We start from the raw sequence: 87,269 nt of genomic DNA on the forward strand, positions 1-87,269 counted from the left end.
CGTCCCTCATGCTGCCGCTCCCAGATAGGCCGCCACCACGTCCGGATTGGCGCGCACTTCGGCCGCCGTGCCTTCGGCCAGCTTCTTGCCGTAGTCCAGCACCAGGATATGGTCGGATAAATTCATCACCAGCTTCATGTCGTGCTCCACCAGCACCACCGTCACGCCGGACTGCGCCACCTTGCGGATCAGCGCTTCGATCTCGCCGGTCTCGGTGTGGTTCAGGCCTGCGGCCGGTTCGTCCAGCAGCAGCACTTTCGGCCGTGCCGCCAGCGCGCGCGCAATCTCGAGGCGCTTCAGGGCGCCATACGGCATCTGGCTCGAATCGGCGTCCACGTACTGGCCCACGCCGACGAATTCCATCAGCTGTGCCGCCTCGTCGCGGCACACCTGGTCGGCCTTGCGCACCGACGGCAGGCGCAGCATGGACGCGAACAGGTTCTGGTTCAGGCGCAGGTGCGCGCCCACCATCACGTTGGCTATGGCCGTCATGTTCAGGCAGATCTGCAGGTTCTGGAAGGTGCGGCTCATGCCGCGCCGGGCCAGCTGGTCCGGCGACAGGCCGGCCACGTTCTCGCCGCGCAGCAGGATCTCGCCCTTGCTGGGCGTGTAGACGCCGGTGATGAGGTTGAACAGCGTGGTCTTGCCCGCGCCGTTGGGACCGATCACCGAATGGATGGAGCCTTCCTTGATGGCGAAGCTCACGTCCTGCACGGCGTGCACGCCGCCGAAGCTCTTGCTCAGGTTGCGGATCTCAAGCATGGCCGCCTCCCGCCTTCTTCACCAGCTTGAGCGGCGCCGCGCCGCTGCCCGCTGCAGGCTTGCCGCGGCGGCGCGCCAGCGACGGCACCAGGCCGCGCGGCAGGAAGATCATGGTCAGCATCAGGATGGCGCCGAACACCACCACTTCCCAGCCCTCGAAGGCGGACAGCAGCTGCGGCAGCACGGTCAGCAGCGCGGCGCCGAGGATGGAGCCGAACACGGAAGCCATGCCGCCCACCACCACCATGGTCACCAGCTCGATGGAGTGGAAGAAGCCCGCCATATTCGGCGTGATGAAGCCGATGTAGTGCGCGCTGATGCTGCCCGCAATGCTGGCCACCACGGCGGACAGCACGAACACCCGCACTTTGAAGCGCGTGGTGTCGATGCCGGCCACGCGCGAGGCCACCTCGGAGCCGTGGATGGCCTGCAGCGCGCGGCCAACGGGCGAATCGATCAGGTTGAGCGCGAACCAGGTCACCAGCAGCAGCAAGGCCGCCGCCACCGCGTACCAGGATTTTTCTCCCGTGATTTCAAAGCCGAAGACGGCGAAGCCCGGCACCGCGATGCCGTCCGGACCGCCGGTCCACTGGCCTTCGTTGTTGATGACGATGGAGATGATGATGCCCAGCCCCAGCGTGGCCATCGCCAGCGTGTGGCCTTTGAGCTTGAGCACAGGCCGCGCCAGCACCAAGGCCAGCAGGCCGGTGGCGGCGGCGCCCGCAGCCAGGGCGGCCACCGGCGGCCAGTTGTAATGCGTGGTCAGCACGGCGGACGCGTAGGCGCCCATGCCGAAGAAGCCGGCGTGGCCCAGGCTGATCTGGCCGGTATAGCCCATCAGCAGGTTCAGGCCGATCACCACCATCGCGTTCAGGGCGATGCGGATCGCCACGTCGTAGTAGTAGGAGTTGGGCAGCGCCAGCGGCAGCACGGCCAGCACCAGCGCCAGGATCAGCAGGCCGGAGTGTCGGGAAGCGAAGGTCTTCATACGCGCTCCGAAACCTTGGCGCCGAACAGGCCGCGCGGCATAAAGAACAGGATCAGCAGGATCAGCACGAAGGGCACCGCGTCCTTGTAGGCGGACGAGATGTAGCCCGCCGTCATGGCCTCGGCGATGCCCAGTATCAGTCCGCCCGCGATGGCGCCCACGCCGCCGCCCAGGCCGCCCAGCACCGCCGCCACGAAGCCCTTCAGGCCCAGCATGATGCCCGCATCGTAGGAGGTGTAGGTGATGGGCGCGAGCAGCGCGCCGCCGACGGCGCCCAGCAGCGCGGCCAGGCCGAAGGACAGCAGCAGCACGCGGCGCGTGTTGATGCCCACCAGCTGCGCGGCCAGCTTGTTGTGCGAAGTAGCCAGCATGGCCTTGCCCAGCAAGGTGCGGCCGAAGAACCAGCCCAGCGCCGCCACGATGGCGATGGTTACGCCCAGCACCCACAGGCTTTGCGGCAGCAGGCTGGCGCCCAGGAACTGGATCGGCGTGTCGCCCGAGAACGCGGGCAGTGTGTGCGTGCCCTTGCCCAGCCAGATCTGCACCAGGCCGCGCACCACAAGCGAGGCGCCTATGGTGATGATAATGAGCGTGACCACCTGCGCGTTCTGCGCCGGTTCGATCACCGCTTTTTCCATCACCAGGCCCACGATGGCGGTGAGGATGACGGCGCCGATAATGGCCAGCGGCAGCGGCACGCCCGCCCCCGCCATCATCGCCGCCAGCATCCCGCCCAGCATGATGAATTCGCCCTGGGCGAAATTGATCACGCCGCTGGTGTTGTAGATGATGGTAAAGCCGAGCGCCGCCAGTGCATAGGCGGAACCGACCGTCATTCCCGAGTACAGGAATTGCAGGAATTGGGCGAGCATGATGGACTCCGCTTACTTGGACAGCTGCCAGTCGCCGTTCTTCACTTCAACCATGCGGAATGCCGACAGGTCGAGGCCCATGTGGTCCGTCGCGCTCATATTGAACACGCCGGTGGTGGACACGAAGCCCTTGGTCGTCTCCAGCGCGTTGCGCACTTTTTCCTTGTCGGTGCCGCCGGCGCGCTTGATGGCGTCCACCGACAGGTTCAGCGCGTCCAGCGCGTAGCCGCCAAAGGTGGACGGGTCGATCTTGTAGCGGTCCTTGTAGGCCTTGTCGTAGCCGACGACGATGGCTTTCTGCGGATCGCTGGCCGGCAGCATCTGGCCGATCAGCAGCGCAGGCGTAGGCAGGCGCACGCCTTCGGCAGCCTTGCCGGACAGCTTCAGGTACTCGTCCGACGCCACGCCGTGCGACTGGTACATCGGCAGCGCGGTCATGCCCAGCTGGCCGTAGTTCTTGGTCACGACCGCCGGGCCCTGGCCCAGGCCGAACACGAACACCGCCTGCACGCCGGCGGTGTTCTTGATGCGGGTCAGCTGCGCGGTGACGTCGGTGTCTTTCGGGCCGTAGGTTTCATCGGCCACCAGGGTAATGCCGTACTTGGACGCGACAGCCTGCGATTCCTTGCGGCCCGATGCGCCGAAGCCGCTGGTCTCGGACAGCAGGCCCACTTTGCTGATGCCGCGCTTCTTCATGTCCTCGAATACCTTTTCAGCGGCCATGCGGTCGGTGTGCGGAGTCTTGAAGACCCACTTTTTCACCGGGTCGATAATGACCACCGCGCCCGCCAGCGAAATAAAGGGCAGGCCCGCCTTGTCCACCAGCGGGGCCATGGCCATGGTGGCGCCGGTGGTGGTGCCGCCTATCAGCACATCCACCTTGTCGGACTCGATCAGGCGCTTGGTGAAGCCGTTGGCCTTGGCGGCGTCGCTGCCGTCGTCGTAATGCACCAGCTCCAGCTTGCGGCCCAATACGCCGCCCTCGGCGTTGATCTTCTCAACATACATCTGCAGCGTTTTCAGCTCGGGGTCGCCCAGGAAGGCGGCCGGGCCGGATACGGACAGCACGGAACCGATCTTGATGTTCTGCGCCATGGCGCTGCCGGCGGCGAGGACGAGGGATGCGGCAATAACGGTCTTCTTCAGGATATTCGCGAACATTTTTTGTCTCCGTAGTTTTAGGTGCCGGGGTCAGTCCCGTCGGGACCGACCCCAGTTTTTATACGCGTTCGATTACCAGTGCAATACCTTGCCCCACGCCGATGCACATGGTGCACAGGGCGTAGCGGCCGCCGGTGCGCTCCAGCTGGTTCAGCGCGGCCGTCACCAGGCGCGCGCCGGATGCGCCCAGCGGGTGGCCGATGGCGATGGCGCCGCCGTTCGGATTGACGTGGGCCGCGTCGTCCGCCAGGCCCAGGTCGCGCGTGACGGCCAGGCCCTGCGCGGCGAATGCCTCGTTCAGTTCAATCACGTCCATCTGTTCTATGGTCAGGCCCAGCTGCGCCAACACCTTCTTCGACGCGGGAGCCGGACCGAAGCCCATGATGCGCGGCGCCAGGCCTGCGGTGGCCATGCCCAGCACCTTGCCGCGCGGCTTGAGGCCGTATTTGTCCACCGCCGCGCCGGAGGCCAGCAGGATGGCGCAGGCGCCATCGTTCACGCCGGATGCGTTGCCCGCCGTGACGCTGCCATCCGGCTTGACCACGCCCTTCAGCTTGGCCAGCATCTCCATGGTGGTGTCCGGACGCGGATGCTCGTCGGTGTCCACGATCTTGGGATCGCCTTTTTTCTGGGCGATGGTGACCGGCACGATCTCGCTCTTGAAATGGCCGGCCGCATGCGCGGCGGCCCAGCGCTGCTGGCTGCGCACGGCGAACGCGTCCTGGTCGGCGCGGCTGATGTTGAACTCATTGGCCACGTTCTCCGCCGTCTCCGGCATGGAGTCGATGCCGTACTGCTGCTTCATCAGCGGGTTGACGAAGCGCCAGCCTATGGTGGTGTCTTCCACTTTCGCGGCGCGCGAGAAGGCGCTGTCGGCCTTGCCCATGACGAAAGGCGCGCGCGTCATGCTTTCCACGCCGCCGGCAATCACCAGGTGCGCCTCGCCGGACTTGATGGCGCGCGCGGCGATGCCCACCGCGTCCAGGCTGGAGCCGCACAGGCGGTTGATGGTGTTGGCCGGCACTTCCACCGGCAGGCCAGCCAGCAGCACGGCCATGCGGCCGACGTTGCGGTTGTCCTCGCCGGCGCCGTTGGCGCAGCCGTAGTAGACGTCGTCCACTTCGGACCAGTCGACGCCGGGGTTGCGCTGCTTCAGCGCGGCGATAGGCGCGGCGGCAAGGTCATCGGCGCGCACGCCGGACAGGGCGCCGCCGTAGCGGCCGAAGGGAGTGCGTACGGCGTCGCAGATAAAAGCTTCGTTCATCATCGTTCCTCAAACTAACTTGGGTCGTTTATCGATTACACGCTTGGCCTTGCCAGTCATCGTGCGTTCGATGCTGTTGGCTGCCAGCAGGCTAACACGGGTGCTCACGCCCACATAGGTCTTGATGGCATGTTCCAGCTCGCGCGCCAGCGCTTCCACTTCGTTGGAGGTGAGCTTGCCGGTCCACTCGGGGCGCACTTCGCCGATCACGTCCAGCTTGTCCAGGTGGCCGTCGCGGCTCACCACCAGCTGGTATTGCGGCGCCAGCTTGGGCATCTTGCAGATCAGCTCTTCGATCTGCGTGGGGAACACGTTCACGCCGCGGATAATCATCATGTCGTCCGAGCGGCCGGTGATCTTGCCGATGCGGCGCATGGAGCGCGAGGTGGGTGGCAGCAGGCGCGTGAGGTCGCGCGTGCGGTAGCGGATAATGGGCAGCGCTTCCTTCGACAGCGAAGTGAATACCAGTTCGCCGTCCGAACCGTCGGGCAGCACTTCGCCGGTTTCGGGGTCGATGATCTCGGGGTAGAAATGGTCTTCCCAGATCACCGGGCCGTCTTTCGACTCGATGCATTCGCTGGCCACGCCCGGCCCCATCACTTCGGACAGGCCATAGATGTCCACCGCGTCGATGCCGGCGCGCGCTTCGATCTCGCCGCGCATGGCGTCCGTCCACGGCTCGGCGCCGAAGATGCCCACTTTCAGCGAAGAATCGGCAGCGTCCATGCCCTGGCGCTGGAACTCCTCGATGATGTTCAGCATGTACGACGGCGTGACCATGATGATGGACGGCTTGAAGTCCTGGATCAGCTGCACCTGCTTCTCGGTCTGGCCGCCGGACATGGGGATGACGGTACAGCCCAGGCGCTCGGCGCCGTAGTGCGCCCCCAGGCCGCCGGTGAACAGGCCGTAGCCGTAGGAGATGTGCACCATGTCGCCTGCACGGCCGCCCGCTGCGCGGATGGAACGCGCCACCACATTGGCCCAGGTGTCGATGTCGTTCTGCGTGTAGCCCACCACGGTGGCCTTGCCGGTGGTGCCGCTGGACGCGTGGATGCGCACCACTTTCTCGCGCGGCACGGCGAACAGGCCGAAGGGATAGTTGTCGCGCAGGGTTTTCTTGTCGGTGAAGGGGAACTTGGCCAGGTCGGCCAGGGTCTTCAGGTCGTCCGGATGCACGCCTTTTTCGTCGAAAGCGGCGCGGTAGTGCGGCACGTTTTCATACGCATGCTTGAGCGTCCACTTCATGCGTTCCAGTTGCAGCGCCTGCAGCTCGTCCTTGCTGGCGCGTTCGATAGGCTCCAGGTCAGCTGGGGCGGGATTGCGTTGAACCATTGCTGTCTCCTCGTGTTCGAGTTCTGCTGATTTTTGCTTGATTATCTAGCCTTGTTGCGGCGCCACTTCACCGCTGACGCGGTGCGATTTGCCACGGAACAGGGCGATGATGCGTCCGTCCTGATTGCTGACCTTGACGTCGTAAATGCCGCTCTTGCCGGCCAGCGCCTGCTCCACGGCTTCCGCCGTCAGCAGGTCGTGATGGCGGCCGGGGGCCAGGTACTCTATCGTGCAGCCGGCGCCCACCGTGTTTTGGTTGTGGCTGTTGCACGCGAACGCGAAGGCGCTGTCCGCCAACGCGAAAATAAAGCCGCCGTGGCAGGTCTGGTGCCCGTTCAGCATGTCGTCCCGCACCGGCATGGTCATGCGCGCGTAGCCGGGCCGGATCTCGGCCAGCAGCATGCCCATGGCCTGGGTGGCGCGGTCGCGCGAGTACATCGCGTCGCCGGCGGCCTGGGCCAGCGCCTGCGCTTGGGCAGGATCATGGGCAGCGGATAAAACTGGTGCGTCTTTATGCATGAAATTTGGCTCCCGATGCCTGTTTGCGGCGCAGCAGCGGCGACACGCGGTAGCGGTCTTCGCCATATGCGGCTGCGAGGTTGGTCAATACGGTGGCGATGCGCTCGACGCCGACGGCGTCCGCCCATGCCAGCGGGCCGCGCGGATAGTTCACACCCTTCTGCATGGCGGTGTCCGCGCCTTGTGCGCTGCACACGCCCTGGTTGACGGCGTCCGCCGCCTCGTTGGCCAGCATGGCCACGGTACGCATCACGGCCAGGCCGGGCACGTCGTCCAGCTTCGTCACGGCAAAGCCGGCGGCCTGGAACAGGCCCACCACGGCGCTGTACGCTGCTGCGCTGCACTGGTCGGCGGCGGCGATGGCGATGCGGGTGGCTTTGCCGTAGTCCTGCGCCAGGTCGAACACCACCGTGTCCGGATGCTTGTTGTCGGCCGCGCGCTCGGTCGCCGTGCGGCCATCGGTAAGATAGATGGCGGCGCCGTTGCAGTGGAAGGCCGGAGCATGCTCCTGGCTTTGAGCGTGTGCGTGGGCTTCGCCGCTCTTGCGCAGCGTGACGGCAACGCCGCGCTCCTGGAAGCGCGCCAGCACCGCGTCCGTCACGGCCGATGCGCCGCTGGCGCCAGGTTCCACGCTGTAGCTCACGTACTCGGGCTTCGCTTGCGCAGCCTCGCTTTGCGCGGCTGGCGCCGAGGCGCCGTCGCCGTAAGCGAAGAAACCACGGCCCGACTTGCGGCCCAGGAAACCGGCGTTCACCAGCTCCTGCTGGATGACCGACGGCGTAAAGCGCGGATCGTTGTAGTAGGCGTTGAAGACGGACTGGGTGACGGAGTAGTTCACGTCGTGCCCTATCAGGTCCATCAGCTCGAATGGTCCCATGCGGAAGCCGCCCGCCTCGCGCATCACCGCGTCGATGGTGGCGGCGTCGGCGGCCTGCTCGTTCAGCAGGCGCAGGCCTTCGGCGTAGTAGGGGCGCGCCACGCGGTTGACGATAAAGCCAGGCGTGGACTTGGCGTGCACCGGGTTCTTGCCCCAGGCGATGGAAGTGTCGTACACCGTTTCGGCCACGGCCGCGTCGGTCGCCAGGCCGCTGATCACTTCCACCAGCGCCATCAGCGGCACCGGGTTAAAGAAATGCATGCCCACCAGGCGCTGCGGGCGGCGCAGTTTGGCGGCGATGGCGGTGACGGAAATCGAGGAGGTGTTGGTGGCCAGGATGCAGTCGTCGCCGACGATGCCTTCCAGGTCCGCGAACAGGGAGCGCTTCACGTCCAGGTTCTCGACGATGGCTTCCACCACCAGCGCGGCCCCGGCAACGCCGGCCAGGCCGTCGGCAGCCTGCAGGCGCGCGGTGGCGGCTTGCGCGTCCGCCGCCGTCATGCGTTCTTTGTCCACCAGCTTCTGGTAGACCTTGGCGATGTCGGCGATGGCCTTCTGCACCGCCTCGGCGCGCGTGTCGTACAGCTTGACGGTGTGGCCGGCGGCGGCCGCCACCTGTGCGATGCCCGCGCCCATGGCACCGCTGCCGATCACGGCGACGATGCTGGCTTTATCCAGAGCGGCCATGTTTATTCCCCCTTGAATTCAGGCGCGCGCTTGGCGATGAAAGCGGCCACGCCTTCGCGGTAGTCGTGGCTGTAGCCCAGCTCGCGCATCATTTCGCCTTCCAGCTTGAGCTGCTCGGGCAGCGAGTTGCAGTGGCTGATCTGCAGCGCCTTCTTGGTGTAGGCCAGGCCCTTGGTGGGCGCGGTGGCGAAGTGTTCGGCCATGGCGGTGGCTTCGGTCATGAGCAGTTCGTCCGGCACGGATTTCCAGATCAGGCCCCATTGCTCGGCGCGGTCTGCGGTGAGTTTTTCGCCCAGCATGGCCAGGCCGGTGGCGCGCGCCATGCCTATCAGGCGCGGCAAAATCCAGGTGCCGCCGGTGTCCGGGATCAGGCCGAGGCGGCAGAAGGCTTCCACGAAGCTGGCCGACTTGCCGGCGATGACGATGTCGCAGGCCAGCGCCAGGTTGGCGCCCGCGCCGGCCGCCACGCCGTTCACGGCGCAGATGACGGGCATGGGCAGGCTGCGCAGGGCCAGTACCAGCGGGGCGTAGAATTTCTCGACCGAGTCGCCCAGGTCCACGCCCTCGGCGCCGGGTTCCACGGCGCGGTCGCCCAGGTCCTGGCCGGCGCAGAAGCCGCGGCCGGCGCCGGTGAGCAGGAATACGCGCACCGATTTGTCGGCCTGCACCTTGGCCAGCGCATCGCGCACCTCCAGGTGCATGGCCTGGGTGAAGCTATTGAGTTTGTCCGGACGGTTCAGCGTCAGCTTGGCGATGCCGCCTTGGATTTCAAATAAAATATTCTCGTAACTCATGGCGTCTCCTCCGTTGATTCTTGTTGGCGGGTTACGGCTGCGCCTAACCCGCCCTACGATATTCCGTGTATTTCGCGTGCACGTAGGGCGGGTTAGGTGCGCAGCACCGTAACCCGCCATTGCTCACTCGGCCTGGTCGAAGTCGACCACCACTTTGTCCGTCACCGGGAAGCTCTGGCAGCTCAGCACGAAGCCGCGCGCGATCTCGTAGTCTTCCAGCGCGTAGTTCACGTCCATGTCCACTTTCCCGTCCAGCACCTTGCAGCGGCAGGTGGAGCACACGCCGCCCTTGCAGGAGTAGCGCATGTCGATGCCGGCGCGCAGGCCCGCGTCCAGGATGGACTCCTTGTCGCGGTCCATGGTGAACATGGTGTGGTTGCCGTCCATGACGACGGTCACTTCGGTCAGGCCCGCACCCGCGTCGGCTTGCGCGCGCGGCTTGTGCTGGTGCTTCGGTATGCTGGCCGCGAACAGCTCGATCTTGATGTTCGCCTTCGGCATGCCCGCTTCCTGCAGCGCGGCCGAGACGCCGTGCATCATGTCTTCAGGGCCGCAGATAAAGGCGTTGTCGTAGTCCTCCACGCGCACCCAGTGCTGCAGGAACTGCTGCGCCTTCTCTTTCGTGATGCGGCCGTTGAACAGCTCGATGTCCTGCTGCTCGCGGCTCATCACGTAGGCGATGTTCAGGCGGTCCGTGTAGATGTCCTTCAGGTCCGCCAGTTCGTTCTTGAAGATCACCGACGACGAGGCGCGGTTGCCGTAGAACAGGGTGAAGCGGCTGTTCGGCTCCGTCAGCAGCGTGGTCTTGATGATGGACAGGATGGGCGTGATGCCGCTGCCCGCCGCGAAGGCCATGTAGTTCTTGCGGTTGGCCGCGTCCAGCGCCACGTTGAAGTGGCCCATGGGCGGCATGACCTCGATCACGGCGCCGGCCTTCAGCGTGTCGTTGGCCCAGCTGGAGAACATGCCGCCAGGGGTGCGCTTGATGGCCACGCGCAGCGCGCCGTCCTGCACGGCGGAGCAGATGGAGTAGGAACGGCGCACGTCCTCGGCATTGATGTGGGTGCGCAGCGTGAGGTGCTGGCCTTGCTGGTACTTGAAGCTTTCTTCCAGTTCGGGCGGCACGGCGAAGGTGACGGCGATGCAGTCGCGCGTTTCGTTGCTCACCTTGGCGACGGACAGCGGATAGAATTTGCTCATAATGGTTATGCTCTCAGTGGCACTTGAAGTAGTCGAAAGGCTCGCGGCAATCGAAGCACTTGTACAGCGCCTTGCAAGGCGTGGAGCCGAACTGGCTGGTGTTTTCGGTATGGCTGGAGCCGCAATTCGGGCACACGACCGTGGGTTTGGCGACGGCGCCGCGCCGCACACCGGCTGCCAGGTCCTGCGCGCCGGACGCGCTGCGCCGCAAGCCGCTGATGTCGATCACCTGCTGCGCGGGCGGGGCGATGCCGTAGCCTTTCAGCTTGGCCTTGCCTTCCTCGCTCATCCAGTCCGTGGTCCAGGCGGGCGACAGCTGCGTGCGCAGCTCCACCTGCTCGATGCCGCGCTCGCGCAGCGCACCGGTGACGGCGTCCGCGATCACCTGCATGGCCGGGCAGCCCGAATAAGTCGGCGTGATGGTGACAACGCAGGCGCCGTCGTCCGCCACGGCCACCTCGCGCACTATGCCGAGGTCCACCACCGAGATCACGGGGATCTCGGGGTCGGCCACCTCGGCCAGCCAGGCCCAGACTTGCTCAGTGCTGATGGCAGCGGCGGCGTTCATTTACCACTCCGAACCGGGATAGGCGCGCTGCAGGAACTGCATCTCGGCCAGCAGGTAGCCCAGGTGCTCGCTGTGCACGCCCTGCTTGCCGCCCTTCTGCATCCACGCGTCCGGCGACGGCATCGTCAAGGTGGCTTCGCCGAAGATGTCGCTCACGTGGGCCAGCCACTGCGCGCGCAGCGGCTCGGAAGCCGGGGCCACGCCTGCGGCCACCATGGCCTCGTCCACCGCGTCGTACTTGAAGAACTCGCCCGTGTACATCCACAGCTGGTCGGCCGCCGCCTGCGTCTTGGCGTGGCTCACCGGCGTGCCGTCGCCCATGCGCACGATCAGGTCGCCGCTGCGGCGCAGGTGATAGGTCACTTCCTTCAACGACTTCTCGGCGATCTCGCGGATACGCTCGTCGCCGCACTTGGTCAGCGCGCCGATGAAGAAGTAGTGCCAGGTATCGAAGTAGAACTGGCGCATCATGGTGTCGGCGTAGTTGCCGTTCTTTTGCTCCACCAGCAGGCAGTTCTTGAAGTCGTGCGCGTCGCGGTGGTAGGCCAGCTTGTCCTCGTCGCGGCCCGCGCCTTCCAGCTCGGCGGCGTAGCTGTACCACATGCGGGTCTGGCCCAGCAGGTCCAGCGCCACATTGGTCAGCGCCATGTCCTCCTCCAGCGCCGGGCCTTTGCCGCACAGCTCGGACAGGCGCTGGCTCAGGATCAGCGCGTTGTCGCCCTGGCGCAGCAGGTATGCAATCTTGTTGTCCATCGTCGCCTCGCGCTTACAGGTTCTTCACTTCTTCCGGCATCGGGAAGAAGGTGGGATGGCGGTAGACCTTGCTGTTGGACGGCTCGAACAGCGCGTCCTTGTCGCCAGGGCTGCTGGCCACGATGTCGGTGGCGCGCACCACCCAGATGCTCACGCCTTCGTTGCGGCGGGTGTACACGTCGCGTGCGTTGTTGACCGCCATGCCGGCGTCGGACGCGTGCAGGCTGCCCACGTGCTTGTGCGCCAGGCCGTGCTGGCTACGGATGAAAACTTCCCACAATGGCCATTCTTTGCTCATCTTATGTCTCCTCAGGCCGCAGCCTTGTCCTCTTGATGTTTGTCGGCGTAGGCCACCAGCGCGTCGCGGAACCACTCGCCCTCTTCCCAGGCCTGCACGCGGGTGCGCAGGCGCTCGCGGTTGCACGGGCCGTTGCCCTTCAGGACGGCCTGGAACTCGCTCCAGTCGATTTCGCCGAATTCATAGTGGCCGGTCTCGGCGTTGAACTTCAGGTCGGGATCGGGCACGGTCAGGCCCAGGTATTCGGCTTGCGGCACGGTCTGGTCGACCATGCGCTGGCGCAGCTCGTCGTTCGAGAACAGCTTGATGCGCCATTGCGCGGACTGCGCGCTGTTGACCGACTCGGCGTCGGACGGGCCGAACATCATCAGCGACGGCCACCACCAGCGGTTCAGCGCGTCCTGCGCCATGGCTTTCTGTTCCGGCGTGCCCTTGGCCAGCGACATCATGATGTCGTAGCCCTGGCGCGCATGGAAGGACTCTTCCTTGCAGACGCGGATCATGGCGCGCGAATACGGGCCGTAGGAGCAGCGGCACAGCGGGATCTGGTTGATGATGGCCGAGCCGTCCACCAGCCAGCCGATGGCGCCCATGTCGGCCCAGCTCAGCGTGGGGTAGTTGAAGATGCTGGAATACTTGGCTTTGCCGCTGTGCAGCGCGGCCAGCAGCTCGTCGCGCGACACGCCCAGGGTCTCGGCGGCGCTGTACAGGTACAGGCCGTGGCCGGCCTCGTCCTGGATCTTGGCCAGCAGGATGGACTTGCGTTTCAGCGTGGGGGCGCGGGTTACCCAGTTGCCTTCAGGCAGCTGGCCGACGATTTCGGAATGGGCGTGCTGGGAGATCTGGCGTATCAGCGTCTTGCGGTACGCGTCCGGCATCCAGTCCTTGGCTTCGATCTTCACGCCGGCGTCGATACGGGCCTGGAATTCGCGCTCGTCGGCGCTCATGTCCTCGTTCGTCTGAACTTTCTTCAGGCCGGTTTCAACCATCTGTGCGTACATGTTTTGTCTCCTTGGTCAAGGGTGTGAAATCATCATACGATACAATAATTCGTTTGCATACTGATTTTTTGACTCAAATCAAAAAACCGTATCCCTTTGGGGCGAAACGGTGCCAAAATGCGCAGATACAAAAAAAATAATGCTGCGCCGAAGCCGCAGCAAAGTAAACTCCCGGCTTGAGAGAACATCACCCGTGCGCAAGATGAAGACCCTGAACAGCAACGAATGGATAGCCCACTTCCTGGCCAGCGACCCGCCGCGCTCGAAGTCGCTGGTAATGACCATCTTCGGCGACGCCATCGTGCCGCATGGCGGCACAGTTTGGCTGGGCAGCCTGATCGAGCTGCTGGCGCCCTTCGGCGTGAACGACAGGCTGCTGCGCACCGCCGTGTTCCGGCTGGCGCAGGAGGGCTGGCTGGTGTCGCAGCGCGACGGGCGGCGCTCGTCCTATTCCATCGCGCCCGAGGCGCAGGCCCGCTTTGCGCGCGCGCAGCGCCGCATCTACGCGCCGCTGCAGGTGCACTGGGACGGCGACTGGACTCTGGTCATGAGCGGCAACAGCCTGGGCGCGGCCGAGCGCACGCTGCTGCGCAAGGAGCTAGTATGGGAAGGGTACGGCCTGGTGTCGGCCGGCGTGTTCGGCCATCCGGCCGGCAATCCGGACACCTTGGACGAACTGCTGGCGCGCACCGGCATGCGCGACAAGCTGTTCATCTGCCACGCGGCGGAAATGCCGGGCGCGCGCAACGGGCGCCCGCTGCGGGAAATGATAGACGAGGGATGGGACCTGAGCGGCGTGAGCGGCGGCTACCTGCAGTTCATCGCCCAGTTCGAGCCGCTGCTGGCCCTGCTGCGCGGCGGCCACCAGCCTGAGCCGGAACAGGCCTTCGTGATCCGATCGCTGCTGATCCACGCCTGGCGCCGCGTGCAGCTGCACGATCCGCAGCTGCCGGTGGAACTGCTGCCCGAACCGTGGCCGGGCGCTTCAGCCTATGAGCTGGCGCGCGAGCTGTACCGGCTGGTGGCGGCGGCGGCCGAGCAGCACGTGCTGGCCGTGCTGCGCCGCGAGGACGACAGCGCCGCCGCAGCCGGCGGCGACTTCCGCCAGCGTTTCGGCGGACTGGATTAACGCCGGGCAAGGCGGGTTACGCGCTTTGCGCTAAGCCGCCCTACGCAACAACACCGCCAACACTGGAGAACCGTAGGGCGGGTTAGTGCGCAGCACGTAACCCGCCAGCGCCGTCGGCGGCCGCCACCGTACACATCCGGTACGGATAAGGCTCAGTGCCCACCGACGCCCGGTACGCCACACAACTTGCTGGATCATACGCCAGCCCGATCAGGCCCAAACGGCGCGCCGCCTCCGCTTCCATGGCCCTGTCTTCCGGCGCCGTATCCTTGCGGTACTGCGCCTGCAAGGCCAGCGTGCACAGCTGGCCGGACGGCGCCGCCGCGCGGTCGACCTGGGCCTTCATCCGCACATGGCTGGTCAGCCATTCCAGCGCGCGGCAGCCCGTTTCGCTGCCGGTCAAGCCCAGCGAACCGGCGAGCTGCGCCTTGCGCTCCATGCCGGTGGCGCGCTTGTCGGTGGCGATCGGGAACATGATGTAATGCGGCCCGCCGCGCGTGGCGATGAGCTGCCGCATGCGCTCCCGGTAAGCCGGCGATTCCGGAAAGCCGGAACCCAGGCCAACCACCGCCGCATCCGGCGGCATAAACTGCGCCAGCCAGCCCATCGGGCTATCCGACGAAGCCTGGAACACCACGGCGCGCGCGGGCTGCGCGATGCGCGGCGTATCGGCCGCGAAGGCGCGTTCAGTCCAGCCCGCGTGTCCCCAGGTAGTAAAGGGCAGCACGGCCAGCGTGGCGGCCAGCAGCAGCCAGCCGCCCAAGCGGGCCGCCAGCGGCGGCGGCGCCATGGTCTGCAACAGCAGCCAGAACAGCAGCGGCGCCAGCAGCTCCATCGGCACCACATAGCGGTAGATGCTGAACAGGCGCACCCACACCACATACGAGACCGCAAAGAACACCAGCAGGAACAAGGCGCGCGGCGCCAGCACGGGCAGCGCGGCGAACTTGCCTTGCGCTCCCTGCACGCGGCGCAGCAGCGCCACCACGGTCCACGCCGCCACCGCCGTGTACAGCAGCGGCCAGATAATTTGCTGGATAGGCACCTCGGCGATGCGGCCGATATTGCGCGTGAAAACAAAGGGCCACAGCAGCGCTTCGAGCGGGCCGCGCGGCAAGTGCCCCTCGTCCAGCACGCCCAGTTCCGCCGCCATCGGGCTGTGGAAGATGTTGTTAAATTGCGGGAACAAGGGATTGCCGTAGCTGCTCCACATGCGGAGCATCCAGTAGCCCGACGTTGCCGCCATGCCAGCCAGCACGCCCACGCCATACAGGAAGGCGGCCAGCACGCGCTGCCGCAGCGGCGCGGCCAGGGCCAGCAGCGCAACGCAGGCGCCCACCGCAAAGCTCGCATTGGTCAGCTTCAGGCCGAGACCCAGGCCCATGACGGCGCCCGCACCCAGCAGCGCGCGCAAGCCGGCGCCGGTGCAGGACGGCAGCTGTTCCCAGCGGCGCAGCAGCCAGTACAGCGACCACAGCACCAGCAGCGCCGTCACATTGTCGCCCATGGAGTTGCCCAGCTCGGACAGGAAGGCCGCGCTCATCATGCCGGCGATGGCCAGCAGCAGCGCGGTGCGGCCGCTGGCGACGAACTGGCGCACGATGGCGGCCACCAGCACAAAGACCAGGCCGTGCAGCACGCCGAAGGCAAAGCCGGCCACCGGCGCCGGCAGCCATTGCGTGAGCAGGAAATACGGCACGTCGAGCAAGGGATTGAAATAGCTCTGGAAGCCGGCCGGCGACATGTCCAGCGCCATGCGCCCGTTCAGCAGCGCATGCACGTTGTAGAGATGGTAGTTGCGCATGTCCCAGCCGTCGTCCTGGCCCATGGCCAGGGACAGCAGGCCGCACAGCAGCGGCACGATGAAGGCGGCCCGCCGCGCCGCGCGCGGATGCGCCAGCGGCGCGGCCCAGCGCAGCAGCCTGGCTTCCAGGCGGCCCAGCAAACCCGCGCTCACGAAGCGTCCCGGCTGAACACCGGCACCGCCATGTAGGCGAAGCGTTTTTGCTCGATGCGGGCCTTGGTCACGGCGTCCAGTATCAGGCCGCAGACCAGCAGGATAATCCCCAGCAGCATGAGGGAGGCGCACAGCACGGCGGTCGGCAAACGGGGCACCAGGCCGGTTTGCAGATAGGTCGCCAGCAGCGGCACGGCCAGCCCGGCCGACAGCAGCGTGCACAGCAGGAAGCCGATGCCGAAGAAGGCCAGCGGCCGCTCCGATTTGAACAGGCGCAAGATGGTCATCAGGATGCGCGCGCCGTCGCGGTAGGTGTTGAGCTTGCTGAACGAGCCTTCCGGACGCGACTTGTAGACGGTCTCGACCTCGGCCACCGGCAGGCGCAGCTCCAGCGCGTGCACGGTCAGTTCGGTTTCGATTTCAAACCCGGCCGAATGCGCGGCGAAGGACTTGACGTAGCGGCGCGAGAACACGCGGTAGCCGGACAGGATGTCGTTGAAGGTGCGGCCGAACACGGCGGACAAGCAGCCCGTGAGCAGGCGGTTGCCGAAGCGGTGGCCGAAGCGGTAGGCGCTCTGCTCTTCGGTGACGCGGCTGCCCACCAGCATGTCCAGCCCTTCGTCGAGCAGGCGCTCGACCAGCACCGGCGCCACCGAGGCGTCGTAGGTGTCGTCGCCGTCCACCATCACGTAGGCGTCGGCCTCCACGTCGGCGAACATGCGGCGCACCACGCTGCCTTTGCCCTGCGCCGGCACGTGGCGCACGATGGCGCCCGCCTCGCGGGCAATGCGCACGGTGTCGTCGGTGGAGTTGTTGTCGAACACAAAAATCTGTGCCGACGGCAGGTAGCGGTTGAAGTCGCGGATAATCGCGGCGATGGTCGTGGCCTCGTTGTAGCAGGGAACGAGCACCGCAATACGCACAGGGGATGGATCAGGCATCGTAGCAGACAGGAATGACAATTGAGCATTATAGCTGCTCTCAATCAACATTCCCGCCGCAATGCCGCGCTGGATTAGCCTTTATAGATGCCGCAAATAATGACCAGGTCGCCGGTCTTTTCCACATAGGTGGATTTCTTCTCGATGGCCTTGCTGACCGGGTTGGGCCATTTGTAGTCCACCCAGCCGCTGCCCTTGGTGGCGGCCACGTCGAGGAAGGCCTTGATGAAGTGCTTGTCGTCCACGTCCTTCAGGTCGATCATGGATTTGCCGATCAGCTTGGGGTTGCCGCCGTGGGCCAGGGTCAGGCCGGTCTTGTCCAGCACGGCGATGTAGAGGTCGCGGTCCTTGAACTGGCCGCTGGGGTTGCTGATTTCGGCGAAGGCCTTGTCCTTGCCGTTGGCGGCGATATAGGCCGCCGCCTTCTTCACCATGGCCACCGCCTCGTCGGCCGTGCCCACATTGGCCGCCGACGCGCCCTGCACCAGCGAACAGGCCAGCAAGGCCGCAAAGACTACCCGAAACAGCTGCTTCATCTTGGTCCCCTTTTAATTTGAAAGTGCGCCGCACCGGCCCGGGCCGGCGGCCAAGGCAGTGTAGCGCACATTTTCCGCACTAAAAGGTTTTGTCAGCGCGACGCAACAAGGGGAAAGGCGGCAGGACCGCCCTCCCACTCAGCCCACTCGCCCAGCTTATTTGCGCCCGGCGTTGATCAGGTAATTCTGCATGGTGGCTTCGGCCACCGAGGCCCACTGGTTCTGGTCCTGGCGGAATTTCTTCCATGGCTCGTAGATCTTCTTGAACTTGGCATTCTTCGCGGCCTCCTCCTCCATCACCGCGGTGGACAGTTTGTAGGACGCGTCCATGATCTCCTTGGAGAAGGTGTGCAGCTTGGCGCCGTTCTTCAGCAGGCGCGCCAGCGCGGCCGGGTTCTTGGTGTCGTACTCGGCCTGCATGATGACGTGGCACTCGTAGCTGGCGCACTCCACCGCCGCCTGGTACTCCTTGGGCAGCTTTTCCCATTCCTTGATATTGATATAGAACGACAGCTGCGGCCCAGCCTCCCACCAGCCCGGCGCGTAGTAGTGCGGCGCCACGCGCTGCAGGCCCAGCTTCTCATCGTCGTAAGGGCCGACCCACTCGGCCGCGTCGATGGTGCCCTTCTCCAGCGCGCTGTACACGTCGCTGGCCGGGATCTGCTGCGGCACCGCGCCCATGCGCTCCATCACCCGCCCGGCGAAACCGGCGATGCGGATTTTCAGGCCCTTCATGTCCGCCACGGTCTTCAATTCCTTGCGGTACCAGCCGCCCATCTGCGTGCCGGTGTTGCCGGCCATGAAGTTGATAATGCCGTAGCCCTTGTAGAACTCGCGCATCAGCTCGCGGCCGCCGCCCTGGTCGTACCACGCGGTCTGCTGGCGCGAGGTCAGGCCGAAGGGCACGGCGCAGTCGAAGCAGAAGGCCGGGTCCTTGCCGAAGTAGTAGTAGGAAGGCGTATGGCCCATTTCCACCGTGCCCGCCTGCACCGCGTCCATCACCTGCAGGCCGGGCACGATCTCGCCCGCCGCATGCTGGCGGATGGTGAATTTGCCGCCGGTCAGCTCGGCCACGCGCTTGCAGAAATGCTCGGCCGAGCCGTAGATGGTGTCCAGGGTCTTGGGGAAGCTGGAAGCGAGGCGCCAGGTCACGGCGGGCTGCGCCTGGGCCAGCGCCGGGGCTACCGCCAGCGCGCCGGCGCCAGCGCCCAGGGTGGCATTCTTCAGGAAGGAACGACGCTGCATAGGTTCAGTCTCCGGTATTGTTTTCGTGAGGAATCCCGGCCTAGTGTATGACCGAATTGGCAAGCTTGCAATCCCAAGCTTGTGCATAAAACTAGTATCATGTCGGCACACCCGATTTTTTACCGTCAGGACCGAAGCAATGCCTATCAAAATCAGCCACCAATTCGATGCTGGCGCCATCGACGTTCTGCGCGCGGACGACCCTTCCGCGATCGACCTGAACATCCGCAAAGACTCCGCTGCCGACATCATCCAGTGGTTCTATTTCCGCGTGCAGGGCGCCAAGGCGACCCCGCTGACGATGAACTTCCTGAACGCCGGCCAGGCCGCCTATCCGGACGGCTGGAAGGACTACCAGGCCGTGGCCAGCTACGACCGCGACACCTGGTTCCGCGTGCCCACCTCGTATGACGGCAAGACCATGGTCATCGAGCACACGCCGGAATACGACAGCGTCTACTACGCCTACTTCGAGCCCTACTCGTGGGAACGCCACCTTGCCCTGCTGGACAACGCCCAGCTGAACGACTACGTGCGCCTGGAAGACCTGGGCAGCACCCTGGACGGCCACGACATGAATCTGCTGGTGATCGGCGAGCCGGAAGAAGGCAAGCCCAAGGTGTGGGTCATCGCGCGCCAGCATCCGGGCGAGACCATGGCGGAATGGTTTGTGGAAGGCATGGTCGACGCCCTGCTGGACGTGGCCAATCCCTTCGGCCGCCAGCTGCTGCAGGAAGCCGTGTTCTACGTGGTGCCGAATATGAACCCGGACGGATCCGTGCGCGGCAACCTGCGCACCAACGCCGCCGGCGCCAACCTGAACCGCGAATGGTTTAAGCCGAGCATGGAGCGCAGCCCGGAAGTGTTCCTGGTGCTGAACAAGATGAAGGAAGTGGGCTGCGACCTGTTCCTGGACATCCACGGCGACGAAGGCCTGCCCTATGTGTTCACGGCCGGCAGCGAAGCGCTGGAAACCTGGAGCAAGGCCGACGCCGAGCGCCAGCAGGACTTCATCGACGCCTTCAAGATCGCCAGCCCGGACTTCCAGGACGAATTCGGCTACGGCGAAAGCCCGCTGACGCCGGAAACCCTGTCCATGGGTTCGCCGCACATCTCGCACGCCTTCGGCTGCCTGTCGCTGACGCTGGAAATGCCGTTCAAGGACAACGCCAACGACCCCGACCCGGTCACCGGCTGGGACGGCGCCCGCAGCGCCCGCCTGGGCGCAGCCATCCTGCAGCCAGTGCTACTGTCGCTGCGCGCCAACGCCTGAGAAATTATTTTTCCCTCGGCGTGCAGGCGCCGATGGGGCCATATTCCGGCGAATAGCCGCAATATGCGCAAATAGGCGCCAACTGCACGCAATTGCAGTCCATGCTCGGCGAAATCGCCTTCTCGCCGCAGCATCTTGCAATTGAAAGCAGGCAACATTCCTATTACCATGCTAGCAAAGTGGAAAAGCCCGCCTTGAGCGGGCTTTTCCTTGTGTAACTTTTCCCTTATCGGCAACCACCATGACCCAACGGCTCCGCCCGTCCCCTACCCTGCTGCGCCTGCTGGCCGCCGCGCCTGTCTTGATCAGCTCGGCCCACGTTTTTGCCGCCGAAGAACCCGTCAAGCCCGCCAAAGAACCGATGCAAAAGGTGGAGATCAAGGGCGCGGCGGAGACCTATGACGCGCGCCGCAACGATACCGCTACCAAGATCGTGGTGACGCAGGAAGAGATCCTGAAGAACGGCGACACCACCATCGCCGAGGTGCTCAAGCGCCTGCCCGGCATCACCGTGGGCGGCGTGCAGGGACGCGGCGGCGACATCCGCATGCGCGGGCTGGGCAGCGGCTACACCCAGATCATGCTGAACGGCGAACCGGCGCCGCCGGGCTTCTCGCTCGACTCGCTGTCGCCGGACATGATAGAACGCATCGAAGTGATGCGCGCGGCCACGGCCGAGTTCAGCACCCAGGCCATCGCCGGCGGCATCAACATCGTGCTGAAGAAAGCCATCGTCACGGCGCAGCGCGAAGTCAAGGTCGGCCTGCAGGACGACAACGGCAAGCTGGGCACCAACACCAACTTCCAGATCTCCGACCGCAAGGGCGCCATTTCCTACGCGGTGGGCGGCGGCGTCACCTACGGCAAGTTCAACCGTCCCGCCGAGATCGTCACCACCGGCACCAACCCGGCCGGCGTGCAGAACCTGTCGCGCCGCACCGAGCAGACCAGCAGCGGCTCGTTCGAGGCGCTGAACCTGTCGCCGCGCGTGAACATCAACCTCGGCCCGAACGATATCATCACCTCGCAAAGCTTCGTCAACGTGAACCGCTTCCGCGGCGACACGGACGAGCGCGTGAACACCCTGCAAGGCAGCCTGCCGCGCTACAGCGCCACCAGCGTGGACATCGATTCCGACGTGGCCCTGCTGCGCACCGACCTGACCTGGACCCGCAAGCTGGCCGGCGGCGCCAAGCTGGAAGTGAAAGGCGGCGCCAACTACAACAAGCGCTCCACCGACGCGCCGTCGCTGCAATATTTCGCCAACAATGTGCTGGCCCTGAAGCGCACGGTGTCGTCCGACTCCACCGACAAGGGCTTCACCACCACAGGCAAATACTCCACGCCGCTGTTCGAAGGCCACGCGCTGGCCACCGGCTGGGACGCCGGCTACAGCAAGCGCGACGAAGACCGCATCCAGCGCGAAAGCAGCCCGGTGGGCGCGCCGGCCGTCAACCTGGACCAGATCTACGCCGCCGACGTGAAGCGCCTGGCGCTGTACGCGCAGGACGAATGGACCGTCACGGACCGCTGGTCGGTGTACTTCGGCCTGCGCTGGGAAGGCATCGAGACCACCAGCGAAGGCAACGACTACGCGCCGGTGAGCAACAAGTCCAGCGTGTGGAGCCCGCTGTTCCAGACGCTGTGGAAAATCCCCGGCAGCAAGGCCGACCAGGTGCGCCTGGGCGTGTCGCGCACCTACAAGGCGCCCGGCGTGAACAGCCTGATCCCGCGCCGCTTCGCCTCCAACAACAACACCGCCACCAGCCCGGACCAGACCGGCAATCCGCTGCTCAAGCCTGAACTGGCCTGGGGCCTGGACCTGGCCTTCGAGCACTACCTGCCGGGCGGCGGCCTGATGACGGCCAGCACCTTCGTGCGCCGCATCAAGGACATCACGCGTCAGCAGGTGGCCCTGATCGACGGCCTGTACGTGTCGCGCCCGGTCAACGCCGGCACCGCCAACACGCGCGGCATCGAGCTGGAAGCCAAGTTGCCGCTGCGCTCCATGTACCCGACGGCCCCGGCGATTGAAATGCGCGCCAACCTGTCGCGCAACTGGTCGGACCTGGACTCCGTGCCCGGCCCGAACAACCGCCTGGACCAGCAGACCCCGATCAGCGGCACCGTGGGCGCGGACTGGAAACTGGACACCCTGCCGCTGACCCTGGGCGGCAGCTTCAGCTTCCAGAGCGGCGGCCCGGTACGCATCTCGGACCGCCAGTACGCCTACTCGATTCCGAAGCGTTCGCTGGACCTGTACGGCCTGTGGAAGTTCACGCCCAAGACCCAGCTGCGCGTTGCCGTAGCCAACGCCCTGCACCAGGACAACTACAACGAATCGGCCTTCGTCGAGTCCACCGGCACCCTGCGCGACGGCACCATCACGCCAACCACCGCCGTGGTGCGCGCCCTGCTGGAAATGAAGTTCTGATGTAGCACAAAGCCGCCGCAGATTCCCCCTTGCGGCGGCGTCCTCTTGCGCAGATGATGGTTTCCAGCGCCCCGACTGGAGACCATCATGAAAAAGCTGCCGCTCATATCCCTGTTGTTCCTCAGCGCCTGCAGCATGCCCTACCGGCCGGCGCAGTTCATCGAGCCGGCTGCGGCTTTCCCCGGATTGGCCCACTTCCTTGCGCAGGCGCCCGGCCACCAGGTCGACGTGCTGCTGGTGCACGGCATGTGCACGCACGACGCGAGCTGGGCCACGGAGACCGTGCAGCAGCTGAGCAGCGCGCTGGCCGCCAACCTGCCGCCGCCCGCCCCTGCGGCCCGCGCCCAGGCCGGAACCGGCGCCCCGCAGATCGAGATCATTCCCGCTGTGGTGCCCACCGGGGACGGCGCCATCCGCTTCCAGTCGCTGATCTGGTCGCCGCTGACCACACCGCTCAAGCAGCAGCTGTGCTACGACCAGAGCGAAAAATCCCCCATCTGCCAGGGCAGCCCGCCCTACACGCCGCAGCGCGCCAGCATCAACGCCAAAGTGAAAGACCTGCTGATGGACGACTGCCTGCCGGACGCGCTGATCTACCAGGGCGTGGCGCGCGGCCAGATCCAGCAGCGCATGCGCGAGGCGGTGATGCGCGCCACGGCAGGCGCGGCGCCGGACGCGCCGCTGGTGGTGATCTCGGAAAGCCTGGGCAGCAAGATCCTGTTCGACACGCTGGGCAGCATGCTGGACGAGCGCAGCGCCACGCCGGACGCGCGGCGCGCATCCGAAGCCGCCCAGCAGACGCTGGACCGCATGGCTTATCTGGTGATGGCGGCCAACCAGATCCCCATACTGGGCCTGGCCGACCAGGATCTGCCGCTGGAAGTCGGCCGCCGCGCGCTGCCGCAGGACAGCCTGCAGCGCGTGCTGGGACGGCGCGGCGCGCGGCTTGCCGCCGCACCGGGCGCGGCGCCGGCGCTGTCCGGCCTGACGCTGGTCGCGTTTACCGACCCGAACGATCTGCTGTCTTATACGCTGCTGAAGGAGAAGTACGAACGCCCCGGGGTGGCGGTGCACAATGTGCTGGTGTCCAATGCGCGCAGCTGGTTCGGGGCGTTGGAAAACCCGGTCGATGCGCATGTGCGCTATCTGGACAATCCGGATGTGGGACGCCTTATTGCGTGCGGAGAGCCGAAAAGCCAGCTTTGCCGGTAAGGGGCGCTGGCGGCTCTGGCGGGTTACGCACTGGCGTGCTAACCCGCCCTACGGTTCCCGGGCGCTTTGGGCCCCGGGCCGCCATGCCTGCTTACTTGCCCCGGCCCGCGCTGATGAGGAAGTTCTGCATCGTCGCTTCGGCCACCGAAGCCCACTGGTTCTGGTCCTGGCGGAACTTCTTCCACGGCTCGTAGATCTTGGCGAACTTGGCGTTCTTCGCGGCTTCCTCGTTCATGACATCGTTGGCGGCCTTGTAGCAGGCGTCCATCATGTCTTTCGGGAAGTTGCGCAGCTTCACGCCGCTCTTCAGCAGGCGCGCCAGCGCGGTCGGGTTGCGGAAGTCGTACTCGGCCTGCATCACCACGTGCGCTTCGTAGCTGGCCGCCTCGATCGCCGCCTGGTATTCCTTGGGCAGCTTTTCCCATTCCTTGATGCTCACGTAGAACGAGAACGAGGCGCCCGCTTCCCACCAGCCCGGCGCGTAGTAGAACGGCGCCACCTTGTGGAAGCCCAGCTTTTCATCGTCATACGGACCGACCCATTCGGCCGCGTCGATGGTGCCTTTTTCCAGCGCGGGATAGATGTCGCCGCCGGCCAGCTGCTGCGGCACCAGGCCCAGGCGCTCCAGCACCTTGCCCGCAAAGCCGCCCACGCGCATCTTGGTGCCTTTCAGGTCGGCCACGGATTTGACTTCCTTGCGGAACCAGCCGCCCATCTGCGTGCCGGAGTTCCCGCCCAGGAAGTTGATGATGCCGTAGCCCTTGAAGAACTCGCGGGTCAGCTCGCGGCCGCCGCCCTGGTCGTACCAGGCGGTGTGCTGGCGCGAGGTCAGGCCGAAGGGCACGGCGCAGTCGAAGGCGAAAGTGGCGTCCTTGCCGAAGTAGTAGTACGAGGCGCTGTGGCCGCACTCGACGGTGCCCGCTTGCACCGCGTCCATCACCTGCAGGCCGGGCACGATTTCGCCGCCGGCAAACGAGCGGATATTGAACTTGCCGCCGGTGAGCTGGGAGACGCGCTTGGTGAAGGTATCGGCTGCGCCGAAGATGGTGTCCAGCGATTTGGGGAAGCTGGACGCCAGGCGCCAGTTAATCGTGGGCAGGGACTGCGCCAGGGCCGGCGCGGCGATCACGCCTGCGGTGGCGCCGGCTGCGGCCTTGGTAATGAATGAACGGCGTTCCATACATTGTCTCCTTGGTTTTTTGATATGCCGAAGACAGTGTATGGAAACATGGCTATGCTTGCAACGAAAAAATTAGCCTCCCGCAACAACCATTTTTTCGATCAGGATGGAGCCGGTTTGCTTGGTGCCGCGCACCAGCACGTCCGCGCCGATGCCGACGATTTGCTGGAACATTTCCTTCATATTGCCGGCTATGGTGATCTCCTCCACCGGGTACTGGATCACGCCGTTTTCCACCCAGTAGCCGGACGCGCCGCGCGAATAGTCGCCGGTGACGTAGTTGGTGCCCTGGCCCATCAGCTCGGTCACCAGCAGGCCGGTGCCCATCTTTTTGAGCATGGCCGCGAAATCGTCGTTTTTCTTCGTCAGCGAGGACGTCAGCGACAGGTTGTGCGAACCGCCCGCATTGCCGGTGGTTTTCATGCCCAGCTTGCGCGCCGAGTAGGTGGACAGGAAATAGCCCTGCACCACGCCGTCCTTGACCACGTCGCGGCGCTGGGTGCGCACGCCTTCCTCGTCGAACGGCGCCGAGCCAACCGCGCCGATCACGTGCGGATCTTCGTCGATCTGGATATGGGACGGGAACACCGACTTGCCCAGGCTGTCGAGCAGGAAGGTGGACTTGCGGTACAGCGCGCCGCCGGAAGTGGCTTGCACGAAGGCGCCCAGCAGGCCGGCGGCCAGCGGCGCCTCGAACAGCACCGGGCAGGTGCGGGTGTCGAGCTTGCGCGCGTTCAGGCGGGCCAGCGCGCGTTCGGCGGCGTAGCGGCCGATGGCTTCCGGCGCGGCCATCTTGGCGGCGTCGCGCACGGAGCTGTACCAGTCGTCGCGCTGCATCTTGGCGCCCTTGCCGGCAATCGGCGCCACCGACAGGGTGTGGCGCGAATACGGGTAGCCGCCGATAAAGCCGCGCGAGTTGGCCGACACGAAGTGCGACTGCTGCACGTGCACGCCGGCGCCTTCGCTATTGGTGATGCGCGGATCCACCGCGAAGGCGGCCGCTTCGGCGCGCTGCGCCAGCGCCACCGCTTCTTCGGTGGAGATCAGCCACGGGTAGTACAGCTGCAGGTCGCGCGGGTTCTTTTCCAGCATGTCCTCGTCGGCCAGGCCGGCGCAGTCGTCGTCGGCCGTGAAGTTGGCGATGTTGTAGGCCGCGTCCACGGTGGCGCGCAACGAGGCGGCCGAAAAATCGGACGTGCTGGCGTTGCCGCGCTTCTTGCCGATGAACACGGTCACGCCCAGGCCCTTGTCGCGGTTCTGCTCGATGGTTTCGATTTTGGCCTTGCGCACAGAGACGGACAAGCCGCTGCCCTCGCTGATCTCGACGGCGGCATCGGTGCCGCCCTTTTCGCGCGCATACGCCAAAACGTCGCGTGCAAGCTGCTTCAATTGATCTTGGCTGTGGCTGAATGCGGAGTCGCTCATGTGGTGTTTTCTTCGGGTAGCCGGTAAAACAGTTATCATAGCAGTCGTTTACAGTTTTTACAGGCCGGGTTTAGCCCGGCCTCACAGTTATCATGCCAAATGCAAACCGGGGCGCCGTCGGCTTCAAATCCTCCGAATTCGAACAAGAATACGAGCGCCCGTCCAAAACCGAAATGAAGCGCCAGTCCGACGCCCTGCAGGCGCTCGGCGCCGAGCTGGTGGACGCCCCGCGCGACCGCGTCAAGCGCGTCCCTATGCCAGAGGACGTGAAAGAGGCCATCCTGACTTGCCAAAGTATCACTAATCACGAAGGCCGCCGCCGCGCGATGCAGTTCGTGGGCAAGAAGATGCGCACCCTGGACGAGGAAGAAGTGGCCATCATCCAGCGCACCATCGAGGGCTGGAAAGGCGCGTCCAAGGCCGATACGGCTGCGATGCACGCGCTGGAACGCCGCCGCGACAAGCTGCTGGCCGACGACAACGCGCTCACCACGCTGCTGTCGGAAAACCCGGAACTGGACGTGCAGCACCTGCGCACCCTGATCCGCAACGCCCGCAAAGAGCAGGCCGAGAACAAGCCGCCCAAGGCTTACCGCGAAATCTTCCAGATCCTGAAGCAGATCGACGCCAAAAACCGCAAGGCCAAGGCTGACGATGCTAAAGCCGAGGATGAGGACAGCGAAGAAGATGACGAGTGATGTCTTAGTCATTGGCCTGGTGTCGGTCTCGGACCGCGCCAGCGGCGGCGTCTATGAAGACAAGGGCCTGCCTGCGCTGCAGGAATGGCTGGCGTCCGCGCTGACTACGCCCTTCCGCGTCGAAACCCGCTTGATTCCGGACGAGCGCGCGCAGATCGAAGCCACGCTGGTGGAGCTGGTCGATACCGCGCGCTGCCACCTGGTGCTGACCACCGGCGGCACCGGTCCCTCGCGCCGCGACGTTACGCCGGAGGCCACGCTGGCCATCGGCACCAAGGAAATGCCCGGCTTCGGCGAGCAGATGCGCCAGATCAGCCTGGCCTTCGTGCCGACAGCCATCCTGTCGCGCCAGACCGCCGTGATCCGGGAAATCGCGGGTTTGGGTGAACCTCACGCCGCGCTGGTGATGAACCTCCCGGGCCAGCCGAAAGCCATCAAGGAAACCCTGGAAGGCCTGAAGGACGCCGACGGCAAGCAGCTGGTGGGCGGCATCTTCGCGGCCGTGCCCTACTGCGTGGACCTGATCGGCGGCCCCTACATGGAAACCAATCCGGCGGTATGCAAGGCATTCCGCCCCAAATCGGCTATCAAGCCTGCCTGAGGATCGCATTGATGACTGACATGACTGCACTGCTGGATAACATCGAAATCGAATCGGGCGCCAACCCGACCGTGTCCATCATCTGGATGCACGGCCTCGGCGCCGACGGCAACGACTTCGTGCCCATGGTGAATGAGCTGGACCTGGACGGCCTGCCCGCCATCCGCTTCATCTTCCCGCACGCGAACACCATGCCGGTGACCATCAACAACGGCTACGTGATGCGCGCCTGGTACGACATCGTCAACACCGACCTGGGCCGCCAGGAAGACGAAAAAGGCCTGCGCGCCTCGCAGCTGCAAGTGGAAGCGCTGATCGCGCGCGAAAAAGCGCGCGGCATTCCGGCCAGCCGCATTATCCTGGCCGGCTTCTCGCAAGGCTGCGCCATGACTCTGCAGACCGGCTTGCGCCATCCTGAAAAGCTGGCCGGTTTGATGTGCCTGTCGGGCTACGTGCCGCTGGCCGACAAGACCGAAGCCGAGCGCAGCGAAGCCAGCCTGGCCACGCCTGTCTTCATGGTACACGGCCGCATGGACCCGGTGATCCCGGTGGCGCGCGCCGAAGCCTCGCGCGACCTGCTGGTCAAGCTGGGCTACCAGGTGGAATGGCACGACTACTACATGCAGCATTCGCTGTGCCAGGAAGAAGTCACGCACATCAGCGCGTGGCTGAAGAAAGTGCTGGCCTGAGTTTAAAAGGGCCATGATGTTTGCGGGCATACGCTTACTGACGCTGCTGCCCGGCGCGGCCACGCTGCTGCTTGCAGTTTCCGCCACGGCCGCCACCGGCACGGCGGCGCCGAAATCAGCAGCGCCGGCGCCCTGGTGCGACCGGCTGGCGGACCGCCTGCCCAAAGTCTCGGCGGCTGCCTGCCGCGAGAGCGCCGTGGTACCCAGCGGCGCCAAATCCAATCTCGGCTTCCCCATACTTGAACGCGACATCGCCGCGAGCGCGCCTGCCGGCACGGGCGCGGCCCCGCTGCGCGTGCTGCTGCTGGGTGGCATCCACGGCGACGAACTCACCGCATCGGCCCTGGTGTTCCACTGGCTGAAGCAGATGGACACGCCGGCCGCGCAAAGCCTGCAATGGAAGGTGGCGCCGCTGGTCAATCCGGACGGCCTGCTGGCCGCCAAGCCGCAGCGCGTGAACGCGCGCGGCGTGGACCTGAACCGCAACTTCCCCACGCCCGGCTGGCAGCAGGAAGCGCCGCGCTACTGGGCCAAGGCCACGCGCAGCGACCCGCGCCGCTTCCCCGGCAAAAAGCCGCTGTCCGAGCCGGAAAGCCGCTGGGTCAACGACGCCATCGAGCGCTTCCAGCCGGACCTCATCGTCTCCGTGCACGCGCCCTACGGCGTGCTGGATTTCGACGGCAAGCCGGAACCGCCACGCAGCTTCGGCCACCTGTCCTACCGCCCGGTGGGCGTCTATCCCGGCTCGCTGGGCAACTACAGCGGCCGGCACAAGCAGGTGCCGGTGATCACCATCGAGCTGCCGCACGCGCAGGCCCTGCCGCCGGACGCCGAAATCGAGCGCATCTGGCGCGACATGCTGCTCTGGATACAGCGCAACGTCACGCCTGCCTGACAGCCCTGCGCTACGGCAGCGGCGCCGCGCTGGACGGCGGCGCGGGCGTCTGCGCCGCATTCATCAGCATGGCCAGGAAAGTGTAGTAGCCGTTCAACCCCATCAGATCGACCACGCCGTGCTCGCCAAACAGCGCCAGCGCCGCGTTGTAGGTCGCGTCGCTCACGCGCTTGTTGCGCTGCAGCTCCACGCAGAAGTCGTGCACCAGCGCCTCCCCGTGCGTCATGGCGGCGGGACGCCGGCCTGCGGCGATGGCCTCCACCATGGCGGGGCTGATGCCCTCCTCCATGGCGATGGGCGCATGGATCGCCCACTCCACCTGCTGGTCCCACTGCCGCGCCGTCACCAGGATGGCCAGCTCGGACAAGCGCGTGCCGATGGCGCTGCGGTAGCGCAGATACTCGCCCATCTGCTGCGCAGCGGACATCAGCTCGGGACTGCGTATCAAGGGCACGAAAGGGCCGTACAAGGCGCCGCGCGGGCCGTCTATCACGGCCTGCGCCACCGCTTGCTGGGCAGCGTTCAATTGCTCGAGAGGGATGGGAGGCAGGCGGTCGGTCATGGTGGCTGGGAGATCGTTGCGTTGGACAGAGTGTCCAGCAACTGCCATGGAAACGCAACCGGCGCGCCGCCTCCTGCGGATGCCTAGCGGCGTGCGCGGCGGCGCAGCAGGCCCGCGCCGGCCAGGCCCAGCGCCAGCAAGGCGGCGCTCGACGGCTCGGGCACAGTGCCGTACACGTCCAGCTTGGCCGAGATCAGGTTGAAGGTATCGGCGCCGGTACTCTGCTCGGCGAACCAGAGGTTGAAATTGTGGCTGCTGGAAATCAAGCTGAACACATCACTCTGTGCGCCGGAAATAATGAACGACTGGGTGGTGCTGCCATTGCCGCTGCCGGTATTGGTCATGTCGTACAGCGTGGCGCTACCCAGCGTGCCGGCGGCGGGGCGCATTCTCCAGTCTTCCGCCAGGATATTGCCGGTGTCGCTGAAGCTCAGCGTCAGGGTCAGGTGGTCGAGGCTCTTATAGCCCAGGTTGCTGAAGTTGAACAGGTCGCTGAAACGGTTGCAGCTGGACGGCGACGTGTCGCGCACCGTGATCGAGTTGGCATTGAGGGTGTCGCACGAACCTACCCCAGTGCTGGCGGCGGAACCGCCAGCCGAGCCGTAGGCTTTGGAAATACTGCCCAGCTGGATGACGGCAGCGTTGGCGCTCAGTGCCGAGCAAGCCAGCAGCAGCGCTGGCAGGGAGAACTTCATGAATTTAAACATGTTGTCATCTTTCAATATTTTTAATGATCGGCCAAGGCCGGCAAATTGTTACTATTGCCTATAAAGCACTTTTCATGCCACTCCGGCAATATTAATTTCGCAAAGGGCATTTTTGTTTTTCTCAGGCACTTCTTGGCGGCCATGATAGGCCAGTGGTGTAAAGAATTCCGACAGTATCCCCGTGGGAACATTGTTAATTGCGCAGGGCAAGACAAAAATCAACAAGCCCGTACGCGCGGCGTTTTATCGTCGTCTTTCCTATCCACCGCGAGGACGACATGAGCCATATCATTCACCGCAGCCTGCGCCACACGCCCCCCATCGCCGTCAGCGGCAGCGGCATCACCATCCGCGACAACCGTGGCAACAGCTATATCGATGCCAGCGGCGGCGCCGCCGTGTCCTCGCTGGGCCACGGCCATCCGGACGTGACCGCCGCCATGCATGCGCAGATCGACCGCCTGGCCTACGCCCACACCGGCTTCTTTACCACCGAAGTGGCCGAGGAACTGGCGGCGCGCCTGGCCTACGACGCGCCAGGCGACCTGAATCACGTCTACCTGGTCTCCGGCGGCTCGGAAGCGATGGAGACGGCACTCAAGCTGGCGCGCCAGTACTTTGTTGAAAGCGGCCAGCCTCAGCGCAGCGTATTCATCGCGCGCCGCCAGAGCTACCACGGCAACACGCTGGGCGCGCTCGCCCTGGGCGGCAACGCGTTCCGGCGCAAGCACTTCGCGCCGCTGCTGATGGACGTACGGCGCGTGTCGCCCTGCTACGAGTACCGCGACCGGCTGCCGCAGCAGACGCTGGGCGACTACACCACGTCCCTGCTGTCGGAGCTGGAGGCGGAGATCCTGGCGGCCGGGCCGGAAAACGTGATCGGCTTTTGCGCAGAGCCGGTGGTGGGCGCCACGGGCGGCGCCATTCCGCCCACTCCGGGCTACTTCAAGGGCGTGCGCGCGCTGTGCGACAAGTACGGCATGCTGTTCATCGCGGACGAGGTGATGTGCGGCATGGGGCGCACCGGCACGCTGTACGCGGTTGAGCAGGAGAGCGTGCTGCCCGACCTGGTGGCGCTGGGCAAAGGCCTGGGTGCGGGCTACCAGCCCATCGGCGCGGTGCTGGCGCGCGAGCAGGTGGTGCAGCGCATACGCGACGGCAGCGGCGTGTTCCAGCATGGGCACACCTACATCGGCCATCCGGTGGCGGCGGCGGCGGCGCTGACCGTGCAGCGCATCATCCAGCGCGACTGCCTGCTGGGCGCGGTGACGGTGCGCGGCGCGGCCTTCAAGCGCATGCTCAAGGACGCGTTCGGGCAGCATCCGCACGTGGGCGATATCCGGGGGCGGGGGCTGTTCTGGGCGCTGGAGCTGGTAAAGGACAGGGACAGCAAGGAGCCCTTCCCGCCGGCGGCAAGGCTGCACGCGGCGGTGAAGGAGGCGGCCATGGGACGCGGGCTGATGGTGTACCCGATGGGCGGCACCATAGACGGCGAGCGCGGCGACCATGTGCTGCTGGCGCCGCCGTTTATCGCCACCGAGGCGGAGCTGGCCGAGATTGTGGGGCGGCTGCAGGAGGCGCTGGCGAGGGCGCTGGCGTGAGCGGCGGGTTACGCCCTTGCGGGCTAACCCGCCCTACGATAAGACCTGGGCTGGGTCGTCAACCGTAGGGCGGGTTAGGCGGCACGCCGTAACCCGCCACTGCCGCCGGCTCAATACTGCTGGTAGGCGATGACGTCCTGCTGCTGTTCGCCGAGGCCGGCGATGCCCAGGCGCAGGAAGTCGCCCTTCTTCAGGAAGCGCTTCGGCTTGCGGGCGTTGCCCACGCCTGGCGGCGTACCGGTGGCGATCACGTCGCCCGGTTCCAGCGTCATGTACTGCGACAGGTAGCTGACGATCTGCGCCACCGAGAAGATCATGTTTTCGGTGCTGCCGGTCTGCATGCGCTTGCCGTTCAGTTCCAGGTACAGGTCCAGCTTATTGACCTGGTAGACCTCGTCGCGCGTCACCAGCCACGGACCCACGGGACCGAAGGTGTCGCAGCCCTTGCCCTTGTCCCATTGCGAGCCCTGCTCGAACTGGTACTCGCGCTCGGACAGGTCGTTGATGACGCAGTAGCCGGCGATATGCTTCTCGGCGTCCTTCTCGCTCACGTAGCGCGCGCGGGTGCCGATGATGATGCCCAGCTCCACTTCCCAATCGGTCTTCTTCGACCCCTTGGGCAGCATCACCGGATCGTCCGCGCCGGACAGGCAGGTGGTGGCCTTCATGAAGACGATGGGTTCCTTCGGAATCGGCAGGCCCATTTCTTCTGCATGGTCGTAGTAGTTCAAACCGATGCCGATGAATTTGCCCACTTTCGCCACCGGCACACCCATGCGCGGATTGCCGCGCACCAGCGGCAGATCCGCATGCGGAATCTTGGACAGCTTCTTGATGGCCTTGTCGGACAGCTGCTCGGGACCGATGTCATCGATCACGCCGGACAGGTCGCGCAGCTTGCCTTCATCATCTATCAGGCCGGGCTTCTCTTTGCCGGGCCGGCCGTAACGAACCAGTTTCATAATCTTCCTTGGAGTTGATAGCCGCCATTTTACCGGATCGCGCGCGGCCACCCCGGCGGCGCATCAGGAAGCGTACCAGGCCCACGGTTTGCAGCAGCACCAGCACGCCGAACGCGGCCTGGTAGGCAATGGCCGGATAGTGCTGCAAGGCGTCCGGCCGCCACAGGCCGACGATGGCGCCGAAGCCCGCCTGCACGGCAAACGCGCCCAGGAAAATCAACAGGTTCAGGCAAGTGGAAGCGCGTCCCGTCAGTCCCGGCGGCATGGCCTGCGCGACGATGGCGTACTCGATGCCGGTGATGGTGCCCACCAGCGTAAACAACACCGACAGCAGCTGGTAGCTCGGTGCCCAGTTCAGCACAAAGCCGCACTGGATGGCGATGTAGACGGCGATGCCGGCGGCGGCAACGCTGAGCGGCGCAATGTTCCTGCGCGCGGCCCACTCGGTGATCATGCCGACCGAGATGGCGCCGAAGATCACCGCCGCCATGCCGAGGTAAAGCAGCCAGGCGATGGCCTGCTGGTCGAAGTGTGCCACGTCGTTCAGCCAGCGCGCTATCCACAGGCCCTGGATGCCGAAGAACACCGCGTGCGGAATCAGCACCAGTGCGGCCGTGTCGCGGAACACGGGATGGGCGTAGACCTCGGCCAGGATGCTGCGCAAGGGCAGGCGCTGCGGCTTGCGCGGCGCTTCGGGCGGCGTGGGCGCGAGCAGGTAGATCAGCAGCGCGATGACGGCGCAGCCCGCCGCCAGCGCAATGAACAGCCAGCGCCAGTCCACGTAGTGCAGCGCCAGCCGCACCGGCAAGGTGCCGCTGGCCGCGCCCAGGCCGCCGGCGGCGATCAGGTAGCCTTGCACCGACGGCAGCTTGGCGGGCGAGATCCAGATGGAGATGGACTTGACGGCGGCCATGAAGCAGCCCGCCAGGCCCACGCCCATCAGCGCGCGCGCCAGCAGCAGCTGGTTCAATTCGCGACTGCCCGCGAAGGCCAGCGCGCCGACGGCGGCCACGCACAGCATGGCGAACTGCACCCGGCGCGGACCGTAGCGGTCCAGCGCCACGCCCACCGGCAGCTGCACCAGCGCGAACGAAAAAAAGTACGCGCTGGTGAGCAGCCCCAGTTGCGCCGGCGTGAGCGACAGCTCGGCCATCAGCTGCGGCGCCAGGATGGCGTTCACATTGCGCAGCAGGCTGGAGATGTAGTGGCCCAGCGCAAACGGCAGGAACACCAGGAAAAACACCTGCACGCCCGGCAGCGAACCGGGTGCACGCACCCGGCCAATAACGGCAGGCACCCCATACGCCAGCAAGGAGGCGCCGTCATTGGCGCCTCCACGGCGGGTTATCGAACATGCAGCTGGCGCGTAGGGCGGGTTAGGCGCGTGCGCCGTAACCCGCCGAAGGGGAGCGCCGCCAGCCGACTCGGCATCATCCATGGCGTCAAGCCGCGTTGCTGTGCGAGCCGCAGCCCGAGGGCGGCAGCACCGCTTCGCCGCGCGCCGTCGCCAGCCGGATAATCTTGCGCGGCGCAGGCTCGCCTTCCTCGAAGAAGAACTTGTCCTTGCCGAAGGCCGGCACCAGGTCATCCATCCACGTCGCGTCCGGATCGTACTTGGCGTAGAAGGGCTTCCGCACCCAGTCCGCATTGCGCGCCTGCAGGAACTGCAAGGCAAACACCTTCTCTCCCGCGATGGTGGCCACGCCGTCTATCACCACCTTGCCCGGGAAGGCGCTCATCGACGGCCCGCGCACCGTGCGCGACAGGCCGGACACCATCTGGTATGCCTGCTGGAAAATCTCGTGCGCGCGCGCCAGCGGCAGCTGGAAGTATTCGCGCGGTCCGGTGTCGCGCTCGACGAACATGTAGTACGGGATCGCACCCAGCCTCACGCCGGTGGTCCACAGCTCGGCCCAGCTTTTCGGATCCTCGTTGATATGCCTGATCAGCGGCCCCTGCATGCGCAAGGTGGCGCCGGTGCCGACGATGCGCTTGACGGCCTTCTGCGCAATCTCCTGGCGCAGCTCCACCGCGTGGTTGTAGTGCCCCATGATGGCCATGTTCTTGCCCGAGGCGACCACGCGCTCGAACAGGCGCAGCAAGTCGTCCGAGTCCTTGTCGGACACGAAGCGCTGCGGCCAGTACGCCACCGACTTGGTGCCGATGCGGATGTTCTGGATGTGCGCCAGATCCGGCGCCAGCAGCGGCTCGATGAACTCGGCCAGCGAGCGCGTGTTCATGATGAGCGGATCGCCGCCGGTGATCAGCACGTCCGTCACTTCCTTGTGCTCGCGCAGATAGGCCGCCAGCTGCGTGGTTTCCCTGGCGTCGAACTTCATGTCGTCCATGCCCACGAACTGCGGCCAGCGGAAGCAGAAAGTGCAGTAGGCGTGGCAGGTCTGCCCCGCGCTGGGGAAGAACAACACCGTCTCCTTGTACTTGTGCTGCAGGCCTTTCAGCGGCGCGTCGTTCACGCGCGGCACGTTGTGCGTCATCTGCCCTGCCGGGTGCGGGTTCATGCGCATGCGGATGCCGTGCACATACTTGGCGATGGCCGCGTCGTCCTTCTTCACCAGCACCAGGTCGCGCAGGTGGGCGTACTCCTCCGGCGGCAGCATATCGCGGTGCGGGAACACCAGCCGGTAGATAGGATCGTCCGGCACCTTGTTCCAGTCGATCAGCTGGTCCAGCACATATTCATTGGTGCGGAAGGGCAGCACGTGCGACACCACTTGCGTGGCCTCGCGCAATTCCTCGGGCATCCACTCCCACTGGCGGGCCTGCTTGATGGTCTGGCGGGTGTAAGGCTTGAACTTCACGGGCATGGCGTCTGCGGTCATTGCGATCTCCAGTCTGAAGTGGTTGGCGGCACTTCATCGTAGTTTTCATGCGGTCATTCGCGTTGCCTTACATCAATTTGCGACCGGCTATTTTCTAGAAAGTAAGAAATCTTTGATGCATCTGCATGGCGCGGACATGACTTGCAGCAAGCTTGCGTTATCGCAATTCGGACTCCGCCTGCCGAGCGTAAATTAATCCGACACACACAACCCTGGGAGTCAAGCCATGAAACGACTGATGAACACCGCCCTGCTCTGCCTGGGAATGGCCGCCGCGGCAGCGGCCTCGGCCAACAGCGAACCCACCGAAAAAGACGCCATCGCCATGGCCGAACGCGGCGCCGCCTTCATGAAGGCGAACGGCAAGGAAGAGATGATGAAAAAAATCAGCGGCAAGGATCCGGAGTTCCTGCAGGGCTCGCTGTACGTGGACATGCGCGACATAAACACCGGCATCGTGCTGGCGCACCCGGTCAACCCCGCCATCGTCGGCAAGGACCTGACCGACGTGCCGGACGCCAACGGCAAAAAATACCGCCGCGAGATCATCGAGCTGGCCGCGAAGAAGGGCAAGGGCTGGGTCGACTATATGTACAAAAACCCCACCACCGGCAAGATCGAACCCAAGACCACCTACATCCTGAGGGTGGGCGACGTGGTGCTCGAAGCGGGCATCTACAAAAAATAAGCCTTGGAGGCAGCCATGCTGAACAAAATGCGGATAGGACCGAAACTGCTGCTGGCGCCCGGCCTGGTGCTGGTGCTGCTGGTGGCCACGTCGGCCAGCGCCTGGTACGGCATGGTGCGCCAGAACACGGCCATGGAGAACCTGGTACAGGTGCGCGCCGCGCGCCTGCAGGCCACCGCCAGCGTGATGGGCGACGCCCGGCTGGCGCACGCCAATATCTACCAGCTGCTGGCCTGGATCAACGGCAGCTTCGCCCAGGCGCGGCTGGACGCGCTGGGCGCGCAGATCAAGGGCCGCCACGCAGGCGTGGACAAGCAATTGGCCGCGCTGGCCGCCGTGGCCGATCCGGCCGAACGCGCCATTGTCGACGCGTCCTCGCAGGCGCTGGCGGCCTACCGCAAGCAGGTGCTGGAGACCATGGAGATCGCGGCCGTGGACCAGTCCATCGCCACCAACTCCATGGCCAAGGCCGAGGCCCAGTTCGTGCTGCTCAACGAGCAGCTGGGCAAGCTGGCCGCCCTGGAAAAGACGCTCAGCGTACAGGCCCACGCGGAGGCGCGCGCCGGCTTCCATGCGCTGGGCGCGACCATGGCCGGGCTGGTGCTGCTGTCGGTGGCGCTGTCGCTGCTGGCCACGGTGCGGGTGCGCGCGGCGCTGCTGCGCGACGTGCGCGCCATCGGCGAAGCGGTGCGGGAGCTGGCGGCGGGCCGGCTGGTGCTGGGCCGGCGCAACGAGGGCCGCGACGAGATCGCCGACACCGCGCGCGCGCTGGACCAGACCATCGCCAAGCTGAACCAGACCCTGCTCACCGTGACGGGCGCGGTGCAGGCCATCGACACCGCCTCGCACGAAATCGCCAGCGGCAATCTGGACCTGTCCAACCGCACCGAGCGCCAGGCCGCCTCGCTGGAGGAAACCGCCAGCGCCATGCAGAACCTGACCCAGGCCGTACGGCAGAACGCCGACAACGCACGCCTGGCCTGCGACCTGGCGGCCAGCGCCAGCGGCCTGGCCAGCAAGGGCGGCGAGGCGGTGGCGCAGGCGGTGCACAGCATGGACACGATACGGGCCAGCTCGCGCAAGATCGTCGAAATTATCGGCGTCATCGACGGCATCTCCTTCCAGACCAATATCCTGGCGCTGAACGCAGCGGTGGAGGCGGCGCGCGCCGGCGAATCCGGGCGCGGCTTCGCGGTGGTGGCGTCCGAAGTGCGCACGCTGGCGCAGCGCTCGGCCGGCGCGGCCAAGGAGATCAAGGCGCTGATCGCCGCGTCCGTGGCCACCATAGACAGCGGCAGCGCCTGCGTGAACCAGGCCGGCAGCAGCATGGACGACATCGTGGCTTCGGTGCGGCAGGTGAACGACATCATCACCCGCATCAGCGACGCCAGCGCGGAACAGGCGCAAGGCATCACGGAAGTGAACCAGGCCGTCGAGCGCATCGACGACGTGACGCAGCAAAACGCCGCGCTGGTGGAACAGGCCGCCGCAGCGGCCGCCAGCCTGCAGGAGCAGACGGTGCACCTGTCGCAGGCGGTGGGCGTGTTCCAGCTGGACCAGGGCGGCGAGGCCGAACAGCCCGCGCCGGCACCGGCAGAGCCGCACGGTGAACGCCGCGCAGCCGCCAGCCCGATGCGCGGCATGGCGGTCGTGCCTCCCGTGCCGCGTCGGCGCCCTGCCGGCGGGTTACGGGCTGCGCCCTAACCCGCCCTACGATCCGATCCGATCTGGCTCCACATGATGGGGAGCGTAGGGCGGGTTAGCGCAGCGTAACCCGCCATGCATGCGGCGCGTTGGCAGCTTACCGGAACGGCTTGCTCAGAAACCGCGAGCCCGCCTCGCCAAAGCGCCACGGCAGCTCCACCGCCTTGGAGATGCCGATGCGCGGCCCCACGGCCAGCGCCACCGGCCCGGCGGGCGGCAGCAGCGCGAACGGCGGCGCCGCCAGCGCCAGCCCGTTGTGCGCGCGCGTCACCGCCATCGCCTGGCACAGCTTGCCAGGCCCGGAGCACAGCATGCGCACGTCCTCGCCGCCGCGCCGCACCCGCATCGCGTCCAGTCCCGCCAGCGGCTCGATGGCCCGTATCAGCACCCCGGCCCCGTGCCCCGGCTCCCGGCACACAAAATTCAGACACCAGTGGATGCCATGCGACAGATACACATAAGCATGTCCCGGCGGCCCGAACATGGAGGCGTTGCGCGCGCTCGGCCCGTTGTAGGTGTGCGCGGCCGGCTCGCTCATGTCGTAGGCCTCGGTTTCCACGATGCGCCCGCCCACGCCGTTCACCAGCACCGTCACACCGATCAGCTGCGGCGCCACCTCGTGCGAAGGTGCGTTAAAATCTATCCCGGCTATGAAAGTAGTCATATCGGCAATGGTAGCGCGCCACGCGGTGCTCAACTGCCAATATTTCAATGTAACAGCCCGCATTTACATTTTTTTCTTGGAATTTTGCGCTATAGCAACGCGGAACAAGCGATAATCGAAGATCCACGCCGACCCGCCTTTGTCCTAAACATCATGACCTCAGTTGCAGCCCCCGCCCCGGTAATCGAAACGACGGTAGAAGACGCGCTGCTGCGCTCCATCCGCATACCGCCGCGCCCCAGCCTGCTGGTCGACCTGCAACGGGAACTGGCCGAGGCGGACCCGTCGCCGCGCCGCATCGCCCGCATTATCGGCAACGACGTGGGCATGTCGGGCGCGCTGCTGAAGCTGGCCAACTCGCCCTACTTCGGCGCCGCGCGCAAGGCCAAGTCGGTCGAGCAGGCCATCAACTTCCTCGGCATCAACCAGTGCGCCGCGCTGCTGACCGGGCTGCTGGCGCGCCAGGCCATCGACGGCAAGGACGGCAACCTGGACAGCTTCTGGGAAGTCTCGGCGCGCCGCGCGCAGGCGCTGGTGTTCACCTCGCGCAAGCTGCGCATCGCCCCGCCGGACATCGCCCACACCTTCGGCCTGTTCTGCGACATCGGCGTGCCGCTGCTGATGGCGCGCTTCCCCGACTACAAAGACACTTTCGCCCTGGCCAGCCAGGACGCCGAGCGCAAGTTCACCGCCATCGAAGACGCCCGCCACAGCACCAACCACGCCGCCATCGGCTGCCTGCTGGCGCGCAACTGGGGCCTGTCGCCGGACGTGTCCTGGGCCATCCTGCACCACCACGACTACGCCGTCATGACGGACGACGCCACCGACGACGCGGTGCGCTCGCTGGTGGCGCTGTCGGTGCTGGCAGACAAGGGCATCCAGCGCTTCCACGGCAACAGCGGCTCGCTGGAATGGGACAAGGGCGGCGAGATCGCCTGCGCCCACCTCGGCCTGTCCGAAGACGAAGCCGCCGACCTGCTCGACGAGCTGCACGAAACCTTCCACATCGAACACTAAACACGCCTTTCGCGCACACATGCCTAAAAATAAGCGCCCCGCCCCCCGCAAGAACAGCACGCCGCTCGAAGACAAAGAAGAATTCCTGGCCGAGGCGCTGTGCGCCGCCGCCCTGGAACTGGCCGAACAGGAAGACAGCGAGCAGCTGAGCGCCGAGCTGCGCCAGAAGGCCGCCGAGTTCCCGCGCCAGGTGCGCAAATACGTGCAGCAGAAGAAGGACGAGCTGCTCTACAGCGCCATCGAACTGGCCCGCTTCGAGGACGTGGACGCCTACCGCCTGCTGCGCGACACGGTGGAGGAAGCGGCCGGCACCGTGCTGGTGCGGCGCGAAGGCCAGCCCGACGTCGAGATCAACGCCTTTGCCATCCCGGTGTTCGTGCGCAGCACGGGCGGCCTGGCGCAGGCGCAGGAATTCCAGGACGAGGCGGCCTTCGAGGCGCTGCTGCAGAGCTTCACCAAGGGCGGCCTGGAAAGCCCCAAGGCCAAGGTGGTGCTGGTGCAGCACGCCTACGACCTGGACGAGATCGACCGCGTCAGCTACAGCCAGCTCAACGCCATGGTGCGCGAAGCCACCACGTCCATGACGGACAAGAAAATGCACGCTGCGCCCGCGCTCGAGCGCAGCATGGGCGGCTGGGCCGCCACCGCCTTCGGCGCGGACGACACGGCGCTGGAGCTGCGCTTCCTGCTGGGCTTTGCCATGAAGCGCGCCGACGACCCGTTCTACCTGGCGCCGGAAGGCGAGCAGGAACAGGACGACTACTACGCCGCGCGCATGGAGCGCTACCGCCAGTGGACGGTGGACGCCGCGCCGCTGGTGCAGCGCTGCCTGGCCGGCGCGCGTCCGCTGGAGCTGAACTTCCTGTACCAGGACCTGTTCTACGGCGCCAAGGAACAGGCGCAGTCCGAATACGCGCTGCTGGACACCATGGCCAAGCTGGGCCGGGCGCTGGAAGCGCATCCCGGCGCCAGCGCCGTGATCGCCCCGGCCGACGTGCGCGGCAGCATGGTGCTGCGCGTAAACCTGTACAGCGCGCCCGGCGCGGCGCCGCTGCTGTCCTGCGACCAGCCGATCGACCTCGGCTGCGACCTGCAGCTGGAAGTGGACAATATCGCCGACGCGCTGGCCACCATAGGCCTGCACGCGGTGTCCGTGGCACAGCGTTTCGACGCCCAGGGCCAGCCGGTGGACGCCCAGCCGCTGGGCTGATCCGCCCTGCGCGGCCATGACGCGCCGCCGCATAATTGCTGTTTGACAGTCACAATGCAGCCGAGGATACTTGTTTCATGGAGGTGTGCCATGAAACGCTTTGCTGCCCTGTTCCTGTCCGTGCTGCTTGCCGGCTGCGCCTCCCTGGCGCCGCCGCCCCCGCCTCCGCAGCTGTTCCACGACCAGCTATTCGGCCAGCCCGACGCCGATATCGGCCCCGACCAGATTTTCGCCCTCACGGACGAGATGAAGAAATATGCGCACTCGCTGATCAACTCGCGCGCCAAGCGCGAGCCGCAGCTGGTGCTGTTCGATGCGCTGTACAAGCGCGACCTGCTGCAGCTGGAATACGACTCCACCATGACGCGCAACGCCGCGCAGACCTTCGCGGCGCGGCAAGGCAACTGCCTGTCGCTGGTGGTGATGACGGCGGCCATGGCGCGCGAGATGGATATGACGGTGCAGTTCCAGGCCGTCACGACCGAGGAATCCTGGAGCCGCAGCGGCAATCTGTATTTCGCCAGCGGCCACGTCAACCTGGTGCTGGGCAAGCCGCGCATGCTGGACGTGCAAAGCGTGGAACCCAACCAGTACATGGTGGTGGACTTCGAGCCGCCCGCCGACACCAGGAACCTGGTGACGAAGGAAATATCGGAACGGCGCATTATTTCCATGTTCATGAACAACCGCGCCGCCGAATCGCTGTCGCGCCGCGAACTGAACCGGGCCTACTGGTGGGCGCGCAAGGCGGCCGAGGCCGACCCCACTTTCTTCAGTCCCTACAACACGCTGGCCATCGTCTACCAGCACCACGGCAACCTGCAGCAGGCCGAAGCGGCGCTGCGCTACGCGCATGTGCTGCAGCCCAATAACACCGTCGCCATGTTCAACCTGGTCCAGGTGCTCGACGGCCTGGGCCGCCCGCTCGAAGCGGCCGCCATGCGCGAAGAGCTGGCGCGGCTGGAACCCTATCCGCCCTTCCATTTCTTCAATCTTGGCCAGCAGGCCATGAAGGAAGGCGACTATAAAAAGGCGCGCAAGCTGTTCGCGCGCGAAGTGGACCGCGCCCCCTACTACCACGAGTTCCACTTCTGGCTGGCGGTGGCGTCCTATCAGCTGGGCGACCTGGCCACGGCCGACAAGCACATGAAGCTGGCGCGCGACAACAGCACCACGCGCAACGACCACGAGCTGTATGCGGCCAAGCTGGACAAGCTGCGCTTCCAGGAACGCCAGCGCAACGCCTATTCAAATTGACAAGGCAGGTCAGGGGCGGGTTACACTGTCTGGCTTAGTCCAGACCACGTAAACGCCCATGACCGCATTGCGCTCCCCCCTCTCCGCCCTGGCCCTCGGCCTGCTGCTGGCTTTCGGCAGTGCAGCCGCCGCTCCTGCGCCGGCCGCCGCCCCCGACGAATACTCGGTGCGCGAGCACTACACCAAATACGAATACCGCATCCCCATGCGCGACGGCGTGCGCCTGTTCACCGCCGTCTACGTGCCCAAGGACACGTCCAAACGCTATCCCTTCCTGGTGCAGCGCACGCCCTACAGCGCCGGCGTGACCGTGGACGAGAAGCTGCGCTACGGCGTGGACTTCTATCCCAAGCACGTGGGGCCGTCGCGCGAGTTCGAGACCAGCGGCTATATCTTCGTCAAGCAGGACGTGCGCGGCCGCTTCATGTCCGAAGGCAAATGGCAGGAGATGACGCCGCACGTCAATCCCGGCCGCAAGCCGGGCGAAGGCAATGAGAGCCAGGACATGCACGACACCGTGGAATGGCTGCTGAAGAACGTCCCCAACAACAACGGCAAGGTCGGCATCCACGGCATTTCGTATCCGGGCTTCTACACCTCGGCCAGCATCATCGATTCGCACCCGGCCATCAAGGCCGCCTCGCCGCAGGCGCCGGTGACGGACCTGTACATGAACGACGACTCCTACCACGGCGGCGCCTTCATGCTGGCCGCCAATTTCGACTTCTACGCCGCCTTCACCGAGGAACCGAACCCCACGCCGCTGCCGGCCACCTGGACCGATTTCGACTACGGCGGCAGCGACAGCTACGACTTCTTCCTCAAGCACCGCACGCTGGAAAAAATCGGCGCCACCATGACGGACAAGCAGCGCGCGCTGTTCTGGCCGAACGTGGAGCACAGCACCTACGACGCCTTCTGGCAAAGCCGCAATATCGCGCCGCACCTGAAGAATGTGCGCGCCGCCGTGCTCACCGTCGGCGGCTGGTTCGACGCGGAAGACCCGCAAGGCCCGTTCACCACCTACCAGTCCATCAAGCGCAACAACCCGGCCATCTACAACGGCCTGGTGATCGGACCGTGGGTGCATGGCGGCTGGGCGGCCGACGAGGGCAAGCGCCTGGGCCATGTGCGCTTCGACGCCAAGACCTCGGAATACTACCGCCAGCAGATCCTGCTGCCCTTCTTCGAGCAGCACCTGAAGGACGAAAAAGGCCCGGCCCCGGCCAATGTGCGCGTGTTCGAAACCGGCAGCAATGTGTGGCGCAGCTACAGCGCCTGGCCGCCGCAGCAGGCCAAGGCGCGCACGCTGTACTTCGGCGCCAACGGCACGCTGGGCTGGCAGCAGCCGGCCGCCGCCACCGGCGCGGGCTACGACGAATATGTGAGCGATCCGGCCAAGCCGGTGCCGTATATCGGCTACCCGGCCACCGGCGTGCCCAAGGAATACATGGTGTCGGACCAGCGCTTCGCCGCCTCGCGGCCGGACGTGCTGGTGTACCGCAGCGACGTGCTGGAGGAGGATGTGACGGTGGCGGGCACGGTGTCGCCCAAGCTGTTCGTGTCCACCAGCGGCACCGACGCGGACTGGGTGGTGAAGCTGATCGACGTGTATCCGGACGACTATCCGAAGCAGGAGGCGGGCAAGGACGAGGAGCACGACGTGGGGCCGCCGCAGGTGAATATGGCCGGCTACCAGCAGCTGGTGCGCGGCAATCCGCTGCGCGGAAAGTTCCGCCGCAGTTTTGAAAAGGCAGAGCCTTTCGTACCGGGGAAAGTGGAAGCGCTGGACTACAGCATCGGCGAAGTGAACCACACCTTCCGGCGCGGCCACCGCATCATGGTGCAGGTGCAGAGTTCATGGTTCCCGCTGGTGGACCTGAACCCGCAAACCTTCATGGAGATTCCGCGCGCGAAGCCGGAGGACTTCAAGAAAGCCACGCAGCGCGTCTACCACGCGCCAGGCATGGCGTCGGGTATCGCGCTGCAGGTAATGCCGTAACAGGGCGTTACGGTGAAGCTTGGCGGCTTAGCGGCGGCGCGGAAAGCTCTGCGTCGGCGCCGGGCCGCGTTTTTCGATATGGCGGAAAATAATACGGCCCTTGGTCAGGTCGTACGGCGACAGTTCCAGCGTCACCTTGTCACCCGCCAGAATGCGGATGTGGTTCTTTTGCATTTTGCCCGAGGTGTAGGCGATCAGCTTGTGGCCGTTGTCCAGGTCCACGCGGAAACGCAGTTCCGGCAGCGCTTCGGACACCACGCCACTCATTTCGATCAGTTCTTCTTTAGCCATGCATTTACTCCTGTGTGGGCGCTGCTGCGCCAATTCGGGGACCAACGGGGGGAGGACGGGAGGTAGGAAAAAAAAAGCCCGCTTGCTGCGGGCTTCGTTTCAATGTATTGCCAATAATGCTACAATCGCTGCTTGGCCCGTGCTATCTGCGCGGTGCCGGAGCTTCGGACGCCCATGCTATCTGCATAGTGCCTCCAATGTGTAAACCGACTATCGTATCTTGAACTACAATCCCCTCCGGCCTGATGAGCTTCACTGCTTTACACATGCGGCACCGGCTGTCCCGTAGGGGGCGGCGGGGTTCAGAACTCCACCGAAGACACGAGTGTATCACACATTTGTGCGGCGCACAAAACTATTTCTCAGAAAAAATCATGGATCCCTCCAGCACCACCGAACTGCCCTTCCGGGCCACCACCGCCGAAGCCTGCGCCTGGCTGGCGCAGCAGACCGCCACCCCATGGACGCTGGCGCGGCTGATCGGGCACGGACTCACCCCCTACGTGTGGCTGGACTACGACGCCGCCTTCCCCGAGCTGTTCGGCGACGCCAACGGCGGCTACGCCGCGCCGATCTTCTACGAAGGCGACACGCAGCGCCTGGCGGCCGGCAGCGAGGACGTGCTCATCACCATCACCAAGGACGCCTACAAAATCGTCACGCGGCTGCCGGAGCCGGGCTTCCGCCGCGCCTTGCACGAACTGCGCTTCCTGAAGAAGGAAGTGGAGAAGCTGGCCGGGCGTATCAAGCACGAGGCCGAGGAAGCGGCCAAGCCGCCCAAGGTGGAGAGCGCGCGCGAATCGCAGTTCGGCATTCCCAAGGCCGAGGTGCTGGCCGCGTTCGGGCGCCTGGCCAAGCTGGATATGGACAAGGCGCTGGACGGCGCCATCGGCATCTTCGGCGACGACGGCGCGCGCGTGAAAGCCAGCGCCAGGAAGTCCAAGCGCAACGCCGTGTGGAACCCGGTCACGCTGGCGCTCGGCCTGCACGACGTGTACGGCGTGCCGATCGGCTCCCTGAAGCGCGCCTTCAAATCGCACGACTTCCTGTACGACTGGAGCGGCGACTGGGAACAGTCACTGGCCTTGCTGGGCAAGTAGGCGGCGCAGCTGGGCGGCCTGGTAGGCGCCGAAGGTATCGCTGAACAGGCAGCGTATCAGGGGGTCGTCGACCGCGTCCGCCTCCGCCAGGTCCTGCTCGGTGGCGGCATCGAACACGGCGTCGTTGATGCGCATATACATGGACGTCAGCGATTCGCCCAGCTCCAGCGCGGCGTACAGCTTGGCCGCCGGGATCTCCGTGGTCCAGCCCAGCGGCCCCGCGCTGCCGCCGGCCAGGGCCGCGCCGTCCGCCTGCAGCCGGTAGCGGAACTGCGCGCACTGGCCATCATGCCCGTAGACCGATAGCTGCCAGATGCGCGGCTGATCAAAGTATTCGGACGACGCTTCCACATCGCCGTATTTTTCCAGCAGCCCCACCCGGCAGTAATCCATCACCCGCGCGTGCTGCTCCGCCGTGAGCGGCGCGAAATGGCGCGCGATGTCGGCCGTGGCGGGCGGCGCGGCGTTGCCTTCATACTGGTAGTCCACGTCCTGCTCGCCCATCGGCGCAATCCACGGCAGCGGCGGCGCGGCCGTCAGCGAGGCCGCGTCCAGCAGCACGGACACCGAAGGATTGAGCCGCACCACCTGCGCCTGCGGCAGCGCCTCGCCCACCTCCCGCGTGAACTGGCGGTAGCTGATGGGGAAGAAGGCGCGGTTGTACCAGGACCAGGGCTCCTGCAGGAACTGGCAGGAACTCGGCACCACGTAGCGCGGGTTGAGCACCTTCAGCTGCGCGATCCACTCCTCGGGCAGCTCCGGCGGCGCGGCGCTGCTGCGCGACGGCTGCAGGACTTCGATCTCGCGCATGGTCTGGAACGGCCACAGCACCATGTCCCACGGGCCTTCCTGCGCCAGCTGGGCCAGCGTGGTCTCGTCTATCCACGAGTCGACCACGTTGAGCACATTCATGCCGGCCGCCTTCACCTGGAACATGGAATCCACATCCGCATCCATCGCCTCGCGCGGGACCACCTCGAACGGGCCGATGTGCACCGGCACGTTCAGCCGCAGCTGCTGCACATTGGTGAAGCCGAGCTGGCGCACCATGTCGAACAGCTCGTCGAAGATGCAGTAGATGTACAGCGGCGTGGCGCGGTCCAGCAGGTCCAGGCTCTCCAGCGAACAGTGGTCGTCGTGGAAGTGCGAGATGAACACGGCGGCGAATTTCTGGCGCCGGATCTGCTCGTGGTCGAAGCGCACGTCCGGGAAGGCGTGGCAGTTGCGGCTGAAGGGATTCTCGAAGATGGTGTCGAACGCGATCTGCGCGCCCTCGCACTCGAACACATAGCCCGCGTGCAGTATTCTCGAAATTTTCAGCATGCCACCCTCCTCAGTTGGCGGCATTCTACAGCCTCGCGCACCGCACAAAACCGCTTGACGCCGAATTCTTGCGCGCCTATATTAACCCTTATGGGTGAATATAAAACAAATCAGCTAGATGAACTGTTCGCGGCAGTGTCCGACGGCACGCGGCGCGCCATCCTGGCGCGGCTGGCGCAGTCCGACGCGCGCGTGACGGAGCTGGCGAGCGCATTTCCGATTTCGCTTAATTCCACCTCCAAGCACATCCGCATCCTCGAACGCGCAGGACTGGTCACGCGCAGGGTGCAGGGCCGCGAGCATGTGCTGTCGCTGAACGCCGCACCGATGGCGGAAGCCGCCGAGTGGATGGCGTTCTACCGCCGCTTCTGGGAAGGCCGCCTGGCCGCGCTGGAAGACTTTGTACTCAAAAAACGCAGCACCGACAAACCCGGGAGCACGCAATGAACCAAGCAGACAGCAGCACCATCGTGGTCAAACGCACCATCGCCGCCACCGTCGACGAGCTGTTCGACGCCTGGCTGGACCCGGACAGCCTCGCGCAATGGATGCATCCCGGCACAACCGCGCTGAGCACCGCCAGCGTGGATGCGCGCGTGGGCGGCGCCTTCGAGGTGCTGATGCACTACCCGGACAAGCCCCTGCGCCACCATGGCGTGTACCGCCAGATCGAGCGCAACCGGAAACTCAGCTTCACCTGGATTTCCGACGCCACGCAGCACAGCGAAACGCTGGTGACGGTGGAGTTCAACGTCGCCAGCGCCGGCACCGAGATCGTGCTCACGCACGAGCGCCTGCCCGGCCAGGTGGCCTGCGCCGAACATACGCAGGGATGGACGCTGGCGTTCGAACTGCTTGCTGACCTGGCCGCCAAGCCGCTGGTCCTCGTCACCTTCGACTGGGTGCCCGAAATGCCGAGGGGCTTCGTGCGCGACATCCGCGTGCGCTGGGCGCTGGAAGAGGCAGGGCTGCCCTACCGCGTGCAGAGCGTGCCCTTCAGCGACAGGAATGCCGATCACTTCTCGCACCAGCCCTTCGGCCAGGTACCGTGGCTGACCGACGGCGACCTCTCCATCTTCGAAACCGGCGCCATCCTGCTGCACCTGGGCGAACGCAGCGAGGCGCTGCTGCCGGCCGGCCCGCGCGGCCGCGCCGAGACCCTGGAGTGGCTGTTCGCCGCCCTCAATTCGGTCGAGATGGCCAGCCTGCCGTGGTCCCTCCTGCAATTCTCGGGCAACAATGACGGCACGCCGGGCTGGAACATGATGGACAGCTTCCTCAAGAAATCCCGGCTCGCGCACCTTGAGCCGCTGCTGGCCAAGCGCGAATGGCTGGCCGGCCCCTTCTCCATCGCCGACATCGTGATGGCCGACGTGCTGCGCCTGGTGGACCGTTTCGACGGCCTGGCCGACTATCCCGCCTGCCGCGCCTACGTCGCCCGCGCCACCGCCCGCCCCGCTTTCCTCAAAGCCCACGCGGACCAGATGGCGCATTTCGCGGCAGCGGATTAGCCCTGGCTTGCAGCTGGCACTTGCATGGTTGGACTCCTTGAAAAAGGGCTGCGATCCTTGTTAGTACAACTCAGAGCAACAGTTTCCAATGCTCCAGCTTTTGTACCAGCGTTAGCGAAGCATGGGCGGGCGACGTCGAGGGCAACACCAACGTGCGGTAGCCTTCGGCGGCAAACTGCGGCGCGAACTTGCCTGAAGTCTGGCCGTTGAAGCCGACCGTTTCCAGCAATGGGCACAGCTCGCGCAGCCGGGCGAAGTCGTTGGCGGCGGGCTTACGGATGGCGGAATCCAGGCTGCCTTCGCGCTCGCAGGCGCCCAATACATCCCACAGGCCGAAACCGTGCGCCAGCAGGCGCGGCAGGCGCTTGGCGTATGGCAGCCCGGCCAGATCCTCCCCCGTCAGCGCCGACAGGATGGGCCACAGCGCGTTGCGCGGGTGGGCGTAGTATTGCTGCGCCGCCAGCGAGGCGGCGCCCGGGAAACTCCCCAGTATCAGGATGCGCGTGCGGACGTCGATTACCGGGGCCAAGCCGGCCAGCGCCAGGGTTTCTTGTTTGTTCGTCATGACGTCTTGTGAGGGCGGGCTTACAGTGTAGAATCGAACGGTAGTACTGAACAATAACAATGCTGGAGATTCTGAGCATGAGTGAACCGCGTCCCATCGATGTCCTGCTGGCCAAGTATAGCGAAAGCCATCTGAACCACACCAACGAGATCATCCATTTCGTGTGTGTGCCCGCCATCGTGTTTTCCCTGCTGGGCCTGATCTGGAGCCTGCAACCCATGGCAGCGCTGGGCGTGGTGCTGCTGTCGCTGGCGTATTATGTGCGCCTGTCCATCCCCTTCGCCGCCGGCATGCTGGTGATGTCGCTGCTGATGCTGGGCGTGCTGTCGGTGCTGCCGCCGCCGGCCATCCTGCCGCTGTCGGTCGCCATCTTCGTGCTGGCCTGGATCGGCCAGTTCATCGGCCACAAGATCGAGGGCAAAAAACCGTCCTTTTTCGACGATGTGCGCTTCCTGCTGATCGGCCCGCTGTTCGTGCTGGGCTTCCTGTACCGCCGCCTGAAATTGGCTTACTGACGCTATCCGCCGAGCAAGATGGTGCGAAAATCCGTATACTGCGCGGATGTCCTCGCCTATCCTCTTTGCCATCGCCTGCCTGATCTGGGGTTCTACCTTCTGGGCTATCACCTTGCAGCTGGGCGACGTCGCCCCGGCCGTTTCCATTGTTTACCGCTTCGGCCTGGCCTCGGCCACGCTGTTCGCCTGGTGCCTGCTGCGCGGCGACCGCCTGCGCATGCCGTGGAAGGTGCAGCGCTGGATGCTGCTGCAGGGCGTGGCCACCTTCGCCATCAGCTATGTGTGCACCTACACGTCGGAACAGTATTTGGTGTCCGCACTGGTGGCCGTGCTGTTCGTGCTGATGGTGTTCTGGACCCCGATCTGCAACCGCTTCATGTTCGGCACGCCGCTCACCTGGCGCATGTGGAGCGCGGCGGCGGTGTCGATCTGCGGCGTGATCCTGCTGTTCTATGACGCCATCCACCACGCCTGGAAAGACATCCTGTCCGGCGGCAGCGGCCACTTCCTGCTGGGCCTCGCGCTCGCGCTGTGCGCCACCATGGCCAGCACCATCGGCAACGTGGTGGTGGTGAAGGTGCGCGAGGAGTCCTCGAACGTATTCCTGACCATGGCCTGGGCCATGTTCTGGGGCACCCTGGCGGTGGCCTGCTGGGCGCTGCTCAACGGCCAGGAATTCCGCCTGCCGTCGCGCCCCAGCTACTGGGCCGGCCTGGTCTACCTGTCCGTGTTCGGCTCCGTGATCGCCTTCGGCGCCTATTTCACGCTGATCCACCGCATCGGTTCGCAAAAGGCGGTGTATATCGGCGTGGTGACGCCGGTGATCTCGGTGCTGCTGTCGATCCAGCTGGAGCACTACCGGCCCGGTGCCATGGAGTGGTTCGGCATGGTATTGTGCTTGTCCAGCGTGGTGTGGGCATTGAAGGCGCCCGCATCGTCCGTCAAATCCGCAAAATCCGTCCCTTTAGATAACCAACTTGAAGCGCAATGAACTCTACTAGCCTGTCCATCCGCCCCGCCCTGCCTGAAGACGTGAATGCCATTTTCGGCATGATTTTTGAGCTGGCGGTGTTTGAAAAACTGGAGCACATGGTGGTGGCCAACGAGGCCAAGCTGCATGAGAGCCTGTTCGGCGACCATCCCGCCGCCGAGGCGATCGTAGGCGTGGAAAACGGCGAAGTGGTGACCTTCGCCCTGTTCTTCCATAACTTCTCCACCTTCCTGTGCCAGAAGGGCTTGTACCTGGAAGACTTGTACGTAAAGCAGAATTGCCGTGGCAAGGGCTATGGCAAGCAGATGCTGGTGGCGCTGGCGCAGCTGGCGGTGGAACGCAAGTGCGGCCGCTTCGAGTGGTCGGTGCTGGACTGGAACGAGAACGCGATCAAGTTCTACCAGGGCATGGGCGCTACCGTGATGCCGGACTGGCGCATCTGCCGCGTGACCGGCGACGCGCTGTCGCAGCTGGCCACGGATTGATTATCGGCCGGCCCGGCCCGCCGGCGCCGCCCAGCGTTCCAGCAGTTCAAACAGGCCTTGCGTCAGCAGGGCCAGCACAGCGGCGGGCAGCGCGCCCGCCAGCAGCATGTCGTTGTCGTTCAGCGCCAGGCCGATGGTGATGCGTTCGCCGTAGCCGCCTGCGCCGATGAAGGCCGCTATCGTGGCCGTGCCCACGCTCATCACCGCAGCCGTCTTCACGCCCGCCAGTATCACCGGCATGGCCAGCGGCAATTCCACATGCACCAGCTGGTGCCATCCTCTCAATCCCAATCCTTGCGCCGCCAGTTTCAGGCCGGGCGGAACCTGGCCTATGCCGGTGCAGGTGTTGCGCACGATGGGCAGCAAGGCGTACACGAACAGCGCCACCAGGGCTGGCGCCGTGCCTATGCTGCCCAGCAGCGGGATCATCATGGCCAGCAGGGCCAGCGAGGGGATGGTCTGCAGCACGCCGGTCAGCGCGAGCACTGTCTGGCGCAGGCGCGGCACGTAGGCGGCCAGCACGCCTAGCGGCACGCCCACGGCGCAGGCCAGCGCCACCGCCAGCAGCACCAGGGTGATGTGCTGGCGCGTGAGCGTCCACAGGCTGGCGTCGAAGATTTTCGCGAGCAGGCCGGGGCGCGCGGCTGGAGCCGTTGTCGCGGCGGCGGCGGCTGGCGCGGATGCGCGGGAGCTGGCCTGGGCTGCGAGCCAGGCGGCAGCGACCGAGGTGAAGTTCTTGCCCTCGACTTCGGCGGCGGCGTTCATGGCGATCATGCCGGCGGCGGAGATGCGGCCTTCGAGCTGCTGGATGGCGCGCCAGGCGGCGGGGAAGCGCTGCGCGGCGTCCAGGCGGTAGAGCAGCACGGCGTCGTAGCGGGGGAAGTAGCCTTTGTCGTCCTCCAGAACACGCAGGCCGTATTGGCCGATCTTGGCGTCCGTGGAGTAGATGTCGATCACGTCCACCTGCTTCTGCGCCAGCGCTTCGTAGGCGACGCCGTGATCCAGCCCCATCGGCTTCTGCGCCAGGCCGTAGCGCTGGGCGAGCCCGGGCCACCCGTCAGCGCGGCCGATGAATTCGTGCGACAGGCCGAACTTGTAGCCGCCCTGCCCCGCCAGCGCGCTCAGTGTGCGCGCGCCGCCGTCTCCGCGCGTGGCCAGCGCGTACGTGTTGTTGAAGCCCAGCGGCACCGCCACGCCCAGCCCCATCGGCGCCAGTTCGCGCCGCAGCTGCTCCAGTGGCGCAGGCGTGCTGCGCTTCAGGATTTCGAACGCGATGGTGCCCGTGTATTCGGGGTAGACGTCAATCGACCCAGCCTTGAGCGCGGCCAGCACAATCGCTGTGTTGCCCAGCCCCTGCTTGTGTTCCGCCCTGGCGTGCGGCGCGGCGGTCTGCAGCAGTATTTCGCCGAGGATGTAGGATTCGGTGAAACGCTTGGAGCCTATGCGCAGAACACCGTCATCCGCCGCAGCCAGCGGCGGCGCGGCGAGCAGCGCAACGGCAAGCGAGAAAGCCAGCGGAAACGCGCCGGCCAAACGCAGGAGCGCGCGCAGGCGGGCTTGCAGATAAGCCCGCAAATCAGGCGCCCGCGCGCATCATCGGCGCTTTCAGGGCCTGGCTCAGCGTTTCATAGCTTTCGGCCAGGTGGGCTCTCGCCTCGTTGCTGAGGGAGCCGGAACCAGTGTGGTTGCCAAATAAGGCGCCGCGTATATCGCGCTGCAGCGCCAGCGCCTGCTGCCGCTGCAGGCTGCGCGCGTCGGCCCGCGTACCGGGCGAAACGCGCAGCAGCGACGAGGCCACCCGCTTCAGGTGTTCGCGCTGCAGATTGCGCCGCATGCTGTTGATGTCCTTGCCGGTTTTGAGCTCGCTCCACACCGCCGACTGCACCGTGGTGTACAGCTCGTCCAGCGCCAGCGCCTTCTTCGGCTTGTCCACCTTTTCCTGCGAATCGAGCAGGCGGCCGGCCACCGGGTCCGACATCAGCTGGTCCAGCGCGGCCGATTGCAGCGACAGCACATAGCTGCCCACGGAAACGTCCGGCTTGAAACGCGCCATCAGCTGGTCGCCGCCCAGGCGGCTCACCATGTCCGGCGCGAACTTGAAGCTGTCGGCGCGGAACAGGTTGTTGGTCAGCAGCTTGAGCGCGGCGCGCTGGCGCTCCACAGACACCGGCGTGAACGTGGCGCGGCCGGTTCCCGCGTGGTCGCGCAGGTGCGTTACGCCGCCCACGTATTTCACCACCACCGGCATCACGCGCGCGAACTGCGAGAAGCCGTGTTCAAAGCTGCGGCGCAGCGACTCGTAGCTTTCGCCCGGCTTCAGGCGGCGGGTCTGCACGCGGTCCCACAGCTCGCGCGACATGGCCAGCCGGCGCTGGAAGTAGGCCAGCGGATCGTCTCCCAGGTCGAAGACATTCACGCCGGGGTCGGACACGCCTCCATACGCTTCCTGGTCGGTGCCGAACGCCAGTTGCGGTTCATTGGAGCGGCTGGCGATGCGCGCCAGTTCGTCCTTCTCCTGTTCCGGCGCGATAGGCTTGTAGGCGTATTCGATGGCCCAATAGTCGTATGGCCCCAGCACGGAGGTGACGTATTCGCCCTGCTGCTCGCCCTTCACGGCCAAGTTGAAGGGCGTGTAGTCCATGACGGAGCCGGTCATGCCGTTCTTGGCGGTGAAGGCCTTGTCCTGCAGCTGCTTCAGGCTGTAGATGGTGGACGAACGGAAGTTGTGCCGCAGGCCCAGCGTGTGGCCCACCTCGTGCATGATGATGGAGCGCACATAGGCTTGCGCCAGCGCCTCGGCTTGCGGGCTGTCCATTTCGAATTCGCCGCGCGCTTCCATCAGATCCATCGCGAAGCCCATTTCCTGTGCCGACGCCATGCCGTAGTCGCAGCGCGCTTCATTGTGTTCCAGGCCTAACTGCTCGGCGCCGAAGCGCGTGTCCTCGCTGGCCATGCGGCGCGCGCTGCGGGCGAAGGAATCGCTCATGCCGATGTCGGCATCGAGGATCTCGCCGCTGCGCGGGTCCACCTGGCTGGGGCCGATGGCGAAGCCCGCGTCCACGCCCGCATACCAGCGCACGGAAGCATGGCGCGCATCCATCGTGTCGAAGGTGTCCGTGGCTTCCTGCTGCCTGACCACGATGGCGTCCTTGAAGCCGATGCGCTCGAAGGCCGCGTTCCAGGCCAGCACGCCCTGCTTCACCGACTCGCGGTACTTCACGGGGATGTTCTTGTCCAGCCAGTAGACGATGGGCTGTTTGGGTTCGGACAGGGCCAGCGCCGGGTCCTTCTTCTCCAGGCGCCAGCGGTTCACCGCATGGCTGGTCTGCTCGGGCTTGAGGTCGTCCGTGAAATCGAAGCTGGTGCTGACGAAATGGCCGATGCGGTCGTCCGCCGCGCGGGCCGGCATGGGCTGCTCGGGCAGCGGCATGAAGCTGTAGTAGAAGCCGAGGAACATGCTGCGCGGGTCCGGCAGCGTGAACGGCGGCGGTGCAAAGATCGCGGTGGGCAGGGCCACCAGCGGCGTGGCGGCCACGCGCGGCACAAAGTAGTGCGCGTTCACATGCAGGCCTGTCATGCCGTCGTCGCTGCGGATGTTGCCGAAGCTGCTGTTGCGCGGGTCCAGCGTGTAGGCCATGCGGAAGGCCGATTCCAGACGGGTACTGTAGCCGGGAATGTCGGCGAACAGCAGCGCGTTCGCTTCCACCAGCACGCCCTTGCCTTGCGGATTGGGCGCGCTGGCCACCGGCGCGGCGCTCAGCAGGCTGTCCGAGAAGCCCTGCGCCACGGCCAGCGCCTGCGGCGTGCCCAGCTTGGCGCGATAGGTGGTGTTCAGGGCGATGAGCTGCACCAGGCTGCCGATCTTGCGGAACATGACGACCGCGCTGCGCGTCATCTGGCCACCGTACACGCCGCGTTCGCCTATGCCGCTGGCCGTGTTGACGGACATGAAGAAGGGCTGGTCGAACTGCTCGGGCTTCAGCTCCAGCCAGACCTTCTCGTCCTTCTGGTACAGCGCGAAGAAGCCCGGCAGGCGCTGCGCGCCCTTGATGATTTCAGCGAAGGGCTTGGGGGCGGCGGCGTCCGGCCGGGGCGCGCCCGGCGCGGCGGCGGGCACGGTCGGTTGCGCGGGCGTGGTGGCCACCAGCGGCACATCGGGGACCGGCGGGGATTGTGCGTAAGCGTGGGTGCTCAGGGCCAGCAGGACGGCAAGGCGGATCGGTCGCATGATGTGTGTGCCAATGGCGCAGATGGGATTGCATTAATGTACACGATCGGCAAAGTCCGGAAGGAAATTTACCGGCGGCGCATTGGCGGGTTACGCTACGCTAACCCGCCCTACGGAATGCCAATTCGACCACAAGCATACGCAATCGTAGGGCGGGTTAGCGGAACGCGTAACCCGCCAGAGCCGCCTGCGGCAAACGCCACACACCGCCATTGACCACGCCCCGGCACGGGTTGTAGCCAAAGGAATAGGACAAATCCGCAGGGCGCGCAATATCCCACAGCGCGAAATCCGCGCGCTTGCCCACTTCCAGCGTCCCGATCTCATCCTGCCGCCCCAGCGCGCGGGCGGCATGCACGGTGCAACCCGCCAGCGCTTCGAGCGGCGTCAACCGCCACAGCGTGCAGACCATATTCATCGCCAGCAGCAAGGACGTCATCGGCGACGTCCCGGGATTGTTGTCTGTAGCGACGGCCATCGGCACACCCGCCGCGCGCAATTCGGCCACGGGCGGCGGCACGGTGTCGCGCAGGAAGTAGTAAGCGCCCGGCAGCAGCACCGCCACCGTGCCGCCCTGCTTCATGGCGGCGATGCCTTCCGCGCTCAGGCGCTCAAGGTGGTCGGCGGACAAGCCGCCGTAATGCGCCACCAGCTCCGCGCCGCGCATGTCCGACAGCTGCTCGGCGTGCAGCTTGACCGGCAGGCCCAGCGCAGCGGCGGTGCGGAACACGCGCGCGGTCTGCTCGAGGTTGAAACCTATGCATTCGCAGAAGGCGTCCACCGCGTCCACCAGCCCCTGTTCGGCCAGCACCGGCATCATGGCGCAGACTGCGTCCACGTAGTCGTCCGCGCGGCCGGCGAATTCCGGCGGTACCGCGTGCGCGCCGAGGAAAGTGGTGGCCACGTTCACCGGCAGCAGCTCGCCCACGCGGCGCGCCACGCGCAGCATTTTCGCTTCCGATTCCAGCGTCAGCCCATAGCCGGATTTGATCTCCAGCGTGGTCACGCCCTCGGCCAGCAGGCTGGCGATGCGCGGCAGGCTTTGCGCATACAGTTCCTCGTCCGATGCGGCGCGCGTGGCGCGCACGGTGGACATGATGCCGCCGCCGGCCTTGGAAATATCCTCGTAGCTGGCGCCGTTCAGCCGGGCCTCGAATTCGTCGCTGCGGTTGCCCGCATGGACGATGTGCGTGTGGCAGTCGATCAGGCCGGGCGTGAGCCAGTGGCCGCCGCAGTCATGCACCGCTGCCGCAGCGCCTGCAGCGGCCGCATCGTCCGCCGCGCCCAGCCAGGCGATGCGCCCGTCCTTCACGGCGACGGCGCCGCAGCGCAGTTCGCCGTACCCCTCAACCATCGTGGCCAGATGCACGTTGGTGTACAACACGTCCCAGGCAGCGCTCATTTACTCGTCTTCTTCGTCATTGGGGATGATGTCGACGATGAACACCGTGGCGCTTGCCGCCTCCAGCGTCCACACGTCCTCGGTGCTCAGCACCACCGCGTCGTAGCGCACCATGGCTACGCGCTCGTCGGCGCTGATGATGGCCAGGCTTTCGCCTTCGGCCAGGAACACGATGGTGGTGGCGCTGCGCCGCTCCAGCGTGGAGAAACCGCGCACCACGCGCCGCTCCAGCTGGTGGCTGCAGCGCGCGCGCCGCGTCATCACGTTAAAGTCGGTGGTCGGGGCGTCGCCCACGGTCGCTGATACGGCAAGTTCGCCCGGGAAGGCCACCACCGGCTCGCGCTCGCTAAGCGCCACCTTGCGCTCGTTGCCCACGTCCAGCACCACGCACGGCCCGCTCACCAGCGTCAGCGTGCGGTCGATGCCGGGGAAGAGCGAGAACGGCCCGCTGTGCGCGATCGTCGCCAGGCTGATGCGCCAGTCGAAGTTGTCGAAGGTGGCGCCGTTGGGCGCGATGGCGATCTCGGTGGTGCTGCCGCCGCCGTTCTTCCATGGCGTGGCGTGCAGGCTTGCGTACTGTATCAGCTTGCTCATTACCGGAACTCCCGCAGTTCGGCCAGCGTCTGTTTGAAACGCGCGGCGATGGCCTGTTGCGCCGCGTGCTTCTGCTCGCGCACCACCCACTGGCCGCCAGCCAATACATGCTTCACCAGATTGTCGTTACCGCTGAATACCAGCGTGCCGAGGACTTCATCCACCGCCACGCCGTACAGATTGGGGTGGCCGTCGTCGAGCACGACGATGTCCGCCCGCTTGCCCGCCTCCAGCGCGCCCACCGCGCGCCCCGCCGCCTGCGCCCCGCCTTGCAGGGCCGACTGCCACAGGAAGTCGCCCACGTTGCGCTGCGTGGCCGACACCGCGATATTGCGGCGCTGCTGCATCAGGCGCTGGCCGTATTCCAGCCAGCGCAGTTCTTCCACGGCGCTCTGCGAAATATGGCTGTCGCTGCCGATGCCGAATCGCCCGCCGTGCGCCAGGAAGGGCTCCAGCGGAAACAGGCCGTCGCCCAGGTTGGCCTCGGTGGTCGGGCACAGGCCCGCCACGGCGCCGCTCCGGGCGATGGACTGCACTTCGCCGTCCACCAGATGGGTGGCGTGCACCAGGCACCAGCGGCTGTCCACCTGCACCTCATCATACAGGTATTGCACCGGGCGCCTGCCGCTGAATTCCAGCGACTGCCGCACTTCGCCCTGCTGCTCGGCGATATGGATGTGCACCGGGCGATTGTGCGGCAAGCTGGCCAGCACTTCCTTGATCTGGGACACGGAAGCGGCGCGCAGCGAATGCGGCGCCACGCCCACTTCGGTCTGCGCGTCGCGCAGGGTTTCCAGCCCGCCGATAATCTTCAGCACATCCTGCGCGTCCGTCTTGAAGCGCTGCTGCTCGGGCTTGAGCGGCTCGCTGCCGAAGCCGGCGTAGCTGTACAGCACCGGCAGCATGGTCATGCCGATGCCGGCCAGCCTGGCGCCTGCGATCACGCGCTCCGCCGTTTCGGCCGGGTTGGCGTACATGGCGCCGTCCGGCGCGCGCTGCACGTAGTGGAATTCGCACACCGAGGTGTAGCCGTGGCGCAGGCATTCGCTGAACAGCTGCGCGGCGATGGCTTCCATGTGCTCGGGCGTAATGTTGCGGGCAAAGCGGTACATGAGGTCGCGCCAGGTCCAGAAGCTGTCTGCGACGTTGCCGGCTGCGTCGCCGGCCTTCTCGGTCAGGCCGCCCAGGGCGCGCTGGAAGCTGTGCGAGTGCAGGTTGACCATGCCGGGAATGGCGTATTCAGCCAGTTCCACGCCGGCCGGGTGCAGGGCCTTGGGCGTGACATCGATCAGCTCGCCGCCCGCGTCCCACTGCAGCAGCACGTCCTGCGCCCAGCCGGACGGCAGCAAGGCGTTGCGGGCGAACAGCGCGCTGGCGGCTGCCCCGGATGCGGACGCGCCGCTCATTGCCCCTCCCCGCTTGCCCACGCCGCAGCGGCCTGCGTGAGCCGGCGCAGCAGCGGCTGCACTTGTTCAGCCAGGTCGGGACGGTAGCCGTAGGGCGCCGCCTCGTCCATATACGTGGACTGGCACATCTCCAGCTGGATCGCGTGCACGTTCTGCGCCGGCTTGCCGTAGTGGCGCGTGATGTGGCCACCCTTGAAGCGGCCGTTCACGGCCACGGTGTAGCCGCCGTGCGCCAGCGCCAGCGAGGCGATGGCGTCCGTCATGCCGGGCGCGCAGGAGGCGCCGTCGGCGGTGCCGAAGTTCAGGTCCGGCAGCTTGCCTTCAAAGAAGCGCGGCACCACGGAGGCGATGGAATGAGCGTCCCACAGCACCACGCGGCCGTGGATGGCCAGCAGCCGGTCCAGTTCCGCGCGCAGCTGGCCGTGGTAAGGCTGCCAGTACAGCGTCAGGCGGCGCTGCACTTCCGCCTCATCCGGCGCGCCGCCCTCGGGATACAAGGGCGCGCGGCCGAAGGTGTCCACCGGGCACAGGCCTGTGGTGTCCTGTCCCGGATACAGATTGGTGTTCTCGGGCGGACGGTTCAGATCGATCACATAGCGCGACCAGCGCGCCGACAGCGTGGACGCCCCCATCTCGCGCAGGAAACCGTACAGCTGCACCAGGTGCCAGTCGGTATCGGTCCTGACCGCAGCGGCGGGCGCGAAGCTGGCCGCGATATCGTCCGGGATGTCGGTGCCCACGTGCGGCATCGACACCAGCAAGGGCAGGCTGCCTGCCGTGAATTGATAGTCCATCTGATCGTCCTCCGCGTGGCCGGTGCAGCTTAAGGATGCAGCGGCGTGAACAGGTGCTTGCAGCTGGCGCTCAGCTCGCCCTTCAGCACCAGCTGCTTGGCCGCCTCGATGTCCGGCGCGAAGAAGCGGTCCGCGTCGAAGAACGGCACCTGTGCGCGCAGCTGCGCGTGCACATGCTCCAGCTGCGGCGAGGTCTTCAGCGGACGGTGGAAGTCGATGCCCTGCGCCGCCGCCAGCAGCTCGATGCCGAGGATGGCAGCCGTATTGTGCGCCATGTCGTCCAGGCGGCGCGCCGCGTAGGTGGCCATGGAGACGTGGTCTTCCTGGTTGGCCGAGGTCGGGATGGTGTCCACGCTGCCCGGATGGGCCAGCGACTTGTTCTCGGACGCCAGCGCGGCGGCGGTCACGTGGGCAATCATGAAGCCCGAGTTCACGCCAGGATCGCGCACCAGGAAGGGCGGCAGGCCGGACAGGGTGGCGTCGATCAGCAACGCGATGCGGCGCTCGGAAATGCTGCCGATTTCGGCGATGGCCAGCGCCAGCGTGTCGGCCGCGAAGGCCACCGGCTCGGCGTGGAAGTTGCCGCCCGAGACCACCACGGCGCTGTCGCCGTCCTTGAACAGCAGCGGATTGTCGGTGACGGCGTTGGCTTCGATCAGCAGGGTGCGGCTGGCGTTGGCGATGATGTCCATGCAGGCGCCCATCACTTGCGGCTGGCAGCGCAGGCAGTACGGGTCCTGCACGCGCTCGTCGCCCACCAGGTGGGAGGCGCGGATGGCGCTGTCCGTCACCAGTTCGCGGTAGATGGCGGCGGCGGCGATCTGGCCCGGCTGGCCGCGCACTTCATGCACGCGCGCGTCGAAGGGCGAATCGCTGCCCTTGGCGGCGTCCAGCGACAGCGAGCCGGTGACCATGCCCGCTTCCAGCAGGCGCTCGGCCATGAACAGGCCGTGCAGCGCCAGGGCGTTGGACACTTGCGTGCCGTTGATCAGCGCCAGGCCTTCCTTCGCGGCCAGCACCACCGGCGCGATGCCAGCGGCCTTCAGCGCGTCCAGCGCGGGCATCAGTTCGCCCTTGTAGCGCACTTCGCCCACGCCCAGCATGGCCAGCGTCATGTGCGACAGCGGCGCCAGGTCGCCCGAGGCGCCGACCGAACCCTTGGCCGGGATGGCGGGCATCACGCCCTTGTTATACAGCGCCAGCAGCGTGTCCACGATGAGCGGACGCACGCCGGAATAGCCGCGCGCCAGGCTGCCGATCTTCATCAGCAGGATCAGGCGCACCACGGCGTCCGACAGCAGCTCGCCGGTGCCGACCGAGTGCGACAGGATGAGGTTGCGCTGCAGCTGTTCCAGCTTCTCGTCCGGGATGCGGGTCTTGGCCAGCAGGCCGAAGCCGGTGTTGATGCCGTAGGCGGCGTCGCCCTTGGCCACGATGGCGCGCACGGCGGCGGCCGACGCTTCAATGACCGGATACGCTTCGGCGGCCAGCGCGACGGGGGCGTGCGCGGTCCATACGGCGCGCAGCTCGGCCAGGGTCATCTTGCCGGGGTTCAGGGTCCAGCTGCTGTTTTGTGCTTGAGTCATGGGGTGTTCCTTATTTGATCATAGGCAGGTTGAGGCCATTGCGCTTGGCGCAGGCGACTGCCGTTTCGTATCCCGCGTCGGCGTGGCGCATCACGCCCGAGCCGCTGTCGTTCACCAGCACGCGCGCCAGGCGCTTGGCGGCGGCGTCGGTGCCGTCGGCCACGATCACCACGCCGGAGTGCTGCGAATAGCCCATGCCCACGCCGCCGCCATGGTGCAGCGACACCCAGGTGGCGCCGCCGGCGGTGTTCAGCAGCGCGTTCAGCAGCGGCCAGTCGGACACCGCGTCGGTGCCGTCCTTCATGCTTTCGGTTTCGCGGTTGGGGCTGGCGACGGAGCCGGTGTCCAGGTGGTCGCGGCCGATGACGATGGGCGCTTTCAGCTCGCCGCTGCGCACCATCTCGTTGAAAGCCAGGCCGGCGATGTGGCGCTCGCCCAGTCCCAGCCAGCAGATGCGCGCAGGCAGGCCCTGGAAGGCGATGCGCTCGCGCGCCATGTCCAGCCAGCGGTGCACTTGCGCGTGGTGCGGGAACAGCTCCTTGATCTTGGCGTCGGTCTTGTAGATGTCTTCCGGGTCGCCGGACAGCGCCACCCAGCGGAACGGGCCGCGCCCCTCGCAGAACTGCGGACGGATGTAAGCGGGCACAAAGCCGGGGAAGTCGAACGCGTTTTCCACGCCGTGGTCGAAGGCCACCTGGCGGATGTTGTTGCCGTAGTCGACCACTTTCGCGCCCAGCTGCTGGAACTCCAGCATGGCTTGCACGTGGGCGGCGCAGGAATCGGCGGCGGCGGCCACCAGGCGCGGGTGGCGCTCGGGGTCCTGCTGCGCGGCCTTCCAGTCCGCCACGCTCCAGCCGCGCGGGAGGTAGCCGTTCACCAGGTCATGCGCCGAGGTCTGGTCGGTCACCATGTCCGGCACCAGGCCGCCCTCTTTCGCGCGCTTGACCAGCTCCGGCAGGATCTCGGCGGCGTTGCCCAGCAGGCCGATGGAAATGGCGTCCTTGCGTTCGGTGTGATGCTTGATCAGCTCCAGCGCCTCGTCGATGGAGCCGGCCTGCTTGTCCAGGTATTTGGTGCGCAGGCGGAAGTCGATGCTGCTCTGCTGGCATTCAATGTTCAGCGACACGGCGCCGGCGAAGGTGGCCGCCAGCGGCTGCGCGCCGCCCATGCCGCCCAGGCCCGCCGTCAGTATCCAGCGGCCAGCCAGGTCGCCGCCGAAGTGCTGGCGGCCGGCTTCGGCAAAGGTTTCATAGGTGCCCTGCACGATGCCCTGGGTGCCGATATAGATCCAGGAACCGGCCGTCATCTGGCCGTACATGAACAGGCCGGCGCGGTCGAGCTCATTGAAATGCTCCCAGTTGGCCCACTTGGGCACCAGGTTGGAGTTCGCGAGCAGCACGCGCGGCGCGTCCTCGTGGGTCTGGAACACGCCGACCGGCTTGCCGGACTGGATCAGCAGGGTCTGGTCCGCTTCCAGTTCCTTCAGCGACGCCAGGATCTGGTCATAGCACGCCCAGTTGCGGGCCGCGCGGCCGATGCCGCCGTACACCACCAGGTGCTGCGGGTTCTCCGCCACTTCGTTGTCGAGATTATTCTGCAGCATGCGATAGGCCGCTTCCGCGCCCCAGGTCTTGCAGACACGCTCAGGCCCGCGCGGTGCGCGGATATTGCGGCTGGCGTCGAAACGTGGATCGTTGGCGAGGGAAGTGCTCATATCGTCTCCTTGGTAGCAGGTGATGCGAAGGAGCATAGGATCGCCACGCGCCCTCCGCGCATCTTCCCAGCATAAGTTGTATAGACAACCAAGTCAACCCATTTCTGTGTCCCGAAGCGAGCTGAGCCGCATTCTGGGTCAACCCGAATGCGGCTCAGCTCGGCTTGGGCTTGGGCTTGGGGCAGGTTTGCTTATCGTTTGTAGACCTCCTTGCCGGCGACCCAGGTTTGCAGCACGGTGATCTTGCCGATATCCGCTGCTGGGACTTTGAACAGGTCGGCGTCGGTGACGATGAAGTCGGCCCATTTGCCTGCTTCCAGCGAGCCCACTTCTTTTTCCTGGCGCGCGGCGTAGGCGGCGTCCAGGGTGAAACAGCGGAAGGCCTGGGTCAGGGTCATGGCTTCGTTCTTGTACCAGCCGCCGGCCGGCATGCCGCTGCCGTCCTGGCGCGTCACCGCCGCGTGGATGCCGGCCAGCGGGTTCGGCGATTCAATCGGGAAGTCCGAGCCGCAGGCAATCTTCGAGCCCTGCTTGAGGAAGGTGTGCCAGGCATACGCACCCTTGATGCGCTGCGGGCCGACGCGCTGCTCGGCCATGTTCTGGTCCGAGGTGGCGTGCGTGGGCTGCATGGACGGGATGATGCCCAGCTCCTTGAAGCGCGGGATGTCGGCCAGCGTCACCACCTGCGCATGCTCGATGCGGTGGCGCTGCGCGGCGGCGGCCGGGTATTTCTTCAGCAGCGCGGCGTAGGCGTCCAGGATCTGGTGGTTGCCCGCGTCGCCGATGGCGTGCACATTGACCTGGTAGCCCGCCTTCATGGCCTTTTCCATCTTGGCCAGCATTTCCTCGTTCTTGTAGAACAGCAGGCCGTGCGTGTGCGGCGCGTCGCTGTAGGGGGCGATCAGCGCGGCGCCCCGGCTGCCCAGCGCGCCGTCCGAGTACAGCTTCACCGCCGACAGCGCGTACAGGCCGTTGGCGTAGCTTTGCATCGGCCCCTGCTTCGACAGCTGGTCGAAGTCGGCCGTGGTGTCGCCTATCATGGCGTAGATGCGGGTGGTGAGCTTGCCGTGGTCGGCGTAGTCGCGGAACAACCGGTCTTCGCGCACGCCTATGCCAGCGTCGTGCGCGCCGGTCAGGCCCATTTTGGCCATCAGCGCCAGCGCGCCATCCAGCGCACCGCGCGACTCGGCCTCGGTGGGCGCGGGCAGCACTTTGTTCACCAGGTCCATGGCGCCATCGACCAGGATGCCGGTGGCGTTGCCTTGCGCGTCGCGCTCGATCTTGCCGCCTGCGGGGTCCGGTGTCTCGCGCGTCACGCCCGCCAGTTGCAGTGCCTTGCTGTTGACCCAGATGGCGTGACCGTCCACGCGCTCCATGACAGCGGGACGGTCGGCCACCACGGCGTCCAGTTCCGCAGCGGTGGGGAAGCGGCCCAGCTTCCAGATCTCCTGATTCCAGCCCTTGCCCATGACCCAGGCGCGCTGCGGATTGGCCTTGCTGAACACGGCCACAGCCTGCAGCGCCGCCGCCAGCGTGGCGGGGCTGTACAGGTCCGCGCTGGTGGCGACTTCGCCCAGGCCGAACACATGGCCGTGCGCGTCGATCAGGCCGGGCAGCACGGTCTTGCCCTGCATGTCGATGCGCGCAGCGCCGGCCGGGGCCTTGGCCGCCACCGCCTTGCTGCTGCCCACTGCAATGATCCTGCCCGCGTCGTCATACGCCAGCGCTGTGAATTTCACCAGCTTGCCGGCCGCGTTAAGCGTGTAGCCGTTGGCGTTGTCGACGATGGCGGCGGCGTTGGCTGCGGCAGGCAGCGCGGCGGCGAGGGCAAGCATCAGGGTGGTCAGGCGCATCAGGGTCTCTCCAGTATAAAAACGAGATGGGGAGTGTAACGCACTTAAAACCATCGCCCACATCCTTGATTTCGGACAAGGCCCTATCAAGATCCCGGAGCAAGATAGTCATTCCTACTCACTATGGATTGGAGAAGACATGGCTATCGACGTCTATTTGAAAATTGACGGTATCAAAGGCGAGTCCGCCGATTCCGCACATTGCGGCTGGATCGAAATCAGCTCGGCGCACTGGGGCGTAACTCAGCCCAAGAGTGCAACAGCGTCAACCGGCGGCGGCCACACATCCGAGCGGTGTGAGCATCGCACTCTCTCCCTATCCAAGCTAGCGGACCTTTCATCGCCGATCCTGATGCGGACTTGTTCCATGGGCAGGACCTTGGCCAAGGCTAAGCTTGAATTCATGCGAGCCGATGGCAGTGGCAATCCGGTCAAATATGACGAAGTCGAGTTGGAGAATGTTCTGATCGCCAGCATTGAGCAAGTGGCAACCGAAGGCAACATCCTGCATGACTCCATCGGACTTCGTTTTTCGAAAGTCCAATGGAAATATACACAGCAAAAAATTGGCGGTGGCGCAGGTGGAAACACCGCAGGCGGCTGGTGTCTTTCTACCAATAGGTGCATATAAAGGAGGCGCCATGAGCGAAGACGATCCGCTGCGCCCACCACTGGATTCCCGCCGCTTTTTCATGCTTCCACAATCCCCCATGGACTCGGGCTACTATGTCTACGGCAGGCTTCATGGTAAGCCTGCCAGAGGCGCATACCAGTACGCGCACCCAACCATGATGACCGCCATCCTTCGCGTGGCGCTTGAATGGCAAGCGATTGATCAGCGCCGAATGGGAGTTGGGGACATCAGCCTTGCAGGGGGAATACGCCCCCCAGATCATGACACGCACAGGACAGGCCTGGAAGTGGACGTCCGCCCACTCCGTAAAGACGGCCGAGAGCAGCCGGTGAGTTGGCAAGATCCACAGTACGACAGGGAAGGAACCATCAAGCTGATCGAGCTATTTCGAACTTTCGCGCCAGTTGGCAAAGTATTGTTCAACGGACCTGACGTTCCGTTTACGACACAGTATCCAGGCCACGACGACCATTTCCATCTAAAGCTGCGAGGCTGACTATGCGTAGTTACCCCCTAGTCTGGCAAACCTTGGCGGCAGGCTTGACCATCACACTCGTCCATGCCGCAGTTCCCGCAGACAGATGGCGGTCACTTCATGGCGCGTCCTATATTATCCATGGCGGATCGCTAGCCGATCAGCAAACCCCAACTGCGAACGATAAAAAGCTGTCCCTTGTGATTGATGGCGCGCCTGCACGAGAAATCTTCAATTCGATAGGACCGGATCTATCTGAGACATGCTCGGACGAGAAAGGCGACAGGGCACGAATCAAAAAAGGAGTCAGCTGCACCTTTACAACTAAGGACAAGGGAGCGAAGGAAGGGCCTTACCGATGCTGGATCGGTATCAATCTCAAGACCGGAGACAGCGTGGCGACCATGAGTTGCTGACTTCAGGCAGCGTCGTGGAAGATGACGCCGAGGGTGTGGCGCGAGCCGCTGCGCAGGCGGGACACGCCGTGCCGCATGTTGACGCGGTAGCTGCCGCGCGTGCCGTTCACGGGGCGGTGGAAGACGGGGAAGATGACCATGCCGCCCTGCTCCAGCGGCACCACTTCGGCGCGCGACTGCATGCGCGGGCGCTGTTCGGTGAGCACGAATTCGCCGCCTTCGTAGTCCGTACCGGGCCGGGACAGCAGCACCGCCGCCTGCAGGGGGAAGACGTGCTCGCCGTACAGGTCCTGGTGCAGGCAGTTGTAGTCGCCGGCGCGGTATTGCAGCAGCAGGGGCGTGGGACGGAGCTGGCCGGCGGCGTGGCAGCGGGCGATGAAGTCTTCATGCGCCGGCGGAAAGCGCGGCTCCAGCTGCATGGCTTCGTACCAGCGGTTGGCGAGGTGCGCCAGCGGCGGGTACAGGGCGGCGCGCAGTTCGGCGATGGGGCCGGGCAGCGGGTAGGCGAAGTACTGGTATTCGCCTTTGCCGAAGCCGTGGCGCTCCATCACCACGCGGCTGCGGAACAGCTCGGGCTTGGCGTAGGCGCCGGCCAGGCGGACGCATTCTTCCGGGGTCAGCACGCCGGGCACGAGGGCGCAGCCGTGGGCGTCCAGGTCCTGGGCGATGCGCGGCCAGTCCAAGGCTGCGCAGCGCGCGCCCAGCGCCATGAAGGCGCGCGGCGCGGGGTCGCCGGCATGGCGGGTCAACGGACCCGCCCTACGGGGATCGGGCGGCGCGGCGGCGCCAGGCGCGGACGGGCGGGCGCTCACCGCGAGCCTTCGCGCTTGAGCAGTTCGGCCTTGCGCTCGACGCCCCAGCGGTAGCCGGAAATGCTGCCGTCGTTGCGCACCACGCGATGGCAGGGAATCGCCACCGCGATGGCGTTGGCGGCGCAGGCGCCCGCCACGGCGCGCGCGCCGCTCGGCACGCCCACCCGCTCGGCCAGTTCGGCGTAGCTGACGGTCTGCCCGGCCGGGATCTCGCGCAAGGCTTGCCACACGCGCTGCTGGAAGGCCGTGCCGCGCACGTCCAGCGGCAGGGCCAGGCCGATGCCCGGCGCCTCCACCAGACCTATCACCGCCGCCACCACCTGTTCGTAGTCCGGCTCGGCGCCGATCAGTTCCGCTTTCGGGAAGCGGTCCTGCAAGTCGCGCGCCAGCGCGTCCGGGTCGTCGCCGATCAGGATGGCGCAGATGCCCTTGTCCGTGCTGGCCACCAGGATGGCACCCAGCGAGCACTCGGCCACGGCGAAGCGGATCGCCGCGCCGCTGCCGCCGGCCTGGTAGGCGGTCGGCGTCATGCCCAGGGCGCCGGAGGACTGCGCGTAAAAGCGCCCGCTGGAGTTGAAGCCGGCCGCGTAGATGGCGTCCGTCACGCTGGCCTGCCCGGCAAGCCCGGCCTGGACCCGGCGCTGCTTCACGCCGGCCGCGTAGGCCTTGGGCGTGAGCCCGGTGTGGGCCTTGAAGATGCGGTGGAAATGGAAGCGGCTGATGCCGCCCGCTTCGGCCAGGCTGGCCAGGTCCGGCTCGCTCTCGGCCTCGTCGATCAGGCGGCACATCCGCGCCACCAGGGCGGCCTGGCGCTCGGCCAGCGGAGGCTGGTCCGGCTTGCAGCGCAGGCAGGGGCGGAAGCCGGCCGCCTCGGCTTCCTGCGCCGTGGCGTGGAAGCGCACATTGCCGCGCAGCGCGGGGCGCGAGCCGCACGAGGGGCGGCAGTAAATGCCGGTGGTGCGCACCGAATAGTAAAACTGGCCGTCGGCCTGGCCGTCGCGCTGCTGCACGGCGGCCCAGCGCTGTTCGTCATTGGTGAAGGTGGGTTTCATGGCCTGCTCCGTCATGGTGTCATTATGGGGCCATGCTATCGGGCCGCCAAGGCTGCCGCACTCCGGGTCTTGCTTTTGAATTCATGCCCTGATGCCCCTGCGCAATGCTAAAATCGCCACATGAACCAGCACACCAGCGAACCACAGGCAGCCGAAACCACTCCCATCTTCCAGCGCATCAAGGACCATTTGCTCGAGCAGATCGCCGCCGGCGTGTGGAAGGAGGGCGACGTGATCCCATCCGAACAGGCGCTGGTCAAGCAGTTCGGCGTGTCGCGCATGACGGTCAACCGCGCCGTGCGCGAACTGACCGCCGAACAGGTGCTCACGCGCCGCCAGGGCTCGGGCACCTATGTGGCGCAGCAAAAATACCAGGCCACGCTGCTGGAGATCAAAAGCATCGCCGACGAGGTGCGCGCGCGCGGCCATGCCCACCGCAGCAGCCTGCAGCTGCTGGAACAGAGCAAGGCCGGCGACCTGCTGGCCAAGCAGTTCGGGCTGCCGCCCGCTTCCGTGCTGTTCCATTCCGTGATCGTCCACTTTGAAAACGGCGTGCCCATCCAGGTGGAGGACCGCTGGGTCAACCCGGCCTGCGCGCCGCTCTACATGAGCCAGGACTTCGCCGCCATCACGCCCAACGAATACCTGATGGCCGCCGCGCCGCTGCAAGGGGCCACCTACAGCATCGAAGCGCTCAGCCCGCCGCGCGACATCGCCGACATGCTGGCCATCGACACCCGCCAGCCCTGCCTGGTGCTCAAGCGCCAGACCCGCTCGGCAGGCCAGGTGGCGTCCACCGCCACCATGTGGCACCCCGGCCACCGCTACCAGTTCGCCGGCAGTTTCGCCTGAGGCCGGAGGGCCGTCGCTTGCATGCTGCCAGCCGCGTGCAAGCCTGTGCCCGGAGGCCAAGAAGTAAACGCTTTTGTTAAAACTTCGATGCTATAGTTGACTGAACAAGATGGGGCTGCGGCCCCGTTCCATTGTGAAAGGGAAGCTCTTGCTGCACCGCCGTCTTCAGTCCAGTTTGCCGCCCGGCCGGCGCCGCCTGCGCTGGGCGGCCGCGCTGGCCTGCGCGCTGGCGGCGGGCGGCGCCGGGGCGGCCGAACCCATCACCGTGCAGCTGAAATGGCTGCACCAGTTCCAGTTCGCGGGCTACTACGCGGCGCAGGACAAGGGCTATTACCGCGACGCCGGACTGGACGTCACGCTGCGCGAGGCCCAGCCCGGCGCCGATCCGGTGCAGGCCGTGCTGGACGGCAAAGCCCAGTACGGCGTGGGCAATAGCACCCTGCTGCTCACGCGCGCGGCCGGCCAGCCGGTGGTGGTGCTGGCGTCCATCTTCCAGCACTCGGCGGCGGCGCTGCTGGTGCGGCGCGGCGAAGGCGGCAAGCCGCTGGACTGGCGCGGCAAGCGCCTGATGCTGGCGAACAACAACGACGAACTGCGCGCCTATCTGAAGCAGCAACAGGTCGACCTGGCCACGCTGCAAAACCTGCCGCACAGCTACAATCTGGATGACCTGATCAACGGCAAGGTGGACGCCATGTCGGGCTACACCTCGGAAGCGCCCTATCTGCTGGACCGCAGCAACCTGCGCTACGACATCGTGTCGCCGCGTTCGGCCGGCATCGATTTTTACGGCGACAACCTGTACACCACCGAGAGCGAGCTGCGCGAGCATCCCAAGCGCGCCGCCGCCATGCGCGCGGCCACCCTGCGCGGCTGGCAGTACGCCATGGCCCACCCGGGCGAAATCGCCGACCTGATACGCGCCCGCTACCCCAACAGCCACAGCCGCGAGCACCTGATGTTCGAGGCCCAGCAGACCAGCGCGCTGCTGGAGCAGCGCCTCATCGAGCTGGGCTACAGCAATCCGGCGCGCTGGCGCGCCATCGCCGACACCTACGCCAACCTGGGCATGATGCCGGCCGGCTTCCCGCTGGAAGGTTTTCTGTACCAGCCGCCGCCCAGCACGCTGGCCTGGCAGTACGGCGCCGGCGCGGCGCTGCTGGTGCTGCTGCTGGCGGTGGCCGGCTCGCTGCGCCTGCGCCGCCTGGGCCGGGAGCTGGCGGCGGCCCGCGAGCGCGCCCGCAAGGCCGAGCAGCTGACCAGTTTCGCGCTGGAAGGCACCGGCGACGGCGTATGGGACTGGCTGCCGCAGGCGGACGAGCTGACGCTGTCGCCGCGCTACTGCGAGATTCTGGGCCACGACCCGGCCGAGTTCAAGCCGGACACCCAGGGCGTGATGGCGCTGGTGCACCCGGACGACCTGGCCCGCGTGGGCAACGAATTCATGCTGCCGGCGGCCGAACCGGCGCCCGACGCGGCCGGGCGCACCGCGCTGTCCTGCGAGTTCCGCATCCGCTGCCGCGACGGCAGCTGGAAATGGGTGCTGGCGCGCGGCATGGTGGTGGCGCGCGACAGCACCGGGCGCGCGCTGCGCCTGACCGGCACGCTCGGCGACATCAGCGAGCGCACCGCCGCCGAGGAGGCGCGCGTGGCCGCCATCCTGGAAGCCACGCCGGCCGCCATGCTGCTGGCCGACCGCCGCGGCCATGTGCACCAGGCCAACACCGCCTGCGCCCAGTGCTTCGGCTACGCGCCGGAGCAGATGGCCGGCCTGTCGCTCGAGCAGCTGGTGCCCGACACCATGCGCAGCGCGCCGGGCCGTCCGCGCGAGCTGTTCAGCCGGCACGGCCTGCCGGGCCGCGTGCTGACCGCGCGCCGCCAGGACGGCAGCCACTTCCCCGCCATGGTGCAGCTGGCGCCGCTGCAGATGGCCGGCCAGGGCCTGGCCGTGCTGTCGCTGCGCGACATGACCCAGCGCCAGCGCGCCGAGGAGGCGCTGCAAGCCAATTCCGAACGCTACCGCCTGATCGTGCAGACCGCCGCCGAAGGCATCTGGATGACCGACGCCAGCGACCTGACCACCTTCGTCAATCCCACCATGGCGCGCATGCTGGGCTACGAGACCGAGGACATGGTGGGCCGGCCGATGAGCGCCTTCATGGACGAGGACGGCCAGGCCATGCTGCTGCGCCACCAGCGCCGGCGCAGCTCCGGCCAGGCCGAGCAGGGCGACGTGCGCTTCTTCCGCAAGGACCACACGCCGATGTGGGGCCTGCTGTCGACCACCCTGCTCAACGACGGCAGCGGCGCCTACGCCGGCACGCTGGCCATGATCACCGACATCAACGACCGCCGCCTGGCCGACCAGGCGCTGCGCAACTCCAGCCGCCGCATGGCCTCCGTCTTCAACGCCGTCACCAACGGCCTGGTGGTGCTCAACGGCGACGGTCTTATCCTGGAGAGCAACGCGGCCGCCGCGCGCATGCTGGGCGCGGCGGCCCACCCGGGCGCCGGCCTGTGGCCCGGCGTGCACGAGGACGGCCTGCCCTTCGCGCGCGACGAGCACCCGGTCTACCTGGCCCTGGTGTCGGGCCAGTCGGTGCGCGGCGTGGTGATGGGGGTGCGCCAGGCGGACGGCGGCCTGAGCTGGCTGTCCGTGAACGCCGAACCCATGCGCGACGAGCTGGGCGCCACGCCGATGGCGGTGGCCAGCCTGACCGACATCAGCTACCGCAAGCGCAGCGAGGACGCGCTGCGCCAGGGCGAGCAGCGGCTGCAGGAAATCATCAAGATGATGCCCACCGGCCTGTTCATCAAGGCGCCGGACGGCCGCTTCCTTTTGATGAACCCGGCCTGCGAGGCGCAGTTCGGCTACCGCTTCGACGAGCTGATGGGCGGCGACGACAGCGCCTTCCATTCGCCCGACGAGCTGGCCGCCTTCCGCGCGCGCGACGAGGCCGCCTTCGCCGGCGGCGTGATGCTGGACTACGAGGAAACCGTGTGGAACCCCACGCTGCGCGAGCAGCGCCACCTGCGCACCTTCAAGAATCCGGTGTTCGACGAGCGCGGCCAGCCGGCCTATCTGATCTGCATGTCGATCGACATCACCGACAGCAAGCACGCCGAGCAGGCGCTGCGCGAACTGAACGAACACCTGGAGGAGCGCGTGGCCCAGCGCACCGAGCAGCTCGACCAGGCCAAGCAGGTGGCCGAGGAGGCCAGCCTGGCCAAGGGCCAGTTCCTGGCCAATATGAGCCACGAGATCCGCACCCCGATGAACGGCGTGATCGGCATGGCCTACCTGGCGCTGAAAACCGACCTCGACCCGCGCCAGCGCGACTACCTGGAAAAAATCCGCTTCGCCGGCGAGCACCTGCTGGGCATCATCGACGACATCCTGGACATTTCCAAGATCGAGGCCGGCAAGCTGGAGATCGAGCAGGTCGACTTTGCGCTCGACCATGTGATCCAGACCCTGACCACGGTGGTGGCGCCCAAGGCGGCCGGCAAGGGCCTGAACCTGCTGTTCGAGCTGGACCCCACGCTGCCGCCGGTGCTGCGGGGCGACCCGCTGCGGCTGGGCCAGGTGCTGATCAACTACACCAATAACGCCATCAAGTTCAGCGAACAGGGCCACATCGTGGTGAAAGTGGTCAACGCGGTCAGCGACGCGGCGCACTGCCTGGTGCGTTTCGAGGTGCGCGACCACGGCATCGGCCTGTCGGAGGAGGAAATGGGCAAGCTGTTCCAGTCCTTCCAGCAGGCCGACACGTCCACCACGCGCGAATACGGCGGCACCGGCCTGGGCCTGGCCATCTGCAAGCAGCTGGCCCAGCTGATGGGCGGCGAGGTGGGCGTGCGCAGCGCGCCGGGCCAGGGCAGCACCTTCTGGTTCACGGCGCGGCTGGGCGTGTCGCCGCGCGCGGTGCCCGAGATTATCAACAGCGTGAGCGACGCCGCCGCCGAACTGGTGGCCAGCGCGCGCAGCGCCGCCGTCATGGCCACGCTGAAGGACGCCCGCATCCTGCTGGTGGAGGACAACACCTTCAACCAGCAGATCGCGCTGGAAATGCTGGAGGAGGTGGGCAGCGCGGTCTGCCTGGCCAACAACGGCGAGGAGGCGCTGGCCCTGCTGCGCCAGGCCAGTTTCGACTGCGTGCTGATGGATGTGCAGATGCCGCTGATGGACGGCCTGGAGGCCACCCGCCGCATCCGCGCCGACCCCGCGCTGGCCGAGCTGCGCGTGCTGGCCATGACGGCCACCGCCACCAGCGAGGACAGGGTGCGCTGCCTGGACGCCGGCATGGACGACTTCATCTCCAAGCCCATCCAGCCAGCGCTGATGTACCAGACCATCGCCAACTGGCTGCCGGCCCAGCGCGCCGAGGACGGCGATGCCCAGGCGGCCGGCGGCGCACCTGTCCCTGCTGTGCCGCCGCGCCCGCGCCCACCGGCCTTCCGCCCCACGCTGGCCGGCGACCCGGCGGTGATCGATTTGTCGGTGCTGGCCCAGCTGCTCGGCTACAATCCGCAGAAGATACGCAAGTTCGCCTTCAAGTTCCTGCAGACCACGCAGGCCGGCTTCGAGGAGATCGACGCGGCGCTGGCGCGCGGCGACGTGGCGCGCCTGCGCGAGCTGGGCCACCGCATCAAGTCCTCGGCGCGCACCGTGGGCGCCTTCGGCATGGCCGAGCTGTGCCTGGCGCTGGAGCAGCTGCCGTCCGTGCCGGGGCAAAGCCCGCAGGACGAACTGGCGCATGCGCGCGCGCTGTGCGCCGGCCTGTGGCCGCTGCTGGACCAGGTGACCGAAGTCATCATGAACAACACCACTTTCGCCAACGACAACTGAAAAGCGCGCAATGAGCAGTCAAGAAACAAGCCAAGAATCCCACTCCGCGCAAGCCACCCCGCTGCGCGTGCTGCTGCTGGACGACGACAGCTTCATGCTGGCCCTGCTGGAAGACATGCTGGACGAACTGGGCAGCTTCGACGTGGCCGGCGCCAGTTCCGCCAAGGCCGCGCTGGCGCTGCTGGCGCAGGCCCCGCCCGACCTGCTGATCTGCGACCTGTCCATGCCGGACATGGACGGCATTGAATTCCTGCGCCTGGCGGCCGAGGCCAGCTACCGGGGCGCGGTGGTGCTGCTGTCGGGCATGGACGCGGGCGTGCTGCGCGCCGCCGAGCGCCTGGCCATGGCGCAGGGACTGGCCATCCTGGGCGCGTGCAGCAAGCCGGTGGCGGCGACCGAACTGGGCCGCCTGGTGGCGCTGGCGGCCGCGCACCGGCAGTCCGCGCCGACGCCTTAAAAGCGTTGCTGTGCAACAACAGCAGCATTTTCCGCACAGGCGGCAAAAATGCGTTATTATTTGAGCTATCTCCCGCCTGTTATCCTCTTGCCATCTTTTAGGGCATCTGTTGAATTCATGGAATACGTCTCCATCTGCGGCCTGTAAGCCGGCAGCGTCCAGACGATATCCAGCGACAATGGCTAATCATCCAGGCGTAACTAACCCCTAGCTCCCATTGAGGGAAAAACATGAGCGAAAATATCAAACACATTTCCGATGCATCCTTTGAAGCCGACGTGCTGAAATCCGACCGGCCTGTGCTGGTCGATTTCTGGGCCGAATGGTGCGGTCCTTGCAAGAGCATCGCTCCCATCCTGGAAGAAGTCGCCAAGGAATACGACGGCAAGCTGACCATCGCCAAGCTGGACGTGGACTCCAACCAGGCCATTCCGGCCAAGTTCGGCATCCGCGGCATTCCAACGCTGATCCTGTTCAAGAACGGCGTGCCAGCGGCGCAAAAAGTCGGCGCGATGGCAAAAGGCCAGCTGACCTCTTTCATCGACAGCAATATTTAAGTAAGATAGGCGGCGCTGCGCCCGCAGCACCGCCTGCTTGGCCGGGAAATGGGCCACACCAGTTCCCTCTTTGATCAACCCCACGCAGTTCCCTCCCCTACCTTTTTCTTCCCGTCACGGGACACTCACACATATGCATCTATCTGAACTCAAGGCCTTACACGTCTCCGCTCTGCTGGAGATGGCGATCGGCCTGGACATCGACAACGCGGCCCGCCTGCGCAAGCAGGAACTGATGTTCGCCATCCTGAAGAAGCGCGCCAAATCCGGCGAGCAGATCTTCGGCGACGGCGCACTGGAAGTGCTGCCGGACGGCTTCGGCTTCCTGCGCTCGCCGGACGCGTCCTACATGGCGTCGACCGACGACATCTATATCTCGCCTTCGCAAATCCGCCGCTTCAATCTGCACACCGGCGATTCGATCGAAGGCGAAGTGCGCACGCCGAAAGACGGCGAGCGCTATTTCGCTCTGGTCAAGGTAGACAAGGTCAACGGCGAATCGCCGGAAGCCTCGAAGCACCGCATACTGTTTGAGAACCTGACGCCGCTGCACCCGAACGAGCCGCTGCGCCTTGAGCGCGAGATGAACGGCGCCGAGAACATCACCGGCCGCATCGTCGACCTGATCTCGCCGATCGGCAAGGGCCAGCGCGGCCTGCTGGTGGCTTCGCCGAAATCCGGTAAATCGGTCATGCTGCAGCACATTGCGCACGCCATCACCGCCAACCACCCGGACGTGACCCTGATCGTGCTGCTGATCGACGAACGTCCAGAGGAAGTGACGGAGATGCAGCGCTCGGTGCGCGGCGAAGTCGTGGCCTCCACCTTCGACGAGCCGGCCACCCGCCACGTGCAGGTGGCCGAGATGGTGCTGGAAAAAGCCAAGCGCCTGGTCGAAATGAAAAAAGACGTGGTCATCCTGCTGGATTCGATCACCCGCCTGGCGCGCGCCTACAACACCGTGATCCCTGCCTCCGGCAAGGTGCTGACCGGCGGTGTGGACGCCAACGCGCTGCAGCGTCCGAAGCGTTTCTTCGGTGCGGCACGCAATATCGAAGAAGGCGGCTCGCTGACCATTATCGCCACCGCGCTGATCGAAACCGGCTCGCGCATGGACGACGTGATCTACGAGGAATTCAAGGGTACCGGCAATATGGAGGTGCACCTGGAGCGCCGCCTGGCCGAGAAGCGCGTCTACCCGGCGATCAATCTGAACAAGTCCGGCACCCGCCGCGAGGAACTGCTGATCAAGGCCGACCAGCTGCAGAAGATCTGGATCCTGCGCAAGCTGCTGTACTCGATGGACGAGATCGAAGCGATGGAGTTCATCCTCGACAAGATGAAGGCCACGAAGACCAATCTGGAATTCTTCGACATGATGCGCCGCGGCGGCTAAGGCCATGGCGGGTTACGCTTCGCTAACCCGCCCTACGGTCTCGCCATGCGTAGGGCGGGTTAGCGCGCAGCGCGTAACCCGCCAATACGGCACATGACAAAAAGTGGCACAGCCCTCCGGCTTGCCGCTTTTTTTTATCCGCTGTATAATCGACGGTTGTTTTTAACCACCGGCAAGTGAGCGGCAATCGGGTCAAGAAGCTGGACGACCGACGAAGTGCTGTTTGGCTACCAAACCACAGAGAGAAGCACATGAAACCAGAAATCCATCCAGACTACCGCGAAGTTGTGTTCCACGACCTGTCGTGCGACTTCAAATTCATCACCCGTTCGACCATCGGCACCCGTGACACCATCACGCACGAAGGCAAAGAATACCCACTGGTGAAGATCGAGGTTTCCTCGGAATCGCACCCATTCTTCACTGGCCAGCACAAGATCGTCGACACCGCCGGCCGCGTGGAAAAATTCCGCCAGAAATTCGGCAAAGTCGGTTCCAAGACCGCGATTGCAGCAGGCTAATCTGCCTCCATGCACGAAAAAAGGCAGCTACGGCTGCCTTTTTTTCATTCATACTCATTCCTTTTTGCGCCCCTGCCGATGAAGCCTGTCCGTCTGCCCGCCGCCGCCACGCTCGCCCTGCCCCGCTGGGCCATCTACGCCCTGTTCCTGCTCTACATCCTGCCGGGACTGATCGGGCGCGAGCCGTGGAAGAGCGACGACGCGGCCAGCTTCGGCATCATGTGGACCATGGCGCAAGGCGGCCTGCAGGACTGGCTGTGGCCCAATATCGCCGGCCTGCCCATGCCCGACGAAGGCCCGCTGGCGTTCTGGCTGGGCGCCGCCTGCATCAAGCTGTTCAGCTGGCTGCTCGGCGACGTGCTGGCCGCGCGCGTGTCCACCATCTTCGTCTTCCTGCTGGGCGTGCTGTCGCTGTGGTACGTCACCTTCGCGCTGGGCCGCCGCCAGGACGCCCAGCCCCTGAAACTGGCCTTCGGCGGCCAGCCGGCGCCGGACGACTTCGGCCGCACCCTGGCCGACGCGGCCAGCCTGATCTACCTGGGCTGCCTGGGCCTGCTGGTGCAGAGCCACGTCACCACCGCCGAGCCGCTGCAGGTGGCCCTGCTGTCGCTGCTGCTGTACCGCTCGGTGCGCTACATGGAGCTGCCTTCGCTGCGCAATGCCGCCCTGATCGGCCTGGCGCTCGGCCTGATGGTGCTGGCGCGCGGCTGGCTGGCCCCGGCTTTCCTGCTGCTGGCCCTGTTCCTGTGCGCGCAATTCCTGGCCATGCCGGCCCGCCGCACCCTGCGCGACCTGGCCGTGGCCGCCGCCGTGGGCGCGCTGGCCACCCTGCCGTGGCTGCTGCCCGCCGTGCTCAGCCACGGCGGCGCGCAGCTGGCCGCCTGGATGCAATGGAACTACGCGCAGATCAGCCTGCCGTCGCTGCAGTCGCTGGCCTATTTCCTGCGCGTGGGCGTGTGGTTCTTCTGGCCGGCCTGGCCCTTCGCCGCCTGGGCCGTGTACGCCTGGCGCCGCCAGACCCGCGTGCTGCACATCGTGGTGCCGGTCACCTTCGCCAGCATGGCCGCGCTGCTGGCCCTGTTCCACCCCGCGCCCGAGCAAGGCCAGCTGCTGCTGCTGCTGCCGCCGCTGGCCATCATGGCCGCCTTCGGCCTGCTGACCATGAAGCGCGGCGCCATCAACGCCATCGACTGGTTCTCCGTCATGGTGCTGACGCTGTGCGCCGCCATCCTGTGGGTGTTCTGGAGCGCCATGCTGACCGGCTGGCCCGCGAAGGCGGCCCACAACGCGCTCAAGCTGGTGCCCGGCTTCACGCCCGAATTCCACACGCCGGCCGTGCTGGTGGCCTTCTGCGCCACCGTGGGCTGGTTCCTGCTGGTGCACTGGCGCCTGTCGCGCCAGCCCGCCGTGCTGTGGCGCGCCGTGGTGCTGTCGTCCGGCGGCCTGATCCTGGTCTGGGTGCTGGCCATGACCTTGTTCCTGCCGGCCGCCAACTACAGCAAGAGCTACGCCACCGTGGCGCGCCAGGCCGCCGCCGCGCTGCCGGCCGGCGTCGGCTGCGTGGAAACCAATGTGGCCCCGGCCCAGCGCGCCGCCTTCGTCTACTTCGGCAAGCTGCCGTTCGGCAAGCCGGGCGTGGATTGCCCATTGTTGTTGCTGCAAGACAACATCCGTATCGAGGACAGCCAGGAGCTGGCGCCGCAGTACCGCGCGCCGCACTGGGAGCAGATCTGGGACGGCCGCCGCGCCTCCGACCGCCAGGAGCGGTTCAGGCTGTACCGCCGCGTGCAGTAAGGGATTGCGCGCGGGCAGCATGCTATGCTGTGCTCAATCACGAGAGTCTTCATGGCAATGAGAATTACTTTACTGGCAATGTTCTTCAGCGCGGCGCAGGCTTATGCAGGCCCGCCGGAAACGCTGTTCATTGCCGGCGAGCATAGCCCGCCCGCCAGCTGGAAGGAAGGCGAGCTGGTCACCGGCCGCGAAACGGACAAAGTGCGCGAGCTGCTGGCCCGCGCCGGCGTGCCTTACCAGATCGACATCCTGCCCTGGAAGCGCGCCTACACCATGGCGCAGCGCCAGCCCAACACCTGCGTCTACTCCACCTCCCGCACGCCCGAGCGCGAGCAGCAATTCAAATGGATAGGCCCGACCGACGAGGCCGAATGGGTGTTCATCGGCCGCACCGACCACAGCTTCCCGCTGCGCACGCTGGAGGACGCCCGCCCGCTGCGCATCGGCACCTACAACGGCGACGCGCGCGACGAGTTCCTGCGCGCGCGCGGCTTCAACGTGGAACCGGTGCAGAACGACGCCTCCAACCCCAAGAAACTGCTGCTCGGGCGCATAGACCTGTGGGCCATCGGCATGCGCGCCGGCAGCAATGTGCTGGCGCAATTCCCCGCCATCGAACGCGGCGAACTGGCCCCGCTGCTCAGCTTCCACAAGGTGAAAGTCTACCTGGCCTGCAACCCGGCCCTGCCGGACGCGCTGGCCGACAAGATGAACGCGGCCCTGGACAGCATGCGCCGCGACGGCACCTTCATCCGCCTGGAACGCAAGTACACCCAGTTGGAAAAACAAAAATAGTCCTTGTAATCAAGGAATTATCAAGCTGTCCACATGTCGCCGGGCAGAGTTTTTTCTCGCGCAAACTGCACACAAAACAGGCAGGGCACGCTATAGTGCTGGCTAGCAATGCTGGTTCCGCCCCACCCTGCGCCCAGCCCCATACGACATCCCGGCCCCAGCCCGCCGGCAGTCCGCAGAGTCCAACACCATGTTCAACATCTACAAGCTTCAGCTCGCGCTCAGGAACACCTGGGTCCGTGTCGCCCTGCTGGCCGTCATTGTGCTGGCCATCGCCATCGCCGCCTGGCGCAGCAATGTGGAGCAGGACGGCGCTCCGGTGCTGCGTTCGCAGAACATCGCCGAGATCACCGCGCTGGCCGGCCAGCGCGCGCGCCTGGACTACCTGCTGGTGGCCAAGCCGCTGTCGGAAGCGCCGCGCTACATCTACAAGTTCAAGGACGCGCCCGAGCTGCACGTGGTGAAAGTGCCCAGCACCTCCCACCTGAGCCTGGAGCGCGAAGTGCTGCTGCGCAACGCCATTCCCTACGGCATCGCGCAGGAGGACTGGCTGGCCAGCCACAAGGCGGTGCTGCAGGACGACGGCGGCACGCTCGCGCCCGCGCGCGACTTCCTGCAGCGCCACGCTTTCGACATCACCGTGGTGCTGCTGCTGTTGCTGGGGCTGAAGTTCGGCCTGCCCGGCATGGGCATGAACGCCAGCGTGATCACGCCGGACCAGCTGAAGGGCAGCCTGGACGACCTGATCGGCATGGACGATATCAAGCAGGAAGTGCTGCACCTGGAAGACATGATACGCAACCGCCGCGTCTACCAGTCGCACAACATCGACAAGCCCTTCAACGTGATGCTGACCGGCCCGGCGGGCACCGGCAAGACCAAGCTGGCCGGCTACCTGGCCAAGCGCCTCAACATGCCGCTGATCCAGGCCTCGGGTTCGGCGCTGGAATCGGGCTATATCGGCGGCGGCTCCAAGGCGCTCAACGCGCTGTACAAGAAAGCCTGCGCGCGCGGCTCCTGCATCATTTTCCTGGATGAAGCGCAGACCCTGTTCATGCCGCGCGGACGCGGCGAAAAGAAATGGGAAGACGACACCGCCAACACCCTGCTCGGCCTGCTGGACGGCGTGAAGAAGGAAGAAGGCGCGCACGTGATCTGGGTGGTGGCCTCCAACTTCGACGACAGCAGCTCGCAGATGGACGAGGCCATGCTGCGCCGCTTCTCGGTGAAGATCAACTTCCGCCTGCCGAACAAGAGCGAGCGCGCGCAGCTGCTCGAGTCCTTCCTCAAGCGCAAGCAGGAAGGCTGCGTGGACTGGCACAAGCTGGACCTGGACCAGGTGGCCGAGATCACCGCCAACCTCAGCCCGGCGCTGCTGGAAACGGTGGTGGAGCGCGCCAGCATGATCGCCATCCAGGAAGGCAAGATCATCGACACGGACCTGATGTTCCGCGCCTTCGAGCGCGCCACCATAGGTCTGACCGACCGCGCCACCACGGCCGAGAAAACCCGCCAGCGCGAGCGCATCGCCTTGCACGAGCTGGGCCACTTCTTCATGCAGATCGACCCCTATTTGCGCCAGGGCCTGCCGCTGCACGAGGTGAAGGAAAAATCGCACCTGCTCAAGATCAGCACCGAGTCGGTGTCCAAGCTGGGCGCGCTGGGCTATGTGCTGTCGGCCGGCGACGACATGGCGCTGCGCACGCTGGAAGAACTGGAACAGGACGTGATCCAGCTGTACGGCGGCGTGGCGGCGGAAGAGCTGTTCTACGGCGCGCGCGGCATCTCCGTCGGCAGCCAGAACGACATCCAGAAAGCCACGCGCCTGCTCGACACCATGGTCAACCAGCTGTCGATGTACACGCGCTCCAAGCTGGACTACAGCCAGTTCAAGCGCGAAGGCGGCGAGCACACGCTGGTGCAGGTGGAAGCGAAAGCCGACCAGCTCTACAGCTACACGCTGGGCGCCATCGGCGACTACCGCGCCGCCATGGAATCCATCAAGGACGAGCTGCTGGAACGCTACGTGCTGTCGAAGGACGACATCTTCGCGCTGCTGGAAGAGCGGCTGGACACGGCGCCGCTGCAGCGCGCCGCGTAAGCCGGCAACGCTAGCGCGACGCCATCATCACCGTATCGGCCGGCAGCGCAACACTGGTCACGAGCCGCTCGTAATTGCGTATCGTGATGGCGTTGCCCCGATCGCCGAACTCCATGCGCGCGCCGGAGAAGGTGGTGAATACCCCCTGCGCGCGCGGCAGTATTTCCATCCTCGGCTCGCCATCCAGGCGCACGAAATAGCGCTGCCCGCGCTGCGAGAACGCGATGCGCTGGCCGTTGCTCAACAGGTAGGAAGACGCGTACTCATCGAACTCGCCGGGCGCCAGCCGCATGGTCTGCGGCGCCTTGATCTGGACGCTGTCCGCCTGCGGATCAGCATAAGCGCCGGGCATGCCCAGCCACAGGGCCGCGCAAACGGCGGCGCCAAAATAGACTCTCATGGTGCACTCCAATCAGCGGATAGGCCGCTGCCGCATCACTCCATACTAGCAGTCATGCGGCAGAGCGTAACTTGCAATTGCACTGATTATTTCTATCCCTGCACACCAGCTGATAGCCCTTAGGTAAAGGCGCGCTTTAACGGCGGGCGAGTACCGTCACACCGGTGGCGGGCATTTTGTGCGCCATCGGCAGGCGTTCCAGGTTGTCGATGGCAACCACGTCGCCGCCTTCGCGGAACTCGATGCGGGTGCCGGCGGCGGTCTTGAACACGCCCGGCGCCTGCGGATACATCTCGGTGCGCGACTCGCCCGGCACTTCGGCGTAGTAGCGATTCACGGTGCTGGAGAATTTGATCTTGCTGCCGCTGTCGAGCACAAACAGATTGGCGTACTCGTTAAACTCGGCAGGCGCCAGCTTGTAGCCGCTGCGCTTGATCTGCACGCTGTCGGCGTTGTCGCCAACGACCTGCGGGCCGGCGATGGCGCCGCTGGCGAAGATGGAAAGGGCGGCAGCTGCTGCCATTGCGACGAATGCTTTTTTCATGATGCTTCTCCGTATGCTGGTTGACCTGGTGGTCACCGCTGTTCTCGTTTTAGCGGGGACAGGTTCACAATAGCAAAGCGGATTTCGCGCCGCAGCCGGCGCGCGACAAACGGTGGATTTGCGGGGGCGAACTGCAGTCCGCACGGACAGGCGGTGAAGCGGCGGAGTAAGATAAGCGCATGCAGATCCGACCTTACCGGCGCGGCGAAGAAGCCCAGCTGCGCGCCATCTTCCACGCCTCCGTGCACGGCCTCGCCAGCCGCCACTACACGGCCGAGCAGCTGCGCGCGTGGGCGCCGGAGCAGTACGATGCCGCATTGTGGGAACAGCGCATGCGCGCCAACCAGAGCTGGGTGGTGGAGCTGGACGGCGCGCTGGCCGCCTTCGCCGACCTGCAGCCGTCCGGTTATATAGACATGTTCTTCGTGGCCCCGCCGTACGCAGGGCGCGGCATCGGCCAGGCGCTGCTGCGGCACCTGTTCGGGCTGGCGGCCGAGCGCCGCATCGCCGTGCTGCGCTCCGACGTCAGCCTGACCGCCGAGCCCTTCTTCGCCCGCCACGGCTTCACGATTGAAACCCGCAACGAAATCGCCACCCGCGGCGAACTGCTCTCCAACGCCACTATGCGCAAGCTGATGCCCGGCTTCTAGACCTTCATCGGCAAAATCACCATTTGCAAGCCCTCCAGGTGCAGGCGGCGCTGGATGGCGAGGGAGGCCTGGTTGTGCAGGGCGCGGGTGAACCAGTTGTCGGAGGAGAAAATGAGCTTGCTGGTAAAGAAGATCGCGTTCGGGAATTCATTGCTGATTTCTTCGCACATGCGCGTCACCTCTTCCACCGCCTCGGTGCCGAAGCCGAGATAGGACGAGGACGCCATGCCGTGGCTGTGGCAGAAGTCCACGAAGTATTCCAGCGTGGTTTCCGCGTCGCTGCGCATCTGCTCCAGCGCGCCTTCGCCGCCGTAGGCGTGCGAGTCGACCGTGCGCGCATTGATGAACAGGAAATTCTTGAAGTGGCCCGGGAACATGCGCTGCACCCACAGCAGCGCGTGCAAGCCGCCGCCGCGCGAATTGCCGACGATGAAAACCGCCGTCTGGTCCTGCGGGTCCGGCTCCACCGCTTCTGTGTTGCTGCCGAAAGGCTGGCTGGCGAACACCTCGTCCACCGAATGGATGGCGCGCTTGGTTTCACGGTAATGGTTGCGCACCACCACGCACATGGCGGCGATGGCGCCGATGATCAGCGCCGTCGCCCACCCGCCTTCGGCAAAGCGCTCGATCAGCAGCAGCGCCAGGATGCCCGCGCAGATCGTGAAGCCGACCAGCGACAGCAGGAAGCGCCCGAACCAGCGCCGGTTCTTCTTGCGGTTGCGCACCCAGTACAGGCACAGGCCGAACAGGGAAATGGCAAAGGTCAGGAACACGGAGATGGAATACAGCACCACCAGCAGGGTGACGCTGCCGCCGGTCCACCACAGGACGGCCAGCGCGGCCAGGCCCATCACCAGGATGCCGTTCTGCGTCACCAGCCGGGTCGACAGGTAGCGGAATTTGTGCGGCACCCAGGAGTCGGCCGCCATATTGGCCAGCACCGACGGGCCGCCCAGGAAGCCGGTGTTGGCCGCCACGAACAGCAGCCCCGCCTCGAACGCCAGCACCACCGCCAGCAGCAGCTGGTTCAGCATCGGCCCGCCCAGCCCCATGTGGTTGATGATGCTCTTGAAGGTGGACGCGTTCAGCGTTTCGCCCGCGACCGGCTGCGCGTCCCACAGCAGGTAGAGCATGATGATGCCGCCCGCCGTCACCGCCAGCGAAAGCGCCATGTAGAGCATGGTCATTTTGCCGGTGCGCACGCGCGGCTCGGCCAGCAGATTGACGTTGTTGGACACCGCCTCCAGCCCGGTATAGGTGCCCCCGCCCTGCGAGTAGGCCAGCAGCAGCATGCCGGCCACGCCGGTCCAGCCTATTCCCTGCGCCAGGCTGACGGTTTCGTTCAGCGTGCTGGGCACCAGGCCGGGCAGGTTTTCCGCGTGCGCGTAGACGCCGTACACGATCAGTATCAAATGGGTGATAACGAAGCCGACAAAGATGGGCAGCAGGATCTGGATCGCTTCCTTGAGGCCGCGCAGATTCATCACGATCAGCAGGCCGATGAAGAACACCTCGGCCCACAGCTTGTAGGGCTGGAAGCCGAGCGGCAGGAAGGACGCCAGCGCGTCCACGCCGGAGGCGATGGAGATGGCGATGGTGAGCACATAGTCGAGCACCAGCGCGCAGCCGGAAATGAGGCCCATGTAGGGCCCCACCAGCTTGGTGGCCACGCGGTAGCCGCCGCCCCCGGTCGGGAACAGTTCGATCACCTGGTTGTAGGCCAGCGCGATAATGAAGACGGTGATGGCGGTGGCGACGGCCATATACAGGCCGAGGTGGGTGTGCGCGCCCAGCGCGCGGAAGGTCTCTTCCGGACCGTAGGCGGACGAGGACAGGCCGTCGGCCCCCAGCCCCACCCATGCCAGGAAGGCCACCAGCGCCATCGAGTGGCGGGTCTCGCTGCGCATCGGGTCGAGCGCCTTGCCGAGGATAAGTTCGCGTATCTTCTTGTTTTTCATGCCTTTGGCGCCCGCTGGGGGCGGTTTGCATCGGTAGCCAGAATGATGACACAGCCGGACCATGCGCAGGCTTACAATTTCAGCGGGGCTGGACTATAATGCATGCCTTGCGCGTACCGTGCCGCCCTGGTGGTGGAACTGGTAGACACAGCAGACTCAAAATCTGCCGAAGAAATTCGTGCCGGTTCGATTCCGGCCCGGGGCACCATTACCGCATAGCTCACCGCAGCACCCACACTCAGAACCCGCATGTCTTCCAGGCAGTGCGGGTTTTTTGTTTCTTGCACTGCATCACTCTATACCATCCCATTGCGTCGAAATACCGTCATCTCGTACCTGTTCCACTTCTCGAACGGCAGCAAGCGTGACGCTATCATGGAAGGTCAGATACGTGGCTGAAGAAAGAAACGGATTAAGGCATGCCGTCAACGGGCCACGTAAGCTACAACGGCGGTACCATCGGCAATCAGGCCCATACTGCTGGGCATACTCAGTAAGTGAGTCGCATCGATACTGGATTGGTCATAAGGCAGCTGGGGCTGCACACATATATTGCAGTGCTCGCCTACCAGAGCCACAATCAGATTAAGGTGGCCTCCCCCTGAGGGAGGCCAAAGGCAAGCCCCCCCCCTTCTGAGGTGCAGGACTAATCCATCCGTCGAAATTTTTTCGGCGATGGTTTATAAACGGAAAAGTCGAATTGCCCGGCAAGTCCGATGAGGAAAGTCTTCCATCATTGGAGACCATTAAAGCCTTTATTCAGCCCACTCGGCGAGGCCATAGAACGTGTCAAGCGCGCGGTTGGTCAATGAGCTTAACCGTATACGCGCGATACCTTGTCACGCAAGCCCGACACTGCGTCAACAGTCCTCTACGCGCTCAAACTGTGGCCGGCACTGCTGCGCTACTGCGATCGACTCGTTGATCGGCAGGGCCAAGCTGAACGCTATCGACCACGAAGCCTAGCGTCACCTGCTGACGCTTATCGCCGATCCCCGTCCACCGAGTTGATGAATTCTTGCCTTAAAACTACAACTTGCTAGCAGCTCCCCGATTTGACGCCCCCACCAGCAGGGGGATGCCAGCATCGATCAAATTTCCAAACCGCTCAAGACAGCGCTGGCGCGACGCTTACCTTCCTGGCGGAATACTCGCCTCATCTGAACCCACACGACATATCTGGGCGCACGTGGAAGGCAAGGTGTCACGTAAACTGGTGATCGACAAGGCCAACATGAAACGCTTGGCCATCAGTGCCTTGCGCAGCTTGCAAAACCCACCTGCAAAAGTAGCCCGCTTTTCAGGCCGCTTGAGTGCAGGCATATTGGCATGTAACTTCACCTTAGGAAGTTAATAACTAGCTAAATGGTATTGAGAAATATTTGAAAAAAGTGACTTTTTGATAGAATTGCAACATAATTCCCGTGATAACGTTGCTCAATTGGCAGCAATGAGAATCTCGCTCTTAAAATAAAAGTAAATAAAATGAAGAAAGAAATAGCTATTTGGATTTCTGCGATCAATTTCTTGAACCCTGCATTTGCGGCCCCTGTCAGAAATGATGATGGACAGATAGCACAGCGCACAGCAATGTGCAACTTTATCTACGCCCGCCTGTATGAGACGACTTCTGAATTGATAGATCAGAAAAAAAACGAAATAGACTTACAAGAAAAATCTATTACCAACAACGCAATCTCGTATAACACGGCAGCCATTCGAGTTAGATTTATAAGGAAAGAAAAAGGCCCAGTGATTATATCAGCAAAATATTCAAAGAATTATTTCGAAAAAAAAATACAAAAAAAAGATATTTTTCTCAAAATTTTACTCAAGAACAGCTTTGACGTAAAAGATGAGATTAACGACGGGTGTGACACTAATGATATAAATATTAAATTTCTTAATAACGAAGTTCAAGAAGTTACAATTTCCTCACACTACCTGGACTAATTTATGCCACTATCGAACCCAACTGATACCTCTTACGGCCCAGGCGGTCAATTTCGCTGAGCACAGCGGAGAAGCTGTCGATGACCGCCTTGGTGGTGGCGTTGTCCATCTTGGCGAGCACCACAAAGCCGGTCGTGCGTTCGACCAGCGTGCCGACCGACGAGCGGTTGGCGGCGCCTTTGAT

79 protein-coding genes, 1 tRNA gene and 1 pseudogene are annotated in these 87,269 nt (G+C 65.5%); 37 read left to right on the top strand and 44 right to left on the bottom strand.

Annotation, left to right across the window (positions count from 1 at the left end):
• Positions 1-6: 6 nt before the first annotated feature.
• From GTP77_RS14110 to paaA, 14 genes are all read right to left on the bottom strand, one after another.
• Positions 7-762 (bottom strand): ABC transporter ATP-binding protein, encoded by a 756-nt coding sequence (locus tag GTP77_RS14110; RefSeq protein WP_161072795.1) that lies wholly within the window; start codon positions 760-762, stop codon positions 7-9.
• Positions 755-1,750: a branched-chain amino acid ABC transporter permease gene (locus GTP77_RS14115; protein WP_161072796.1), complete on the bottom strand. Its 996-nt coding sequence runs from the start codon at positions 1,748-1,750 to the stop codon at positions 755-757. Before GTP77_RS14115 ends, GTP77_RS14110 begins: the two co-directional genes overlap by 8 nt.
• Positions 1,747-2,622 carry a branched-chain amino acid ABC transporter permease gene (locus GTP77_RS14120; RefSeq protein WP_056402313.1) on the bottom strand — a complete coding sequence of 292 codons (876 nt, stop codon included), beginning with the start codon at positions 2,620-2,622 and terminating at the stop codon, positions 1,747-1,749. Before GTP77_RS14120 ends, GTP77_RS14115 begins: the two co-directional genes overlap by 4 nt.
• A gap of 12 nt (positions 2,623-2,634) precedes the next feature.
• Positions 2,635-3,783, bottom strand: a complete 1,149-nt coding sequence (locus GTP77_RS14125) for an ABC transporter substrate-binding protein (protein WP_161072797.1) — start codon at positions 3,781-3,783, stop codon at positions 2,635-2,637.
• Positions 3,784-3,841: 58 nt separating this feature from the next.
• Positions 3,842-5,047 (bottom strand): 3-oxoadipyl-CoA thiolase, encoded by a 1,206-nt coding sequence (pcaF, locus tag GTP77_RS14130; protein WP_161072867.1) that lies wholly within the window; start codon positions 5,045-5,047, stop codon positions 3,842-3,844.
• 9 nt (positions 5,048-5,056) lie between these two features.
• On the bottom strand, positions 5,057-6,382 hold the full coding sequence (gene paaK, locus GTP77_RS14135; RefSeq protein WP_161072798.1) for a phenylacetate--CoA ligase PaaK: 1,326 nt from the start codon (positions 6,380-6,382) through the stop codon (positions 5,057-5,059).
• A 45-nt stretch (positions 6,383-6,427) separates the two neighbouring features.
• On the bottom strand, positions 6,428-6,901 hold the full coding sequence (gene paaI, locus GTP77_RS14140) for a hydroxyphenylacetyl-CoA thioesterase PaaI (RefSeq protein WP_161072799.1): 474 nt from the start codon (positions 6,899-6,901) through the stop codon (positions 6,428-6,430).
• Entirely contained in the window at positions 6,894-8,465 is a 1,572-nt protein-coding gene (gene paaH / locus GTP77_RS14145) for a 3-hydroxyacyl-CoA dehydrogenase PaaH (protein ID WP_161072800.1), read from the bottom strand. The genes paaI and paaH overlap by 8 nt, the downstream gene beginning before the upstream one ends.
• 2 nt (positions 8,466-8,467) lie before the next feature.
• Positions 8,468-9,259 carry a 2-(1,2-epoxy-1,2-dihydrophenyl)acetyl-CoA isomerase PaaG gene (paaG, locus tag GTP77_RS14150; protein WP_161072801.1) on the bottom strand — a complete coding sequence of 264 codons (792 nt, stop codon included), beginning with the start codon at positions 9,257-9,259 and terminating at the stop codon, positions 8,468-8,470.
• A 123-nt stretch (positions 9,260-9,382) separates the two neighbouring features.
• Positions 9,383-10,459 carry a 1,2-phenylacetyl-CoA epoxidase subunit PaaE gene (gene paaE, locus GTP77_RS14155; protein ID WP_161072802.1) on the bottom strand — a complete coding sequence of 359 codons (1,077 nt, stop codon included), beginning with the start codon at positions 10,457-10,459 and terminating at the stop codon, positions 9,383-9,385.
• A 13-nt stretch (positions 10,460-10,472) separates the two neighbouring features.
• Positions 10,473-11,027 (bottom strand): 1,2-phenylacetyl-CoA epoxidase subunit PaaD, encoded by a 555-nt coding sequence (paaD, locus tag GTP77_RS14160; RefSeq protein WP_161072803.1) that lies wholly within the window; start codon positions 11,025-11,027, stop codon positions 10,473-10,475.
• Entirely contained in the window at positions 11,028-11,780 is a 753-nt protein-coding gene (gene paaC, locus GTP77_RS14165; RefSeq protein WP_161072804.1) for a 1,2-phenylacetyl-CoA epoxidase subunit PaaC, read from the bottom strand.
• A gap of 13 nt (positions 11,781-11,793) precedes the next feature.
• Complete coding sequence (gene paaB, locus GTP77_RS14170) at positions 11,794-12,078, bottom strand: 1,2-phenylacetyl-CoA epoxidase subunit PaaB (RefSeq protein ID WP_161072805.1); 285 nt, start codon at positions 12,076-12,078, stop codon at positions 11,794-11,796.
• 11 nt (positions 12,079-12,089) lie between these two features.
• A complete protein-coding gene (gene paaA, locus GTP77_RS14175) occupies positions 12,090-13,079 on the bottom strand; it encodes a 1,2-phenylacetyl-CoA epoxidase subunit PaaA (protein WP_161072806.1) in 990 nt (329 codons plus the stop codon).
• A gap of 202 nt (positions 13,080-13,281) precedes the next feature.
• Here paaA and paaX point away from each other — a divergent pair, with 202 nt between their 5' ends.
• Entirely contained in the window at positions 13,282-14,208 is a 927-nt protein-coding gene (gene paaX / locus GTP77_RS14180) for a phenylacetic acid degradation operon negative regulatory protein PaaX (protein WP_161072868.1), read from the top strand.
• An 82-nt stretch (positions 14,209-14,290) separates the two neighbouring features.
• Here paaX and GTP77_RS14185 read toward each other — a convergent pair whose 3' ends face one another.
• From GTP77_RS14185 to GTP77_RS14200, 4 genes are all read right to left on the bottom strand, one after another.
• Positions 14,291-16,165 (bottom strand): glycosyltransferase 87 family protein, encoded by a 1,875-nt coding sequence (locus tag GTP77_RS14185; protein WP_161072807.1) that lies wholly within the window; start codon positions 16,163-16,165, stop codon positions 14,291-14,293.
• The gene (locus tag GTP77_RS14190; RefSeq protein ID WP_161072808.1) at positions 16,162-17,106 is read right to left on the bottom strand and encodes a glycosyltransferase family 2 protein; all 945 of its coding nucleotides are present in this window, start codon (positions 17,104-17,106) and stop codon (positions 16,162-16,164) included. The genes GTP77_RS14185 and GTP77_RS14190 overlap by 4 nt, the downstream gene beginning before the upstream one ends.
• A 74-nt stretch (positions 17,107-17,180) precedes the next feature.
• On the bottom strand, positions 17,181-17,642 hold the full coding sequence (locus GTP77_RS14195) for a cache domain-containing protein (RefSeq protein ID WP_161072809.1): 462 nt from the start codon (positions 17,640-17,642) through the stop codon (positions 17,181-17,183).
• A gap of 156 nt (positions 17,643-17,798) precedes the next feature.
• Positions 17,799-18,887 carry a TRAP transporter substrate-binding protein gene (locus GTP77_RS14200; protein WP_161072810.1) on the bottom strand — a complete coding sequence of 363 codons (1,089 nt, stop codon included), beginning with the start codon at positions 18,885-18,887 and terminating at the stop codon, positions 17,799-17,801.
• Positions 18,888-19,026: 139 nt separating this feature from the next.
• Between GTP77_RS14200 and GTP77_RS14205 the strand changes: the two genes are divergently transcribed.
• The 3 genes from GTP77_RS14205 to GTP77_RS14215 all read left to right on the top strand — a co-directional run bounded on the left by GTP77_RS14205 (position 19,027) and on the right by GTP77_RS14215 (position 23,806).
• Entirely contained in the window at positions 19,027-20,160 is a 1,134-nt protein-coding gene (locus GTP77_RS14205) for a M14 family metallopeptidase (protein ID WP_161072811.1), read from the top strand.
• Positions 20,161-20,401: 241 nt separating this feature from the next.
• Positions 20,402-22,594 (top strand): TonB-dependent receptor plug domain-containing protein, encoded by a 2,193-nt coding sequence (locus tag GTP77_RS14210; RefSeq protein ID WP_161072812.1) that lies wholly within the window; start codon positions 20,402-20,404, stop codon positions 22,592-22,594.
• 87 nt (positions 22,595-22,681) lie between these two features.
• Entirely contained in the window at positions 22,682-23,806 is a 1,125-nt protein-coding gene (locus GTP77_RS14215) for a hypothetical protein (protein WP_161072813.1), read from the top strand.
• A 91-nt stretch (positions 23,807-23,897) separates the two neighbouring features.
• Here GTP77_RS14215 and GTP77_RS14220 read toward each other — a convergent pair whose 3' ends face one another.
• Positions 23,898-24,986 (bottom strand): TRAP transporter substrate-binding protein, encoded by a 1,089-nt coding sequence (locus GTP77_RS14220; RefSeq protein ID WP_161072814.1) that lies wholly within the window; start codon positions 24,984-24,986, stop codon positions 23,898-23,900.
• Between the two features lie 72 nt (positions 24,987-25,058).
• Complete coding sequence (pmbA, locus tag GTP77_RS14225) at positions 25,059-26,411, bottom strand: metalloprotease PmbA (protein WP_161072815.1); 1,353 nt, start codon at positions 26,409-26,411, stop codon at positions 25,059-25,061.
• Positions 26,412-26,503: 92 nt separating this feature from the next.
• Between pmbA and yjgA the strand changes: the two genes are divergently transcribed.
• Genes yjgA through GTP77_RS14245 form a run of 4 tightly spaced genes read left to right on the top strand, consistent with a single transcriptional unit; the run spans position 26,504 to position 29,294 of the window.
• Positions 26,504-27,109, top strand: a complete 606-nt coding sequence (gene yjgA, locus GTP77_RS14230; RefSeq protein ID WP_161072816.1) for a ribosome biogenesis factor YjgA — start codon at positions 26,504-26,506, stop codon at positions 27,107-27,109.
• Complete coding sequence (gene mog, locus GTP77_RS14235; RefSeq protein WP_161072817.1) at positions 27,099-27,710, top strand: molybdopterin adenylyltransferase; 612 nt, start codon at positions 27,099-27,101, stop codon at positions 27,708-27,710. Before yjgA ends, mog begins: the two co-directional genes overlap by 11 nt.
• A gap of 20 nt (positions 27,711-27,730) precedes the next feature.
• Positions 27,731-28,399 carry an alpha/beta hydrolase gene (locus tag GTP77_RS14240; RefSeq protein WP_161072869.1) on the top strand — a complete coding sequence of 223 codons (669 nt, stop codon included), beginning with the start codon at positions 27,731-27,733 and terminating at the stop codon, positions 28,397-28,399.
• 13 nt (positions 28,400-28,412) lie between these two features.
• Complete coding sequence (locus tag GTP77_RS14245) at positions 28,413-29,294, top strand: M14 family zinc carboxypeptidase (RefSeq protein ID WP_229202191.1); 882 nt, start codon at positions 28,413-28,415, stop codon at positions 29,292-29,294.
• A gap of 10 nt (positions 29,295-29,304) precedes the next feature.
• Here GTP77_RS14245 and GTP77_RS14250 read toward each other — a convergent pair whose 3' ends face one another.
• Positions 29,305-29,856, bottom strand: coding sequence for a carboxymuconolactone decarboxylase family protein (locus tag GTP77_RS14250; RefSeq protein ID WP_161072818.1), 552 nt, complete (start codon positions 29,854-29,856; stop codon positions 29,305-29,307).
• Positions 29,857-29,939: 83 nt separating this feature from the next.
• The gene (locus GTP77_RS14255; protein WP_161072819.1) at positions 29,940-30,563 is read right to left on the bottom strand and encodes a PEP-CTERM sorting domain-containing protein; all 624 of its coding nucleotides are present in this window, start codon (positions 30,561-30,563) and stop codon (positions 29,940-29,942) included.
• Positions 30,564-30,841: 278 nt separating this feature from the next.
• On the opposite strand from GTP77_RS14255, the gene GTP77_RS14260 reads away from it, so the two are divergent.
• Positions 30,842-32,164, top strand: a complete 1,323-nt coding sequence (locus GTP77_RS14260) for an aspartate aminotransferase family protein (protein WP_161072820.1) — start codon at positions 30,842-30,844, stop codon at positions 32,162-32,164.
• A 110-nt stretch (positions 32,165-32,274) separates the two neighbouring features.
• On the opposite strand, the gene GTP77_RS14265 is transcribed toward GTP77_RS14260, so the two are convergent.
• The 3 genes from GTP77_RS14265 to GTP77_RS14275 form a co-directional block, all read right to left on the bottom strand.
• A complete protein-coding gene (locus tag GTP77_RS14265) occupies positions 32,275-33,126 on the bottom strand; it encodes a fumarylacetoacetate hydrolase family protein (protein WP_161072821.1) in 852 nt (283 codons plus the stop codon).
• Positions 33,071-34,423, bottom strand: coding sequence for an MFS transporter (locus GTP77_RS14270; RefSeq protein WP_371869360.1), 1,353 nt, complete (start codon positions 34,421-34,423; stop codon positions 33,071-33,073). The genes GTP77_RS14265 and GTP77_RS14270 overlap by 56 nt, the downstream gene beginning before the upstream one ends.
• 145 nt (positions 34,424-34,568) lie before the next feature.
• On the bottom strand, positions 34,569-35,966 hold the full coding sequence (locus tag GTP77_RS14275; RefSeq protein ID WP_161072823.1) for a KamA family radical SAM protein: 1,398 nt from the start codon (positions 35,964-35,966) through the stop codon (positions 34,569-34,571).
• A gap of 226 nt (positions 35,967-36,192) precedes the next feature.
• Between GTP77_RS14275 and GTP77_RS14280 the strand changes: the two genes are divergently transcribed.
• Complete coding sequence (locus GTP77_RS14280) at positions 36,193-36,654, top strand: cache domain-containing protein (RefSeq protein WP_161072824.1); 462 nt, start codon at positions 36,193-36,195, stop codon at positions 36,652-36,654.
• Positions 36,655-36,669: 15 nt separating this feature from the next.
• Entirely contained in the window at positions 36,670-38,358 is a 1,689-nt protein-coding gene (locus GTP77_RS14285; protein ID WP_161072825.1) for a methyl-accepting chemotaxis protein, read from the top strand.
• Between the two features lie 97 nt (positions 38,359-38,455).
• Here the strand turns inward: GTP77_RS14285 and GTP77_RS14290 are convergent, their stop codons facing one another.
• A complete protein-coding gene (locus GTP77_RS14290) occupies positions 38,456-39,022 on the bottom strand; it encodes a DNA-3-methyladenine glycosylase (protein WP_161072826.1) in 567 nt (188 codons plus the stop codon).
• Between the two features lie 153 nt (positions 39,023-39,175).
• Here GTP77_RS14290 and GTP77_RS14295 point away from each other — a divergent pair, with 153 nt between their 5' ends.
• The 4 genes from GTP77_RS14295 to GTP77_RS14310 all read left to right on the top strand — a co-directional run bounded on the left by GTP77_RS14295 (position 39,176) and on the right by GTP77_RS14310 (position 44,511).
• Positions 39,176-40,042, top strand: a complete 867-nt coding sequence (locus GTP77_RS14295; RefSeq protein ID WP_161072827.1) for an HDOD domain-containing protein — start codon at positions 39,176-39,178, stop codon at positions 40,040-40,042.
• A 19-nt stretch (positions 40,043-40,061) separates the two neighbouring features.
• Complete coding sequence (locus tag GTP77_RS14300; protein ID WP_161072828.1) at positions 40,062-41,252, top strand: DUF2863 family protein; 1,191 nt, start codon at positions 40,062-40,064, stop codon at positions 41,250-41,252.
• A 90-nt stretch (positions 41,253-41,342) separates the two neighbouring features.
• Complete coding sequence (locus GTP77_RS14305) at positions 41,343-42,509, top strand: tetratricopeptide repeat protein (RefSeq protein ID WP_161072829.1); 1,167 nt, start codon at positions 41,343-41,345, stop codon at positions 42,507-42,509.
• A gap of 58 nt (positions 42,510-42,567) precedes the next feature.
• The gene (locus tag GTP77_RS14310; RefSeq protein WP_161072830.1) at positions 42,568-44,511 is read left to right on the top strand and encodes a CocE/NonD family hydrolase; all 1,944 of its coding nucleotides are present in this window, start codon (positions 42,568-42,570) and stop codon (positions 44,509-44,511) included.
• A 27-nt stretch (positions 44,512-44,538) separates the two neighbouring features.
• Here GTP77_RS14310 and infA read toward each other — a convergent pair whose 3' ends face one another.
• Entirely contained in the window at positions 44,539-44,802 is a 264-nt protein-coding gene (gene infA / locus GTP77_RS14315) for a translation initiation factor IF-1 (protein WP_161072831.1), read from the bottom strand.
• Positions 44,803-45,176: 374 nt separating this feature from the next.
• Between infA and GTP77_RS14320 the strand changes: the two genes are divergently transcribed.
• Entirely contained in the window at positions 45,177-45,902 is a 726-nt protein-coding gene (locus GTP77_RS14320) for a hypothetical protein (protein WP_161072832.1), read from the top strand.
• Here GTP77_RS14320 and GTP77_RS14325 read toward each other — a convergent pair.
• Positions 45,879-47,225 (bottom strand): MBL fold metallo-hydrolase, encoded by a 1,347-nt coding sequence (locus GTP77_RS14325; RefSeq protein WP_161072833.1) that lies wholly within the window; start codon positions 47,223-47,225, stop codon positions 45,879-45,881. The genes GTP77_RS14320 and GTP77_RS14325 overlap by 24 nt on opposite strands.
• A 90-nt stretch (positions 47,226-47,315) precedes the next feature.
• On the opposite strand from GTP77_RS14325, the gene GTP77_RS14330 reads away from it, so the two are divergent.
• Together GTP77_RS14330 and GTP77_RS14335 are read left to right on the top strand one after the other, a co-directional pair.
• Complete coding sequence (locus GTP77_RS14330; protein ID WP_161072834.1) at positions 47,316-47,672, top strand: ArsR/SmtB family transcription factor; 357 nt, start codon at positions 47,316-47,318, stop codon at positions 47,670-47,672.
• On the top strand, positions 47,669-48,736 hold the full coding sequence (locus GTP77_RS14335; protein WP_161072835.1) for an SRPBCC domain-containing protein: 1,068 nt from the start codon (positions 47,669-47,671) through the stop codon (positions 48,734-48,736). Before GTP77_RS14330 ends, GTP77_RS14335 begins: the two co-directional genes overlap by 4 nt.
• A gap of 70 nt (positions 48,737-48,806) precedes the next feature.
• On the opposite strand, the gene GTP77_RS14340 is transcribed toward GTP77_RS14335, so the two are convergent.
• On the bottom strand, positions 48,807-49,301 hold the full coding sequence (locus tag GTP77_RS14340; RefSeq protein WP_161072836.1) for a DNA-deoxyinosine glycosylase: 495 nt from the start codon (positions 49,299-49,301) through the stop codon (positions 48,807-48,809).
• 77 nt (positions 49,302-49,378) lie between these two features.
• Between GTP77_RS14340 and GTP77_RS14345 the strand changes: the two genes are divergently transcribed.
• The 3 genes from GTP77_RS14345 to GTP77_RS14355 are packed head-to-tail and all read left to right on the top strand — an operon-like array spanning position 49,379 to position 51,292.
• On the top strand, positions 49,379-49,816 hold the full coding sequence (locus GTP77_RS14345; protein WP_161072837.1) for an Mpo1 family 2-hydroxy fatty acid dioxygenase: 438 nt from the start codon (positions 49,379-49,381) through the stop codon (positions 49,814-49,816).
• 46 nt (positions 49,817-49,862) lie between these two features.
• Positions 49,863-50,807: a DMT family transporter gene (locus tag GTP77_RS14350; protein WP_161072838.1), complete on the top strand. Its 945-nt coding sequence runs from the start codon at positions 49,863-49,865 to the stop codon at positions 50,805-50,807.
• Positions 50,804-51,292 (top strand): GNAT family N-acetyltransferase, encoded by a 489-nt coding sequence (locus GTP77_RS14355; protein ID WP_161072839.1) that lies wholly within the window; start codon positions 50,804-50,806, stop codon positions 51,290-51,292. The genes GTP77_RS14350 and GTP77_RS14355 overlap by 4 nt, the downstream gene beginning before the upstream one ends.
• Here GTP77_RS14355 and GTP77_RS14360 read toward each other — a convergent pair whose 3' ends face one another.
• The 9 genes from GTP77_RS14360 to GTP77_RS14400 form a co-directional block, all read right to left on the bottom strand.
• Positions 51,293-52,783 carry a glycine betaine ABC transporter substrate-binding protein gene (locus GTP77_RS14360; protein ID WP_229202195.1) on the bottom strand — a complete coding sequence of 497 codons (1,491 nt, stop codon included), beginning with the start codon at positions 52,781-52,783 and terminating at the stop codon, positions 51,293-51,295.
• A gap of 85 nt (positions 52,784-52,868) precedes the next feature.
• Complete coding sequence (locus tag GTP77_RS14365) at positions 52,869-55,520, bottom strand: zinc-dependent metalloprotease (RefSeq protein WP_161072840.1); 2,652 nt, start codon at positions 55,518-55,520, stop codon at positions 52,869-52,871.
• A 157-nt stretch (positions 55,521-55,677) separates the two neighbouring features.
• Complete coding sequence (gene hutI, locus GTP77_RS14370; protein WP_161072841.1) at positions 55,678-56,922, bottom strand: imidazolonepropionase; 1,245 nt, start codon at positions 56,920-56,922, stop codon at positions 55,678-55,680.
• The gene (locus GTP77_RS14375) at positions 56,923-57,516 is read right to left on the bottom strand and encodes a HutD/Ves family protein (protein ID WP_161072842.1); all 594 of its coding nucleotides are present in this window, start codon (positions 57,514-57,516) and stop codon (positions 56,923-56,925) included.
• Entirely contained in the window at positions 57,516-58,922 is a 1,407-nt protein-coding gene (locus GTP77_RS14380) for a formimidoylglutamate deiminase (protein WP_161072843.1), read from the bottom strand. Before GTP77_RS14380 ends, GTP77_RS14375 begins: the two co-directional genes overlap by 1 nt.
• The gene (hutG, locus tag GTP77_RS14385; protein ID WP_161072844.1) at positions 58,919-59,716 is read right to left on the bottom strand and encodes an N-formylglutamate deformylase; all 798 of its coding nucleotides are present in this window, start codon (positions 59,714-59,716) and stop codon (positions 58,919-58,921) included. The genes GTP77_RS14380 and hutG overlap by 4 nt, the downstream gene beginning before the upstream one ends.
• Positions 59,717-59,745: 29 nt before the next feature.
• Complete coding sequence (hutH, locus tag GTP77_RS14390) at positions 59,746-61,302, bottom strand: histidine ammonia-lyase (protein WP_161072845.1); 1,557 nt, start codon at positions 61,300-61,302, stop codon at positions 59,746-59,748.
• A 10-nt stretch (positions 61,303-61,312) separates the two neighbouring features.
• Positions 61,313-63,016 carry a urocanate hydratase gene (gene hutU / locus GTP77_RS14395; RefSeq protein ID WP_161072846.1) on the bottom strand — a complete coding sequence of 568 codons (1,704 nt, stop codon included), beginning with the start codon at positions 63,014-63,016 and terminating at the stop codon, positions 61,313-61,315.
• 191 nt (positions 63,017-63,207) lie between these two features.
• Positions 63,208-64,869, bottom strand: a complete 1,662-nt coding sequence (locus tag GTP77_RS14400) for an amidohydrolase (RefSeq protein ID WP_161072847.1) — start codon at positions 64,867-64,869, stop codon at positions 63,208-63,210.
• Positions 64,870-65,008: 139 nt separating this feature from the next.
• Between GTP77_RS14400 and GTP77_RS14405 the strand changes: the two genes are divergently transcribed.
• From GTP77_RS14405 to GTP77_RS30340, 3 genes are read left to right on the top strand one after another with little or no spacing between them, the layout of a single operon-like run.
• Positions 65,009-65,500, top strand: coding sequence for an Hcp family type VI secretion system effector (locus tag GTP77_RS14405; RefSeq protein WP_161072848.1), 492 nt, complete (start codon positions 65,009-65,011; stop codon positions 65,498-65,500).
• Between the two features lie 10 nt (positions 65,501-65,510).
• Positions 65,511-65,999: a penicillin-insensitive murein endopeptidase gene (locus tag GTP77_RS14410; RefSeq protein WP_161072849.1), complete on the top strand. Its 489-nt coding sequence runs from the start codon at positions 65,511-65,513 to the stop codon at positions 65,997-65,999.
• Between the two features lie 44 nt (positions 66,000-66,043).
• Complete coding sequence (locus GTP77_RS30340) at positions 66,044-66,394, top strand: hypothetical protein (RefSeq protein WP_223149351.1); 351 nt, start codon at positions 66,044-66,046, stop codon at positions 66,392-66,394.
• 2 nt (positions 66,395-66,396) lie between these two features.
• Here the strand turns inward: GTP77_RS30340 and GTP77_RS14415 are convergent, their stop codons facing one another.
• Together GTP77_RS14415 and ada are read right to left on the bottom strand one after the other, a co-directional pair.
• Complete coding sequence (locus GTP77_RS14415) at positions 66,397-67,104, bottom strand: 2OG-Fe(II) oxygenase (RefSeq protein WP_161072872.1); 708 nt, start codon at positions 67,102-67,104, stop codon at positions 66,397-66,399.
• Between the two features lie 98 nt (positions 67,105-67,202).
• Positions 67,203-68,258: a bifunctional DNA-binding transcriptional regulator/O6-methylguanine-DNA methyltransferase Ada gene (gene ada / locus GTP77_RS14420; RefSeq protein WP_161072850.1), complete on the bottom strand. Its 1,056-nt coding sequence runs from the start codon at positions 68,256-68,258 to the stop codon at positions 67,203-67,205.
• Positions 68,259-68,378: 120 nt separating this feature from the next.
• Here ada and hutC point away from each other — a divergent pair, with 120 nt between their 5' ends.
• The 9 genes from hutC to GTP77_RS14465 all read left to right on the top strand — a co-directional run bounded on the left by hutC (position 68,379) and on the right by GTP77_RS14465 (position 81,580).
• The gene (hutC, locus tag GTP77_RS14425) at positions 68,379-69,110 is read left to right on the top strand and encodes a histidine utilization transcriptional repressor HutC (protein ID WP_161072851.1); all 732 of its coding nucleotides are present in this window, start codon (positions 68,379-68,381) and stop codon (positions 69,108-69,110) included.
• A gap of 148 nt (positions 69,111-69,258) precedes the next feature.
• Positions 69,259-73,959 carry a PAS domain S-box protein gene (locus tag GTP77_RS14430; RefSeq protein WP_161072852.1) on the top strand — a complete coding sequence of 1,567 codons (4,701 nt, stop codon included), beginning with the start codon at positions 69,259-69,261 and terminating at the stop codon, positions 73,957-73,959.
• 10 nt (positions 73,960-73,969) lie between these two features.
• Positions 73,970-74,416 carry a response regulator gene (locus GTP77_RS14435; RefSeq protein ID WP_229202192.1) on the top strand — a complete coding sequence of 149 codons (447 nt, stop codon included), beginning with the start codon at positions 73,970-73,972 and terminating at the stop codon, positions 74,414-74,416.
• Positions 74,417-74,646: 230 nt separating this feature from the next.
• Positions 74,647-74,973 (top strand): thioredoxin TrxA, encoded by a 327-nt coding sequence (trxA, locus tag GTP77_RS14440; protein ID WP_161072853.1) that lies wholly within the window; start codon positions 74,647-74,649, stop codon positions 74,971-74,973.
• A 133-nt stretch (positions 74,974-75,106) separates the two neighbouring features.
• Positions 75,107-76,369 carry a transcription termination factor Rho gene (gene rho / locus GTP77_RS14445; RefSeq protein ID WP_057153038.1) on the top strand — a complete coding sequence of 421 codons (1,263 nt, stop codon included), beginning with the start codon at positions 75,107-75,109 and terminating at the stop codon, positions 76,367-76,369.
• A 251-nt stretch (positions 76,370-76,620) separates the two neighbouring features.
• Positions 76,621-76,890, top strand: coding sequence for a type B 50S ribosomal protein L31 (locus GTP77_RS14450; protein ID WP_161072854.1), 270 nt, complete (start codon positions 76,621-76,623; stop codon positions 76,888-76,890).
• 78 nt (positions 76,891-76,968) lie between these two features.
• Positions 76,969-78,684 (top strand): ArnT family glycosyltransferase, encoded by a 1,716-nt coding sequence (locus GTP77_RS14455; RefSeq protein WP_161072855.1) that lies wholly within the window; start codon positions 76,969-76,971, stop codon positions 78,682-78,684.
• A gap of 51 nt (positions 78,685-78,735) precedes the next feature.
• Positions 78,736-79,479 (top strand): substrate-binding periplasmic protein, encoded by a 744-nt coding sequence (locus GTP77_RS14460; RefSeq protein WP_228893878.1) that lies wholly within the window; start codon positions 78,736-78,738, stop codon positions 79,477-79,479.
• A gap of 190 nt (positions 79,480-79,669) precedes the next feature.
• Entirely contained in the window at positions 79,670-81,580 is a 1,911-nt protein-coding gene (locus GTP77_RS14465; RefSeq protein ID WP_161072856.1) for an AAA family ATPase, read from the top strand.
• A gap of 10 nt (positions 81,581-81,590) precedes the next feature.
• On the opposite strand, the gene GTP77_RS14470 is transcribed toward GTP77_RS14465, so the two are convergent.
• Both GTP77_RS14470 and GTP77_RS14475 read right to left on the bottom strand, forming a co-directional pair.
• Positions 81,591-81,980, bottom strand: coding sequence for a hypothetical protein (locus tag GTP77_RS14470; protein WP_161072857.1), 390 nt, complete (start codon positions 81,978-81,980; stop codon positions 81,591-81,593).
• Between the two features lie 136 nt (positions 81,981-82,116).
• Positions 82,117-82,524 carry a hypothetical protein gene (locus tag GTP77_RS14475; protein WP_161072858.1) on the bottom strand — a complete coding sequence of 136 codons (408 nt, stop codon included), beginning with the start codon at positions 82,522-82,524 and terminating at the stop codon, positions 82,117-82,119.
• A 179-nt stretch (positions 82,525-82,703) separates the two neighbouring features.
• Between GTP77_RS14475 and GTP77_RS14480 the strand changes: the two genes are divergently transcribed.
• Positions 82,704-83,174 (top strand): GNAT family N-acetyltransferase, encoded by a 471-nt coding sequence (locus GTP77_RS14480; RefSeq protein ID WP_161072859.1) that lies wholly within the window; start codon positions 82,704-82,706, stop codon positions 83,172-83,174.
• Here the strand turns inward: GTP77_RS14480 and GTP77_RS14485 are convergent.
• Positions 83,171-85,132, bottom strand: coding sequence for an APC family permease (locus tag GTP77_RS14485; RefSeq protein WP_161072860.1), 1,962 nt, complete (start codon positions 85,130-85,132; stop codon positions 83,171-83,173). The genes GTP77_RS14480 and GTP77_RS14485 overlap by 4 nt on opposite strands.
• Before the next feature lie 123 nt (positions 85,133-85,255).
• Here GTP77_RS14485 and GTP77_RS14490 point away from each other — a divergent pair.
• The 3 genes from GTP77_RS14490 to GTP77_RS14500 all read left to right on the top strand — a co-directional run bounded on the left by GTP77_RS14490 (position 85,256) and on the right by GTP77_RS14500 (position 87,085).
• Positions 85,256-85,340 (top strand) — tRNA-Leu (locus GTP77_RS14490).
• A gap of 870 nt (positions 85,341-86,210) precedes the next feature.
• Positions 86,211-86,486 (top strand): hypothetical protein, encoded by a 276-nt coding sequence (locus tag GTP77_RS14495; protein WP_161072861.1) that lies wholly within the window; start codon positions 86,211-86,213, stop codon positions 86,484-86,486.
• 131 nt (positions 86,487-86,617) lie between these two features.
• On the top strand, positions 86,618-87,085 hold the full coding sequence (locus GTP77_RS14500) for a hypothetical protein (protein WP_161072862.1): 468 nt from the start codon (positions 86,618-86,620) through the stop codon (positions 87,083-87,085).
• Positions 87,086-87,116: 31 nt separating this feature from the next.
• Here the strand turns inward: GTP77_RS14500 and GTP77_RS14505 are convergent.
• Positions 87,117-87,269, bottom strand: a pseudogene (locus tag GTP77_RS14505) (IS30 family transposase); the annotation flags it as partial.

Source organism: Pseudoduganella aquatica (genome assembly GCF_009857595.1).
Classification (GTDB): Bacteria; Pseudomonadota; Gammaproteobacteria; order Burkholderiales; family Burkholderiaceae_D; genus Rugamonas; species Rugamonas aquatica_A.

Excerpts from the sequence above, each read along its gene's own strand:
- GTP77_RS14285 (WP_161072825.1), top strand. The coding sequence starts at position 36,670 with ATGCTGAACAAAATGCGGATAGGACCGAAACTGCTGCTGGCGCCCGGC.
- GTP77_RS14435 (WP_229202192.1), top strand. The coding sequence starts at position 73,970 with ATGAGCAGTCAAGAAACAAGCCAAGAATCCCACTCCGCGCAAGCCACC.
- GTP77_RS14300 (WP_161072828.1), top strand. The coding sequence starts at position 40,062 with ATGCCTAAAAATAAGCGCCCCGCCCCCCGCAAGAACAGCACGCCGCTC.
- GTP77_RS14450 (WP_161072854.1), top strand. The coding sequence starts at position 76,621 with ATGAAACCAGAAATCCATCCAGACTACCGCGAAGTTGTGTTCCACGAC.
- GTP77_RS14475 (WP_161072858.1), bottom strand. The coding sequence starts at position 82,524 with ATGAAAAAAGCATTCGTCGCAATGGCAGCAGCTGCCGCCCTTTCCATC.
- GTP77_RS14380 (WP_161072843.1), bottom strand. The coding sequence starts at position 58,922 with ATGAGCGGCGCGTCCGCATCCGGGGCAGCCGCCAGCGCGCTGTTCGCC.
- GTP77_RS14355 (WP_161072839.1), top strand. The coding sequence starts at position 50,804 with ATGAACTCTACTAGCCTGTCCATCCGCCCCGCCCTGCCTGAAGACGTG.
- paaX (WP_161072868.1), top strand. The coding sequence starts at position 13,282 with ATGAAGACCCTGAACAGCAACGAATGGATAGCCCACTTCCTGGCCAGC.
- GTP77_RS14465 (WP_161072856.1), top strand. The coding sequence starts at position 79,670 with ATGTTCAACATCTACAAGCTTCAGCTCGCGCTCAGGAACACCTGGGTC.
- pmbA (WP_161072815.1), bottom strand. The coding sequence starts at position 26,411 with ATGAGCGACTCCGCATTCAGCCACAGCCAAGATCAATTGAAGCAGCTT.
- GTP77_RS14205 (WP_161072811.1), top strand. The coding sequence starts at position 19,027 with ATGCCTATCAAAATCAGCCACCAATTCGATGCTGGCGCCATCGACGTT.
- hutH (WP_161072845.1), bottom strand. The coding sequence starts at position 61,302 with ATGACTCAAGCACAAAACAGCAGCTGGACCCTGAACCCCGGCAAGATG.
- GTP77_RS14265 (WP_161072821.1), bottom strand. The coding sequence starts at position 33,126 with ATGAAACTGGTTCGTTACGGCCGGCCCGGCAAAGAGAAGCCCGGCCTG.
- trxA (WP_161072853.1), top strand. The coding sequence starts at position 74,647 with ATGAGCGAAAATATCAAACACATTTCCGATGCATCCTTTGAAGCCGAC.
- paaG (WP_161072801.1), bottom strand. The coding sequence starts at position 9,259 with ATGAGTTACGAGAATATTTTATTTGAAATCCAAGGCGGCATCGCCAAG.
- GTP77_RS14115 (WP_161072796.1), bottom strand. The coding sequence starts at position 1,750 with ATGAAGACCTTCGCTTCCCGACACTCCGGCCTGCTGATCCTGGCGCTG.
- GTP77_RS14260 (WP_161072820.1), top strand. The coding sequence starts at position 30,842 with ATGAGCCATATCATTCACCGCAGCCTGCGCCACACGCCCCCCATCGCC.
- pcaF (WP_161072867.1), bottom strand. The coding sequence starts at position 5,047 with ATGAACGAAGCTTTTATCTGCGACGCCGTACGCACTCCCTTCGGCCGC.
- GTP77_RS14335 (WP_161072835.1), top strand. The coding sequence starts at position 47,669 with ATGAACCAAGCAGACAGCAGCACCATCGTGGTCAAACGCACCATCGCC.
- infA (WP_161072831.1), bottom strand. The coding sequence starts at position 44,802 with ATGGCTAAAGAAGAACTGATCGAAATGAGTGGCGTGGTGTCCGAAGCG.
- GTP77_RS14195 (WP_161072809.1), bottom strand. The coding sequence starts at position 17,642 with ATGAAGCAGCTGTTTCGGGTAGTCTTTGCGGCCTTGCTGGCCTGTTCG.
- GTP77_RS14495 (WP_161072861.1), top strand. The coding sequence starts at position 86,211 with ATGCCAGCATCGATCAAATTTCCAAACCGCTCAAGACAGCGCTGGCGC.
- hutU (WP_161072846.1), bottom strand. The coding sequence starts at position 63,016 with ATGAGCACTTCCCTCGCCAACGATCCACGTTTCGACGCCAGCCGCAAT.
- mog (WP_161072817.1), top strand. The coding sequence starts at position 27,099 with ATGACGAGTGATGTCTTAGTCATTGGCCTGGTGTCGGTCTCGGACCGC.
- GTP77_RS14330 (WP_161072834.1), top strand. The coding sequence starts at position 47,316 with ATGGGTGAATATAAAACAAATCAGCTAGATGAACTGTTCGCGGCAGTG.
- paaH (WP_161072800.1), bottom strand. The coding sequence starts at position 8,465 with ATGGCCGCTCTGGATAAAGCCAGCATCGTCGCCGTGATCGGCAGCGGT.
- GTP77_RS14410 (WP_161072849.1), top strand. The coding sequence starts at position 65,511 with ATGAGCGAAGACGATCCGCTGCGCCCACCACTGGATTCCCGCCGCTTT.
- GTP77_RS14275 (WP_161072823.1), bottom strand. The coding sequence starts at position 35,966 with ATGACCGCAGACGCCATGCCCGTGAAGTTCAAGCCTTACACCCGCCAG.
- GTP77_RS14485 (WP_161072860.1), bottom strand. The coding sequence starts at position 85,132 with ATGAAAAACAAGAAGATACGCGAACTTATCCTCGGCAAGGCGCTCGAC.
- GTP77_RS14340 (WP_161072836.1), bottom strand. The coding sequence starts at position 49,301 with ATGACGAACAAACAAGAAACCCTGGCGCTGGCCGGCTTGGCCCCGGTA.
- GTP77_RS14365 (WP_161072840.1), bottom strand. The coding sequence starts at position 55,520 with ATGCGACCGATCCGCCTTGCCGTCCTGCTGGCCCTGAGCACCCACGCT.
- GTP77_RS14210 (WP_161072812.1), top strand. The coding sequence starts at position 20,402 with ATGACCCAACGGCTCCGCCCGTCCCCTACCCTGCTGCGCCTGCTGGCC.
- GTP77_RS14415 (WP_161072872.1), bottom strand. The coding sequence starts at position 67,104 with ATGGCGCTGGGCGCGCGCTGCGCAGCCTTGGACTGGCCGCGCATCGCC.
- hutG (WP_161072844.1), bottom strand. The coding sequence starts at position 59,716 with ATGGACTATCAATTCACGGCAGGCAGCCTGCCCTTGCTGGTGTCGATG.
- GTP77_RS14245 (WP_229202191.1), top strand. The coding sequence starts at position 28,413 with ATGATGTTTGCGGGCATACGCTTACTGACGCTGCTGCCCGGCGCGGCC.
- GTP77_RS14295 (WP_161072827.1), top strand. The coding sequence starts at position 39,176 with ATGACCTCAGTTGCAGCCCCCGCCCCGGTAATCGAAACGACGGTAGAA.
- paaE (WP_161072802.1), bottom strand. The coding sequence starts at position 10,459 with ATGAGCAAATTCTATCCGCTGTCCGTCGCCAAGGTGAGCAACGAAACG.
- yjgA (WP_161072816.1), top strand. The coding sequence starts at position 26,504 with ATGCCAAATGCAAACCGGGGCGCCGTCGGCTTCAAATCCTCCGAATTC.
- GTP77_RS14500 (WP_161072862.1), top strand. The coding sequence starts at position 86,618 with ATGAAGAAAGAAATAGCTATTTGGATTTCTGCGATCAATTTCTTGAAC.
- GTP77_RS14255 (WP_161072819.1), bottom strand. The coding sequence starts at position 30,563 with ATGTTTAAATTCATGAAGTTCTCCCTGCCAGCGCTGCTGCTGGCTTGC.
- GTP77_RS14400 (WP_161072847.1), bottom strand. The coding sequence starts at position 64,869 with ATGCGCCTGACCACCCTGATGCTTGCCCTCGCCGCCGCGCTGCCTGCC.
- paaC (WP_161072804.1), bottom strand. The coding sequence starts at position 11,780 with ATGGACAACAAGATTGCATACCTGCTGCGCCAGGGCGACAACGCGCTG.
- hutC (WP_161072851.1), top strand. The coding sequence starts at position 68,379 with ATGAACCAGCACACCAGCGAACCACAGGCAGCCGAAACCACTCCCATC.
- GTP77_RS14470 (WP_161072857.1), bottom strand. The coding sequence starts at position 81,980 with ATGAGAGTCTATTTTGGCGCCGCCGTTTGCGCGGCCCTGTGGCTGGGC.
- ada (WP_161072850.1), bottom strand. The coding sequence starts at position 68,258 with ATGAAACCCACCTTCACCAATGACGAACAGCGCTGGGCCGCCGTGCAG.
- GTP77_RS14460 (WP_228893878.1), top strand. The coding sequence starts at position 78,736 with ATGGCAATGAGAATTACTTTACTGGCAATGTTCTTCAGCGCGGCGCAG.
- GTP77_RS14250 (WP_161072818.1), bottom strand. The coding sequence starts at position 29,856 with ATGACCGACCGCCTGCCTCCCATCCCTCTCGAGCAATTGAACGCTGCC.
- GTP77_RS14480 (WP_161072859.1), top strand. The coding sequence starts at position 82,704 with ATGCAGATCCGACCTTACCGGCGCGGCGAAGAAGCCCAGCTGCGCGCC.
- GTP77_RS14350 (WP_161072838.1), top strand. The coding sequence starts at position 49,863 with ATGTCCTCGCCTATCCTCTTTGCCATCGCCTGCCTGATCTGGGGTTCT.
- paaK (WP_161072798.1), bottom strand. The coding sequence starts at position 6,382 with ATGGTTCAACGCAATCCCGCCCCAGCTGACCTGGAGCCTATCGAACGC.
- GTP77_RS14345 (WP_161072837.1), top strand. The coding sequence starts at position 49,379 with ATGAGTGAACCGCGTCCCATCGATGTCCTGCTGGCCAAGTATAGCGAA.
- GTP77_RS14240 (WP_161072869.1), top strand. The coding sequence starts at position 27,731 with ATGACTGCACTGCTGGATAACATCGAAATCGAATCGGGCGCCAACCCG.
- GTP77_RS14215 (WP_161072813.1), top strand. The coding sequence starts at position 22,682 with ATGAAAAAGCTGCCGCTCATATCCCTGTTGTTCCTCAGCGCCTGCAGC.
- GTP77_RS14280 (WP_161072824.1), top strand. The coding sequence starts at position 36,193 with ATGAAACGACTGATGAACACCGCCCTGCTCTGCCTGGGAATGGCCGCC.
- rho (WP_057153038.1), top strand. The coding sequence starts at position 75,107 with ATGCATCTATCTGAACTCAAGGCCTTACACGTCTCCGCTCTGCTGGAG.
- GTP77_RS14320 (WP_161072832.1), top strand. The coding sequence starts at position 45,177 with ATGGATCCCTCCAGCACCACCGAACTGCCCTTCCGGGCCACCACCGCC.
- GTP77_RS14110 (WP_161072795.1), bottom strand. The coding sequence starts at position 762 with ATGCTTGAGATCCGCAACCTGAGCAAGAGCTTCGGCGGCGTGCACGCC.
- paaI (WP_161072799.1), bottom strand. The coding sequence starts at position 6,901 with ATGCATAAAGACGCACCAGTTTTATCCGCTGCCCATGATCCTGCCCAA.
- GTP77_RS14305 (WP_161072829.1), top strand. The coding sequence starts at position 41,343 with ATGAAACGCTTTGCTGCCCTGTTCCTGTCCGTGCTGCTTGCCGGCTGC.
- paaA (WP_161072806.1), bottom strand. The coding sequence starts at position 13,079 with ATGTACGCACAGATGGTTGAAACCGGCCTGAAGAAAGTTCAGACGAAC.
- GTP77_RS14455 (WP_161072855.1), top strand. The coding sequence starts at position 76,969 with ATGAAGCCTGTCCGTCTGCCCGCCGCCGCCACGCTCGCCCTGCCCCGC.
- paaD (WP_161072803.1), bottom strand. The coding sequence starts at position 11,027 with ATGAACGCCGCCGCTGCCATCAGCACTGAGCAAGTCTGGGCCTGGCTG.
- GTP77_RS14220 (WP_161072814.1), bottom strand. The coding sequence starts at position 24,986 with ATGGAACGCCGTTCATTCATTACCAAGGCCGCAGCCGGCGCCACCGCA.
- GTP77_RS14290 (WP_161072826.1), bottom strand. The coding sequence starts at position 39,022 with ATGACTACTTTCATAGCCGGGATAGATTTTAACGCACCTTCGCACGAG.
- GTP77_RS14310 (WP_161072830.1), top strand. The coding sequence starts at position 42,568 with ATGACCGCATTGCGCTCCCCCCTCTCCGCCCTGGCCCTCGGCCTGCTG.
- GTP77_RS14120 (WP_056402313.1), bottom strand. The coding sequence starts at position 2,622 with ATGCTCGCCCAATTCCTGCAATTCCTGTACTCGGGAATGACGGTCGGT.
- GTP77_RS14375 (WP_161072842.1), bottom strand. The coding sequence starts at position 57,516 with ATGAGCAAGCTGATACAGTACGCAAGCCTGCACGCCACGCCATGGAAG.
- GTP77_RS14200 (WP_161072810.1), bottom strand. The coding sequence starts at position 18,887 with ATGCAGCGTCGTTCCTTCCTGAAGAATGCCACCCTGGGCGCTGGCGCC.
- paaB (WP_161072805.1), bottom strand. The coding sequence starts at position 12,078 with ATGAGCAAAGAATGGCCATTGTGGGAAGTTTTCATCCGTAGCCAGCAC.
- GTP77_RS14190 (WP_161072808.1), bottom strand. The coding sequence starts at position 17,106 with ATGCCTGATCCATCCCCTGTGCGTATTGCGGTGCTCGTTCCCTGCTAC.
- GTP77_RS14125 (WP_161072797.1), bottom strand. The coding sequence starts at position 3,783 with ATGTTCGCGAATATCCTGAAGAAGACCGTTATTGCCGCATCCCTCGTC.
- GTP77_RS14405 (WP_161072848.1), top strand. The coding sequence starts at position 65,009 with ATGGCTATCGACGTCTATTTGAAAATTGACGGTATCAAAGGCGAGTCC.
- hutI (WP_161072841.1), bottom strand. The coding sequence starts at position 56,922 with ATGAGCGCTGCCTGGGACGTGTTGTACACCAACGTGCATCTGGCCACG.
- GTP77_RS14325 (WP_161072833.1), bottom strand. The coding sequence starts at position 47,225 with ATGCTGAAAATTTCGAGAATACTGCACGCGGGCTATGTGTTCGAGTGC.